Genomic DNA, 115,343 nt, shown 5'->3' on the forward strand with positions numbered 1-115,343 from the left:
TCCCGCTTGGAAACGTTCATCCCGCGCCAGTGCTTCCGCTGTTGTTGCCCCACCATACGAATGTCCCATGATGCCGACGTGATCGAGATCAAGCTTGCCTTGGAGCAGTTGATTCGGGTCATGTGAATTCCACTGGGTCAGCGTATCGAGAACAAATCTTGCATCAGCTGCACGTATGCCTATGCCTTCTACATTATATTGATATAATTCCGCTGACGTTGCAAATTCAGGGTCAGCCTGATAGGAGACTGCACGTCCATCGGGGAATGTCACTTGTGCTGACGTATAAGGGTGATCTATCCCCACGACAATGTAGCCGTGGCTAACCAGCTCCTCAATCATCGTCATGCTCTGAAAACGGGCTGAGCGGATACCCGGCGAGAATAGCAAAACCGGATACTTGCTTTGGACGGCGGACATCTCAGCTCCTTGCACCACATGTGTTGGAATGGTATCCAGATAACTGAACACCTGAGACGGAATGCCAAACACCAGACTGATCGCTTCTCCCAATTCACTAGGGTAATGCTCCAGCGGCAGCCCTTGGGCGGACTTCCGATCCACCGGGTACCACACATTAATCATAAGCTCCCGCTTATCTCCGGCCTCGGGTGTTTTGGTCTCTTCACGAGATTCATCCACCAGATGTTGTGAGAACGTGCCAATGGCATAGGCGCCGGTAGGTTCAGGCATCGTAAAAGCAGGTAAGAGCCAGGTCAGTATGATTGAACCTGCACTGAAAGCCAGAACCAGAATCGATGCCAGCATCAGCTTTATTCTTGAAAGACGGTTGGGTCTCCGCACGCTCTGAACATAACGATCACCGCGGTATGATTTCATGAGTTGAATGATTAACGTAATGAATAATACAAGTGTAACGATATAGGTTGGTATCATCTGCATGCGAAATGAATTGATCAAGCCATGCAGAAGCACTGCCAGAATCAGAGCTGTGAGTGTCCCCACTGTCATTGCTCGGCGCTTCGGAAACACCAGCATGAGTACCGTAGCAGCTACGGTTACCAATACCAAAATCCATTCTAAAATTCTCATTATTCAGCCTCCAATGTTTCTTGATAAAAAAAGAATAAACCTTGAAGTATACTTCAAGGTCAAGGCTGAATTTTAGATAGAATTTTATCGGGGAATTCGGAAATCCCATTTGCGAAGTTCGGTCAACGTACACGTTCCAGACGAGAAAGCTTTAATACCTGTTGAGTTCGGCCCCGGATATATCCGCCCTGTCATGACCTGCTCTCCCTGCTGAATGAACACCTCAACGGAGCTGACATCCATAAAAACATGAAGTTCCAGTTTCCCGTCAAGCAGTTCCACTGTTGCAGCTCGTTCGCCGCCCGGCCCTTGTCCGGCCTGCTCGCGATTCAAGCATAAACGACGCTGCTCTACATCATAGGAAATCACGGTTTCTTCATTCTCACCTGTGCGCAGCTTCAACCCGAAGTGTTGTGCCTGTTCCGTTTCGAATACAGCATACAGTTCGTAACGGTCTCCACTGATTCCAAGATCAAGATCATGTCCGTCACCACTTAAATGTATACCATACTGCTCGTTGCCTTCCGACCTGTACTGTATAAGTTCGGGAAGCGGCTGGAATATCAATCGTTCTCCCCTACGAATCAATTGTCTCGGCAAAGTCATCGCTCCAGCCCACGCATGGGACTGTTGTGTCGGGATTTCCGTTTCCCACGTATCCATCCAGGCCACCATGATTCGTCGTCCCTGTGCATCCTCCATCGTCTGAGGTGCGTAAAAATCGAAGCCACAGTCCAGCGGAACGTACTGCTCGTACTTCAGCACACCCTGGTCTTCATCCAGCGTTCCCATCATATAAACGGTCGAATGCAAGTTGCGATAGTTATCTCCCTGAGCAGGCATGCGCTGCGGAGACATGATCAGCACATCTCGGCCATCCAGTGTGAACAGATCTGGACATTCCCAATTATCGCCAAGCGTCCCGTCACTCTGGGCCATAATGTTAACATAACTCCAATCCAGCAAGTCCGTTGAGCGGTATAACAGAATGACGCCTTTGCCCGCAGCATCATTTGATCCAAGTACGCAATAGTACACACCGTTTCGTTCAAATACTTTCGGATCACGGAAGTCCTTCGGGCTGGTATGCTCCGGGATTTGATCCAGCCGAATGACCGGATTCATCGCGCTTTTGACAAAATCAATCCCATTGTCCGAGACAGCGATATTCTGTGTCTGCAAGTAATCGTTATCCTTGTCAGGTCCAGTCACGACATGTCCCGTGTACATCAGCACCAATTTGCCATCCTGCACGATTGCACTTCCAGAGAAACAGCCTCCACTGTCGTAGCTCTGATCGGGTGCCAGGGCAACAGGCAGATAAGACCACGTAACCAAATCACGGCTCACCGCATGGCCCCAGTGCATCGGCCCCCATACCGGTTCGTAGGGATAATGCTGATAGAACATATGATACATCCCACCGAAGTATATGAAGCCGTTGGGATCATTCATCCAGCCCACCTCTGGCATCAAATGATAGGCCATTCGATAGGTTGGATCAACCTGATGTCGATGCGCCTTGATATATGCGTTGGCCCGGGCGAGTGTATAACTCTCCTTTGTTTGAGTCGAAGAACTCGTCAGTCCAAGATCTGTCTCTTGCCTTGTGTCTATATCCTGCTTCTCGTATCGTTCCTGGTTCATATGTCCTTCACTCCTGTCTCTCTCTATATCACCCAACTGAACTTATTTGATTGCCCCTTGCATGACCCCCTGAATAATGTACTTCTGCGCAAACAGATAAACGATCAGGACAGGCAGCAGGGTCAACACCAGACCAGCCATCAATGGACCGTAATCCACTGTATATGTCCCATAAAAATAAAACGTGGACAGCGGCAGCGTACGCTGCTCGGATGAAGTCAGCACCAAGGAAGGCAGCAAAAAATCATTCCATATCCACAATACATTCAATACGCTAATCGTTACGGTTGTTGGCAGTAACACCGGCAGTACGATGCGAAAAAAGGTTTGCACTCTGCCGCAGCCATCCATGAGAGCCGCTTCTTCAAGCTCCAGAGGAATACTTTTGATAAAGCCATGGTAGATAAATACGGCGAGCGGACTGCCAAAGCCAATATACATGTAGATCAGCGACCACTTGTTATCCAGCAGGCTAAGCGAGCCGTATATTTTAACCAATGGAATCATAATGGCCTGGAACGGAATAATCATCGCAGCTACCATCAGGAAAAAGAGATACTGATTCAGCTTGCTTTTGTGACGAACAAAGTAATGTGCTGTCATCGCCGCAAAAAGAGCAATCAGTAATACACCTGCAATGGTAATGAGCAACGAATTGCTGAAGGCGGATACATATCCCATTTTGTCAAACGCATTGACGTAATTATCGAATTGAAAGGAGCTTGGCAAGCCCAGCGGATCGGAGGTAATTACCTGGTTAGCCTTGAACGAATTGACGATTAGAAGCACAAAAGGAAAGACAAACAAAATCATCACAATGATTAATGCAATAAACTTCATCCAGTTGAGAATGCGCGATTGTCCAGCCATCATGCCTCGACCTCCAGTTTTTTGCTGAAATAGACCTGGAGCAATGTAATGGCGGCTACAAGGATAAACAGAACAAAGGCTTCTGCCTGACCCAATCCGTAGTCACGAGCAAGAAAGGCCTGCTCATAAACATGCATGGATACCATCTCTGTGCTCTTGAAGGGCCCGCCACTGGTCAGGGAGACGTTCAGATCATACACCATGAATCCCCGTTGCAGTGACAAAAAGATGCATACAATAAACGAAGGAACCATCAGTGGCAATACAATGCGCGCCAACATTTTGCGATTACTTGCCCCATCAATGCTGGCTGCTTCCATAACATCCTTCGGCACATTCATCAGTCCTGCAATGTAGATAACCATCATATAGCCGGCATACTGCCAAACGGTCACCACAATGAGTGCCCAGAACGCTTTATCAGGGTCAGCCAGCCAGGAGGTGGAAAACAGAGTAAGGTTCATTTTTTGTCCTGCAAAAACGAGTACCTGATTAAAAATAAACTGCCAGATGAAACCAAGCACGATTCCGCCCACCAGATTCGGCAGGAAAAATCCGGCCCGAAACCAGCCCTGTGCCTTCATTCCCCGAGTTACAGCGTAAGCGAGCAGGAAAGCAACCGCATTGGTCAGCACAACGGTAATAAATACGTACTCCAGCGTCATCCCGAATGATTTCCAGAACACCGTGTCCTTGAACACACCGATGTAATTATCCCAGCCAACAAAGTTTTGATCGACTGCAATACCATCCCAGTTCGTAAACGTCAAATAAATACCATACAAAAATGGAATAATCATCACCGTAGCAAACGCAAATAATGTCGGGCCAGTAAAGATCAGGCGAGTGCGCAGACGTGTCCATAATCCTTTTTCGGTCAGCATTGTCATCCTCCACTCTATCCAAATGATTAGCCTGGCGGTTATGCCGGAAACAAGTTGAACGGACCTCATGTGGAAGCTGTACATTCATCATCTCCGGCTACCGCAAGTCTCTCTCTCTATGTGCTGCACAGGGCTAAGATTAAATTCCTTTATTTCACGTTGCTCCAGTATGCCTGAATTTCGCTGGCAAGTCCGGCACGGTCAATGACGTCAGCCAAATATTTCTGCATGGATGCACCTAGTTTGGACCAGTGATCCGCAGGAAGTGTACTCATTGATTCTTCGATTTTGCCTGCCTTGATGTATTCACTAATGGATTTGCCAAGTGGATCGGTTGGCTCCAATGTAATGTTGCTGAATGCCGGAATAATACTGGCTTGATTCACCAGGAAATCCTGACCTTTTTCGTTATAAACGATCCATTCCAAAAATTTCTTCGCTGCTTCCTGCTGCGCTGGTGTGCTCTTCTCCTTATCCAGCAATATTCGTTTGGATACAGCAGCAGAGATTTGAGTATTACCGAAATCATCCGGATTATTGCTCACAGGTACCGGGAGGAAGCCATATTTTCCATCTGCTGTATCAAAGCTTGAAATTTGCGGCCATGCCCAGTTGCCCTGGAACCAGATGCCAACCTCACCCTTGCCAAGCACCTCAGGTCCACGCTCATAGGTTCCGGACAGTGGAGAAGCCTTGTCGATATTGTAGGTTTTCATCAGGTCAAATGTATCTAACAAGCCATTAAACACGGCATTGGACGCAAGGTCCACTTGACCTGCCTTCAGGTCCGTAATGAATTGGTCCACCTTCGCACGGTCCGCCGACTGGCCACCATATGCAAGCCCCAGATAGTGCGCACCAAGCGACCAATCCATCGGAGATACAATCAAAGGTGATTTTCCAGTAGCAGCGATCTTTTGGAACAGCTCATCGAGCTGTGCAGTGGTCTGTACAGACTTCGGATCGAATGTCCCACCTACTGCCTGATCCAAAACATTCTGGTTATAGATGAATCCATATCCTTCAATAGAGAACGGGAAGGCATAGTTTTTGCCATCAAACGTTGTAGCCGCTGTGCTGTTCTCCACAGCATCCTTCATCCAAGACTCGGATGTGAGATCCAGAACACGATCCTTGAATTTCTCTACATCCCCTGTATCCAGCATCATCATCGTTGTAGGGCTGCCGGAGGCATACAAAGCAGACGCTTTTTCAAACGGAGACTGTCCACTGCCTACAGGTACAATTTCGAGTGTGATATTTGGATTTTCGGCATGGAAGTCTTTAGCCGCTTGCTCCAGCTGACTGTTAATTTCCGATTTGGAATTGAGCATGGTGATTTTGACACTCTCACTGCTGCTACCCTCTGAGGAGGAGTTGGACTCCGTCGCTTCTTTACCTCCACATGCTGACAATACAAGCATTATAATCAATGACAATACCGATAATTTCATCCATTTCCGTTCTCTTTTCATCTTGTCATGCCCCCTGATCAATAGTATAAAAGGAAACGCTTACAAGACGAATTATAATGTCAAAGGTTTAACATGTCAATCGTTTGACATACTATTTTAAAAAAAATAACGTGCCTTGATTTTTCCGTTGCAAAAGGACGAATAGAAAAAAACGACCTGTATCAGGTCGTCTCTCTCTCTACGATGGTAACCGGCAAAATATGCTCCATTTCGATCTTCTCTTCCGCAAGTTGGCGCCGAATCAGATCAATTGCCAGCTTAGCCATAGCCTCCACCGGCTGCCTGATCGTTGTTATGCCAGGCACCGTATACGCTGCCGCACGACTGTCATCATAACCTATAATAGCGATATCGTCGGGTACCTTGCGCCCACCTAACACGATCTGCTTCAGCGCATGCACCGCCATCAGATCACTCGTTACAAAGAGCCCGTCCACCTCGGGGTGTTGTGCAAGCAGCTTATCCACTAATTCCGTATACTGATGCTGATCAAACACATTCAGATCGGTTTCATGAATCATGACCGGTTTGACTCCATGAGCCTGCAAGGTATCAACGAAACCTGTCGTCCGGCGATTGGACAGCATTTGCAATTCCAAATTACCGCAGATATGTGCCAAATGCCGTCTGTTCTTCGAGAGCAACAATTCAGCAGCCATAACCCCTCCCTGATAGTTATCAGATGAGATAAACGGGATGTCTTCACCGATCTTACGATCAAAGGTCACGATTGGGGAATGCAGATTCATATACTCATCAACTTCCAGTGTATGACTTCCCATAATAATTCCATCCACGCGATTACCCTTAAGCATTTCCACATATTCACGCTCTTTGGAAGGGTCCATGTGGGAATTGCATAACATAATTTTAAATCCATTCTGGTAAGCATGATACTCAACATAGCTAGCCAGTTCTCCAAAAAACGGATGGGATACATCAGGAATAATCAAGCCTATAACATTGGATTGCTTACGCAGAAGAGAACGGGCAATTTCATTGGGTCGATAGTTCAGTTCGTCCATGGTTTGATACACTTTGTCCCGAGTCTTCTGACTGATATATCCCCGGTTGTTTAATACACGCGAGACGGTAGTTACAGAAACTCCTGCCCTGAGTGCAACATCATGAATAGTTGCCATAACACCCTCTTTTCCTACAACATTCTTCATACCTTTAACATTATAAACCCATTGCTAACCCTGAACCAAACCCTTGGTACCCACCCCATTGCTTCATTCCGCTACAATTCTCGCTCTCGGCATGCTATGCATAGCTCCGTGCGTAACATGGACCTGTACCACATACGTACCTGGTTCTTCAAAGGTATGCTGGATTTCATACAGCCCTTCCTCTGACTCAGTGGCAGTAATAGCCCCCTGATTCTCCAGTTCGTCCGCTGTCATCATACCTTGTTCCGGAGATACAGAAGGCGGATCATCAAGCTCATTCCAGATCTGGAATTGCACATGATCAGCCTGACTCAACGGTGCATCTCCCTGTGTAAGCTTCACCTGCAACCGTGTTGGTTTATGAAGAGAAGCCTTCTCTGGAACGTCAAGTTTCACTTTAATCATCTCTGGCATCTCGCCCGATTGTGACTGTTCTTCATAAGAGCATCCCACCGTCAGGAGGAGCAGAATAATGAAGGGCATGAACCAACGAGCTTGTCCGCTCATCACCATCTATCCTTTCTTATTAAGAAGATTTTGGTGTTTTGCCGATACCCCACAGCATCACGATGATGATAATAAAGGCGATCAGTGCCAGTAATGGAATCGTGATGAAACCAAACCAGTTCAAATAGTCGGTATAACATGGAACCTTACCGCACGCCACGGCATTACCTGTAGCCGAAAAAATACGCTGGATTGTTACATGATATAACGAAATGCCGCCACCGACGAAACAAAGTGGGAGTACGTATTTGGTGATGCCCACGTCATCTTTAAAGTAGGCAATGCCCAGCAAAATCGTTAGTGGATACATGAATATACGCTGGTACCAGCACAGATCACATGGAAGAAAGCCCTTGATCTCACTGAAATAGAGACTCCCCCCTGTTGCAATAACGGAAACGGCCCAAGCAACAAATAACCGGGTATCCACATTTCTCGCTGGACTCTCCGATTTTGATGATGTACTCATTCCTCTGTCCCCCTCTTCATTTTGCTTATACCAAATTATCATACATCATTCTAGACTCCATCGGCTATTCAAGCTGTTATGTAGGTCATTACTCGATGATTATACCAAATATTTGGAACTTTTGGGTGAATACAAAAAAGCTGCCGTATGGGGGCAGCTCTTTTGTTTGATTCATATATAAAACGTTGGATTACATCGATTTAGTCAGCGTAATGGAACCATCTTTTTGTGCCCATTTTACGTCCCAGTTCAGAAGTTCAGCAATGAAGCGCAGAGGCACTTGCGTACGTCCATCTTTGTTTACAAATACAGTTGCACCCACGTTTTTCTTCACACCGTTTACTTCCATAACGTTGTTGTTCACCCAGAATTCAAGGGTATCATCGCCAGCCATTACCGTTACTTGTTGTGCTTTTTTGTCCCATTTCACCGTTGCACCGATACCTTCACTTAGGAAACGCAATGGAATGTATGTTGTGTTTTTCCAAAGCACTGGTGTGGTATCCATGTTGGTTGTTTTGTTGTTAATTTTCAGCATTTTGCTGTTCAGTTGCATCCACACCGTTGTCATTTCTGGCGCTGGTGCAGGTGTTGCTGGCTCTTGGAATTTGTCGTTGAATTGAGTCACGATGGCATTACCCAAGGCTTGACCTACACCAAACATCACTTTGAAGCCTTCACGGTTCGTTGTGTACGAAGCACCATAGTTACCTGCTGCATATTGATCCAATACGTTTTGTACTTGATTTTCATGCGTTGTCAGTGCTTGTTGTCCTGCTGCTTTTGGCAGATTGCCAGCTGTTGCTGAATCCAGGAATGTAGCGAATTCTGTTGTAAATCCATTAATACGTTTCTCTACTGCTGCACGAGCCGAAGCATCGTTGTTTTTAACAGCTTTTACATAGTCGCTTTGCGCGTTAACGTGATTCGTTACCCAAATTTTCTCGAAAGCATTGGCACCATCGTTACCGTAAACGGAAGCAATCGCTGCTTTGAAGTCAGCTGTGTTTCCAGCTTCAGCTGTAATCAGTGCGTTGGAAGCGGCTGTACGTCCATCAAATTCCTCTTGCATTTGCAGAGCCGAAAGTGCAAAGTGTTCGGAAGCCAAGTGGTTGAGTGCAGATCTCAGATCAGCTGCTTTTGTATCCGCTTTGGTATTTTCGAATTTCTCAGGCATTTGTGTCGTAATTGCTGTGGAGAGTGCCTTACTTACGTCGAACATTTCTTTGAAACCTTCACGGTAAGCCTTGTATGCATCAGCGTAATCTCCAGCTACATACTCATCGAATACTTTTTGCACGAGATCTTCATGTACTTGCAGCGCCTGTTTGGCTGCTGCTTTTGGCAACTTGCCTTCGGTAGCTGTGCTCAGGAATGTGGAGAACTCATCCACAAAACCGTTGATGTTTGCCTGTGCTTGTTTGATTCCAGCCTGGTTGCCCATTTTGGTTGCTTTCACCAGATCATCTGTGTATTTGTTATGAGCGCGGAAGATGCGTTCGAACTCTTTGGCACCTGCCTCACCGTATAGGGAAGCGATTGCTGGTTGCATATCCAGTGCATTCTGGTCGAGTGCTTTGTAAGCTGCGTCTGCGTCTTTTGCTCCATCATAGGCTTTCGCCATTGCCGTTACTGCGAGTGCAAAGTGCTCGGACAACAGGTGGTCCAGGTTTGCTCTCAAGTCAGCCGCAGGTGTGTTCACGGATGCTTTCATCATGGTCATTGGTGTCTGTGGTGCGGCAGCTGCTCCAGCGATCCCCGGCATCAACAGTGTCAAGCTAAGTACAGGTGCGATAAACTTCTTCATTTTCATTTTCATTACGTGTTCACTCCTCGATTATGTTTTGTGTATAATTTCTTTCCTCGTCGTTGTCTTCATAGGGTGTAACGCAGGGTTCTCTATTCTGGATCACTCTGTGGGCAAAAAAATTCGCAGCCTTCAGTGAAGAAAGCTGCGAACGCCTGTTATATCAAGGTTTTTTTGAATTAAAAAAATATAATATTGTAGTGATCTTTCCGATCCAAGACCACATACATACTGTAATATAGATACTTCATTTTCCTTTATTTCTCAACTAAAGCTTACATCAAAGGTTATCCTGAAGTACAATAAAGACATATCATATTATTCGCGAAGGAGGTCCATTCATGACCTGGTTGCCTTATGTTTTAATTGTAGGTATCGCCTTGTTTGGAGGTATTGCTACCATGATCATCGGTAATTCCAAAGCCAATCAGACTAGCAACCCCGAATATGACCGCCGCACAAAGCAAAACCTAAGCAAACTTTCCTATGTATATGTTGGTGCGATTGTACTTGGTTTTGGCGGACTAATCCTCTATCTTTTTAACTAAAATGTTTCGATTCGGCAAAGAATACGCTCAAACATGCCAAGCATCTTCAGTTTTCAACCTACATTCTCCGTATATACACATGTTTACAAGTTGGAGATAATTCAGAATTATTCTGGATATGTTCGGGGGTTAATATAAAGCCATAAGGGACAGCGAGCCCATTAAACAAAACTAAACCCCAACTTGAAGGAGAGATATATGATGAAAAAAAACATGAAGAAATCCGTAGCAACGATGATGGTACTGGGCATGACTTTAACAGGAGCAACGGGCGTATTCGCCGGGACACAGCTGGAGAAAATCTCTGCATACCTTAACCATGGAATCAGCTTTAATGTTGATGGGGCGGCTTACTCACCAACGGATGGCAATGGCAACAAACTTGCTCCAATTACCTATAACAACTCCACTTATCTGCCTGTACGTGCGCTGGCCGATGCGTTGCATGTACCCGTATCCTATGACGGCAAAAAAGGGCAGGTTATTATCGGCCAAGCTACGAGCAATCCATCAGCTCTGACAAATGTAACGTATAGCGCAGCACAAAAAGAGGCCATTCAAAAGGCTTTTGCACAATTCGATGGGTTCGAGACAGCTTATGCCCCTCAGCAGATGATCGCAGGTGATACGTTCAAAAGTGTAGGTGCGGGTGGCGACGGCGTAAGCTTTATTTTTAGCCATATGAAAGTGGATGTATCTCCAAGAGATTATTCGGACGGTTATACAAGCAAAGACGTGAAACTGTCCAATGGTGTTGTCGCCAAATGGTATACACCAGATCAAACGGGCATGCTCACGTTCCAACTGGATGATCGCTACGTTACCCTAAGCTCACCGGATCATAAGCTGAGCCAAGCTCAGTTGCAACAAGTCGCTGTCTCTGTTCAAAAAGCCAACAGCAACAATGATCAAGGGATCACTGCATTTGCAGATGTGAATTATAGCAAACAACAATTGGATAACATTCGTAAGGCATTTGCGAAGTTTGACGGTTTCACCACAGCCTATGCTCCACAACATATGGTTGCTGGAGATACGTTCAAAAGCGTAGGTGCAGGCGGTGATGGTGTAAACTTTGTTTTCAATCGTATGAATGTCACGGTATCCCCTAAAGACTACTCTTTCAGCTATGATGGCAAAACGGTAAAACTGCCTAGTGGCGTATCAGCCAAATGGTACACACCAGACCAAACGGATATGCTCACGTTCAAGCTGGATGATCGTTATGTAACACTCAGCTCGCCAAATAACCAATTGACTCACACTCAACTGGAGCAAATGGCGGTATCCGTACAAAAAGTGAAATAAACAAAAAAAATAGACACACATCATTTCGGTCCCACTCTATGAGCTGGGGCTGATTTGATGTGTGTTCTGTCCTTACCCTTTAAAAATAACTTCTATAATATCTTATTATTAAAGACATACATATGATTCGGTTAGATCTAACCTTCTGGGTACAGACAGACAATACGTCCTTATCCTGCAATTAACTTTCTGCCTTATTCATGACCTGGCGAAGCCAGTAATACCGATGCAAGTCCATGATAAAATGAAACACCACAAAAGCCAGCATAATGTATACACACATTAGCACAACAGCCACAGTCTGCTGTGTAACAAAGGCCAGTGAAATATTGGCCAGAAGATATGCTCCGCCCGTAATCATAGTTATTGTGGCAACAGGCACACCCGTGCTTTTATCCCCTTTTTTACGCTGAGGGGGATGCTGCAGCTTACGCAAATGAAACTTCACGTACTGGAACAAGGCAAAACCATATACCACAAATGATCCAATGGCGTACCAAGGTGTCGACAGACCAAGTGTCCCGTAGGCAAACTTCTGTATAATCACCATAAATCCCACAGAACAAACGATGCCAAATACACCTCGGAACAATGCATAATTCAGTTGGAGTCTGCGTGGGGCAGCAATCAGGGCAATCGCCCATATATTCATAAAGGCTAGTGGTGGCACGAGAATATACGCATACAGCGATTGGAACGGGACACTGAACACGGGAATAAGCAGAAATACGTTAAGAAAAAACAGGACAAGTATGCCAGCACTCAACCGAATACCATCTACGGCATAGATAACATAAGGTGAATCTTCATACGGTTTTGAACGTTTATTGTTCGCCATAATAGCTCTTCCTTGATAGATTCGTTTCGTCATGATTACAATGCCAGTTCAGCCAAACGAACAACCCTGCGATAGACCATCGTATCCATCAGATCCTCCCAATCGAGCTCACTGGCATTAACGTCTCGATAATATACCGCAGCAGCAGGCAAGAAACCAACCAGAGGCCCTGTACCACCACATATCAGGCTACCGCCGTCTCCGCCTTTGGGCATCACATCCCCAGCCGAATCCAGTGTAAGCTCATACTTGTAGGGATCACCAGCAAATTGCACCCCGAAGAAATTTGGCATTTCCAGATCATAAGGACGATCATCCTTTTCTTCAACCCGTGAAGAGGCCGTCTCTGCCGATCCATCCACAATCTCATCCATGCCTTCCAGACTTCCAAAGTGCTTCAATCTCATTGTATAGTCGAAGCTGTCACCCCAGGGAAATAACGTGCGACAACCGCCGCCATAGATATACTCCCATTCGTCTTCGGTCAGCAAACCAAAGCCCGCCGCTGCTTCCTCCCTCACGACGTCCTCCAGTTCTATTCCTTCGTTGAACCACAGGATTCGCACTTCATCTTCACTTTGACGAATCAGACGGAATTGTTGATGCAATTCATATTCACGTATATCCGACTGCTTAAACTGCTCCAGTGCTGACGGGAAATCAGGATCTTCCTGTGCAAATGCTTCCTCCTCGGACACTTCAATCCAGCCTAGCGAGATCAGTTCGCATTCAACAAGCATCGGCGCAATAGTAACTTCTCTCACGGGTGACATTTGACTCGCCAGAAACGAATCCACATCCTCGACACCATACTCACTGACCGTTTCATGCAAGTCGGTTGAGGTCTCTTCGTTCATACCATGCTGCCAACGATCCCAGCCGAGTGTTACTTGATCCCCAGGCACAAACACAAATCTCAGCCCATCCTCCGTAAATACACCTGTCTCCATCCGCAACCCGAATCGTTCAAATGTCTCGAGACCCTCATATACCATACCGTCTGGTAACTGACGAACAAGCTTACGCATCCAAGCCTCTTTGTCCTGAGCATTCAACCCCTGCCACATGTTTCGTCTCAATGTTTCCATAACTCTCCCCACCTTTCCTTATACACTTTCACTTCTCTAAAATGCTTCACTGGCTGGCACAGCACAATCTTACTTGTCTTGTTTACATTTTTATTTCCCTGCGGCCTGCAACAGTTCCAGCAATAATTCCTTCCGTCTTCCCTCCGCTTTGCGAGCGAGCGTTGTGAGCTTCTCTACTTTACCGAAGATTGGATAAAGCACATGTTCTGCCTCATAACTTTCGAGTCCTTGAATCTGCCTAACCAACTGTTCGAGTATTTCCTCATTCTCAAGCTCAGTCTGAATCTTAAGCTTCAGACTATCAGTCGAACGACGCAAGCTGGCGACTAACGCAGGTATGGATTGAACCGTTACACCCTGTTTTTCTACAAATGCCGCAATGAACTTATCCTGTATTAACTGATGCTCATCATCCACTTCACTCATGTAACATTCAACCAGCGGGAAATACCGCTCATCCACGAGCCCCAGTCCAAAGGTTGCATAACTGCCTGGCATACAGCTTTTCTCTCCCTCGGTATCCTCATAAAACTCAAACTCTTGGATAGCCTCACGCGCATACTCTTCCAGAAGTGGATGCAACTCCGGGTACTCCAGTGCATTGGCAAAGAATCGGTGGGTATCCGATTTCGCGAGTCCTTTGATCGGCAAATACTGCTTTACGCTGGACTTGAGCTTGATCTTATAACCTTTCGGAAAGCCCTGTTTCAATAAATGAGTGATAAAGGTAAGTGCCTGTTGATAGGCAACAGCCTCTTCCTTACGAATGTGAATGGTCATCAGAGCAAATACATCATTTGCTTTGCATTCCACTTCTTCCGTTTTCACATGAATATCGTCCTTCGCATACGTTCCGCTGCCTTCTGTCATCATACGTGCCGCACGTTTGCTACCGAGTTGCTTAGCGAGTTCCAAGAAAGTCACACCTTTGGGTTTACTATAACTCGGCTCAAAACGTAGAATCATGACCGCCGCGTATAATAGCAGATCGATTGGTTGAGTTTCGGATGTTTGCGCCTTCCCAGTCTCGTTCAAATGTCGGCCTGCCTGAGTCTCAACGTTCGACTCTAGCGTTGTTCCTGGTTTTAGTGAATACTCATTGGTACGATAAGGCGAAGACTGAACATCATAATACTGTGGCAAAAACTGATTCTCCGCCCATGCCGTCACCGCGCGAGTGATCTCACCACGATGTTCCACCATTGCCTCCGGACGCCCCTGGTTCAACTCTTGTATCCGGTCATACTGCCCGATCGTCCATGCTACATCCAACTCCGGGAACAGCTTTGGATCGAGCAGATGACTCGTCAAAAAGAAGGATTCCAATGGCTTCGTTGGATATGTACTGTTCTCCAGATTCTTGTCTACATAGGTATGAATACGCTCAAGGAGCATCGCTCTTTTCTCTTCGTTTATCCATTCAAATAAAGTCAGTTGCAGCTTGCCTTCGGTTGTTGGGAATTTCCCTCGCAAGGTGAAGCGGTAGTCAATCAACGGAGTATCTGCCAGCTTGTCCAATCTTCTCTGAACAACCTCTACAAGCTTAGGCCCAATCTCGTTACGTACCTGTTCCACGGTAAAGGCTCCTGCCTGCTTTGATTTCACATCATCATCCAAACCCAGATCCAGGCTGTCTACCGTGGTCCGTCCAGGTCTGTAATCCAGTACAATATCATTGAAAATACCCATTTGCAGCGTGGTTCGCTTCACAACACTTTCCAGGTCATCCCGCTTTTGCTGTTCATCAAACCATTCATGGAGCGTCGTTATCATCTCTTCCATCGCCTGATCATAAAGTGTACTCATCTAATCTCCTGCCTTCCCATGCATCTTATGATGTTCATCAACCACACTTGAACCTCTATTCATCCCGGATTAGTCCGAGGTATCTATGTTATAAATACGTATTGATGTTCGTATATTACCTATTATTTTACTCTCTCAAGTACAACGGAACAATAAGGCTTACGCACGGTTGCTTGCTAGTAAGAGAGATCTACGGATTCCTTTTTTTTCATATCTATGTATGCTCTCGGTATGCCCTCGCTATCATCATCCCCACGTTGTATAATCATTGTATTCCTTTTCAGGAGGTCCGACTAAATGAGCTACAGCAAATACTTCCCCTTGGAAAACTATTTGAATCAAGTTTCAATCACCCTTACATACGCAGAGCTTGAGGAGATTCTCGGATTTACGTTACCCCCTACTGCGTATAATCGCGAACAATGGTGGGTGAATAATTCTAATAATCATACACAGGCACTATCCTGGTTAAATGCAGGATGGAAGGTTGAGAATGTGATTCTAGGAAAAAACGTTACCTTTGTCCGTTGCGAGTCATAATCGATCTGTCCGATATAGATTGGTTGCTATAACTCCTAAGACTCTATTTTTCTATAAATGTTATTCGAGACAAAAAAGCAGGGTAGACTGATGAATTCATCAGTTCTCCCCTGCTTTGTAAATTAATTAACTGTCTTATACCACTCGTTCACTTCGGCAGTGATATCATCCCCACCCATGGATTTCCACTTTGTCACAAACGCATCAAATTCCTCAATGCCCACCTGACCATAGATGATCTTGCTGAACGTATCCTTCTCCAGCTTGTCGATCGCATCCTGTTTCATTTTCATCGTCTCGGTCGGTGCTCCCGTGAACTTGCTCTTGATCGCGTTATCTTTATTCGCAACGACGACTTCAGCGGCTACAAACACTTCCGGTTTGTTGGCAATTTCCGTATTTTTCTCAAAAGGAGTCTCCGGCTCCTTACCCTTCGCAAGTTCCGCCAGCGTATCCATCATGAGATTCGGAATCCGTGCACCGTCATACGTAATTGTATATTTGAGTGGTGATACGCCGTCCTTCACTTCAGCTTCACCAACGACTTTACCGTCCACAATATCATAGTCATATCCTTGCGCGAAGCCATGTTCAAATTCGCTGCCCACTTCTGGATTGGCAAAGTTGTCGAACAGATAATTTTGATACGTGAAGAAAATCTCCGGGTTCACCATGTCTTTGTTAATCAGCACTACCCCGTTACTCGCACCAGATCCATGTTGGTGGCTCTCGCCTGTTGGTCCAGTAGGTAAAGCAATGGCCTTGTACGTGGCACCATCCACATTTTTCTTCACATCATCAATTGGCCAGTTCGGCATCCAGTGTGGTCCCACGATAATGCCAGCTTTGCCTGCGGTGAACAATTCTGCTGCTTTGATCTCGTCATACACACCCGCTTCTTTGGGCAGATAGCCTTTGGACAACCAATCTTTCATCGTCGCGAGACCTTCCTTCACACCTGGCTGAATGGAGCCATATTGCAGTGTTCCGTCTCCGTCATCATTCCACTGTCCAGGCATCGTGTTGTACATGCCGAAGATCCAGCCGGATTCCGTCATCCAGGTATTGAGCGCATTTTTCATACCCACGGTCAGACCATACGTATCTTTTTTGCCGTTCCCATCCGGGTCTTGATTCGTAAAAGCATCCATGACCGTAACCAGCTCATCCATGGTTTTTGGTTCTTCCAGTCCCAGCTTCTTCAGCCAGTCTTCCCGGATAAACATGACCGAATCGCCGTTGTAGGCATAATCGAAGATTGGAATGCCATAACGCTCGCCCTCATACATGTACGGATACCATTCCTCCGGCGCCGATTCAGATGCCTGTTTCCATGTGTCCGAAGCGTATTTGTCAAACAGCTCGCCTGCATTCGCAAACTTGCCGGACTCAATTAATTCCCGTACCAGATTGTAATCCCCCCGAATGGAGACGATATCCGGCAGTTCTTCGTTAGCGGACAGGGACAAGCGTAATTTCGTGTAAAATGCATCATTGGTCACCGATACAGCCCACGGTGTGGTCAGATCGATGCCAAGTCGTTCCTTGGCCCATTTGGTATGCACATTGTTCTGGGCCGTTTCCCCGTTCTTAAATTTCGTATCATCATTCCAGGCCCGCAAATAACTCATCTGTACCGCCGGTTCATACTTCCCGTCTTGCAGAGCAAGTGGTGTAGCGGCTTCCTTCGCCGGTTCTTCCTTGGCCCCTGAACTACATGCCGTTACAGCAACCATCGTGATTGCGAGCAATGCCGTCATCATTTTTCTATACATGAACTAACCCCTCCTCAGGTAACTTGGATACCCTTATGTGCCAAATGCACCTTACATGAAAAGGATAGTGCAGCCGGGGAGGCAAACATATATCACAATTTCAATGTTCATATTGATTTGTTAACCGTTCCGAAAATCCTGCGGGGTCAGTCCATAATGTTTGCGGAACACCTGAATGAAATAAGGCGTGTTATTGTACCCCACTTCCTGACCGACTTCATAGATCTTCATCGCCGTATGCTTCAGCAAATGAACCGCACGTTCCATTCTGGAACGGATAATATAATCACTAATGCCTTCACCTGTGGATTGTTTGTACATTTTCGACAGATATACCGGGTGCAGATGCACCTCTCCGGCAATGACCTGCAACGATAAATCCTCGCCCAGATGATGGTCAATCCATTGCTGCACCTGCCTGATCAGCGTTGATCCCGCATCCTGTCCCGTATCGTTCGCACTCTCTGCCCACTGCTGCATTACAGACCGAGTCCACGTTTCCAGACTACGCAGCGAGATGCCATAACCATCCTTGAGCAACTGCTGGTACTGCTCCCCAAGCACTTCAGCTAACTGTCTTCCTTCCCGATGAGCCATATAGGAGAATGCCGCCGCCAAATAATGAAAAGCCACATACACATGCTCCGGGAACACACTGTTCGACAGTTCGGCAAAGATCTGATCAATCTTATGGTGTGCATCCTCCATGCGCCCGGCTTCCAGTAACGTCGTCAGACCCGGCGGTTCATACAGTGCTGCAAGAGACTTCAACGTGGCCCCATTGGTTCCCGCCGCCGCATTCAGATGTAATCCTTTGCCAGCCTCAGCCTGCTTGCGAAGCGCACTGACGGCTTGATGATATAGCTGGGGCACCTGATCTGGGAAACGCCCCATACGACTAACGGATAGGGAAATGGTCGCGTTCAGATACTGCCTCACACTGTGAATCAATCGCTCTCCAAGTCGGCCCATTAGCATTTCCGGTTCGGCTTGGCTTTGTTTGGGACTGGCCATGAAGACCAGATCATCGTAGGCGTCATCCGTGTGACAGAGATGGTAGGTACTGCCGTAGATCTCTTCCACCACATTTGAGATGGCATACTTCATCAGTCGAAACGCTTTATGTGTAGGTTGATGGTCATCATACCGGATGAGCAGCAGTTGCATTTTATCCTGTGGACGGAACCCGATCTCCAGTTGCTCCAACTTGCCTTCGAGTTCAGCATCCGCAAATTTATGCCCTAACAGTACATCCTTCATTAGCTCCGCCCTCTTCTCGGGCAGATGTTCCCTCACGGAATACATGGCCCGCTGATGCAGCAATTGTTTCTCACCCTCCAGGCGAATCTGCACGGCGGCCTGCTGCACGGATTCGATCAGTTCTTCATCCCGAACCGGCTTGAGCAGATAACTGACTGTCCCGTGTTTGAGCGCCTGCTTCGCATAATCGAAGGAAGCATGCCCCGATAAAATAATACATTTGGTCTGTTCCCACTTTTGCCGGATGTGACTGACCAGATCCAGACCGGACAGACCCGGCATGCGGATATCCGTGATAATAATATGGACCTGATGTGATGCCATATGTTCCAGGGCCTCTTTGACTGAATAGGCTTTGAATACCTGACCAATCCCGTGTTCTCTCCACGGTATCGAGACAGCGATCGACTCGACTGCCGAATGTTCATCATCCACGACCATCAGATTCATCATACGGTTGTTCCTCCTCAAACCATCGAATTTCTACACTAAGTCCACCATAAGGAATCGCTCCAAAATGAAGCCCGGACGACAGCCCATATCGCGTAACGAGACGCTGATGCACATTCCACGTGCCTGTTCCAATCTCCTCGCCCATCGGTTCATTGATCTCCCGTTCCAATTCCGCAATCTCTTCCGTTGTCAGTGTGACCCCGTCATTGTCTACAAACAGGCTGTATCTTGTATATTTTCGTCCCTCAATATGTTCGGGTACCGCCATCCCCGTTACGACGACATGCCCACTGCCTTCCATCGGTTCAATGCCATGGATCACCGCATTCTCTACGATGGGCTGAATGAGCAGCCGCGGAATGTGGAGCTGCATCAGTTGCTGCGGTACGTCAATCTCGTAGGTCAGCCGGTTGGTCCGCATCTGTTGAATGGACAGATAATGGTCCAGCAGCCGTATCTCTTCTTCTACTGTCGTCATGTCATTCTCGCCCCGCGTAATGTAGCGATAGTAGTCTCCCAGACTTAGCGACATGGCAATAACCGCTTCACGGTTGCCAAGCTGGGTCATATTTTTGATATAAAACAGGCAGTTGTACAGGAAATGCGGATTGATCTGTGATTGCAGATGTTTCAATGTGGCTTCCCGTGAACGGATACGTTCCTCGTATACCTTCTCGATTAGTTCCTGAATCTGCTCCGCCATATGGTTGAAGCTCTGGGTCAGGTACGCGAATTCATCACGGGAGTGATCGACCGGAATCCGTGTGGACAGCTGCCCTTTGCGAATCTGTTGCAGCCCTCTCATCAAGCGATGGATTGGCACCTGAACTTTTCGATACAAAAGCAGTGCAGCCCCGATACTCAGCACCAGCAGTAAAAGAATGGAGGTAATAAACATATTCCGGCTCTTGTCCATCGGGGTTAACAAATCATCCAATACCACCGGGTTCACGTATACCGCTTGCAGTTGTTTGGAGTGCACGTAACTGACCAGATATTGTTTACCGCCCACCTCCAATTGATGATTGCCTTCCCTCTCCGGCCCGTTAAAAGGCATATCATGGATAATCGCTTCGACGAGTTCGGGGTCCGCCGTACGGTTCAGCAACGGATCGTTACCTGGTACCAGCAAGAAGGGATCTCCTCCCTGTGTCTCTTTGAAATCATCCAACATGGCAACCACGTTCATCGGGTCAAAATTAATCTCCATCACCGTTCGCACGCCTGTGTTTACCGGTTTTTCATTCCACTCGTAGTTATCCGTGAAAAAGTAGGTGAAACTCCCCTGCTCCAGCTGCCATTGACCTGGTTGCGGGAACGTCAACATCTTCTCATCGTAAACCGTCCGGCTGGACATGGTGGATAACACAAGTTCTGCTTGCGGCAGGACAATGGTAATATCGTTCTTCCAGCGGCTGGTGGACTGGTACAACGATAATTTGTCGAGAATATCCAGATAGATGCTGTTCTTCTCATATTGGCTGGTTGAATCCGTCATGTAACGGTAATGCAGGATACTCGGATCTCGCAGCAACGTCAGGCCATACAGCGAGAGCTGCTCGATATTTTTGTCCACCTGGGAACTGAAATAATTGAACTGGTTTAGACTCGACTGCTGTTTCTCCTCTACCACCATGTCCACATTTGCCTGATTCGCGTATGTATAGAGCAGCAGAATGGGTACGAGCAGGCAGATTAAGAGAATGACCGTCTTCGCAAATACTGTGAATTTCATCTTTTCACCCTGTCCCTGAATTTGAAGTCGTTCTACACCGAAGTCCTATTTTATATTGAAAACCCTTACATTTCTATATGATTTTATGTTCTCCGTCTTTCCTGCGATCTGAAATCCCCTTATACTGGGAGTGAAATCAACATTTCGTGAGGGGGCTCTGTGATGCAACTGACAGAACAAGGTATTTTGCACATTGAAGAGGAAGATATCTCCACGATGTATTGTTATCGGGATCGGGATGGGATGACATTTGATGCTTCGTTCCTGTTTGAGTTACAGCTTCATGAATTAACTTTATATCATGGCAGCGTTCGAGCGATTCAGTTTGATTTTGAGGAAGAGGAAGCACCCCACTATGAAGAACGGGAACGTCTTGTGTCTGAGGTGCAGTCAGCGGTCCGTACCGTTGATACGCAGTATGATGGCTCCATTGTGAAATGATATAGGTACGTTCAGCACGAAGGGCATATTGGACGCAGACAGCATATGGCAGGAGCTAACCTGAAGACAGGGGCATTGGACTTTCGAGTCGGATGCTCCTTTTTGCTGTTTCCATCAACAAGTTAATATTTCAACATCCGCATTGAAATGTTGTTCTATAGTCCGCCCTTTTCCGTTGCTATAATTCAGTTGCTCCACTCTGTGCAGAGGCTAACTCGCCTCATGTTGTCGGGACTGGACGAGATAAAGGAGGGACCCTGATGGCTATGGAACAACCGTTAACAACCAATACGTCGGTGCGAAAAATGAAACCCCATCCACGCAAACGTACCCGCTGGAATTTCAAACGCACGTGGCCGCTGCATCTGATGCTGCTGCCTGCTGTACTGCTCACTTTGCTGTTCGCCTATGTGCCCATGGGCGGCATTATTATTGCTTTTCAAGACTTCAAACCGTGGCTGGGGTTCACTGGCTCCAAATGGGTCGGCTGGGACAACTTCCGGTTCATGTTCGAATATCCCGACAGCGTTCAGGTCATCTGGAATACGGTACTGATCGCTTCAATGAAAATTGTGGCCGGACTTCTAGCCCCCGTGGTGTTCGCCATTTTGCTAAACGAGGTTCGGAACTCTACGTTCAAACGTTTCTCACAGACCTTGGTGTATCTGCCCCATTTCCTGTCCTGGGTTGTATTGGGCGGTATTCTGCTCGATATGTTATCACCGGAAGGTGGGCTGGTAAACCAGGTGTTAGCCGCGGCTGGCGTTGAACCGATCTTCTTTCTGGGAGATGGCGACTGGTTCCGTGTAACGGTGGTTGTCAGTGATGTGTGGAAGGAGTTTGGATTCGGGACAATTGTATTTCTGGCAGCACTTGCGGGCATTAACCCAGCATTGTATGAAGCTTCGGAGGTGGACGGGGCAACACGTCTCAGACAGACATTACATATTACCCTGCCTGCACTCGTGCCGATGATTATCGTGGTAGGTACGTTATCGCTGGGCAATATCCTGAATGCAGGCTTTGACCAGATCTTTAACCTGTACAATCCGCTGGTATATGAAAAAGGCGATATTATCGATACCTTTGTCTACCGGATGGGGATTCTGAATGGCAAAATGAGCTTTGCGACTGCCGTTGGACTATTCAAATCATTTGTCGCGATGTTCCTGGTCATCTCTGCGTACCGGATGGCGTACAAAATCGCTAATTACCGTATTTTTTAAGGGGCATTTTGCATACATCCAGCAGCGACTTTCAATAAGCAAGATATGCTAAGGAGGAATCAAGGTGTATCACAAAACAACCGGGTACCGTATATTCAATGGTTTCAACCTGATATTCATCGCGGCCGTCTCAATTCTGTGCATCCTGCCGCTGGTCCATATTCTGGCCGTTTCCTTCAGTGGTAAAGCGGCAGCATCCGCCAATCTGGTGACCCTTTGGCCGATTGATTTTACGGTGGACGCCTATACCAAAACATTTGGTAATAGTAACTTTCTCAGCGCGCTTTGGATTTCAGTTCAACGTACCGTTCTTGGCACACTGCTCAGTATGACACTTGTTTTCCTGACGGCTTATCCGTTATCCAAGGAGAGCCTGCACTTTAAAGGACGTTCATTATATGCGTGGTTTTTCATCTTCACGATGCTGTTTAGCGGGGGATTAATTCCGTCTTATATTTTGATCCAGAAGCTTGGACTGATTAATACGATGTGGGCTCTCATTTTGCCGGGAGCGGTGGCTGTCTGGAACCTGATTCTCATGATGAACTTTTTCCGCAACGTGCCAAAAGAGCTGGAAGAAGCCGCATTTATCGATGGAGCCAACCATATTACGACGTTATTCAAAATCTATCTGCCTGTATCCATGCCCGCCATTGCCACGATCTCTTTATTCACCATGGTAGGTCAGTGGAATTCCTGGTTCGACGGGCTGATCTATATGAATGATGCTTCCAAATATCCACTAGCCACGTTAATGCAGACCATAATTGTTCAGCAGGATTTCTCTAATATGAACGTGGATGCAACGCAGCTTCAGAACATGTCTCAGCGTACGGTTAACGCAGCTCAGATCTTTATTGGGGCTCTGCCAATCCTGCTCGTATATCCGTTCTTGCAGCGTTTCTTCGTAAAGGGGATTGTGCTCGGGGCGGTAAAAGAGTAAGGCAAACACACGGAATCCCCTCTTGGAATTCTTTGTTCAGAAAGATCATGATTTCAGTTGATTTGAGATCGTTCTCCCGCGAGTTGCGTTGTTATATTCATTAATTAACTCATCCAGCACCATGGATTGGCGAATAACCTCCGGATGCCATAGTTCCGGGTATTGAGCTGCAATCTGGTAGAGCCTTTGCCGTGCATGTTCGATACATTCCTGAATGGTTTCCGGATTATGTACCATACTCCCGCCCCCTGTTGTCCTTGAATATCATCATCCAAAAAAGACCATCTAATATAATATTCGGAACAAGAGGGGATTTGGATTACCCCAAAATTAAAATTTTGGTTATTTTTTCTTGTAAAAGTTATGATTAGCGTGGATCACATAAGTTGATGTGCATATATGTTCAATACAAATAAACCGGATCGGCTGCGGCCTGTCCGGTTTTATAGCGTTTATTTTTTTCCAAAACAACTTCACATGCCGAGATGAATATAAGCAGACTCAACAGCTTACCTCTACGCTAATCCTCATATTTTGTAAAAAAAACATCCTCAAGAACGGCCTTGGCCTTCTTCAGATCACGGGAATTCAGCGTATGAAGCATCCCCATAATTTCATTCATTTCCTCGTTAATGGTCACTGCTTCCGTATTCTCATTATCATTATCGTTTGAAGCTTCATCGGAATATGAGCCCCCTTCACTAGTAACCATGGATGGATCGTCTTTTTCCGAATGAAACCAGGAGGTATGCGCGGTGTCACGGAGAGCATGCACTAAGAACTGCAATTCATCTTCGGTATATCGCTGCAAAAAACGATTCGCGCCAAGATCAATTTGTTGATGCATGGCTTGATGCAAACGATAGATGTCTTGACCCAGTTCTGTCATGCGAAACAATACTTCTTTTTTATTATCCGGCAGATATTCAGGCAAGATGATATTTTTCTGTACCAGCCTTTTGGTGATTTTGGAAACCGTACCTTTGGAAAAGCCGAATTGCTTTGAAATGGTTATGCCATTTACAGGCTCAAGTGTTCCAATTGCATCCAGCACATGCAGCATGGTAACCGTCATTTCTTCGACTAACTCCCGAACTTCCGGATTAGGGCTGTTCTTAAGCAGCCATTCCTTCTCTTCGTCATCTTCCGCTTGGAATTTAATCTGTATGTCTTTCACAGCTTCCAGCACTTCATTGATCAAGTGCTCTTTATTGTTATTGTTTGATGGCTTGATCATCCTTTTTCCTCCAACACTAATGAACTTCATCTCAGTATATCAAGGACAGGTCCACAATTAAAGTTTCCTAGGAAACAATGTTGACAAAAGAATAGAATTTAAACTACTATTGTTGCAAGGAAACTTATTGTTTCTTAGAAACAATAAGTTGTGATCTTCATAGTCCGTTAGTGATGAGAAACAGACCTTTATTTTATAGCCATATAAGTTGAACTAATCATTTACACGATAACGAAGAGGACAGAAAGAACCTGAAAAAGCGAAGCGTTCGCCTTTATCACCGGATTTCCCCTTGAGAGAGGGAATCGAAAAAATCTGGGGATAACAGCGATTGGAAGGTTGTTCTGTCATCGTAGTGCCTGTGTAAATAATTTTTAGTTCAATTTATATAATTCAGAGAGGAACATTACAAATGACAGATATACGATTCAAGCCATCGCAAGAGAAGGAACAAACGGGTATGTGTCGATCGAGGGGAGATTACGATATCGACGTATTGGTTGCAGGTGCCGGCCCGACGGGCTCTACATTAACAGCAGATCTTTTGCGCCACGGCCTTCGTGTCCGGCTGGTCGACAAGGCTCCTCACGCCTTTAAGGGTTCTCGTGCCAAGGGAATACAGCCGCGAACCCAGGAGGTTTTTGAAGATCTAGGCGTGCTGAGTGATGCTCACACAGAGGGAAGTTCTTACCCGCTCGCAGGTATCCATCTAGGCCCGATCACTGTGCCATGGCGCATGCAGCAGCGAAATAAAACCACACCAGATGTGCCCTATCCGAATATTCTTCTGCTGGCTCAACACCGCACGGATGCCATCCTGCACCGCCTACTCGAACGTCAGGGGCTGAATATTGAATTTAACAACGCGGTAGATTCTTTTGAACAGGATGCCGATGGGGTGACGGTGACGCTCTCTTCAGGGGAAAAGATTCGCAGCAGATATCTGGTGGGGGCAGACGGGGGTTCTAGCACCGTTCGTAAAGGTACAGGTATTCGATTTGTCGGAGAGACCAACGAATCAGATCGTATGCTTATCATTGATGGTACAATCGATGGCTTGTCTCGCAATCGTTGGCATATGTGGCCCCGCACAAAAGGTAAATTTGTAGGAGCTTGCCCATTGCCTCACTCCGCCCAGTTCCAGGTCATGATCAGGTTGGGAGCAGACGAGAACCCAGATCTGGACGAGGCTGTACTTGCCGCTCAGTTCTACAAGCTCACTGGTTTACGACTCTACGACATTACTTGGAGTTCCGTATTCCGTCCCAACGTGCGACTTGCTGAGCATTATCGGTCAGGTCGTGTCTTCCTTGCAGGCGACGCGGCTCACGTCCATACCCCAGCCGGTGCGCAAGGACTCAATACCGGTGTACAGGACGCTTACAACCTCGGCTGGAAGATAGGTCAGGTCATTGCTGGCGCACCCGATCGCCTGCTTGACACCTATGAAGCTGAACGTCAACCTGTTGCCGCACGCGTTCTTGGAAAATCCAGCGAGTTGTACGCCAAGCTCGATAATAAACGTCTCGCCAGTCTCAAACGCGGTGACGAAGAACGACAGCTCGCACTATCGTATCATGGTGGTCCACTTAGCTCTGAGCATGCATCAGCGACTAAGTCACTTCAGGTCGGAGATCGAGCACCTGATGCTCCATGCATCGGCCCAGGTGGTGTAAGACGACTATTTGAGATCCTTCGTGGACCACAATTCACATTGCTTGCCTTTGGAGCCAATACTGCTCATATTCTCCCAGAGTTGATCTGGCCAACCAGCGGTGTCGAATTGCACAGATACATCGTTAGTACCGGCAATGAAGCCGAACAGAATGTTATCAACGATACCACCAAAAAACTGACCGAAATCTATGGCATTCACAGCGACACGCTGGTACTGATTCGACCCGATGGTTACATCGGCAGCATCATCAAGGGCGACTGGCAGGCGGAATTTGAGAATGCGGTCAGCATGGTTACCCCGCCAACTTAAGTGAGAAATATTGAAACTGTGCTTCTAGCATCAAATGGAACTTCGGCCTGCGGTATCACATCAGATAACTACTTATTATATTTATCTTAATCCAACATCCTTAAAACGATTGCCTATCGTCTCTGGAAAGGCACGTTTAATGGCATCAATGGCACGTTGTTCCGTAGCCCCTGCCTTCCATATAAGCTCAATTACCCTTTGCACACATTCCGGTTCTCTCGAATCCCAAGAGATGGAGTTGTCTATTTCCTCAATGATCATTGTGTACAGGTTTGCGAGTAGCTCATACTCGTTTATGACCTGGTCCATTTGAATGGACAGATGCTTAAGTCCTGCAACATAAGAGGCAATATCCAATCTTGATTTGGCATAATAGCAAAGTACAGTTGCCGCTTGTTCAGCGTCATATCTTCCTGACTGCAAAGCAGCAGCAATAGCGGCATACGCAGCCGCCCCACAGGCATAATCTTGGGGCGGTAGCATATAGTCATGGGTTTCCCATTTGTACACGGCCTGGATTAACGATTCCTTGCAGACTTCCCACAAATCGATAGGTGCACAGGCTTCCAGAACCTGATAATACCAGTAAGGTGTACTGTTCCTCCCAAACGAATCATAGGGCAGACGAATGATCTCATTACCTTTACTTTTACAGATGAATAACACCCGTTCCGCATCATCATATCCAGTAACAATGACAAATTGATCGTGCCAGAGAATCGCACCTACGTCCCGTTCAATGGAAGCTTTGATATCCAGCAGAGCCTGCTTCTGATAGAGCGGAAAAGTCGGTTCAAATGAAAATCCACCATGTTGTCCCGTTGTCACACCAATGAAGTCTGCTGCGACAAAGTTCTCTGCCATCCAGTTGTATGTCGAAATTGATTCTGACCTCAGACGCCGATCCACCACTAATCGGAATGCACTTGCTGTCATACCTGCAATCATGTGGTGTGGGAAAACCGTCCACTGTTTATGTAATAAAATGCGATACAACGCATCTGTATATGCGCTCACACCGCTCCATGATCTATATTCATCAGCAAAACTCACAGCTTGCGGGGATTGAATCCAGTCCTGCAATACTACTTTTGTCGCCATCATCCTTCACTCCCTTCCCCTCTCATCCTATCGTGCGGAATGCGCTCCCCACCGTGGTATAGTGGACCTTTTACGGTCAGGATACTTCCTGGATATCACTCGAAAATAATCAATGGCCTGCTCTTCCAGTGCTTTCGCCTTCACGAGTACTTGTGCTAAATCTTCTGTGGTGTCTGGTCGCAAGACACGTCTATTCTCCTGCTGAACCATATATCCTTTCATTTGGTCAATTAACGTCCCAAGCTGTTCATAACATGCACAAGCCTGGTCCAGTTCGTTCCATATCCCTCGAACACCCTGCAAATACATCCTTATTTCGGTTCGCGAATGGCAGAAGGATTCCAAAATATAACCTGCACCGGTTTCATCGAAATCCCTACTCCGCAGGGCCTCCACCCACACATCATATGCCTTTTTACCTGAAGCAATATTCTGATCAGGTAACAGACGATAGGGAATATCCCAATCCTCAATCGCCAGTCGCAGGGATTCCAGCAGCATCTGCTGTTCAGGGATGCGGACCTGATCACCAAACACCTGACAATACCAAAATCCGGTAAAGTTTAAGCCGAAATTGTCATACAACAAAATCTGCGGTTCCTTGCTCCATCCGTCTTGCACATAAAAGATGCGGTCACTGTCATCATATCCATGAATAACACCGAACTCAGGAATCCAGTAAATCACACCAGTGCCTTCATCAATACTCCGTCTCACCCAATTCACTGCATCCTGCTGATAATAACTGAACGTGGAATGACGTGTACGTCCCCCATCCCAGATCGTGAATATCCCCAGGTTATCGACTCCGGGACGATGTGCTTCCCCCCACTGTCCATACGCTGTAACCGACATGGGAAGTAGTCTGCGATGTACCGACAGCTTGAAAGCCATACCCGTATATCCGGCAAGTACAACCTTGGAACCTTGAAACTGGCCCGTATGGGTGAGTATCGCATGCAGACTATCCACGTACGATTTGGACTCCCGCTTCATGATGAGGTTTTCTAAAATATTCTCAGCCAAGGACGGATCTTCTCCTCTCTATGCTGCTTTATTCCACGTTTTGCTTACGTTGTATCGCGAGCCTGTCAATTAATCCTTCTGCGCTTTGCTGAAGCTTGCGTCTAAGCCACCCAGGAGACAAAAGTTCCTCCCATTCGCTAATAAACAAATGCTGTAAGAAAGCATCCGTGTCATAAAATTCAATTGAATAAATCTGATCGTGCCTAGCCTGGATACGATACCCTTGCCATAGGTCCATTTGCTGCAATTCCTTCAAGCGAATCTTAGCTACAAACGGTTTACGCACAGGCAGTGGTTCTTCCCATCCACCTAGGAGGGCATCTGACCTGTACTCAAATCTCTCATCCAAGATCGATACATGAACAATGCCCTCCAAGCGAATCGCCACTTGCTGCACAGGATCTGCTTCATAACCCACCACGTAATCGGCGTTAAACTGGGATATCATCTTTAATGGACACAAGGAAAACTGCCGTTCTCCATCGTGATCCCTGTAATGAATATGTACTCTGCGCAAGTCGGTTATGCCATGGGACAATAATTCAAAGAATTGCAGTTGCTTCGGTTGCGTTGAAAATACCGGAAGCTCGCTACTTCCCATCTGTTGTTCCTCCAACGTAAAACGCTCCAGCAAATGCGCTACACGTTTCACCGCGTCCGATTGCTCATAATCGTAATGTCGATATCGATGCGCCAGATATTTCAGCACACGTTGCTCTTCTTCGGTCATATACAAATGGGGCAATCGAAAAGTCTGATCCTCATAACAATAGCCCCGATATTTTGCCATATACACCAAAGGGGCTCGCAGGGAACTTGCCATATATTCAATATCACGCTGAGCCTGACGACGGGAGATTTCAAATTCACGGGCAAGCCAGCTGCTATTCGGAAAACGTCCACCCCGAATCTGTTCGTCAAACCAGTGAATCCGATGCATGTTACTCATCTTCCCGCCCCCATCTCATCCATTCCTAATATATTCGATTATATCAAAAGACATGGCCCGTTCCGAAGAACAGGCCAGTTATGTTATACATGTGCCTTATCCACTCTGGATTGCACGGCTTTGAAACATTTCTTGCATACTTTCAGACTTGTACCGTCTGTTTTTGTTTGCGTATACAACAATTTAATTCGGGTACTGCTGCATACTGGGCATGTTCCCCGGCCTCTGGAAGGAAGACTCCACAAAACGCGTCCTCTTTTAGTTTTTGCCAATGGTTGTGAACCTCTTTTCGATATGGTTTGTGTGTTCACCGTTATTATATATGGCAAGGTACGACACAGAATGTCGCAGCAGTATTAGAGGTAGTTCAAAAAGTCCCCAATTGATCATGAAGTAGCCCACGAAGCGAACTCGACATCGAATCTTGCGTTCACCTTCCGAGTCCGGTGCTCATGTAGGTTTGCCTACACTCCGCTCCTCCTCCTTCAGGTTTTCGCAACCTTCTCGATGCTGAATCGTTGATTTTTTGAAACGAGTTTCAGAAAATAAAAATGTCCCCTCTTCGACCTGAAGAAAGGACAACATTTAGGAAGGATCTGTGCTCGACTGAGCTGCGGCCTGCAATAATGGTTGCAGGAGTCCTGGAAAGCGCGTTTCCAAATCATCGGATCGCAGGGTGAGAAAATGCTGTGTGCCTTGCACTCTGACCCGAATAACTCCGGCTTCCCGCAGAGTCCGAATGTGGTGCGACATCGTTGACTTCACAACAGGTGCATGAAAATGACTGCACGGCTGCTCCCCGCTTCTCGCTGCTTCCGCAACAATCCCAAGACGGGTCGGGTCGCTTAACGCATACAATACGGAGGAAAGTTCAATATCTGACACCTGTGGATGATGTAAAATTTTCATACTGTAGTCCCCTTTTCTCAGACTATCCATTGTATTTTAACACAGATCCATGATATATTTCTAATGTTCGACACCAATCGAACTTTAATGATTTCGTTATGTAACCCCTGCTGTTAGGCACGGGATTGACATCATACTACATTTTGCAAATGTTACACACCGTTTCTGAAATGTTGCGAAATACACATCACTTTAGGAGGTTTTTATGAACAACACCGCAACCGCATCATCAGGGGAACGGACCGGAATACAGGAAGGATTAATCGTAAGCTTGCTTGGCTTCACCGTTGTACTCGTTGTTATGAATACAATGATGTTTAATCTGGCCCTGCCCAAAATTGCAGCCGAATTTATGCTTACATCCGTCGCTTCCTCATGGATTGTTACAGGGTATTCCATTGTATTTGCCATTTCCTCGATTACGTTCTCACGTCTATCGGATTTCATACCTATTCGTACATTATTCACGACCGGGCTTACGTTACTTGGTGCGGCATCCGTTCTCGGGTTCTTCAGTAATCACTTCATCATTTTGCTCATTGCACGTCTGATCCAGGCTGCGGGTGCTGCTTCGGTTCCGGGGCTTGCCATTGTGCTGATTACCCGATACATTCCACATGATCGCCGGGGTAAATCGATGGCTGTCATCATGTCCGCCAGTTCGCTGGGGCTTGGACTTGGTCCCGTCATCGGCGGAAGTATCACACAATTTCTGGGATGGCACGATCTGTTTATCGTTACGGGATTAACGTTATTCTTGATTCCTGTATTCTTCAAACTGCTTCCGCGGGAAACACCGCAAAAAGGTTCATTTGACCTGCTGGGTGCCGTGCTTCTCGCCATTGGTACTACAGGTGTGCTGTTATTCCTGACTTCCCGTCAGTGGTTCACGCTTGTTATCGGTGCTGCGGCACTGCTTCTGTTCTGGCTCCGAATTCGGCGCGCGGCAGATCCGTTTGTTCAACCTGCTTTGTTCAAAGACAAAAAATATATGATGCTCAGCTCGCTGGGGATTGTATCGTACATTAATAACTTCTCAACGTTGTTCCTGTTACCTCAAATTTTGGCGCATCTATATGGACTGACACCTGCTCAATCCGGGCTTGTCATCTTCCCCGGTGCAGTCGTGTCCATGCTGCTGTCCAACCGGATCGGCCGCATGATTGACCGACATGGCAATACGTTGCTGTTGAAATTTGCACCATGGTTGCTACTTGCTGCTGCCGGATTATTCGCCTTATTTGCAGACAATAACATCTACGCCATTATGGCTGTCTATGTCCTGCTCAGCGTAGGCTTCTCTTCCCTAACCACCAGCGTGTCCAATGAATTGTCTGGCAATCTGACCATGGATCAGGTGGGCGCAGGTATGGGACTGTTCCAACTTAGTCAGTTCTTCAGTGGTGCTTTCAGTGTTGCTGTTACTGGTGTAGCATTAACGGCGATGCAGAATATGCCACTGTCCTCAGCGTACACCAATATTTTCTGGGGTATGACCGTAGTTGCACTGGCATCCGTTATTTTCTCTCAGGTGTATCTGAGAATGCAGTCACGGAAAGTCACGAAAACAAGTCATCAGATCTAATATCTCATTTAACCAAAAGAAGTCAGGAAGGGACCCTCGGGTTCTGAACCTGGCTTTTTTTCTACCTATTTTCTATGCATGATGCATGTGTCAGCTGCCCTCTTCCACTAACACAAAAAAGCCCCAAGGATGCGTTCATCACGCTCCTCGGGGCTATTATTTTATGGTTGACCAACTTCTCTATTCTTCTAAACTGAGTATACTATTCAAACAGGTCCAAACGAAGACGTTGCAGACTTGTATGTTTGATGTACCACTGACCGTCGATTTTGACAAAAGTCTCGTGGTAGTGCCCAAATCCGTGGAAAGATTTGTTCTCATTGCCCTCCGGGAACGTGACCCAATCTTCCATTGGGGAGATGACCTTTGCTTCGTTCTCAGATACAAATTCAACTTCGGCGCTATGAACATGATGCACGGTTACGGCAACATCCACCAGATCACGGAATACTTGTACGATCGTATCACGGCCTGTTAATACCGGAATTGGATTGCCTTCTGTGCTGAAATCGGCCACTGCATCCGGAGCAAACACATCACCCAAGGTATCCCACTGTTTCGTATCAATATAGCGGCAATAACGTGCCTTGGTATTCCGAATGTTTTCCAGCGCGAGCAATTGTTCCAGTCCTGTGATCGTTGATTGGCTCATGTGTTGTCCCTCCAGAGATGTAAAATGTGATGTAAGATTAGGATCATGTATGTATGCATACTATACCTTCCTTATTGTACCATTCGCCTTCTATTAGGTACAACGATACAAAAAAAATCTTTCCTTACCTCTCGCGAGGTTGGGGAAAGATCTGGATATACCTATGTGGCAGACGAGTTAACCACGTCGATTGAAGCTTCACTTCTAGTGCAAGTTACAGGGAGTGTGCACCCTTCATCTGTGAAGCCAGTTCCGACATTTTTTTATTGCTCAAAAAACCTTCCATCTCTTCTTCCGCCTGCACCATCACCTGCTGGATCAAACAGCCTGCGTTATGATTCTGGGAACATTCGAACAGGGACGCCTGACCTTCAATCGCATGAATGATCTCCAGGAAAGAAGGATCCGGATTTTTACGACTAAGCCGGTAACCACCATTGGCGCCAGAAGTAGATTCAATCATGCCAGCCTTAACCAATTTGGTCAAAATTTTGGACAGATACGTTGGTGATACCTTCTGCAATTCTGCAAGTTGGTGTACACTAACCAGCTGTTCGGGGGCAGTACTTACAAGATGAAGCATCGTATGCAAAGCATAATTTGTCGCTTTTGAATATTTCATGAGGGCACCTCATTATACACGGATTTAATTTATCCATAATAGACTTGATTGAGCTCTGTGTCAAACCAATATACCTCAAACGCTGGCAACATCGAAAGGATACGGGTTAATTGTGATACAATCCGCGGTAATCCGTAGGTGTCATCCCCTCATGGGCCATGAACTGGCGGTTAAAATAACTGGCGTTGGGATACCCCGCTTCCTCCGCGATTTGTCCAATGTTGGCCGTAGGCCGTTCGAGTAACCATTGCTTCGCCATCTGTAGTCGTGAACGAGTGATAAATTCCATGGGCGTCATCTCCACAGCACTCTTGAACATTTTGCAAAAGTAATACGAACTCACACCTGCGAGATCCGCCCAGTCCTGTAACAGGAAAGGTTGGCAGGCCTCTTGCTGCATCTGTGGAAGAAGTGCAAGTACCCGACTCTCCGCCTTACTTGTGGTACGTGTGCTCTTTAAAGGTACCGCATGCTGCACGAACTCGGCGAGTACGGCATAGGTCAGTGTGGATAGCTGAGCCGGACGCAGCATGGTGTTCTGCTCCGCTTCAGTGAGCAAGGCCAGATGAGCCTCTTCCCAAGAGCTGCGTTGCCGCAGTGTCCACAATAGATTGCGATGTAACCCCCGCTCGATCATATAATCATGCAGACGTTCGCCGTAAAAATGAACCCATCGTACATCCCATGGATCATCTTCACTACTATAATAATGCTGCCGCTGCTGCGGGAAATAGAGAAACGCCTGACCTGCGCGAAGCTCATGCACCACCCCGTCCACTTCCACATATCCCTTGCCCGAAGCAACGTAGTGAATATTAAAATTGTTCAGTGCGCCGGCCTCACGCAACACGGCATGCTGGACGTGGTCCATATAATGTCCAACGGACTCGGGATAACAAAAATATGGAATATCCTGCAGGGTAAGCAATACGGTTTGTCTCATCATAACCGGTTCTCCTTGATCAACAATATTGTGTTAACTAACTTCAATATATTATCATTTTAATTCATTGGTCTATTCTTTATAATCACAATATACATTCATACACAGGAGGATACAACACATGAATTCAGTTCAAAAATTGCGTTGGGGCATTCTTGGTAGCGCTAGCATTGCTGTGGAATCCGTCATTCCAGGCCTGCAGCAATCTGAGTTAAATGAAGTAACCGCGATTGCCAGTCGAGACGAAGATAAAGCCAAACAGACGGCCGAGAAACTTGGGATCGACAAGGCTTATGGCAGTTATGAAGCTTTGCTCGCTGATGATTCCATTGATGCCGTATATATCCCACTGCCGAATCATCTGCATCGGGAATGGACGATCCGGGCTGCTGAAGCAGGCAAACATATTTTGTGCGAAAAACCACTGGCTCTGACAGAACAGGAAGCTCAGGAGATGGTTCAAGCTTGTGCAGATGCAGGTGTGCATCTGGCTGAAGCATTCATGTACCGCCATCATCCACGATATGAGCAGATCCGAGATATCATTGCCAGCGGTGAGATTGGTGAGATCCGTGGTATGCACAGCACATTTTCATTTAATAACTCCAATGCATCCGGCAATGTCCGCTTTCGGCGGGATTGGGGCGGAGGTGCACTGTATGATATCGGATGTTATTCCATCAGCGTAGCACGTCTGCTGCTTGGTCAAGAACCAAGCGCAGCCACTGTTATTGGCATGTTCTCTCCACAGCATGATCAGGTGGATATGATGGCTTCCGGACTGCTGGAATTCGATAATCACGTTGGCGTGACGTTTGACAGCAGCATGTGGGCAGCATTCCGCAACACGCTGGAGGTATTGGGATCCGACGGGATTATTGAAGTCCCTTCGGCATTTATCAGCGGACAGGACCGCAGTTCCAACTTCTATGTAACGGCTGGTGGTGAACGCAGAGAGATTGAAGTCCCGCAAGTGAACCACTACTCTCTACAGGGAGATGATATGGCACGTGCTGTACTTCAGGGCAAAGATCTGCGCTTCGCCCCTTCCGATGCGGTAGCTAATATGAAAGTACTGGAAGCTTGCCTTCGTTCAGCGGAAGAACGTACACGAATTACACTATAATTGAGAGGATGAACTGACTTATGGAATATATCGAAATTGCTGGTGCAGGTAAACGTGTCTCCAGATTGATTAAAGGAACCGATTATTTCGTGCATAATGCCTACGATAAAGCAGCTACGAACATGGATGCTTTTCTGTCGATTGGCGGTAACACTGTAGATACGGCTCATATTTATTGTGGTGGACAGAGTGAAGAAGTCCTTGGTCGTTATATGAAGGAACGTGGTAACCGCGACCAGATCGTCATTCTCACCAAAGGCGCGCATCATGACCAGAATGGACCACGTGTGAACGCTGATGCCATCCGCAGTGACTTGATGGAAAGTCTGGAGCGTCTTCAGACAGATCACGTAGAGATGTATGCCTTGCACCGGGATGATCCCAATACCCCTGTCAGTGTTATTCTTGAAGCACTGAACGAACATATTGAATCCGGTAAAATCGGTGCAATTGGCGCCTCCAACTGGACTTGGCAGCGGCTCGAGGAAGCCAATGCGTACGCTGCGGCAAATGGCCTGAAGGGCTTCACCTTCAGTAGTCCGAATCTTAGTCTCGCCAAAGCAAACGAACCGTTCTGGGAAGGCTGTGTGTCAGCAGATGCAGAGACGTTGGCATGGCATGATCAAACTAAGCTGCCATTGCTATCCTGGTCCTCCCAAGCGCGTGGTTTCTTCACTGGAAGATTCACACCTGAAGTTCGGGATAACGAAGACCTGGTGCGTGTATTCTACAGTGATGGCAACTGGGAACGCTTGCGTCGGGCTGAACAATTGGCTAATTCGAAGAAAACATCACCCATTCAGATTGCACTCGCTTATGTATTGAATCAGACGTTCCCAACCTGTGCGCTGATTGGTGCCCAGAATCAGGCGGAGCTGCTGTCCTGTGACGAAGGTTCCCGCCTCACGCTGACTCCTGCTGAAATAACATGGCTGGATCTGGGCAGTGATGTACCGGCTGGCATCTAAAGAAAATTAATCATTCGATCATTAATTTTAATGACTCTAAAGGGCTGATATTTCGCGATAACGCGTAATATCAGCCTTTTCTGTTGTGTAAAAGCAATCCTCTATTGTAAAACCTATTGCACAATTACCGTATCCTTGTTCACTTTCCCCCCACTTGCCCGGGAACAAATAAAGAAGGACTTACCCCAGAACACTTCTCTGAAGATAAGTCCCTTATATCATAGATTAAGCCATATAGAATGTTAGAAATTGCACTGTCATTCGTATGGATTACAGTTTAACGATCTGACCTGTTTTCTCGGATTCAAATGCTGCCAAGATCACTTGCAGAGAACGCAAGCCCTCTTCCCCGGAAATCGCTGGAGGTGTTTGGGTTACAATCGACTCTACAAATGCGTCAATTACACCACTCGGCACTTGTTTCTCGTTGGTAGCCATGGCACCAACTTTGTACGTCTCAACTGTACCATTGGTCAGCTCAACGATAACTTCATCGCCTTCCACTGTTCCGATCTTCATAACGCCATTCTCGCACCACAGCACTGTACTGTTGTCTCCAGCTCTGTATTGTGTCCAGCTCGCTACGAGCGTTCCGATCGCTCCGCTCTTCATACGCAGCAAACAAGTTGCGTTATCGTCAACCTTGGTGCCTTCTTTGTGCAGTGTGCTGATGAAACCAGCCACTTCAGATACTTCATCATTCAGCAAGTAACGGATGAAGTCGGATTTGTGCACGCCCAGGTCACCCATAGCGCCCATAATCGCTTCTTCTTTACGGAAGAACCAGCTTTCAGCTCCGTCTACACTCCATCCTTCCGGACCCGGGTGACCGAAGGAAGTACGGAAATTCAGGACTTTTCCGAGTCTGCCGGAGTCGAGAATTTCTTTTGCTTTCACGTGAGGAGGCATCAAGCGCTGGTTGTGTCCAACCATCAGATACACGCCATTTTTCTTGGCAGCTTCGATCATTTGCTCGCCTTCTTCAGTGGATACTGCCATTGGTTTCTCAACCAACACATGCTTGCCTGCATTTGCAGCAGCAATCGCCATTGGCGCATGCAGATAGTTTGGAGTACACACACTAACGGCATCCACCGTTTCGTTTGCAAGCAATTCTTCGTAACTGGAATACGCTTTACCGCCGTAAGTCTCGGCCATCTTCTCCGCACGCTCCACAATCGGATCGGCAAAAGCGACAAGTTCTACGTTCTCATTGGCAGCGTACTCTGGAATATGTCTGCGCTCGGCAATGGCTCCACAGCCGAATACAGCAACTTTAATTTTACTCATGTACATAAGTCTCCTTTGACAAATAGATTAGCATTTTTCATGGTTCGATGGTCCATTAGAATTGGTTCAGGTAGTTTTCTTTCAACCAGTTGTAGCTATTGGATACGCTCTCAAGCGGAGGGTTCTGACATACGTCTTGTTCCACGATCAGCCATTCCACACCTGCATTCGTAGCGCCTTCAATAACAGCTGGCAGGTCAACCGAACCTTGTCCCAATTCCAGTGTTTTCATCTGGCCTTGTTCGTCTTTGCTGAAGTCCTTCAGATGAAGCAGCGGCAAGCGACCCGCATATTTATTAATATACTCGATCGGATTTTGTCCCGCAAATTGTACCCAACATACGTCCATTTCCACTTTTACCGCTTCCGGTGATGTTTGAGCGAACATGGCATCAAAGGCATTGGCATCGCCAACCTGGCCATGGAATTCAAAGTCATGGTTATGGTATCCGAAGATCAACCCTTGTTTCGCTGCTTCAGCTCCATATTGTTGTAACTCAGCGAATAGCTTGGTCCAGCCTTCTGCATTCTCAGGACGATCTTCTGGCATCAGGTAAGGGCAAATGATATATTGTGCACCAATTGTTTTCAGGTAATCGATTTGTTTTTGCAAGTCTTCGCGCATCGCATGTAGTGAAACGTGGCTGCTGAATCCTTGCAGTCCAAGTTCATCTAGTAGCGCTTTCATTTCCTCAGCTGGAATATCACCATATCCGGCAAACTCCACACCTTCATATCCAAGGGCCGCTACCTTACGCAACGTACCACGAAAATCTGCTGCAGTTTCATCACGGAGTGTAAACAATTGCAAACCAATATTAAGTTTTTTCATGTAGGATACACCTCTGTTCTCAAATTTGCTTTCATTGCTCTATCTGGTATCATCCTAACGCAAAACAGGCTAGAATGAACATATACAATATAGTCAGAACATGAACTATCTGATCAAATTTTATTTCCATCATTTTGCATCAATCGAATGTAGCCCATTTGAATGCATGCTGGATGTACATATTGGGGGATTTTATCTTTGGATACGTTAGAGACATCTGTACTGATCTGTGACTACTCATACCACTATAAGGCGTTCACTCATAATATGAGGGGCGAGCTGCAAACCTATCTGTTCCGTCTGCAGACTGAAGGCTCGTGCAAAGTGTATGTACAGGATGAGGAATTCAGGATGACAAGCGGGGATTTGCTGCTCTTAAAGCCTGGTGACGACTATCATCTCGTGGTCGATGAACCACATAAGGAAGGACGTTTGTCCAGCGGAGATTATTATCTGTTCTGCGAGGGCAGCTGGATCGAGAACTGGTGGAAAAGGCAGCATCGATCTACCGTGAGCCGAATTGGACTTGATGATAAACTCATCAGCCTGTGGAGAAATATGTTACTGGAGAAACGTCGCGGGCCTCTTGAGGAAAATGCGGAGCTAAAGGATGCCTTACTGCGCGGATTATGTCTGTATATCGACCGGGCAATTAAAGAGAATATTCAGACCGATCGGGCAGTTTCCTCTGCGTTGAAGTTAAAACGTTTTATTGAGGAACATGCCACGGTTACGTTCAAGCTTGAGGAAGCGGCACGTTATGCAGGGCTCAGTCTGTCACGTGCAGTCCGTTTATTCAAGGAGCACTACAATCAGACCATGATTCAATATGCGATTGAGATCCGTCTGAATGCGGCGCTGGAACGAATGAAATACAGTGAAATGACACTGGAGCATATTGCCGAATCCTGCGGTTTTGCAAGTTACTCCTATTTCCACCGGGTATTCCGGGCGCATTTCGGTGTGTCTCCGGCGGAGTATCTCAAATCCAGACAGCATGAGCCTATCGATGATCTGGAGCATGTATAATGTTCAGTATCAGAAACCCATGACCTCAAAGAGGTTCATGGGTTATTTTGATACATTGAACTGTGACCAACTTTTAGTACGGCTGGAAGTCAGAACGTTTTTTATATGAATGAAGTTCACTTCAATATTTTTTCATGTGACTCCTACAGAACAAGACTGTACAATTATAGAGACGGTTTTTTTACAAATTCATACATACCCATTAAATTCACATCTATCATACTGGAGCGATACATATGCTAACCCACCAGCGCAAAGTCCTCATCATCGAGGATGAACCAGATATTTCGCGCATTCTGCGAGATTATTTAACCAAAAATCAATATGATGCCGCCGTGGCGGCCACTGGCCAAGATGGGCTTCAGATTATGGAGCTTATTCAACCAGACTACATCATTCTGGACATTATGCTTCCGGACATGGACGGGATCGAGGTCTGTCGAGAGATCAGAAGGCGCAACAATATCCCAATCCTCATTCTAAGTGCCAGAGGCAGTGATACCGATAAGGTACTTGGTCTTGGCTTTGGAGCAGACGACTATATGACCAAGCCCTTCTCGCTGAGCGAACTGTTAGCGCGGATTAATGCCCACTTCAGGCGTTATGACAGCATGACATCCGTTGGAGACAGAACAGATCTGCTGCATCTTGGAAACCTGGTGATTGATAAAAAAGCCTATAAAGTTACATTAAACGGATCAGAAGTTTCTCTGTCTGCCAAGGAATTTGAACTACTTCATTACTTGGCGAGCCATAAGAATCAGGTATTCTCCAAAGCCCAGTTGCTCGACGCCATCTGGGGATATGCAACCTACGGTGATGAAAATACCGTAACCGTATACATTCGCAGACTGCGTGAAAAAATTGAGGCAAATGCCTCGCATCCGACCGTTCTGAAGACGGTCTGGGGTGTCGGTTACAAATTCAATTACGAATAAGTGAGATTGGAGGCTCCCACATGTCATTGAACAGCTGGTCCAAACGCTGGTTGTTAACAACACTTGGGCTTCTCATTATTATCGTTTTAAGTATCCTTGCACTGTCGATGATGCTGTTACAAGATCGAAATTCAGGCGAATCCAATCTGTCCCTGAATCAGGTTCGACTCAAGGTCAATCCGATCTTACTCGCTTTGGAGCAAAATCATCAGCATCTTAATGAACAAATTATTCGTGAAGACATACGTTCCACCGCCAAAGAGATCGGGGTTCTGCTTACCTATCTAAACTTGGACGGAAAAGTCATTCTGTCCTCCGACCCCACCTCTGAAGGAACGCAAGTTAATCTGCGTTCAGCTCTCCATTATGATCTGCATCATGCCACGCAGGCCGCGGACGGTAATGATTTGCTTGATATTGCATTTCCTGTGATGGACGGACCCACGGGAAGTCAGATCGGCAATGCCATCTTTTCCATCTCCCAAGCCATGGTTACGGTTCAGCAATCGATGACTTTTCCGGTTATATTGATTAGCGCACTCATGCTCCTGTCACTGATTCTGAGCTTATTTCTATTCTGGATGAAACGAAAACTGGACAAACACCTGCTCTCTCCCATCCATCAATTGAAGCAACATGCGGAATCCATGCTTAAAGGTAATTATGAAGAAAAAATTCAGTACAACCGGAACGATGAATTGCTCGAAGTATATGCCATGTTTGATCTAATGCGTACGGAGATTAAACATATGAGCGAGCAGCGTATTCAGCAGGAACAAGCACAAAAAGAACTCATCACCAATATATCTCATGACATTAAAACACCAATTACCACGATAAAAGCATACATAGAAGCTATTGAGGAAGGACTATGCAACGATCAGAAGACGCTGATGGAATATATGGGAGTGATGCGAACACATACGGATAAAACGGCCCACCTTGTGGAGGATCTGCTGGTTCATGCACTTCAGGAATTGGGGCAAATTTCGGTGGAAACCCGTGAGTTGTACAGTGGGCCTATACTGGAGACGATGTTGAAACCTATTGAACATGTTGTCCTAACAAAGGGGCTTATCTATAAAGGACCCAACTACATCCCCAATGTGTTAATCGCAATCGACCCCATTCGAATTGAACAGGTGATCTCCAATCTTGCCGCCAATGCCCTCAAGCATACAGCTCCAGGAGACACGATACGTATAGATATGGAACTGGAATCTGAGCATTTAAATGTGACGATTGCCGATTCGGGTCAGGGAATACGTGTACAGGACATGCCGTTTGTTTTTCAGCGTTACTTTAGAGGCCAGGCGAGTCATGCAGAACAACGTGTTCAGGAAGGTACAGGGCTGGGCCTTTCTATCTGCCAAAGCATTATTGAAGCACATGGAGGCCATATTTCCTTTACTAGTAAAGAAGGACAAGGTACAACCTTCCGGTTCTATCTGCCGATCTGCTGAGCACCCTCCACAGCTGTAATACTTTATTCATAATTTGATAAGGCTTCCTCAACATCCCTCCTCTAGAATGAATCCTATACTGCACTCGGGAGTGATTCGACTTGTCCAAAAAGGTGATTATCCGTGCACAGAATCTGTGCAAAACGTACAACAGCGGAAGTGAACAACATCATGCCATCCGTAATGTTGATCTTGACATCTATGAAGGGGAATTCACGGTCATCATGGGTAACTCTGGCTCTGGCAAATCAACCCTCTTATATCTGCTAAGCGGACTGGATCAGATTACAGCAGGTGAGGTCTATTTTCGCGACCAGCGGTTTGACGCTTACAGTGAACGCCAAATGTCCGACTTCCGCACCCGCCGGATCGGTTATATCTATCAAAGTATCAATCTGGTCCCAGACCTTTCCATCAAAGAGAACATTGCTTTACCGGGATATATTGCAGGAAACAAAAAGAAGGACATCCTATCCCGCGCTGCTGAGCTGATGAATGCCATGGATATTGATGGACAGCGTAACCGCCTTCCCTCCCAAACTTCCGGAGGACAGCAGCAACGAGCTGCGATTGCACGGGCTTTGATCAATTCGCCGGATATCATTTTTGCTGATGAACCGACCGGAAGCTTGAATATGGAACACGGCACAGCTGTTCTCGATATCCTTACAGACCTCAACCGGAAAGGACAGTCCGTTGTTATGGTGACGCATGATATCAAGGCCGCCTGTCGGGCAGATCGCCTGATCTACATTTTGGACGGCAAGATTGGCGGAATCCTTGAGTTTGACACCTATGACGAACATCAAATTCAGGATCGTGAAGCGATTATCTTCGCTTTGGTTACGGGGAAGGAATAACGATGGCAGTCATGTTTAAACTTAGCTTGTCGTATCTGAGTAGGAACAAAATACAAAATGCGTTGATTGCGCTGCTCCTGCTACTCTCGACAGTTCTTGTATCTACAGCTATTGTCATTCTGGCGAACACAGGCAATCAGTTTTATGAAATGCATACCCGAACCCATGGATCTCATCAGATCCTGACGTTTGAAAAAGGACTGAATGACCCTGACGCTGTGCACAACTGGTGGGCTTCTCAGGATGGAGTTCAGGTGTCTCCTTTGCTAACGTATCGTACATTGTCAGGCATCATTTTGAATGAAACTCACATCCCTAACATCTATCTGTACATGTTTAATACGCCTCCACCGCCATGGGGTGTGGATGAACTAATTTTCTCAAGCGGGACGCCCGACACAGTTCCCGAACAAGGCTCCGTCTGGATTCCAACGTCCATGGCGAATGCTTATCATATTTCCGTAGGTGATACCATTGGCGTCAAAACCGGCTCAAGCACACTCGAATTGAATGTATCGGGTATTGTCATCGATGTACCATATGGGGCACCCTTCTCCAATACAGCACGGGTCTGGATGAATCCTACCGATTATCAACATGATCTCGTGACACTTGCTGGCAACGAGAATCGTATGATGGGCATCCATTTTAACGATTACAGCATGAATTCGGTGTATTGGGAACGATACAATCGTGAGACAGGTATTCCGTTTCTGGAATCCAAAATGGAGTTCGAGGCCATTGCCTCTTTTTATCTGATCATCAATCAGGTTATTGGCTTCATCATGATATTCATGGGTGTTGTCATGCTATCCATCGCCCTGGTGACCATCGGGTTTACGATTGCGGATGCCATTCTGGCCAATTACAGAACGATAGGAATCCTCAAATCACTAGGTTTGACTTCCCGAAAAACGATAGGCACCTATGTTATTCAATATGCATTGTTATCCATCGTAGCTATTATCCCCGGACTTGCACTCAGTATATGGATATCCAAATGGATCATTAATATTTCTGTATCCTCTCTTCGAGTGGGGAATCAGAACATTCCAGTCCAAGGATTGGACGCAGCCGTACTGGCCGGCTTACTTCTATTTGCTCTAGTGATTCTGTTCACTGTGTTATATGCCAAAAAGGCACGCAGCGTACAGCCCGTGCAGGCTATTCGTTATGGTATGTCGGAGACAGATCACAGCCGGATGGCTGGCAGAATGAATTCACCATTGGCGCACTGGATCGGATTCACACGACTGCCTGTGACCGCCGTGCTTGGATTCCGACATGTGTTCAAAAACACCAAAAGCTCTGTTCTAACACTCCTGCTAACCACCATGGCTTCCTCCGTACTTGTTCTGGGTTATGTTCTGCTGACCAGTATAACCGGAATTGAACAGACCGCAGCTAAATGGGGATATGACAATGCCAATATCGCAGCAGTAGTCGTGAACAAAGGTAACTTTCCAAAGACTGAATTGAAACAAACGTTAGAAGAGGATACACGGATTAGTAATGCAGGCTGGCAAGGGAACACAACGGGTGTAATTAGCCCGGAGTCTTTGGCAGCAGTAGAGGGCCAATCCATCAGTCTCAACTTGAGTGTACTGGACGGGAGTTATCAGGAACTTGGATTCGAAACGTTAAAAGGGGTTAACCCACAACATGCGAATGAAATTGCCATTGGTGTAAGTGTAGCCAAAGCATCAAATAAAGATCTCGGTGATCTTATCGATATCTATATTGAAGGAGAAAAGCGTACATTCCTCATCACAGGCATCTATCAGGCGATCGCCAACATGTCTGTTTCAGGCAGAATCACCATTGATGCCATGAGAAGTGTGAACCCGGATTATAGTGAATTTGATGATATCTTCATCAATGTGAACGATATGGCACAAGCGGGTATGGTTGCCTCGGAATTAAATGAGCAATTAAAGATTTTGCTTCGGTAGTTACTCAGAAGACATTGCTTGATTCCGTTTACGCAGAAGCCGCTAATATCCTGATCTATCCGATGAGTCTGATTGGATTGCTATTTATCATTGTGACGTTCATCATTATTTTCAGTATCTGTAGAATCAATATCCGTAGAGAAAGCAGAACGTACGGGATATACAAATCGCTGGGAATGACATCTCGCCAAATCCGGTTGTCGCTCACCATGGGAATGTTCATACTGTCCTCCGTGGGAGCCATACTGGGTATTTTCTTCGGCGTATACCTGCTGCCTCTTCTACTCGAAATGGTCCTTTCCGGTTATGGTATCGTACAGCTTCCACTGATCCTGCATTGGGGTGGAATGGTACTGTTCACCTGTCTAAGCATCATTGCAGCCAGTCTTGGCTCGTGGTTCTCTTCGAGAATCATTCGGGAAGCATCGCCACGTATACTGGTTATCGAATAATGTAATCAGAATGCCTTAACACAATAAAACAAGCCCTTCCATACCTCTATAGGATGTGGAAGGGCTTGTTATCATGATATGAACTAATTCCGCCATTTCTTCGCAAGTGCACCAATCTGATGTGGCGTAGTACGGCAGCAGCCGCCAATAATTTTCGCGCCCGCAGCAACCCACTGTTCCGAAGCATCACTCATGCTGCCACATGTACCCTGTCCGCTCCACGTCTTCGTCACTGCATCATACGTCTCACCCGAGTTCGGGTAGACAATAACAGGTTTATCGCTGGCACGGCTCAAAATACCCACTGCTTCCGTCACCACTTCCATCGGAGCACAGTTCAGGCCAATTGCAGCAACCTGCGGCTCGGAGCCAAACGTCTGTGCACATACATCAAGCGGTGTGCCCTCGCTGATGCTTGTCCCGTCTTTTAAAGAAAAAGATAACCAGGCATACGCACGAGGAAACTCCTTCAGTAAATCAACCAGCACCTGTGCTTCCTGCAAGGAAGGAATCGTCTCAAACGCCAGAATATCAGCACCCGCTTCAAGCAGCGCCGCCATACGCGGACGGTGAAATGCAGCAAGTGTCTCATCCGACACGCCGTAATGTCCCACATACTCTGAACCATCCGCCAGATAGGCGCCGTACGGTCCAACGGACCCGGCAATAATTGGACGTGGACGAAGACAGTCTTCTTTGCGATCCCCTGTACGATCTGTTAAATGCTCCTCATTCTCCACGTTCTCGGAACGTACCGAAGGAGCTTCTACAAGCTGACCTGTCGAGCTTCCTCTCCCTGCTAAACTACTCTGCACTTCTGCCCACACGTCATCTCTCGCCTGTGCAGCCAGTTCCACCGTCTTGCGGATCAGCTCTAGTGCTGCCTGTTCATCGATTCCTCTCTTGCTGAAGCCACCCACCGTCGCCTGATAACTGGATGTAATCGCACAGTCGGCTCCTGCTCGAAAATAATCTGCATGGACCTGAACAATAACATCCGGATTCTCAAGCAACACACGAGCAGACCATAGTGGATCATCCAGATCACATCCATGCTGTTCGAGTTCCGTTGCCAACGCTCCATCCAGAATCATGACCGGATGTTCACGCAAAATCTGTTCTATGGGGTTAGTCTGTTGTGCTTGCGTCATGTACTTGTCCTCTTTTCTTATTCACACGTTCTGTCAGATAATAAGCAGCGTAACATACTGCGATAAACGGAACCCCACAATACAGCGCAATTCGCTGTGTCGGGTCAAAGGCAATACCTATGCATGAAGCCAGGCATAATATAAATGAAACAATGGGTACCACCGGATACAGTGGTGTGCGGTAGACCAGATCTTTGACCGCATGTCCTTCCCGGATATATTGTCTGCGGAACATGTATTGGGAGGCACTGATGCTCATCCATACCGCAACGACAGCCAGACCTGAAATGGAGACCAGCGTAATATACACCGTACCTGGCGCAATAATACTGGACAGCAATGCCAACGCACCACCCACCATACTAATCAGAAGTGCATTCAGGGGTACCCCGCTTTTGGTCAATTTGGCAAACCACGGGGAGATCGTTTTTTTATCAGCCAGAGACCAGAGCATCCGTGAAGATGCATACAGGCCTGAATTGGCAGCAGAGAGAATCGCCGTCAGAATAACAAAGTTCATAATATCTGCTGCATAGGGTACACCCACCCGCTCCATTACCGCTACAAACGGACTTTCCAGTACACTGGCATCCGACATGGGCAGCAAGGCCGACAAGATAATAATCGTTCCGATGAAGAAAATAACCAAACGCCACAGCGTTGTATGAATGGCTTTTGGTATCGTCTTTTCCGGGTTCTCCGTCTCACCAGCGGCAATGCCGATTAACTCGGTGCCTGAGAAGGCAAAGTTTACAGCAAGCATGGTCATCAATATCGCTGTAGCCCCATGAGGGAACCACCCGGATGCAGTAATATTTGATAGAAATGGAGCCGGTTCAGAATCCGCCATCGGGATGATGCCGAACATGGCTGCGCCACCGATTATAATGAAGATTACGATAGTCACTACTTTTACAGATGAGAACCAGAACTCGGATTCCGCAAATAATTTCACCGTTAAAGCGTTAAACAGAAAGATCATCAGTGCAAAAACCGCGCTCCATATCCATACGTTCACCGATGGGAACCAGCGCTGCATCAGCAATCCGGCGGCTGTGAATTCGGAGCCAAGCGCAACAGTCCAGGTTAACCAGTATAACCAAGCCACCGTGTAACCTGTTGCTGGTCCGATATATTTGGCTGCATAACTATGAAATGCTCCCGTCTCTGGCATATGAACAGACAGTTCACCAAGACAGAGCATCACCAGATATACAACGATCGCTCCGATCAGATAGGACAGAATGGTTCCCAGTGGTCCCGCCTGCTGAATGGTGTAACCTGAGCTGAGGAATAATCCCGTTCCAATGACTCCTCCGAGAGAGAGCATGACCACATGCCGTGCCTGCATTTTCCGCTGAAAATGCCCTTTGTCGTTGTTGTTCTCCATACCTGCTGCTCCCCTACTTCTTCATCCAGAAAAAACAAAAAAGACCCACTCTGCCTAAAGAGTGCGCCGTTACTGACAAATAAAAACAAACGCTCCTATCTATCAGGCTTTCACCCGCTGGAATTAGCACAGTATCCTTCAGATCTGTTGCTGAGGTTTCTAAGGGCCAGTCCCTCCACCTCTCTGGATAAGAAAATGATTTTTTACTAATATAGCGATCTATCATGAATGTGTCAACATTTAAATAATAAATGGCACACCTCGCTATTCGGTGGAAGACCCCGGATTCGTGATGGTGGTCTTTACCTCATACGTGATCGGCACGGTGCTAAAAATTTTATCCCAATCGTCTTTGACTTTTTTCCATGTTTTAGGTTCTTTGATACGTAAGCTATCCCGAAAATCCGCAACATCTACTTTATAGGTATGCTGCAGTTTGTATAACAATTGTCGAATCTGTTGCTCGGCAAGTTCAGCAAATTCTTTTTCCAATTCTCTAAGATAATCCCCTTTTTCCTCTCTTTCGGGAGAACGCCAATCTTCCATCAACCAGCCTTCGGATTCGACCTTTACATGGAATGAAATGTCATTACCAACCACCTTGGGAATTACTTTTGTTTTCTTCTTCTTCATTTCATATACAACAGTGAATCCCGCTTTATTGTATGTCTTCAAGATACCTCCTTTTTCTTTAGGTCTGATCCACGATAGCCCTTCTAGGTCCGTTTGGCTAAGTTCTCCGATGAATTTGGTCGTTTTCCCATCAAATATACTGGCACCGGAGAACTTGTCCTCTCCATTGGAGTTCAGTACATTCTGGAGCAAAAAGCTGGAACCAGATTGCATTTGTGCATCTAATTTGGAGAGTAGAACCGGGTCCAGGATTTTATTGGACAAGTACGAATTGCTGGTAATACCTGTAAGATAAAATGCTGGAATCCGGGAAGGATCATCTGAAGTCAGTACATCAACGGCGCGATGATGGCTAATCAACACCAGACAGTTAGGGCGAATATCGTTATCCCGAAGTACAAAATCCAGCAGCTGATCCAGACCATACTTTTTGGCAATATCCTTGGACACAACGATGACCTTCAGATGATGTCCGATGAGCGGATGATCTCGCCTCAGAGCAAACTGACGAAAGATTTGCAGCAAGGAATCTCCAGTAAGCTGTTCATTGGAATAGGACGTTTTACCAGAAGAAGGCGAACCGGATTGTTGGCTCTTTTGACTACTTGAATTACCGGGAGCGATCTGTACCGTGGCCGTCAAATTGTTCTGCTTGGAATACGCTCCTCCCTGATTAGCGATGTCTTTCTCAAATTCTGTCTCTTTACCGATATCGATCCCAAGACCGACGTAGACACTTAGATCCTCTATCTCCCGACTGCTCCAACATCCGGATATCGTTAAGAGAATGCATAATACAGTGGCTAAGCGTAACAACATACGGAATGTAATCATGCATGCTTGCCTCCTTTTTTGCGAATCAGACTTAACAACAGTAGTACCAGAGGTAAAATGCCAAACAAAAATACGGACACATTGCCCAGCATATCTCCTAGTGCAAAAGTATCATCCACTGTTTTGGGTATCATTGCTGTCAGATAAATGAACGGAAGCAGGCCGTACATGATACCTTTGATTTTTTTGGAACGAAACAAATCACGAATACCCACCGAAGCGCAGTAATGTGTAATTGCTGTAGTCGAAAAGATTTGCATAATCCAGATGACCAGCAATAAGGATTCAAAACGCTCGAATATCAGACCCTGGATTTCGAAGCTTCTTACCAAATCCAGCGTTGGCCAGGTTCGAGTTTTAATGCCATCGAGCGATAAACTGCCTATAACCATCACCACCGTGATCAAGTAGATAATAGTGGATATGAGTATCCCCCAGGTCATCGCTTTATTGCTCTTCTTCGGATTTTTCATATAGGCAGTCATGATTAACATCACCTCATAGCCCGTATAAGATAATAGTGAAGGCTTTAATCCATGGAAAACGGGTATAACCCCATCACCGAGAACGGGTCTCAGATTGCCAATCTCGAATAGCTGATTACTAAGCAAAATTTCAATCACAAATATAATAATCGTAATCGGAAGGATGATCTCAAACACACGTACGATAACGCCAAGCCCTCCTGAGATCATATATACACCGATCCACATGAAGACCATCACAATCGCCCAGGTGGGGGTGCGTTCGAGCAGATACATCCCAGTTACTTCAGCCATAACTCTGATTTCGAATGCGGCAATAACTATGAAATACATAATCATAGACAATCCCAGTATGAAAGCAATCCAGCTGCCCGTAATCTCACGGGTGAACTGGAAGACGGTTTTCTCCGGAAATCTGCGACACAGCGTAACCAGAATTATTCCGACGCCTAAGATAATGAATCCAGATAGGATAATGGAAATCCAGACATCCGGTGTTCCGACAGCTTTGCTGGTCGTTCGAGGTAGTGTCAATATCCCGGCGCCAAGCATGTAATTTACAATAATTACAACGGCCTGAGTCGTGGTAATTTTTCCTTGGGAGCCATTCACTTTATTTCACCTCCAGACCTTCTGTGGATAAACTTATTTTTTTCGGTCCTGATCTATCGGATTTGTCATTTTGGGACGCATTCTCATCATATTTAGCGGTGCACGGATAACAAAATCCTTCCATTCATTCATGTGATAAGGAACCGCGGGTCCAACATAAGGGACGCCAAAGCTCGAGAGTCGTGCCAGATGTGTACACACAAGCAGAAAGAACATAACCACGCCAAACAATCCGAGTACGGCTGCGCTGAACATAGCGGCAAATCGTAGAATCCTTAGCGTTAATCCCGCACTATAGACCGGAATCGTAAAGGAAGAGATGGCAGTTACCGCAACAACAATGACCAGAAATTGACTTATTATTCCCGCTTGCACCGCTGCTTGGCCAATAATCAGACCTCCAACGATTCCCATCGCTGGCGCAATCGGTTTGGGCAAGCGTATCCCGGCCTCCCTCAAAATTTCGATTGAAAGCTCCATGATGAGTACCTCAATAATTGAAGGGAATGGAACTCCAGTACGCGTTTCAATAATCGTCAATACCAGCTTGGTTGGAATTAGACCCGGATGGAACGAGATAAACGAGATATAGAGCGCAGGAGCAAGCAATGCCAGCATAGCGGCCATAAAACGTAGCACTCGCAAAAATGTTCCAGGAATCCAGCGTTCATAATAGTCCTCTGGAGACTGAAGCAACATGCTAAAGGTCACCGGTACAATTAATACAAATGGCGTTCCATCCAACAAAATTGCTACTCGACCTTCCAGAAGGGCACCCATCACCCGGTCAGGTCTTTCCGTATTCAGTACCTGCTGAAAAGGACTCAGCGTATTATCTTCGATGAGTTGTTCCACATAACCTGATTCCAACATCGAATCCATATCCATCTCTTCAATTCGCTTGCATACTTCAGCAACGAGATTTGGATCGGCAATATCCTGAATATAGGCTATCGCCAAATCTTTTTTGATCCGTGAACCCACTTCATACTTCTTAATAAACAGGCTCTGATCACTTCCATAACGACGCAAAATGCCTGTATTATCGCTTAATTGCTCTGTAAAACCAATACGAGGTCCACGGAGCAACCCCTCTGACAACGGTTCATTTACACCACGTGTTTTGATCTTATGAGCTCCAATTAATAGAGCTCCCGGCAATCCATCGACCAACAGTGCATTCTTGCCAAAAAGCACGCCAAGTGAGACCTTTTGAAGGGACTGGGTCTCCTCAATCAGACTGACAGGTAGTAGTTGATCTTGCAGGTAGGCCGACAGTAAATGTGCATTATCCGGATGGAGGAACCCCTCTCGCTTAAGCTCTGGAACGCCCTCCAACATTAACGGTGTAATCAGGTGATCATCGATTAAATCTTGATCTACCAGGCCTTCCGTATATATAACGGCTGCCCGTGTATTCGTACCCCTAATCGTAAACTCCCGAATATGCACGTCAGCATTTTGACCAAAGCTTTCTCTTACACTGGTCAGATCCGTATTGTACTTGCCGGTTAATTTAATATTCGCATATTGGCCTGTTTCGGTCCCTTCACCCTGCCCTTTGGCTGCTGGCGAGATATCCTTTGAGGATACGGACGATTGCTTCGAACGAGAGAAACTTCCGCGCTTAATGGCAGCATTGATCCAACGCGTGCTCAATGTAATACCAATTGGAATGATGAAGACCAAGAATGCCTGGATCCATATGGACCAATCCGGCACGTAGGATACAATTGTTGACCACATGTTCCCACCCCAACATTTCTCTGCATGACAAAGCTGCAGGTATTCCCAAGTATTGTGTCCCCGTTTGATCACAATAATTCCCGTTTTTTTGAGTACTGAACGACAAAAAAAACGGTTCCTGTGCAAGGAACCGCTATTACTATATATTGTTATACGATTCTGGTCACATGCTCCGCTTTGGCATCCAACAAGTGAGCTGAAGCAGCAATTGCTGTAAAATCATTCAATGCAATCTCAATCTGCTTCTGGCTCTGCTCCACATATTCTTCTACTTTTTTGGTACCTCCTGTGATATTACCAATCTCCTTCGTTATTCCAGTCACGCTATCACGAATCTCATTAATCGAACTCTCTACCATTGCGGATAGTTTCTTAACTTCCTTGGCCACGATATCGAATCCTCGTCCGTATTCTCCTGCATGTGCAGCCTCAATGGCAGCATTTAACGCGAGTAGTTGCGTCTGAGATGAAATCTCGCGTATCGTTCGTACCACGCCCTGAATCGATCCGGCCTGTTCCTGCAAATGAGTCAACGTTGCACGGTTAGAAGTCGACACCTCAGAGATATAGGAGATACTGGACATTAATTCCTGGCTCCGTTCAATACCTACATCTGCCTGCCCATTCAGTTCATGAGACATCGTTTTCAGCTCATTCACTACGACCGAAATGTTGTTCTGACGGTTGGTGATGTTGGTCGCTATTTTGGAAACACCCAGTATCTTCTGATTCGTCTCATCGTACACCGGCATATATGTCGCCTCAAGCCATACAGAATTCCCTTTTGCATCCTTGCGTTCAACCTTGTCCTGGAAGCTGACACCATTAAATATGCTATTCCAAAAAGCATCATAGTCCGGAGTATTTGCAAATTGACCGAAGCACAGTTGCTGATGCTTCATGCCGTACATCTCATCTACCGTATATCCCATCGTCTGGGCAAAGACTTCATTCACGTAGGTTACCCGGCGATCCAGATCAAATCGAATGATAGCAAGACTTTTCTCCATCGCCTTGATGACCATTGCATCGGTGACAACATCTTTCTTTTCCATATCTAATATAGACACTTGATAACCCCCACAGTTCATTCCATAATAGACAGCCTTTAACTAGCAAAAACGATCATAACAACATATGTATCCATCAGGTTCTAAATGACTCTACTATTGATACCCGATTTGTAGCCTTTTGGATCACCTGTTGTTATTTATTTTTATCGAAACCTTGTTCAGTCAAAATATATAGTTGTTCCTTCGTTTTAATGCTTCTTCAATATCCTGGATCTAAGGCTTCCATCAACATACTTTCGGAGCATATTCATCGTCCAGAAAAGAGACGTTATAACTTATCTTATCCGTAAAATATCTCTGTATCTACTAGTACGTATCGTAAGATAAGGCAAAGAGGTATACACTTCTGTATTTGTAACGTATTTGTAACATAATTTCTGTTTTTTATTAAACATTTAGCCCCTATATACAAGAAAAACAGAACGATTTGTCGTGCATCGTCCTGTTTCTTATCCAGTCTCATCTTTATTATTTTTTTCGTGGTGTCCAGCGCTTTGCTTCACTGTGATTCGGATACTGAATGCCCGCAGGATAGGAGATTAGCTCGATCAGCATCCCCCAAGGTGCTCTTCCATACACAAACTGATTGCCTTCCCCGCCTTCAATATGACCGTTCAACGCCCCAGGCTCTGTTAGCAACACCCCGCCCGCTTCTTTGAAGTGTCGTGCAGCTTCTTGCATATCGTCCACATACAACGCCATATGCTGCAATCCGTAATCCGATGCCCTAACTGGCTCCGATTGCGCTGAATTTGCGTACTGAAATAACTCTATACTGGCGCTCTCCCCGAGCGATAACATCCGAATATGAATAACCTTTGCTCCTGAACGCAGTCCTAATTTACGCTCTGCCTCAGGTCCTTCCTGTGGGGGATCATCCGGCGTTATATGGTCATAGGCAAGTAGAGCTCCAAATGCCTGTTGTAGAAATAGTGTCGCCTGCTCCATATCCGGTACAGTTATTCCAATATGGTCGATTCCTCTTGTAATCATGTTATCCCTTCTTTCCTTTATCCATTGAACTTGCTTGTACACAGCGACATCCGTACCTATATGATTTACACGAAAAGAGGTCCGCTATAACCATCGGTTGCTCGAACGACCTTGTATAGAAACCGAAAAAAGAAGAGCGCACGATATCCATGGCTCTTCTTTTTTTGATGTTTTTAAGTTAGTTCTAAGTTTACATACCGAGTGCTTAATCGCGGGCCTGAACTCATTTTAAAAATCGTGCACAGTGACACACAGCTGAATTGCAATGCCAAATGGGTCCCGCACGATGCCATAACCTGGGCTGAATTCATTTTGCTCGTAAGGCACCAGTACCTTCACGCCCTCATGTTGCATCAGAGAATGATACAGTTGATCGATTGTTTCTTTATCCTTGGATTGAATACATAGTGACGTGCTGTTCCCCAGCTGCCATGCTCTCTCCGTGTCCATTGCTTCTTCCGCAATCATGACTTTGTTAACCCCAATCTCCAGCACCGAATGTGTAATATACTCATCTTGACCGGCAGGGTACTCGAAGCCCGGGTTCATTTCCGTCATCTCTTTATAACTTTTCTTGAATATCACCTTGGCGCCCAGAAACTCTTCATAAAAAGCAATGGCTGCCGCCGCATCCCCATTCATCGACAAAAATGGTATCACTTCAAAATTCATTATATTGCCTCCTTCTTCCTACTGGATTACACTTATCACTATAACAACGAAAGGTGCCAATCCATGGCACCATTAAGAGGGTTTGATATGAAAAAATCAGAACGTATGAACCAGATGCTGCGCTTCATTAATCAAAAACAACAGTTCACCCTGCAAGATCTCATGCAGGAGTTCCAAATCTCCAAACGAACCGCGTTAAGAGATATCGCTTCATTGGAAGAGTTAGGTGCGCCCATCTATGTCGAATATGGACGCTACGGCGGATATCGACTGCTGCAACAGATGCAACTGCCTCCCATTTCGTTTAATACGGGGGAGCTTCATGCCCTTTATTTTGCAATGCAGGCTCTCCGCAGCTTCTCCAGCCTACCCTTTCAAGTCTCTTTCCGTACCATTCATGAGAAATTTATGAGCGCGTTATCCGACAAGCAACGACAGGATATTGAGAACATGCAACACCGGGTTTCCTTTCGACATACGGAGCAGATCCGTGATAGTGCACATTTGGAATTTCTGTTGATGGCTGCTGTGCAGAATATAGTGATTCAGATTACGTACGCTAATCAGCGTAGATCCCCTGATCAAAGGCCATCTTCTGCAAACACCAATATCCGCATCATTCAACCCATCGCGCTCTATGCCAGGAAAGGTTATTGGTATTGTCAGGCCTATGATCTGCATAAACAAGCGTATCGTGTATTTCGCTGCGACCGCATCATTTCAGCCGAAACAACGGAGATTGAACCTTTAACTCATGTAAAGGAACTCTATTCACAGGATGCCCAATCTCTATGGAAACCATCGGAACAAGCAATTCCATTCAAATGCCTGATTGATGAAGCCGGGATGGAGCTATTCCAGCAAGAACATTTCCCATCTATGCAGATCATCGAGAAGAGGGGACACATGTATCTTGTCGGTTCGTATGAACCTCACGAGCTTGATTTCATAGTGAGATATCTTGCCGGCTATGGTAAATCGATTAAGATTATGGAGCCCGTCATCTTACAGAAAGCATTAAGGCAGTACTATCTGGACTTGTTGGATCATGTATAAAGATCATCATATTTCTATATCCATTTTACTTTACATGCCTTTTAGCTCTGCTCCTGGCTAACTTTTAAACTTTTTTTATTGCCAATAGCCAATTGAACGATAATCTGCAACACGATGATGATAGCCAAACCATAAAATGCTTGCACAAAGCTGCCTGTTAGATCGCGGAGCCAGCCAATCGCCAGCGGCCCAAGTGCTCCAAGAATGTAGCCACCAGATTGAGTCATAGCCGACCAGCTACTCGCTTCCTGAGCATTGTTTGTCTCATCAATCGGCAACATAAGTGCAATCGGGAACAGTCCACCTGCACCAATCCCGAGCGGAATCGCAGCGAGCCACGGACTGACAGAGAGATTCAGCATCAGGACACCTATTAACTCCAACATCGCACATCCAACAAGCCAGAAGACACGTTTTTGGTACCGATGTACAAGCATGGGAATGAATAATGTTGAGGGCAGTGATATCAATGTAAATAACGTTTGGATGTTGCCAGCAGTCTCTTGGCTATATCCATGGCTCTGAATGGCTGGCGCAAGCCAGGCAGTTAATGAATAGAAGATCGCGGCCATCAGTCCAAAGAACAGTGTCAGCACCCATGCACGCCTGTTCTTCACCGGAAGTGGTGCATGGACTACAGCCGAAGTTTGTCCGGATTGCCGCTCTGTACGCGCAGACCAAGCTAATTTTAACCAGATCGGCAATGCAATGGCTGCGAGTAATGCCCATGTAGCCAAAGAACCTCTCCAAGATCCACCCAACGTCTGCTGAAGGGGAACCGACAATCCCACACTAATGCTAGCCCCCATCACCATTGCTGTAGAGTAGACGCCGACCATGGCTGCCACTCGGTTAGGGAAATACTGCTTAATGAAGCTGGACAACAGCGGCCCTGCCAATGCAATCCCTACGCCTGACAGAAAAGAAGTGAACATCATCAACGGAGTTGCGCCTACGAACAATCGTAATCCCGTACCTATCCCAATAAGGATTAAAGCCAGCACAATGGCTCCTTCGTTCCCCCACCTTCTACTTAGTCTTACAGAGAATGGAGCGAATATGCCCATACATAATACCGGTAGTGTAGTTAACAGACTGGCGGTCATGCCGCTCAAACCCAGATCATTCTGTATGGTACTCATCAGAGGAGAAATGGAAGTAATCGGTGGTCTTAAGTTCAGTGACGCCAGAATAAGCGCGAATACAATATAAAAAAGTTTCATTATGAATCACCTCATGGGAGTAGTCTCGTTGCCTTCACCCAAGATCCTATTCTTTAATGACAAGATCTTCGGGTGGTGCACGAATTAAGTATAGGATCATTATAATGATTGAACAATACTATTGTTTCTATTAAAATGATTACTAAAACCAATGATTAGAGGTGAATTCATGGAGATTCGTCAAATGGAAAACTTTATTACCGTGTGTGAGGAGCTTCATTTTACACGGGCAGCTGAGAAACTTGGCATATCTCAACCTACGTTGAGTCAACAGATACGTGGGTTGGAGGATGAACTTGGTGTTCCTTTGTTTGACCGTGTCGGCAAAAAAATTGTGATGACCCAGGCAGGCACTCTGTTTCTAGAGCACTGTGTACAGATGATCCGGCATTTACAGAATACCCAGGATGCGCTAGCTGAATTTCGGAATGATCAGCGGGGACGATTGGTTATTGGTGTTCTTCCATCCGATTTGGATTACCGTATCACTCCGTTGCTCGTTGATTTTCATGCCCGATTCCCCAAGGTGCAATTGAAGGTTATCTCTTCGATCTATGTCGTAAATCAAGTGTTGGAAAATGAAGTCGACATCGGCATCGAGATCACGTCTGCCCCTGATAGGCGGCTTGTACGCATTCCTTTGTGCAGTGAAGAATATGTACTGGTCGTATCCGAGAATCATGATTGGGCTGAACGAAGCACAATTGAAATTCAGGAGTTACGTGATATCCAAACGGTGATGTTCCCCGAAGGATTCACGGGCAGAGAATTGGTCGATGGCTATTGCCGTAAATATGGATTCACCCTAAATACCATCATGGAGACCAGTTCGGCAACCTCCATCATTAGCCTGGTCAAAGCCAACGTCGGAGGAACACTGCTGCCTTATCCTCTGATCAAAGCCATGAATGAGCCCACGCTACGTTGCATCCGAATTACAGACGATCCGCCATACCGGCACTTTGAAATCATCCATCGGTCCGACCGTTACCTGACGCAATCGGCCAAGGCATTTATTGAGAAAACAATCGAGTATTTCAATCAAAGGTGAGATTAAAAGGAGGGTATTAAAATGATAATAAGAGAAGTTGGTTTGTTAACACATGAGGTCGAGGCCATAAAAGAGTTTTACGGTACACTACTGGAACTGGATCTTGTGGAGGATTGTACAACATTTGTTTCATTCCGTGCGGGGAACTCGGTACTATCTTTCAAGAAGGCGCCAGAACAAGAGAAGCCCTACTATCATGTAGCGTTTACGATTCCAACGAATAAACTTGCTGATGCAAAAAGGTGGGCTCAAGACCGTAACATTTCATTGCTCTCCAAAGATGGACAGGATGAATTCTATTTCCCCTACTGGGATGCAACAGCCTTCTATTTTTATGATCCAAGCGGCAACTTGATGGAATTTATCGCTCATCATTCACTCGATAATGCAGTTGATGAAGCTTTCGAAGCGAAGCATCTGTTATGCATTAGTGAAATCGGTCTGCCTGTCGATGATGTTCCTGAGACAATGAACACATTGAATGAGCATTATCAACTTGAACCATTTGCCGGAGACGGAAAACAATTCTCCCCCACGGGTGATGCAGAAGGCATGTTTATTGTCATTGATAAACAGATGCCCTGGTTCCCAGACGGACGTATACCTGGTGTATTTGCTACGGAGGTGAAGGTGGAAACTGGGCAGCCCGGTAATCTGCGTATACAGGACGATATGTACTCGATTGAATCGATATGATGTAAGAACGTACTGAATGAAAACCTTAAGAGGGACTTCCGGCTTAATACTTACCAAAACCATCCTCACACGTGATATCCGATTTAAGAATTTCGTACAGATTTTGTTTGGAATTCTCTAATTTATTTTGTATTTCTTCAATTTCTGATATTTTCGCTTGGATAACGCTTGCTTGATCATTACTTGAAAACCCATGTTTAGAGATCATAGATTGGATCTCATGGATCGTAAAACCAACAGCTAAACATTGTTTGACCACTTCCAGATGCTGAATAATGCTCTGCGCATATATTCGATAGTTATTATGATCTCTCAGCATATGTTCATCCGGGATCATACCTATTTTCTCGTAGTAACGAATCGTGGATATCGGAAGGTTTACATGGTTCGCTACTTCACTAATCTTCATATGTATTTCCCCCGTTTCTTCTTCTTGCTATAAAGTATACTTCATAGTTTACAATCCTCATAGTGAGACAGATGGAGATATAATTTATACCCTACTCTCACCAATATAGATATGAGGAGAGATTTCAATATGAACACAATTACCGGTCAATTCAACAAAACAAATGATTTTGATAACATCGTTTTGGAGCGCCATTCCGTTAAAGCCTACGACCCTGAAGTGAAGATAAGCCGCGAGGAGATGACCGAAATACTGGCGAAAGCTTCACGTGCCCCTTCGGCCATTAACATGCAACCTTGGCGTTTTCTTGTTATCGACAGTGCTGAAGGCAAAGAGAAACTTGCACCACTGGCCTCTTTTAACCAGACACAGGCACTAACGTCTTCCGCTGTCATTGCCGTGTTTTACGATGCCAACAACGTTGAATACATGGAAGAGATTTTCAGCAAATCAGTGGAACTTGGGTACATGCCCCAAGATATCATGGATATTCAGATGCAGCAGGTAAAACCTTATTATGCGAACATAAACGCATCCGAATTGCGTGACATGAACCTCATTGACTCAGGCCTCATATCCATGCAACTCATGCTCGTTGCCCGTGCCCATGGTTATGATACCAACCCTATGGCCGGTTATGACAAAGGCCAAATTGCTGAAGTTTTCGGCTTAGATAAAGAACGGTTCCAGCCCGTGATGTTGATCTCCATAGGTAAAGCAGCCAAAGATGGCTATCCTTCCTATCGTCTCCCGGTTGAAACGATTACAACTTGGGCATAATCAACAGCTACTCTCAAGACTAAAATGACTATGGATGATGCTATAGTAAATACTAAGTCTGAAAAATAGATGAAAATCACTGTGCATCCCCTAATACCAGAGTACTCATCCTATAACAGCTAAAGGCTTTCACTATAATAGCCTCATACTGATTTGGACATAGGAATATTAATTATACGTTCATAAACAAAGGGTCCTGATGACAACTGTCATCAGGACCCTTTGTTACATAACTTAAATACTTTTGTCAGGTGATAAAAAAGTCGTGAAACCACCACAAATTTTCATTACCACTTTCTCAATATACCGAATGTCATATATAACGTGCTTAAATGATCCATCTTCACCCAAGGCGGATAAAGGATTAGAAAATAATGTCAATAGCCTCTAGCTCATCTTGCTCCTGTTCGGATTGCCCGTTCAGGGAAATATCCTTGAGCAGCACCGAAGGCTGTTCGCCAATTTGGTTGATGATCACGAGCAGGTCCTGAGCGAAATTGTCGATCAGATTGCGCGTAAACAACTTGGTTGCATATTCAAACTGCCCGTTCATTCCCTCATCCAGCAACGAAATGACCAAGGTAAGGTCAAATTGGGAAACCGCATGCGTTTCCGGATAAGATTCGATCTGGATATCCCCGAAGCTTTGAACGTTATCTTCCTTCGTTTCCAGTGCAAACATGACATCGAATACAGGATTGCGGCTTTGATCGCGCGGCACCTGCAGCTTTTTAACAAGTTCTTCAAACGGATAATCCTGGTGGTCGTAGGCCCCCAGCATCGTTTCTTTGACTTCGTTCAAGTAATTAAGGAACGTCTTCTCCCCGGATGGATAATGGCGAATCGCCAACGTGTTGACAAACATTCCGATGAGTGGCTCCAGGTCGGCATGTGTGCGGCCCGAAACCGGTGTGCCTACAATGAAGTCTTCTTGTCCCGAGTACTTGCTGAGCAGGATGGAATAGGCCGCCGATAACACCATATATAGGGTAGCACCGTTCTCATCGGCAATACGCTGCAAGTTGTCGGTCATCTGCTTGTCGATACTGAAAGGCAGCACATCTCCCTCAAAGCTGCGAGCGGCAGGTCTGACAAAGTCCATAGGCAACTCAAGCGTTGGCAATTCACCTTCCAACATGTCCAGCCAGTAGGCTTCCTGGCGTTTCAGCCGTTCTTTTACAGGTTCGGACTGCTGCCAAGCGGCGAATTCCTTATATTGAATCCGAAGCGGTTCCAACGTCTCACCGTTATACAGGCGTAGCAGCTCTTCGATGAAGATACCCATGGACATGCCATCCGTGACGATATGATGAATGTCCAGCATAAGCAGATGACGTTCCGCTTCCCATTCAACTAAGCCCACACGCAGCAGCGGCGGCCGCTCCAGATCAAAGACACGTACAAAGGCATCTGCAATGCTTTTTGTTTCACTTTCCGTCGCCTTTGTATACTCGACGGCAAACTCCAAGTCCGAATAAATCCGTTGTACCGGTTCGCCGTCGACCATTTCGAAGCCAGTTCGCAAAACTTCGTGACGAGCGATTAATCCTTGGAGCGCCGCTTCTAATTGATTCCGCTCCAAGCGCCCGACGAGAACCGTCATGCCGGACATGTTGTAGCTAAGCTCGGCGCCTTCCATCTGCTGCTGGATGTACAGCCGTTTTTGCACAGAGGAAAGCGGATAATACTCCCTTTTATCCAGAACCGGAATGGAAAGGAATTCCTGCTGTTCCAATCTGCTAATCACTTCAGCCATCGCTTCAATAGTCGAGTACCGGAATACATCGCGCAGTGGCAGGTCCACGTGCAGCTCCTTGTGCACCTTGCTGACCAGCGTTGTCGCCCGCAGCGAGTGACCGCCGAGGTCGAAGAAGTTGTCCGTCACACCAATCGTAATTGACCCAAGCACGTCCTGCCAGATGGAGACCAGTTTCGTCTCCAGATCGGTGCGCGGCGCCACGTATTCGCGCCCTGCAATTGCTCCCTCTTCCGGCGCCGGCAGCGCTTTCCGGTCGATTTTCCCGTTTGGTGTCAGAGGTAATTGCTCCAGCTCCACAAAGTACGACGGGATCATGTAACCTGGCAGCTCGCTGGAGATCGCTCGTTTCAGGTCGGCCGCCTTCAGATCGATATCCGTTGTGTAGTATGCGCACAGCGCCTTTTGCCCGTTCGCATCACTTCGAACCAGCACCACCGCTTCGCGTATACCTACCACCCGCAGCAGCTGCGACTCAATCTCACCCGTTTCAATCCGGTAGCCCCGGATTTTCGCTTGATTGTCAATCCGGCCTATGAAGTCCACGTTGCCGTCCTCCATCCAACGCGCCAAATCTCCCGTGCGATATAACCGCTCACCCGCGGTGAAAGGGCTGTCTACAAACTTCTCTTCCGTCAGCTCTGGACGGTTCAAGTACCCACGTGCTACCCCAACGCCGCCGATGACCAGTTCGCCCAGCACACCGACTGGAACAGGATTTAGATGTGCATCCACGATGTAAAACTTCGCATTCAACCACGCTTTGCCAATCGGCACATGGCCTGTCTGCGGCAGTTTCGCCAACTCCTCGTCATAGAAACTGGAGTCAATTGCCGCTTCCGTCACACCGTAGGCGTTAATAATTCGGAACGATGAACCAAACCGTTCCTGTAAGGTACGGTAATCTGCCACACTGCAACTGTCCGAGCTTGTGATCAACAGCTCCATCCCGCTCAACTTCAGCCCCTGCTCGTGTACGTATTCCATAAACGGCACGATCAGTGCTGGTGTTGATTCAAAGATCGTCACTTGCTCTCGCTCCATCCAGTAGTGCAGACGAGCCGGATCGATCCGGTCGTCCTTCGGTACAATGACCATCGTGCCTCCGTTGTACAACGTCCGCGCGATATCGCCCACAAATACGTCAAACGAGAAGCTGGCGAGCTGCAACAGCCTTACCGGGAACTGATCCAACCGATATTCCCGTCGGTAACCCGCCGCCGTGTTCACCAGACTGCGGTGCTCGATCATCACGCCTTTTGGCTTGCCCGTCGTTCCCGACGTGTAGATGACGTACGCCAGATCCTCCGGACGGGCTTCATGGAAGCTGTCCATACCGACAACATCAACATCATTCGGATGACTCTCGCCACCACCGTTCACAGCCCCCGTTAGCTTGCCGTTGACTGGATCGGGAGCACTGTTGGAGCCTTGGCCAAATTCCATTGGCAGATTGCTTCGTTCCTCGTTGTACGACGTTTCGTCGTCGAGATACAGCACCGTCGCCAGTGCCAGTTCCTCTTCACCGAGCCAGGCTTCGGCACGCTCTCGCAGCGGCGTTTGCGTCAGCAGCACCTTCACTCCGCTGTCTTCCAGCATGAACCGCACACGGTCCACCGGATAATCCGGGTCAAGCGGCACATACGCCCCGCCTGCTTTCCAGACGGCCAGCACGGCCACCAACAGGTCCACCGAGCGCTCAGCGAGAATGCCAACAATCTCCTCCCGACCGATGCCGCTTGCGCGCAGCGTGGCCGACAGACGGTTCGCCCGCTCGTTCAGCTCCGCATACGTCAGCCGATCGTTTTCGTACACGACAGCTTCAGCTTCCGGCGTGTGTTCCGCCTGTTCCTCGAACAGTCGATGGAACGCTGCCATAGGAGCCTCTTCCGGTTGCGCAGGGTTAAACGCGCCGACAATCTGCTCTTTTTCCTCTGCCGTTAACAAGTTCAGCTCGGCAATAGTCGCCGACGGGTTGCAGAGAATGGATTCAAGCAGCTGCAAGTAGTGGGCAGCCAACTTCTCCACTGTTTCGGTTTTATATAGAGCCGTGGCGTATTCAAACAGATATTCCAAGCCGTCCTCAATCTCCGTAACGTCCAAGCTGAGATCGAATTTGGAAACAATTTCTTCGCTGGCATACGTCGACAAATGTAGTCCCGGAAGCTGAATTTCCACATTTTCTGTATTCTGCAAAGCAAACATCGTATCGAACAGTGGATGACGGCGTAGATCACGAGCCACGTTTACCTTATCCACCAGTTCCTCAAACGGATAATTCTGATGTTCAAAAGCACCCAGCGTTGTCTCCTTGATCTCCTTCAAGTAGTCAAGGAACGTCTTACCGGCAGCCGGGTAACTGCGGATGGCCAATGTATTAACGAACATCCCGATCAGCGGCTGAACGTCGCTATGATTTCTGCCCGCAATCGGCGTACCAACCACCACGTCTTCCTGACCTGAATATTTATGCAGAAGCACGTTATATGCCGCAAGCAGAACCATGTAAAGCGTTGCGCCGTTTTCAGCTGCAAGCCGTTTCAGACCTTCGCTTTTCTCAATATTCATAAACAATTGCAGCGTGCGGCCCTCATAGCTCTGCATAGCCGGGCGCGGATAGTCCGTCGGCATTTCCAGAACTGGCAGTTCTCCGCGGAACATGTCAATCCAGTAAGCTTCCTGCTTGGCAAGCTGCGTTTTCTGCTCGTCCGATTGCTGCCATACTGCATAATCTTTGTACTGAATGCGGAGTGGCTTGAGCGGCTCCCCGCTGTACAAGTGCACAAACTCTTCGATCAGTACGTCCATTGAAACGCCGTCCGATACGATATGATGTGTATCGAACATCAGGATATGCCGGTCTGGCGCGAGTTCGGCAATGCCCACCCGCAGAAGTGGCGGCTTCGCTAGATCAAACGCACGAACGAATTGGCGCACCGTTTCTTCCGCCTGCTCCCCGCTGATCTGCACATATTCCACCTGGAAGGTGACTTCTTCGTAAATCCGCTGAACCGCTTCGCCTTCAACCATCTCAAAGCCGGTACGCAGCGTTTCATGACGAGCTACAAGCCCGCGAAATGCTTCTTCAAACCGCTGCCGGTTGAGCTGCCCTTCGAGCAGCATAGCTCCCGGTATATTGTAGCTCAGCTCGCCTCCTTCCAGCTGGTTCAAGATATAGAGACGTTTCTGCGCAGAAGAGAGCGGATAATACTCGCTAGGTTCCGCAGCCGGAATAGCCATAAACGAGCCGATCTCCAAATGCTCCATAGCCACAGCCATTTCCTCAACTGTCGAGTAGCGGAATACGTCGCGAAGCGGGAATTGGGCGCCCAGCTCCTTATGCATTTTGCTGACAAGTGTTGTCGCCCGCAGGGAGTGTCCTCCGAGGTCGAAGAAGTTGTCCGTTACGCCTACCTCCTTATCCCGAACAAGTACCTCCTGCCAAATGGCGGCCAGCTTTGCCTCCAGTTCGGTGCGCGGTGCCACGTATTCGCGGCCTCCTCCTGCTCGCCCTTCCGGCGCTGGCAGCGCCTTCCGGTCAATTTTCCCATTTGGCGTTAGAGGCAATTGCTCCAGTTCAACGAAATACGATGGAATCATGTATCCCGGTAGCTCGCTGGAGATCGCCCGTTTCAAATCTGCCGCCGTCAAGCCTTCTTCCACTGTATAATAAGCGCACAACGCTTTCTGCCCTTCTTGATCTTCCCTGACAACAACGACCGCTTCCTTCACGCCACCTACACTCAGCAGCTTTGCTTCGACTTCGCCCGTCTCGATCCGGTAACCCCGGATTTTCGCCTGGTTATCGATCCGGCCGATGAAGTCCACGTTGCCATCCTCCATCCACCTCGCCAAGTCTCCCGTGCGATACAACCGCTCACCAGCGGTGAAAGGACTGTCTACAAACTTCTCTTCCGTCAGCTCTGGACGGTTCAAATACCCGCGCGCCACACTGACTCCGCCGATAACCAATTCGCCCAGCACGCCGACTGGCACCGGGTTCAGATGTGCATCCACGATGTAAAACTTCGCATTCAACCACGCTTTGCCAATCGGAACATGGCCTGTTTGTGGCAGTTTCGCCAACTCCTCATCATAGAAACTGGAGTCAATTGCCGCTTCCGTCACACCGTAGGCGTTAATAATGCGGAACGACAAGCCAAACCGTTCCTGTAAGGTTCGGTATTCCGCCACACTGCAACTGTCCGAACTTGTGATCAACAGCTCCATCCCGCTCAACTTCAGCGCTTGCTCGTGCACGTATTCCATAAACGGTACAATCAGCGCCGGCGTTGATTCAAAGATCGACACTTGCTCCCGCTCTATCCAGTAGTGCAGACGAGACGGATCAATCCGGTCGTCTTTCGGTACAATCACCATCGTGCCTCCGTTGTACAACGTCCGCGCGATATCACCCACGAATACGTCAAACGAGAAACTGGCGAGTTGCATCAACCGCACCGGGAACCGATCCAACCGGTATTCCCGCCGGTAACCCGCCGCCGTGTTCACCAGGCTGCGGTGCTCAATCATTACGCCTTTTGGCTTGCCCGTCGTTCCCGACGTGTAGATCACGTACGCCAGATCCTCCGGACGGGCTTCATGGAAGCTGTCCATGCCCACAACATTTGGATGGCTCTCATTACGGTCGTTCACAGCACCCGTCAGCTCGCCCGAGACCAGACCTGAAGCCATGCTGGAGCCTTGGCCGAAGTCCATTGGTGCATTCGCTCGATCTTCGCTGTATGACGTTTCGTCATCGAGATACAGCACCGTCTCCAGTGCTAGTTCCTCTTCGCCGAGCCAGGATTCGGCACGCTCTCGCAGCAGTGTTTGTGTCAGCAGCACCTTCGCTCCGCTGTCTTCCAGCATGAACCGCACGCGGTCCGCCGGATAATCCGGGTCAAGCGGTACATACGCCCCTCCCGCTTTCCAGACGGCCATCACGGCCACCAGCAAATCGACCGAACGCTCGGCGAGAATGCCCACAATCTCCTCCCGGCCGATGCCGCTTGCACGCAACGTTGCCGACAGGCGGTTCGCCCGCTCGTTCAACTCCGCATACGTCAGCCGATCGTTCTCGTACACGACGGCTTCCTCTTCCGGCGTGCGTTCCGCCTGTTCCTCGAACAGTCGATGGAACGCTGCCACAGGAGCCACTTCCGGCTGCACCGGATTAAACACGCCGATAATTTCTTCTTTTTCCGCCGCCGTCAAAAGCTCTAACTCATGTACACGAACATTCGGATTAGCCGCAACCTGCTCCAATGCACGGGCAAAATGACCGTGGATCTGCCTGATGTCTTGCTCTCTGAATGTCAGTGCATTGTACGTAAACCGCAGCAAAATATGCTCTTCCGGAATGACGGTAATGTCCAGATCGTAGTTCGTTTGTTCCGGCGATTGGATATTAGCGATTTTCAGCGCTTCTTGGCCTCCGCCGACAACCTGCTCAATCTGTTCTTCCATCGGATAATTTTCAAAGACCATAATATGGTTGATCAAGTCGCGCTTTTGCTCGCTCAGCGACTGAATTTCGAACAGCGGGAACGTTTCGTAAGCTCCCGATGTCAGCGCTTGATCCTGGGTTTTTCTCAAAATATCGGCTACCGTCTCCTCGGCTTTGCCTTGAATACGGACGGGGATCGTATTAATAAACAGACCGATCATGCTTTCGATACCTGGAATCTCCGCCGGACGCCCGGATACGACGGAGCCAAATACAACATCTTCGCTGTTGTTGTATACCTGCAGAACCAGTCCCCATACGGTCTGCATGAATGTATTAAGCGTCACCTGATGCTGGCGCGCCACCCGCTCGATTTGCCAAGTCAGTTCCTTGCTGAGTTCCACATCGATCTCAGCTGCTTCAAAAGCGCCCTGCTTCAGCCCTGTTTTCTCCCGAGGCAGCTTGGTCTGCTGATCATAACCCGCCAAATACTCGGACCAGTAACGCGAAGCTTTCGCGGCATCTTGAGCTTCCAGCCATTCGATATACCGAGAGTACGAGGTAACCGGAGGAAGCTCCAGCGTCCGCTGCTCCTGGAACGCGAAGTAGGTGTCGAACACTTCCTTGATCATTAAGGACATGCACCAGCCGTCCAACAAAATGTGATGGTGACTCCAGATCACTTGGTAGGACTCGTCGCCCGTACGCAAAACTGTAACGCGCATCAGAGAGCCTTGGGCCAAATCGAACTTGTTCGCTTTATCCGCGCTGACAAAATCGGCTATCGTCTTCTCCGGGTGTTCATCTCTTGCCGAGCGAATATCTTCAAAGTACACTTCACACTTCCGCTCGCAGAATACCACTTGAATCGGCTCGTCTCTCCAGCCGGTAATAAAATTGGTCCGCAGCGCCTCATTTCGCTGTACCAGCGTATCCAATCCGCGGGTGAAGGCTTCGACATTCAGGCTTCCATACAGATCGAAGGTCACCTGTTCGAAGTAGGCTTCCGAATCGGCATCCAGCAAGCTGTGGAACAACATCCCTTTTTGCAGCGGAGTCAGGGTGTATACATTCTCCAGTTCGCCGAGTGCCGCCGTATGTTCGGACAGCCACTCCAGTTCCTCCACCGTTACATCTTGAAGCAGTACGTCACTAGGCGTAAGTTCCGGCCGCTCTTTCGATACGCAATGGCTGATGACTTCACGCAAACTCGATTGAAGCAGGGTGCCCAAGCGCTCAACCGTCTCCCGTTGATACTGGGTTTCCCCATAACGGATCGTGAGTTCCAACATGCCTTCCGACACCATACCGTTGATATCGAGGATATAATTCATCACAGCATTCGGGCTTGAATCGGAGCCCGGACTGAACGGAGACGGCTGCGAGCCGCTGCTTTCGTAATCCTGGTCAAACTGACCCAGATAGTTAAAACTGATCTCCGGCTCCAAAACGAAGCGCTCTCCGTCACGCGGCGCTGACAAATAACGCTGAATGCCGTAGCCGATTCCTTTGTTCGGAATGCGGCGCAAGTTTTCTTTCACCTGTTTCACCTGATGACCGAGTGCCTGAGCGTGACCCGGCTCCAGAACGACAGGGAATTGGCTTGTGAACCAGCCTACCGTGCGTGTAATGTCCACATCTGGCAAAAGTTCTTCCCGGCCGTGGCCTTCGAGATTCACCAGCACGCGTTCTTGACCGCTCCAAGCTTGTACTGAGAGGCCCAGCGCAGCAAGCAGCAAATCGTTCATTTCCGTATGGTAAGCACGGTGTGCCTGCTTCAGCAGCTGTTCGGTTTCCTCCGCCGTCCAGCGGACGGTCACGATCCCGCTGTCCTTCAGCTTGGATCTGCCTTGTTCAAAATCTTTCGGAAGCGGCTCATAGGTCAATTGCTCGATATGCTGCCAATACGCTCTCTCGCTTTCCATCGCCGGACCGTTCGCATAATCAGCGAGCTGTTTCGCCCACGTTTGGAATGAATCCGTTTTGAGCGGCAGACGGATCAGCTGCCCTTGCAACGCCTGCTCATAGCCGGCAGCAAAATCCTCAAGCAGAATCCGCCAGGATACGCCGTCTACGACCAAGTGGTGGATCGCGATCAGCAGATGATCTCCATCCGCACAGCGGAACAAGCCGAGCTTCAGCAAAGGCCCTGCCTGCAGGTCAATGCTGCGCTGAAGCTCGTTCGCCTTGGCTTCGATCGCCTGCGCGCAGTCCGTCATTCCGCGGAAATCGTTCACTTCCAGGCTGTAGAGCTCGCCTTCGCTTTCCGCGATGCCTCGGTTCCATGCCGCATACCCGCTCTCGGTCCGGCTGAAGACGAGGCGCAGCGAATCGTGATGCTCGGCCAGCTTCCGCACGGCCTGACGAAGCGCCGCTTCGTCATAGCCTTCCTCCCGGTACAGCATCACCGCCTGGTTAAAGTGGTGCAGATCGGTGAACGACTGCTCGAAGAACCAGCGCTGAATCGGCGTCAGCCCCGTCTCTCCCGTAGCTGCCACCTGATCGGCGCGTCTTAAGACCGACTGGAGATACGGGCTTAATTCCGCTACGGTCGGATATTTGAACAAATGCTTAATTTCCAGCTTGTACCCGGCCTGATATAGCCTGGAAGACACCTGGATCGATTTAATTGAATCCCCGCCGAGCTCGAAGAAATTGTCCATCACGCCGATCGGACGCCCCGTTCCCAGCACCTTTTGCCACACCGCAACCAACGTCTGCTCCGTCGCCGTCCGGGGCGCCACGTATTCCGTTCCAACGAGCATACTGCTTTCCGGTGCGGGCAGCGCCTTACGGTCGAGCTTCCCGCTGTGTGTGAGGGGCATCCGCTCCAGCTGCACGAAGTAGGACGGAATCATGTACGCAGGCAGATCCTCCGCCAGCGCGCTTCGCAGCTCGCTCGCCGCAAGCGGCTTGTCCGCCACGAAGTACGCGCAGAGCTGCTTCTGACCGGCTTCGTCCTCTCTGGCGATGACAACCCCCTCTTGGACGGACGCCGCTTTCAGGACCTGCGCCTCCACCTCGCCGAGTTCGATCCGGTACCCGCGGATTTTCACCTGATGGTCGATCCGGCCCATATACTCGATGTTGCCGTCCGGCAGCCATCTGGCCAGATCGCCCGTCCGGTACATCCGCCCGCCCGGCGCAAACGGACATTCTACGAATTTCTCCGCGGTCAGCTCGGGACGGTTCAAGTAGCCTCTAGCCAGACCTTCGCCCGCGATGCACAGCTCGCCCGGCACGCCGACCGGCTGTAGCGCTGTCGTCCCTTCCTTGACAATATGCAGCCGGATGTTCGAGATCGGCTTGCCGATCGGCACCGATACATACGCCTCTTCCGGTCCGCAATCGTAGTACGAGACATCAACCGTCGCTTCCGTAGGCCCATAAAGGTTGATCAGCTGCGCTTGATTCACGGATGACGAAATCCACTGCCAGAACCGGCTCACATGCGATGTCGCCAGCGCTTCCCCGCTTGCAAACACCCGTTTCAGCGAAGACAGCTTGTTACCCAGATCTTCGCTCGGCTGACGCTCGACATATTCGAGGAAGGCGTGCAGCATCGACGGCACAAAGTGCATCGTGGTGACGGCTTGCCGTTCGATCGTGTCCAGAATCGTCTCGGGATTCTTCTCTCCGCCCGGCGGCAGCAAGCAAACTTTGGCCCCCGTCCAAGCCCACCAAAACAGCTCCCACACGGAAACGTCGAAGGTGATCGCCGTCTTTTGCAGAATCGTATCCCTGGAGTCGATCGGGTATGCATTCTGCATCCACAGCAGCCGGTTGATCACCGGACGGTGCTCCACCATGACGCCCTTGGGGTTGCCTGTCGAGCCCGATGTGTAAATGACGTAGGCCAAGTGCTCCGGTCCGCTCGCTGGCTCCAGGTTCGAGCCGTCTTCGTCATACGCGAATGGATCGTTCAGATCGACGAGCGATAGACCGCCAAGTGGCTCTGTCCCGGCAAATGACGCGCTTTCCCGCAAATGGCTCTGAATCAGCAGCAGCCTAGCGCCCGAATCTTCGAGCATGTAGCGGATGCGCTCCAGCGGGAATTGCGGGTCGATCGGCACGTAGGCGCCCCCGGCCTTCAAGATCGCATAGATGCCCACGATCATCTCCAGCGAGCGCTCGGCCATGATCGCGATCGGCTGATCGGCCTGCGCGCCAGAGGCACGCAAGGATCTCGCCAGCCGGTTCGCCCGCTCGTTCAACTCCCGGTAAGTCAGGCTGCTGTCCTCATAGACAACGGCCACTTGCTCCGGCGTTTGCTCTGCTTGCTCCTCGAACAGCTCGTGGATCGTTCTCTCTCTCCACGACTCATCCGCTTCCAAGCCTGGACCCTCTGAGGCAGATTGCTTCGCCAGAGCCGAAGACGACACGGCAAACCCGACCAGCAAATCATGCTTTTCGCTGTCCGTCAATATATCCAAATCCGAAATCCGCGCACCCGGCTGAGCCAGGATCGACGCCAAAAGCTGCTCGTAATGACCCGCCAGCCGTACCATCGTTTCCTGTCTAAACAACGAGGTAGCGTACTCGATCTTGCAAACCAACTCGTTACCCTCTTCCACGATATCCAAGCTAAGATCAAACTTTGCTCTCTTTTCCTCGATGTCAAACAGCGACCATTGCAAGCCTTCCAGGGCTAAATCCAGGCTTTCGTGCTTTTGCAAAGAAAACATGGTGTCAAACAGCGGATTCCGGCTTAAATTCCGGCTCACCTGAAGAGCTTCCACCAGCTCCTCGAACGGATAGTCCTGGTGCTCGTAGGCTCCAATCGTCGTTTCCTTCACATCCTGCAAGTAATCCAGGAACGTCTGCTCTGCCGTCGGACCCAAGCGAAGGGCCAGCGTATTGACAAACATGCCGATAATCGGTTGCAGGTCGGCGTGAGAACGAGCGGCAATCGGAGTGCCGACTACGATATCTTCCTGTCCCGCGTATTTATGAAGCAATACGGAGTAAGCAGCCAGCAGAAGCATGTACAGCGTCGCCCCCGAATCTCCGGCAAGCCGTTTTAGAGCTTCGCTTTTCTCCGCATCCAGCGCAAACGTGAGCGTTTGACCGTCAAACTGCCGGACGGCTGGGCGGGAAAAGTCAAGAGGCAGCTCAAGAACGGGAAGCTCGGAGCTGAATACCTCGCGCCAGTATTCCTCCTGCCGTTTGATACGCTGGCATTGCTCGTCGGATTGCTGCCAAACGGCGTAATCCTTGTATTGAATCCGCAGCTCCGGCAATTCTTCCCCATTGTAAAGCCCCACAAATTCGCGTAGCAGCACGTCCATGGAAAGACCGTCGGAACCAATATGATGCATATCCAGCGCAAGCAGGAATTTCTCTTTCTCAAGTATGATCAGCAGGGCGCGCAGCAAAGGCGGCTGGGTCAAGTCAAAAGGCTGAATGAAGCCTTCCAGAATGGCCGCGACCTGATCTTTGCTTGCTTGAAGCTTCTCGACCTTGAAATCTACGAGCGGATGAATACGCTGAACCGGCTCTCCATTCACGATTTCAAAACCGGTGCGCAGCATATCGTGCCGGGCCACCAAAGTAGTCAGCGCCTTTTCCACTTTGGCCTCGTTCAAAGTCCCTTTCAATTGCAAGGCGCTCGGGATGTTGTAATTCAGCTCCGAGCTATCTAGCTGGTGCAGGACATACAGTCTTTTTTGCGCAGAGGAAACTGGATAGTACGCTTTCTCTTCCGCTTTTGGAATCGAGCTGTGCTGCGATTCTTTCAAGCTGGCAATAGCCTCTGCCATCAATTCTACCGTCATATAGCGGAACACATCGCGCAGCGGAAGTTCAACGTTCATTTCCTTCCGAATCTTGCTGACAAGGTTTGTCGCCCGCAAGGAATGCCCTCCGAGCTCGAAGAAATTGTCCAGGACTCCAATGCCGGAGTAACCCAGTACTTCCTCCCAGATTTTCACAAGCTGGGACTCCGTAAGGTTACGCGGTGCTACGTATTCGACACCCGTTTGCAAGCCGCCTTGCGGCTCCGGCAGTGCTTTGCGGTCCACTTTGCCGTTGGACGTCAGCGGCATGCGTTCCAGCTGCACGAAGTATGACGGGATCATGTATCCCGGCATTCCCTGGGCCAGCGAGGTTCTCATTTCGCTAACTGTCAGCGTCCGGTCCGCCACAAAGTAGGCAACAAGCGCCTTTTCGCCCCCGCTGTCCTGACGGGCGAGCACCACCGCTTCTTCCACGCCCTCCACGTTCAAAAGCTGCGTCTCAATTTCGTCCAGCTCGATCCGGTACCCGCGGATTTTGACCTGATGGTCGATCCGGCCGAGGTATTCAATGTTGCCGTCCGGCAGCCAGGCCGCCAAGTCGCCTGAGCGATACAGTTTTTCCCCCTCCGCAAACGGGGAATCAACGAACTTTTCCGCCGTCAAATCCGGGCGATTCAGGTATCCTCTCGCCAGGCCTTCACCGGCTACGTACATTTCGCCTGCTACGCCGATCGGTACAGGGCGGCGGTTTTCATCCAGAACGTACACGCTCAGCGTTGGGATCGGCTTGCCGATATTACTCTTCGCCGCCTCCATCTCAACCCACGTAATTTCCTTATACGTCACGTGAACCGTCGTCTCGGTAATGCCGTACATATTGATCAGCTTTGTCTCCGGGTACTTCGTCTTAAAACCCTTGAGCAACAGCGGGCTGAGCGCTTCGCCGCCAAAGATGACGTTGCGAATCCGCAGATCGTATCGATGGTCCACTAAAATCTCACGCAGTAGTTGGTAGAAATATGTTGGCGTCTGGTTCAATATCGTGACCCGTTCGCGGCTCAGCAGTGCCAGGAACTCGGCCGGATTTTTCGCCGTAAGCGGCGGTACGATAACCAGCTTTCCTCCATTCAGAAGTGCTCCGTACATCTCCCAGACGGAGAAATCGAAGCAGAACGAGTGGAATAACGTCCACGTGTCGGACGGCCCAAAGTCGAACAGGTTCTTGTCGTTGAACAAAAGGCGCACGACGTTTTTATGCTCAATCAACGTGCCTTTGGGCTTGCCGGTCGTTCCCGATGTGTAGATGACATAAGCCAAGTTACCCGGGCCAGAAATTGGCTCCAGATTCGAAGCGTCCAGCGCACCAGCGGAGTCCGCCCCTTTGTCGCCCCAAACGAAATCGTCCAATTCAAGGCGCGTTCCTGCGAAGTCGGTCTTCTCATGCAAATGCTTTTGAATCAGCAATAACGGTGCGCCCGAATCCTCAATCATGAAGCGGATGCGTTCCTCCGGGTAGTCGGGATCGATAGGCACGTAGGCTCCGCCCGCTTTGAGAATCGCCAGAATGCCGACGACCATATCAAGCGAACGTTCGGCCAGAATCGCTACCAACTGATCCGCTTCGACTCCTGTCTCCCGCAGCTTACGCGCAAGGCGGTTGGATCGCTCGTTCAGTTCGTGGTAGCTCAACTGCCGCTCATTCATGACGGCAGCCACGTTATCCGGATAAAGCTTCGCCTGCTCTTCGAACAACCCATGAATCGTCTGCTGCCGTGGGTAGTCTGCCTCCGAATCATTAAAACCGCGCACCAGTTCACGGATTTCCTGCTCCGTTAGCATTTCTAGCGAAGCAATATCCCCTTCCGGCGCTGTTGCGATAGTTTCGAGTAGCTTGTCATAATGTCTGGCGAACCGCTCCGCGGTCTCCTGTTTATACAAAGCCGTAGCGTACTCCAACCGGCATTCGAGCTGACCATCCAGCTCCGAAATATCCAGAAGCAGCTCGAACTTGGACGTTCGGTTTTCCAACGGATAAAACGATTGCTCCAGCCCCTCGATGACAATTTGCTCATTCTCCGTATTTTGCAGGGAGAAGAACGTATCAAAGAGCGGATTCCGGCCGGTCGCGCGCGGAATGCGAAGACTTTCCACCAAATCTTCGAACAAATAATTTTGGTGTTCAAAAGCCCCGAGTGTGATTTCCTTCATTTCTTCCAGGTACTTAAGGTACGGCTTGGAACGCTCCGGATGGCTGCAAATGGCAAGTGTGTTGATAAACATACCTACGATTGGCTGCACTTCTTCCTGCGTTCTTCCGGCAATCGGCGTTCCCACGATCAGATCTTCCTGACCCGAATATTTATGCATAAGGATCGAGTAAGCAGACAACAGCACCATGTACAGGGTCGTGCCCGTCCGTGCGGCCAGTTCTTTCAGCTTGTCCGTCCGTTCTTTCCCAATATCAAACTTCACGGTCCGGCCGTCAAAACTTTGCACCGCAGGCCGCGGGAAGTCCGTCGGTAGTTCCAATACAGGCAGCTCGCCCGACAGCTGTTCCAGCCAGTACTCCTTCTGCGGCTGGATCAACTGCCCGTAGGCTTCGGAATGCTGCCAAACGGCATAATCTTTGTATTGAATACGCAACGGAGCCAGCTCCTCACCCCGATACAGGCGGCTGAACTCGTCGAAAAGCAATGCTGTCGAGATGCCATCCGAGACGATGTGATGCATATCGAACAACAGGATGTGGCGATCCTCGGCGACTTCGATCAGGCCGATGCGAAGAAGTGGCGGCTTGGTCAGATCAAACGGGTGATAGTATGCTTCCACCACATGGTCCACTTCTCCCTCGCTCGCCTGGAAATAGTCTACAGCAAACTCCACCTCGTCATAGATGCGCTGCACAAGCTCGCCTTGAACCTGCTCGATCCCGGTACGCAGCGTCTCATGGCGCTGAATCAGCGCCCGAAACGCGTACTCTACGCGCGTGCGGTCCAGCTTGCCTTCGAGAAGAAGCGCCGCCGACATATTGTAGCTACGCTCGGCCGCGTCAAGCTGGCGCAGGACGTACAGACGCTTTTGCTCGGATGAAACCGGATAATACTCGGCCTCTGCCGCCTTTGTAATCTCATACGTTTCTTGCTGCTTTAAACCGCTAATTCTTTGGGCAAGCTGTTCGATCGTGGTGTAGCGGAAAACGTCCCGCAGCGGAACCTCGACTTGCAGCTCTTTTCGAATCTTGGAAACAAGCGCGGAGGCCCGCAAGGAATGACCACCCAGGTCAAAGAAATCGTCTTGGACTCCAACTCGCACAATACCCAGCACCTGCTGCCAAATAAGAGCAAGTCTTGTTTCCAGCGTTGTGCGAGGAGCCACATACTCACGGCCGGCTTCTATCTCTCCGGTCGGTTCAGGCAGCGCTTTACGGTCAATCTTGCCATTCGGTGTGAGCGGAAGCTGATCAAGAGACACCAACCGGGCCGGAACCATATGCGCAGGTAGCTCTTGTTTCAATTGGGACAGCAGATCGCTCAGTTGCAAGGAAACATCCCCCGCCACGTAACCGCACAAATACTTTTGCCCCTGCTCATCCGTACGGTCAGTCACCACAGCCTGCTTGACCCCCGGGAAACTGAGCAGGGCCGTTTCAATTTCGCCGAGTTCAATCCGGAACCCACGAATTTTCACCTGATAGTCGATTCGACCGATGAAGTCAACGTTGCCGTCTTCCAGCCAGCGGGCCAAATCTCCTGTCCGATACAGACGTTCGCCAGGCACAAACGGGCTGTCTGCAAACTTCTCGGTGGTTAGGTCCGGAAGGTTCCAATACCCGCGCGCCACACCGGCGCCACCGATGACAAGTTCACCCGGAACCCCTACAGGAACCGGCTTTAACCCGGCATCTACAATGTAAAACCGGGCGTTCAGCCAGGCTTTGCCGATTGGAACATGACCCAACGATGGCAGGTTGTTCAGCGGCTCATCGTAAAAGCTGCTGTCAATGGCCGCTTCGGTAACGCCGTAGCTGTTGATGATGCGGAATTGTCCGCCGAATCTTTCCTGCAGCAATCGGTAATCGGTGACACTGCAAGCATCCGAGCTGGTGATCAGCAACTGCATGGAGCTGACGTCCAGCCCTTCTTCATAAATATGCTGCATGAACGGCAGGATAAGCGCAGGTGTCGATTCAAATACCGTAATGTTTTGGTCCCGAATCCAGCCGTATAAGCGATCCGGATCAATCCGGTCATCCTTTGGCACAATTACCATCGTTCCTCCGTTATACAGCGTCCGCGCGATGTCTCCAACGAACACGTCAAACGAGAAGCTCGCCAGTTGCAGCAACCGCACCGGGAACTGATCCAACCGGTACTCACGGCGGTACGCATCCGCCGTATTCATGAGACTACCATGCTCGATCATGACGCCTTTTGGACGTCCCGTCGTACCGGAGGTGTAAATCACATAAGCCAAGTCTTGCGGAGCACTGTCCGCAGATTCAAATTCCACGGCTGAGGTATCCCCGTTATACATCTGTTCATCGTCCATCGCATAGACAGCTTGAAGCTTCAGCCGGTCATCGGCCAACCAACCTCCGGCCCCCTCCAACAGATGACGCTGCGTAAGCAGCACCGATGCTTCGCTATCGCTGAGCATGTACTCAATCCGCTCCGCCGGATAATCGGGGTCCAGCGGTACATAAGCTCCGCCGGCTTTCCATACGGCGAGCACACCGACCAGCAGTTCCACCGAACGCTCTGCCCAGATCCCCGTAATCGTCTCCCTTCCCACGCCCTGTTCACGAAGGAGCGCAGCCAGCCGCTCGGCGCGTTCGTTCAATTCGCCGTAAGTCAGCTGTTTGTCCATGTAAACAACTGCCGGGTGATCCGGAATGTCTCGGGCAAACTTTTCGACATACCGATGAAACGCTATTCCCTCGCTCAGTGCTGCCACCGGCGGGTTAAACACGTCCAGAATACGGTGTCTCTCCTCATCGCTCAACAGAGAAATCTCGCGCACCCGCAGTTCGGGAGTCTCAAGAAACTGGTCCAAAACGGTTACATACTGTTCCATAATGCGATCAATCTCGGTCGTCTCGAACAGGCCGGTACGATAGGAAGCATGGAGAATGACATGGCCTTCATTCAGCATATGGTCGAAGCGCAGCAGTAGATCGTCCATCTCGTGTCTAGCAAAGTGAGCCTCCAGACGTACCTTTATTTCTTCGTACTCCACGATTTTCAAAGGTAGATATTCCAGAGACGTGCGGAACAACTCCGAAAGATCGTTGCGGCCGTGTTGTTCGCGTAAATCCTGAATCAATTGGTTATAAGGATATTTCTGATGCCGCAGATCCGCCGTATTTTCCTTGGAAACCGTTTGGATCAAGGAAAGCACGGACCCAACTGGATTCAGACTAATCCGCGTAGCCACGGTGCTGACGAACATACCGATCGTTTCTTTTTCCTTCTTGCTGGTGCGATTGGCAAAAACCGTGCCGACTGGAACATCGGTGCTGTCGGTCAGCTTATACAATAAGACGTACATGGCGGACAAAAATAACGTATATAAACTAACCTGATATTGTTCGCTAAAAGCCAGAATGCGGTCATAGCGGGAACCATCCAAAGTGATGGAACGTTTATTCGATTCGCTGCCAATCGAGAATGGCGGAACCGATTTAATGCCGCTCGTTTCAGGCAAAGTCTTGTACTTGGTTAGCCAATATTCCTTGCCTTTTTGATAACGCTGCGATTGCTCATATTCATGCTCAGTTGAAATATAATCCAGATAGGATGGGGCCTGGTAACTGCTGAAGATGCCATTGCGCAGTTCCAGGTATTTTTCCATCACCGCATGCAGCAAAGCAGTGACGGACAAGCCATCGGCGATGATATGATTTATAGTCAAATTAAGCCATACTTGGCCGTTCGCAAAATGGATCATCGTAAATTGGTAGAGGTGTTCGTCGAACACGCTGGCCGGTTTTTCGCTTACTTCTTTCACCCAAGCATAGAATTGTTCGGTTGTGCCTATTTCGAGGTGGCTTATCTTGGCTTGGACATTCTCTGGCTCTTCGAACCACTGCGTTGGATTTTGCAAATCCCCGCTAATGCGGATTCGGAAAGCGTCATAGGTTTTGACAATCTCTGCCGCCGCTTTCTCCAGCAGCTTGGTGTCGATCTCGCCCGTAATCTGGTAGGTCGCGGAAAGCATCGTGATGGATGTGCCCGGATTCATAATTTCCATGAACCATATCCGGCGCTGGGCTTGCGTTAATCCATATTGCTTGTTTGTATTCTCTCTCACATCGACACACTCCCGTATTAGAGATTGTTTGTAGATAGGCTTTGTAACTATAAATTGAACTAAAGATGATTTACACGGAACACTCCGATGACAGAATAACCTTCCAATCGCTGTTATCCCCAGATTTTTTCGCATCCCTTTTTAAAAGGGAAAATCCGGTGATAAAGGCGAGCGCTACGCTTTTTCAGGTTTTTTCTGTCCTCTCCGTTTTTATGTAAATGCATAGTTCAATTTATACAGATAGCAATAGGAAGCCGCCCGCCGTAAAGCGGGTCTAGCCGTACAGCCGCGCGTAATAACCTCCGAGCGCCAGCAGGTCCTGATGGCGGCCCCGTTCCACGACCGTTCCTTGATTCATGACCGTAATCAAATCCGCATGTTCCACAGTGCTGAGACGGTGGGCAATCAGAATGGTGGTGCGCCCCTTCATCAATACGTTCAGGGCTTGCTGTACCCAATGCTGGGATTCGTTATCCAATGCAGAAGTCGCTTCATCCAGCAGCAGAATCGGGGCGTTTTTGAGAATCGCCCGGGCGATCGCAATTCGCTGCCTTTGTCCGCCTGACAACGACGCTCCTCTCTCTCCCACCGGCGTTTTATACTGTTCAGGAAGTTCCTGAATGAAATGGTGAGCGTACGCCGCTTTGGCCGCTTCAACCACTTCTTCATCCGTTGCATCCGGATTGCCATAGCGGATATTTTCCTCAATCGTGCCGGTAAACAAAAACGGCTCCTGCGGAACGTATGCAATCTGCCTGCGGATTTCTTCCAGCGTGTAATGGCCGAAAGGTTTACCCTGAAGCAGGATATCTCCGCTGTCCACAGGATAAAAACCGAGCAGCAGCTTGATCAGTGTACTTTTGCCGCTGCCGCTGGCTCCTACGATCGCAGCGACCTGACCAGGAAACACTTGCATGGACATGTCGACAAGTACCTTTTTATCCGCCTGATAGGAAAATTCCACATCGCGAAACTCCACCGCAGCCTCCGATACAAGCTCGCTACGAGAAGATCCCAAACTCTCCGGTTCCTCTTCCTCGTTTAGTACCTCTTGGATCCGGTGAGCACCCGCGAGCGAATTTTGGGTCATCGACAGAACCATCCCCAAGTTCAACAAGGCGTGCGTCAGATTCACTTGTAAAACTGCCAGAGCGGCGACACTTCCCATTCCCATCAATCCGTAGGCATAAAGAAGACTGCCGATGACGATGATGCCGCAAAACGTGACGTAGCTGATAAAATGGTTCACCGCAGCCTGCATACCATTCTTTTTCGCCGTTTGCCGAAGCGTTTGCGTCATTTGTTCGTTCAACGCCTCGTACTGGCCGTAAATCGTGCGGATGCGGAACAACTTCACAATTTGAATGCCGCCCATAAAATCTTTGAATTTTTCGGTCATTTTACCGAGCGTACGCAAGCCTTGTTCGGACAAAGCGCGGATATCCCGTGCAAATTTCAGGCTGACCAGAGAGGACAGCAGCAGAATGACGAAGGATACGCCAGCAAACCGCCAATCGATCACCACCATAGAGGCAATGGAGCCGATGCAGAAGACAACTTGAAGCAGCAAAACGAAGTAAACCTGCGAGAATGTAAACTCAACGGTCGTTACGTCGTTGTTCACTCGCGACAGCAAGTCCCCATGGTGGTTCTGCTCCAGGAATCTCGGCCGCACCCGGCACAGCTTGTCATAAAGACGTTTGCGGATATTCAGCACAGTCAGCTCGACACTGCGCTGGTATAAGTAAATGAACCAGGGAGAAATTATATTTTCCAGAAACAGGGCCACGCCCAAAATAACAAAAGCTTCCACCATCAGGGACGTATCTCGGGACACGGCGAAATCAACCAAGTTATGTACGACCAAGCTGAAGGCGATCAGAAACAATGTCTGGGTGAGCGCCGTTACAGCAAGGCCAATCGCGTACTGGGTTTTGCGCTTGCGGTTCATAAACGTCAGCAAGTAGCCGAGTTCTTTCACTTGCGAGAGCCATCCGCTCTTTTTCATGTGTATGACACCTCCCTGCGTTCGGCAGACTCGGTAAACTCCTGGTAATACGACTGGGCGTACAGTCCCTTCATCTCGAGCAATTGTTCATGAGTGCCCTTTTCGACAATACTTCCTTGTTCCATAACCCAAATTTCATCGGCGTTTTGTACCGTAGAAAGCCGGTGGGCAATCACCATGGTCGTTCTCTGCTTCATCAATACGCCCAACGCTTCCTGAACCGCGCTTTCCGACTCTGGATCAAGTGCCGATGTGGGCTCGTCCAACAGCAGAACGGGAGCATCCTTCAGAAAAGCCCGGGCCATTGCAATGCGCTGGCGTTGCCCACCGGACAAAAATCCGCCGCGCTCTCCGACATACGTCTGGTAACCGTCCTCAAGCTGCATAATGAAAGTATGAGCCTGAGCAGCTTTGGCGGCTTCAATAATCTCGTCCATCGACGCTTCTTCCCGCCCATAGCCGATATTTTCGGCGATCGTACCGCTAAACAAATATGAATCTTGGGTTACCACGGAAAAATGCGACCGAAGCTGCTCTGGATCTGCACCATGGATCAGGCTTCCGAACACGCGGATCTCGCCCTGATCCTCCGGAAGTGGATAAAAGCCGCATACCAGCTTAAACACCGTGCTCTTCCCTCCTCCGCTCGCTCCGACAAGTGCAATCGTCTTGCCTTCCGGCACCGAGAAGTTAACATTCCACAGAATCGGGGAACTCTCTTCATACCCGAAGGTTACGTTCTGAAACTGGATGGGGGCGGCGCTCGCTATTGGAAGCACACGGCCATTTTCCGTTTCGGTCGGCTGCTCGACGATTTCGGAGACCCTTCTCAGGGCACCGGTCATTTCGAACGTGCGCGTGATGAGCTCGGGAATATGCTCCAGCGGCTCCAGACACAGATTAAGCAAGTACAGGAAGGCGATCAGTTCTCCCGCGCCTAGCTGCCCGTTGTAGATCAAATAGCTTCCGTAACTGACGGCGAAGATGATCGGGCTGATCATCAGCGTAGAAAGCAGCGGGTTGACCCAGGCTTCCCGCTTTTTCACGGCCAGCTTTTTTTGAGCCGTCAATTGCAGTAGCACTTGGTAGGAACGAGATAACATACCAGATAGCAGGTAGCTTTTTACAATAGGCATCCCTCCAAGCGTATCCTGGAGGTTGACATTCATTCGGCCCATGTTCGCCTGGGCTTCCTCCGTCAACTGTTCCAACTGCTTCCCGATCCATTGGGAAACCAGCAGTGCTAAGGGAAATAACAGCAGGCTGTACAGCATCAGCTCCCATTGGAGATACATCAAATAAGCGAAACAGCCGATAAATAATAGCGGATGATAAAACCACTGGGCGAGGTCCCGAATCATAAATTGCTGGATGAGCTGCAGATCGTTGTTGATCCGCGACAATACGTCGCCGGAGTGCTGCTTTTCCAAATAGGGGACCGGAAGTTTGCCGATATGACGCATGACATGGTTGCGGATATCCCGCACCGCAGAGGCACTGCTTCGCTCCACACCAAAGCTCATGAAAAACTTCGCGGGCACACCGATCAAGATGACCACAAAGACCGTGTACACGATCTGCAGAACGATGGGCCCCGCCCCATTCTCAGCCTGTGTGGTCAGCTGCTCGACCAAACGTCCCGTCCATATCTCAATAACCGCGGCGGCTATTGCGGACAGGATACCGACGATCATCCAGCCTTTGTGACGGCTCACATAGGACATCAGCCAGCGGAATGCTTTCCAGGTGGCATAAACGGTTCGGCGCTTGGAAGGCGCGGCTGTGCCTTGTTCTTGAACAGACGTCTGCCGATCAACTCCCATGCAGAACCCCGGCCTCCACTTCGATCTGCCGCTTGATTTGCACTAAGATGTCACGGATGACAACGGCCGTTTCGTCCACGCGCGTGAGTTCCAGTAATTCCTCGTGTGCGCCCTCCAGCCGGTAATCGGCGTAAGCTTGCGTCGTTGCCCTCTGCCAGGACGGCAACTGGTGCTCCAGGCGGAACGCTTCGCTGTCCTTCGCAATCAGTTCGTAAATCCGGGCAGTTATCGTGCCTGAATTAATAAGTTGCGCTTCGTACGTCAAGGTGGCTTTGATCTTCCGATGAACACGCTCCCGCACGAGCGGATTGCTCATTAATTCCTTCTCTTCTTCGTCGAAATCCGCAAGCATTTCTTCAAGCTCTTTCTCAGACGTTTCATAAGGTGTGAGTGTGTCCTTAATCCACGAGTCCACCATGAGCACGTCTGTTACGGAATATCCTCTACTTTCCATCGTTTTGGCTACCTCGAACGTCAGGTTGCCTCCGAAGCAGTAACCGAGCAGCACGTAAGGTCCTTCCGGCTGGATGCGAACAATCTCATCCACATAACGGTTCAGCATGGCCTCGTAATCGATGACATCGTCTATAAAATCAATGCCGTAAAGCACGAATCGGCCGTCTAACCTGCTTGCAAGCTCTCGGTAACCGATGCCGAAGCCGCTGCCTGGAGGGAAGCAGAACACGTTCAGATCTCCTTCTTTATTCAGCTTAATGAAAGAGTCTCCACCTTTATCCAGGCCCAGATCCTCCTCTCCAAAAGCCATGGCTTCAACGGTTACATGATGGAATTGGCGATTCAGCGGTATCTCGATGCCCGTTTCATCGTAAACGGCTTGAACGAGCCTAATCAGACTTAAGGAATTGCCTCCCAGCTCAAAAAAGTTATCCTTTACGCCGACCTGTGGAATGCCAAGTGTATCCTGCCAGACACGGGCGATCTTCATCTCGAGCAGTGTTCTCGGCGCAACATATTCCGTTCCTCCAGTGGCGGCTTCCTCTGGTGCGGGTAGCGCTTTGCGGTCGATTTTCCCGTTCGGGGTCAGCGGCATCCGCGAAAGCTGCACGAGGTACGAAGGAATCATATATCCCGGAAGCTGCTTGGCGAGCTGCTCCTTGAGTTCATGCGCAACCAGCCTCGTTTCCGCAACGTAATAAGCGACAAGCTGCTTATGGCCGTTTGCGTCGTCGCGGGCGAGCACCATCGCTTCTTGCATGGCGGCGATCTTCAGCAACTGCTCTTCAATCTCGCCGATTTCGATCCGGTAGCCGCGGATTTTCACCTGATGATCGATCCGCCCCCGGTATTCGATGTTGCCGTCCGGCAGCCAGCGAGCGAGATCTCCCGTCCGGTAAAGGCGTTCTCCCGGCACAAACGGATGTTCCACAAACTTCTCTGCCGTTAGCTCCAGATGGTTCAGGTAACCTCTCGCAAGCCCTACGCCTGCCACGCATAACTCGCCGTCCACTCCCAGAGGCACAAGCTGCAGGTGGGCATCCAAAATGAAAATCCGGTGATTGGACAGCGGGCGCCCGATCGGAATAACTCTGCGCTCCGGCTGCTGCTCATCCGCATCCCAAAGCGTTGTAACAATCGAAGCTTCGGTAGGCCCGTAAGCATTGAAATAGTGGACCTTCTCCTTCCACTGCTGCACAAATTCGGCCGATACCGCCGAACCTCCCGTTACAAGCTTCGTTAAGCTGGGAAGGCGGTCCGGGTTCAAATATGTGCTGTACGTCGGAGGCAAAATCGCCGCCGTAATCGCATGCTCGTTCATATAACTCTCGAACAGGCGGTTGTCGAGAATCGTCTCGGCCGTCGGGATGTACAAAGTCGCGCCAAAATAGAGTGCTTTGAACACTTCCCAGCAGGACGCGTCGAATGACAGGCTGGCGAATTGAACGATCCGGTCATGCTCCGTGATGCCCAGCCTGTCCGCGAACATCAGCTTCAAGCTGACCAAACCACGATGCTCCAGCATGACCCCTTTGGGTTTGCCCGTCGTACCTGATGTATAGATGACATAAGCCAGATCATTCGGACCGCTCGCCGGCTCCAGATTCGAAGCATCCAGCACACCAGTGGATTCCGCCCCGCTATCGCCCCAAACAAAATCGTCTAATTCAAGGCGTGTTCCTTCAAAGTCGGTCTTCTCGTGCAGATGTTTTTGAATCAGCAATAACGGTGCGCCTGAATCCTCGATCATGAAGCGGATGCGCTCCTCCGGGTAGTCGGGATCGACAGGCACGAAGGCTCCACCCGCTTTAAGAATTGCCAGAATGCCGACGACCATTTCGAGCGAGCGTTCGACCAGAATCGCTACCAGTTGGTCTGCTTCTACTCCTTTTTCCCGCAGCTTCCGCGCAAGGCGGTTGGATCGCTCGTTCAGCTCGCGGTAGGTCAATTGCCGCTCGTTCATGACGACGGCCACGTTATCCGGGCGATGCTCCGCCTGTTCTTCGAACAAGCCATGAATCGTTTTTCCCCGCTCGAACTCGGTTTCGGTGTCATTAAATCCCTTGAGCAGCATCTCCCTCTCGACTGGGAACAGCATATCGACTTGTCCAAGCTCCAGATCTGGCTGAAATAAAAGCATGGACAGCAACCGAACAAGATGGTCGGCCGCCTGCTCCATAAATGCCCGCTCGTACCGCTGTCCGTCAAAGCTTATTTCCAGCTTGATGGAGTGGTTGTGGCGGTCGAAGCGAAAAACGGTATCAGCCGCCACACGGTTACCCAGCGGTCCCGGATGAATCGGGGCGAAGGATGCGATGGTGTTGACGACCGGGAGGCCATGCCCCGTATAGTCCAGATGGAGCGGCTCCACCATTTTTCGAAAAGGCAGGTGCTGATGCTCCAGCGCCTCGCCGATGGAGCCTTTGATGCCCCCAAGCAGCGTTTTCAGCGTAGTCTGGCTGCTTACGGACGTTTTGATCACCAAGATGTCATGCGGCGGCGTCTCACCCTGGTCTGGGCTATACGAAGGCATGCCCACCAGCACTTGGTCCCGCCCGGTATATTTGAACAGCAGGCTTTTGACTCCTGCCAAAACAATCATGTACAGAGCCAAATCCGAACCGCTGGCGAGGCCAATGATTCTCTCCGAGAGTTCGCTCGGCAGAGTACGGTGAAGCAAGTCCGGCTCTGCCGCAGATTCCCCGCCCTCGAATAATTTGGAGGATTGACTGTATGGAAGGAAGCTCAGGCTATCATCTGCGTCAAACTTGCCGCTCCAGTACCGTTCTTCCTTTTCAAATAAAGATTTCATTCGTACCTCCCCTAAAAATGAAGTGACCGCATACCCCGGCGCAGGTCTGAAAAGGCTTGCTTTCGACCTGCGCGTTTACGGGCTTGATTTACGGACTTGCAAGTTGTTCGCCGTCTTTCTTGGGATGCGCACCACTTTCGGTTGACGGCGGAGCGCGCTTGTAACATTAGAACGCGAATTCGATCGTATCGACGGCACTCTTTGCGCCTGCCGCCGGTTTATGACATTCAATTCGGCTTAGCTCGAGTTGTGGATTTTCCGCAATTTGAGACAGTACCCGCAGGTAATCCTCAGTCAAGGTGCGGATCATCGTTTCTTTAAACAGCTTGGTGGCGTAGAAGAAGCCCCCGCTCAACGCCCCTTCGTTTTCATACATAAACAGCGTCAGATCAAACTTCGCTTCTTCCAAATGGTCAAGCTCGTAATTCTTCAGGCTGACCCCTTCCAGTTCGGCGTCTCGTTCTTCGATATTTTGCAAGTCGAAAACGGCATCGAACAGTGGGAAGCGGCCCGGCTCCCGCTTCACATTCAAACGCTCCACGAGATCCTCGAATGGATAATCCTGGTTCTCAAAAGCACCCAAAGCCGTTTCCTTCACTTCTTCCAGGTAGGACAAGAACGTTTTGTCGCCAGACGGACGATTACGGAGCGCCAGCGTATTAACAAACATGCCGATAACCGGCTCCAAATCGGCGTTAGTTCTTCCAGCCACCGGGGTGCCCACGATCAAGTCCTCCTGACCGCTGTACTTGGACAGCAACACAGTATAGGCTGCAAGCAGCACCATGAACAGTGTGCTTTCACACTCGGCAGCCAATTCGCGCAACCGCGCAGAGAGAGAAGCTTCGACGTCGAACTCCACATGCGCGCCTTCGTAGCTACGAACGGCAGACCGTTCGTAGTCCATCGGCAGGTCCGCCGTGGGCAGCTCGCCTTCGAAGGTTTGCAGCCAGTACGCTTCCTGCCGCCCGATTCGCTCTCGGTGGGCCTTCGACTGCTGCCAAACGGCATAATCCTTGTAATGAATGCGCAGGGGTGGCAGCTGTTCTCCGGCGTAGAAACTCGAGAACTCCTCCATCACAATCGCCATCGATACACCGTCGGACACGATATGGTGCATATCGAAAAGGAGAATACGCAGGTGCGGCTCCAGCTCGATGACCCCGGCGCGCAGTAGCGGCGGTTGGCCCAGATCAAACGGACGAACGAAGTTGCGGACGATCTGCTCGATTTGATCTGAATCCTCTGTATCCGCTTGATGATGCTCGATAGCAAAATCGACCTGTGGGTATATCCGCTGAACCACTTCGCCCTTCACCATTTCAAAACCGGTGCGCAGCGATTCATGCCGTGTTATCAATTTCCGCAAGGCGGCTTCCAACCGGTCTAAATCAAACTCACCTTCCACCTGCACCAGTTCCGGCATGTTGTAAAGCTGATCTGCTCCATCCAGCGTATGCTGAATGAACAGCCGTTTCTGCGCGGAGGACAGAGGGTAGTACTCTCTCTCTTCCGCTTGAGGAATGGCCTCGTGCTCCCGCCGTTCCATCCGGGTGATCGCCTCGGCCATCGCCGCAATCGTTGAGTGACGGAATACGTCGCGCAGAGGCAGGTTGACGTTTAATTCCTTAAATACCTTGCCTGCCAGTGACGTAGCTCGCAGGGAGTGACCGCCGATGTCGAAGAAGTTGTCGTAAACGCCTATCTCCTTCGTAAGCCCCAGCACCTCCTGCCAAATCACCGCCAGCTTCATTTCCAGCTCATTGCGCGGTGCGACATACTCCGTTCCACTTCCCGCTTCCCCTTCCGGTGCTGGCAGCGCCTTTCGGTCCATCTTCCCGTTTGGTGTCAAAGGCAGGAGCTCCAGCTCCACAAAGTACGACGGGATCATATACCCCGGCAGCTCCTGTGCCAGGGCACTGCGCAGATCGTTTACCAACAGCTTCGCACCGGTATCCGGCGTGTAATACGCACACAGCACCTTCTGCCCATTCGCATCACTTCGAACCAGCACCACCGCTTCGCGCACACCTTCCACACGCAACAGCTGCGACTCGATCTCACCCGTCTCGATCCGGTAGCCCCGGATTTTTGCCTGGTTATCGATCCGGCCGATGAAGTCCACGTTGCCGTCCTCCATCCACCGCGCCAAATCTCCCGTGCGGTACAGCCGTTCGCCCGCAACAAACGGGCTGTCTAAAAACTTCTCTTCCGTCAGCTCTGGACGGTTCAAGTACCCACGTGCTACACCAACGCCGCCGATGACCAGCTCGCCAAGCACGCCGACTGGTACGGGATTAAGATGTGCGTCCACGATGTGAAATTTCGCATTCAGCCACGCTTTGCCGATCGGCACATGGCCTGTATGCGGCAGCTTCGTCAGCGGTTCGTCATAGAAACTGGAGTCGATCGCCGCTTCCGTCACACCGTAAGCGTTAATGATGCGGAACGACGAGCCGAAGCGTTCCTGCAAGGTTCGGTAATCCGCCACTCTGCAGCTGTCCGAGCTTGTAATCAACAGCTCCATCCCGCTGAACTCCAGCCCCTGTTCATGTACGTATTCCATAAACGGCACGATCAGCGCCGGTGTTGATTCAAAGATCGTCACTCGCTCCCGCACTATCCAGTAGTGCAGACGAGAAGGATCGATCCGGTCGTCCTTCGGCACAATCACCATCGTGCCTCCGTTGTACAGCGTCCGGGCAATGTCGCCCACGAACACGTCAAACGAGAAGCTGGCGAGCTGCAGCAACCGCACCGGGAACTGATCTAATCGGTATTCCCGCCGGTAACCCGCCGCCGTGTTCACCAGGCTGCGGTGCTCGATCATCACACCTTTCGGCTTGCCCGTCGTTCCCGATGTGTAGATCACGTACGCCAGATCCTCTGGGCGGGCCTCATGGAAGCTGTCCATGCCAACAACATCAACATCATCCACAACATCCAGATGGTTCCGATCCGCACCGTTAACAGCCCCCGTTAGTTTGCCAGAGACCCGGCTGGAAGCCATGTTGGAGCCTTGATCAAAGCACATCGGAGCATTTGCCCGATCTTCGCTGTACGACACTTCGTCGTCGAGGTACAGCACCGACATCAGCGCCAGCTCCTCTTCGCGGAGCCAGGCCTCGGCACGTTCTCGCAGCGGCGTTTGTGTCAGCAGTACCTTCGCTCCGCTGTCTTCGAGCATAAACCGCACGCGGTCCGCCGGATAATCCGGGTCGAGCGGTACATACGCCCCTCCCGCTTTCCAGACGGCCATCACGGCCACCAGCAAGTCCACCGAACGCTCGGCGAGAATGCCAACGATTGACTCCCGGCCGATGCCACTTGCACGCAGCGTGACCGCTAAGCAGTTCGCCCGCTCGTTCAGCTCCACATATGTTAGGCGGTTATTTTCATACACAACGGCCTCCGCTTCCGGCGTACACTCTGCCTGTTTCTCAAACAGACGGTGGAACGTAGCCGCAGGAGCCGCTTCTAGCTGCGCTGGATTAAACGCATTGAGAACTTGTTCTTTTTCCTCTGCTGTCAGCAAGTTCAGCTCGGCAATCTTCGCATCTGGACGGTTTACGATTGTCACGAGCAACTGCTCGTAATGTTTTGCCAGCCGTTCAATCGTCTCCCTTTTATAAAGAGCCGTCGCATATTCAAAGCTGTAATCCAACCCGCCGTTCTCCTCGCCCACATCCAAGCTGATATCAAACTTCGCAGTATCCAGTACGCTCGGATAAGGAATCAGGCGAAGCCCTTCCAGTTCAAACTGCTCGTTCTCCGTATTTTGCATCGTAAACATCGTGTCGAACAGCGGATTACGGCTTAAGTCACGGGTGACTTGCACCTTGTCCACCAATTGTTCGAACGGATAGTTTTGATGCTCAAAGGCACGCAGAGTTGTTTCTTTGACTTCGTTCAGATATGACAGGAATGTTTTCTCCGAAGACGGATAACTGCGAATCGCCAGCGTGTTTAGGAAAATCCCGATCAACGGCTGCACATCTCCATGATTCCTTCCGGCAATCGGCGTACCAACGATTACGTCTTCCTGACCTGAATATTTATGCAAAAGCACGTTATACGCCGCAAGCAGCACCATAAACAGCGTCGTGCCCGTTTCCGAAGCCAGCTGTTTCAGGCCGCCGGTTTTTGAAGCGTCGAAGGAAAACTCCAGCGTTTGACCTTCGTAGCTCTGTACAGCCGGACGTGGATAGTCGGTCGGCATTTCCAGCACCGGAAGCTCGCCCTGGAACATGTCCAGCCAATACGCCCCCTGATGCTGAAGCCGTTCCTGCTGCTCCTGCGAATGCTGCCAAACGGTGTAGTCTTTGTACTGAATGCGCAGCGGCTCCAATTGCTCTCCACCATACAAACGCACGAATTCTTCAACAAAGATTTCCATCGAAACGCCGTCAGAAATAATATGATGCATGTCGTACATCAGAATATGGCGTTCCGGATCCAGCTCAACAAGGCCTACCCTCAACAACGGTGGCTTAGCCAAGTCAAACGGACGGACGAAACCGTGAACCACCGCTTCGACCTCTTGCTCATCCGCTTGATAGAACTCCACCGCAAAATTCACGTCCTGGTAAACCCGCTGTGATGCTTCTCCATCCACCATTTCAAACCCGGTGCGCAACATTTCATGCCGCGTCACGAGCTTACGGAATGTTTCTTCGAACCTTGCCCGGTCCAAAGCACCCTCCAGCAGCATCGCTTCCGGCATGTTGTAGCTAAGCTCCGCAACTTCCAGCTGATTCAGAATAAAGAGACGTTTTTGAGCAAAAGATTGCGGGTACACCTCTCGGCCATCCGTCACCGGAATGGAAACAAATATCTGCTGATCCAGCCGAGAAATGGCGGTAGCCATGCTCTCGATCGTGGAATGGCGGAACACGTCGCGCAGTGGCAGATCCACGTTCAACTCTTTATGAATCTTGCTGACCAACGTTGTCGCGCGCAGGGAGTGGCCACCGATGTCGAAGAAGTTGTCGTGAACACCAATCTCCTTTGCAAGCCCCAGCACCTCCTGCCAAATCACCGCCAGCTTCGTTTCCAGCTCATTGCGCGGTGCGACGTACTCCGTTCCGCTTCCCGCTTCCCCTTCCGGCGCTGGCAGCACCTTCCGGTCTATCTTTCCGTTCAGTGTCAGAGGTAGACGCTCCAGCTCCACAAAGTACGACGGAATCATGTACCCAGGCAACTGCTGTGCCAGCGCCCTGCGCAGATCGTTCACTACCAGCTCAACTCCGGTATCCGGCGTGTAATACGCGCATAGCGCCTTCTGTCCGTTCGCGTCACTTCGAACCAGCACCACCGCTTCGCGCACACCTTCCACCCGCAACAGCTGCGACTCGATCTCCCCCGTCTCGATCCGGTAGCCCCGGATTTTTGCCTGGTTGTCGATCCGGCCGATGAAGTCCACGTTGCCGTCTTCCATCCACCGTGCCAAGTCTCCCGTGCGATACAACCACTCACCAGCGGTGAAAGGACTGTCTACAAACTTCTCTTCCGTCAGCTCTGGACGGTTCAAGTACCCACGTGCTACCCCAACTCCGCCGATAACCAATTCGCCTAGCACGCCGACTGGAACAGGGTTCAGATGTGCATCCACGATGTAAAACTTCGCATTCAACCACGCTTTGCCAATCGGCACATGGCCTGTCTGCGGCAGCTTCTTCAATTCTTCGTCATAGAAACTGGAGTCAATTGCCGCTTCCGTCACGCCGTAGGCGTTAATAATGCGGAACGATGAGCCAAACCGCTCCTGCAAGGTCCGGTAATCCGCCACACTGCAGCTGTCCGAGCTTGTGATCAACAGCTCCATCCCGCTCAACTCCAGCCCTTGCTCGTGCACGTATTCCATAAACGGTACGATCAGTGCTGGTGTTGATTCAAAGATCGTCACTTGCTCCCTCTCTATCCAGTGGTGCAGACGAGACGGATCGAGACGGTCGTCTTTCGGTACAATCACCATCGTGCCTCCGTTGTACAACGTGCGTGCGATATCACCCACGAACACGTCAAACGAGAAGCTGGCGAGTTGCAGTAGCCGGACTGGGAACTGATCCAACCGGTATTCCCGCCGGTAGCCTGCTGCCGTGTTCACCAAGCTGCGGTGCTCAATCATTACGCCTTTCGGCTTGCCCGTCGTTCCGGACGTGTAGATGACATACGCCAAGTCCTCAGGACGAGCTTCATGGAAGCTGTCCAAGCCAGCAACCTTCAGATGACTCGGATCATCGCTGTTCACAGCACCCGTCAGCTCGCCGGAGACTTTACCGGAAACCATGCTGGAGCCAAGCGGTGCATTCTCCCGGTCTTCGCTGTATGACGTTTCGTCGTCGAGGTACAACACCTTTGCAAGTGCCAGTTCCTCTTCGCTGAGCCAAGCCTCAGCCCGCTCTCTCAGCAGCGTTTGTGTCAGCAGCACCTTCGCTCCGCTGTCTTCAAGCATAAACCGCACGCGGTCCGCCGGATAATCCGGGTCAAGCGGTACATATGCCCCGCCTGCTTTCCAGACGGCCAGCACGGCCACCAGCAGGTCCACCGAGCGCTCGGCGAGAATGCCAACAATCTCCTCCCGGCCGATTCCACTTGCGCGCAGCGTGGCCGCTAAGCCGTTCGCCCGTACGTTCAGCTCCGCATACGTCAGCCGATCGTTCTCGTATACAACGGCTTCCGCTTCCGGAGTGCTCTCCGCCTGTTCCTCAAACAGTCGGTGGAACGGGGCCACAGGAGCCACTTCCGATTGCATCGGGTGAAACGCGCCGAGAATCTTCTCTTTTTCATCTGCCGTCAACAAGTTCAGCTCAGCGATCTTTGCATTCGGATGGCTTACAATCGCCGCAAGCAAATGTCCAAAATGAATCGATAGCCGCCGGATCGTGCTTTCTTTATAAAGAGCCGTTGCGAATTCAAAACTGCACTCCAGTCCGCCATTTTCTTCCGTTACATCCACACTCAGGTCGAACTTGGCCATACCATATTCGCTAGGGTACGGGGACAATTTCAGCCCTTCCAGCTCAAACTCTGACTCCTCCAGGTTTTGCAGGGAGAACATCGTGTCAAACAGCGGGTTGCGGCTCAAATCCCGGCTAACCTGCACTTTATCAACGAGTTCTTCGAACGGATAATTCTGATGCTCGTAAGCGCCTAAAGTCGTTTCTTTCACTTCTTCCAAATACGACAGGAAGGTCTTCTCCGAAGCCGGATAATTGCGGATCGCCAGCGTGTTGACAAACATTCCGATCAAAGGCTGCGTGTCGCCGTGCGTTCTGCCCGCAATCGACGTTCCGACGATCAAATCGTCCTGACCTGTGTACTTATGCAAAAGCACGGTATATGCGGCAAGCAACACCATATATAGCGTCGTTCCTCTTTGAGCGGCCAGCTGTTTCAAGCCTTCGTTCGTTGCCTCGTCCACGAAGGACGTTAGCGTATGTCCCTCATAGCTCTGTACAGCAGGACGCGGATAGTCCGTTGGCATTTCCAGAACCGGCAGCTCGCCCCGGTAACGGTCCAGCCAGTAAGCTTCCTCGCGTTTCAATTGAATTTTTTGCTCGTCCGATTGCTGCCATACCGCATAGTCCTTGTACTGAATGTGCAAAGGCTCTAATGACTCACCGCCATACAGACGAACGAGTTCCTCAACGAACACGTCCATCGAAACCCCGTCGGAGATAATATGGTGCATGTCAAACATCAGTAAATAACGATCGGCGGCCAGCTCTACGAGCTCGGCACGCAGCAGCGGTGGCTTCGCCAAGTCGAAAGGTCGGATAAAAGCCTGCACGACTGCAGACGCTTCTTCCTCGTTCGCATGTCGACACACGACGGAAAAATCAACGCTCTCGTAAATACGCTGTACCGCTTCGCCTTGCACGACCTCAAATCCGGTTCTCAACGTTTCATGACGTTGGATCAGTCCGCGGAAAGCTTTCTCCAGCAGGCTATGATCAATCGATCCTTCGAGCAGCAGCACACCCGGCATGTTGTAGCTCTGATCGGCTCCTTCCAGCTGATTCAGGATAAACAGCCGCTTCTGAGCTGAGGAAAGTGGATAATACGCTCTTGCGCCTACCAGCGGAATCGACGAGAACGAATGTTCTTCGATCCGGGAGAGGGCGAGAGCCATCTGTTCGATCGTTGAGTAGCGGAATACGTCGCGCAGAGGCAACTCGACGTTCAACTCCTGATGCACCTTGCTCACCAGTGTCGTTGCCCGCAGGGAATGGCCGCCCAAGTCAAAGAAGTTGTCATGAACCCCGATGTGCTCCAATCCAAGCACGCTTTTCCATATTTCAGCCAAGTTGGCTTCGAGCGGAGTCCGAGGCGGAGTATGTCCTTCGCCTGGCTGCAAGCTCTCCTCAGGTGCCGGGAGGGAGCGGCGGTCAACCTTGCCATTCGTCGTCAGCGGGAGACGCTCCAACTGGATCAGGTACGCCGGGATCATATAGGTCGGCAGTTCCTGAGACAGCATGCTCTTCAGCTCGGCCGCCGGAAGCTCACAGTCCGCTTCATAATAGGCGCAAAGCTGCTTTTCGCCGGACACGTTTTCCCGCGCGAATACTGTCGTTTTCCGAATTCCCTCCACTTTCTGAAGCTGAGCTTCGATCTCGCCCAGCTCTATGCGGAAGCCACGGATTTTCACTTGGTCGTCCGTTCGTCCCACATATTCAATCGTGCCGTCCGGTAGCCATTTCGCCAAATCCCCCGTCCGGTACATGCGCTCTCCTGACGTAAAAGGATTGTGCACAAATTTCTCCGCCGTCAGTTCCGGCCGGTTATTGTAGCCCCGTACCAAACCTTCTCCACCGACACATAGCTCCCCGACCACGCCGATCGGCAGCAGCTTATTCCGGCTGTCGACGATATACACCGTCGTATTGCTGATTGGTCGTCCGATAGGAACGGTAAGCGCCGACTCATCAACGAAGTCGACCGGAAGGTACGTGGTAAATATCGTGCTTTCCGTCGGTCCGTACACATGGTTGAGCCTACCCGCTCCAAGATGGGCGAGTGCTTTACGTACATGACCAACCGAGACACGCTCTCCTCCAAACAAAATCGCCCGGACATCCCGAAAACAATGGACGTTCACATCTACAAGCACGTTGAAGAAAGCCGTCGTAATAAACATGACCGATATGCGCTGGCGCTGGATGAGATCCGCCAGTAGACCAATTTCCAGCAACGTCTCGCGGGGAACCAGCACCAGCCGCGCCCCGTTGGTCAAAGCACCAAAAATATCGAAAATCGCTCCGTCGAACGAATAGCTCGAAAGCTGGAGGACATGATCGCGATTGGTGATGTCGATATAATTTGTATTTTGCACAACGCGCACGATGTTGCGGTGCGAAACAAGGTTGCCTTTTGGCTTGCCCGTCGTGCCTGACGTATAGATCACGCAGGCCAGATCTGTCGCTTCAATCCCTTGATTTAGGTTTGTTCCGTCCTCGTGATAGAAGGACTCGTCATCCAGTAAAATCAACGAGTCCACACCCGCCAGGCGCTCGCGCAAGCGGCTTTGTGTCAGCATAACCTGCGCTCCTGAATCCTCTATCAAGAAACGGATACGCTCCTCTGGATATTCCGGGTCAATCGGTACGTAAGCGGCTCCGGCTTTGTGTGCTGCCAGTATACCTACAACCATTTCGATGGAACGCTCAGCCATAATGGCGACCAGACGTCCTTGAGATATCCCGTGGCTGCGCAAGGTACGGGCAAGGCGGTTGACGCGTTCATTCAACTCGCGGTAAGTCATCTCTTGCTCATTAAAGGAAATGGCAGCTGCATCCGGGATGTACTCCGCCTGCTCTTCGAACAATTGAATGAGTGTCTTCCCGCGCGGAAATTCCGTTGTGGTGTCGTTAAAATGTCCGAGAAGGTCGGCCTTTTCTGCCTCGGTCACAAGTTCCAGCTCGCCCACGGTAATTTCCGGGTTATCCGTTACCTGTTCCAGCAGATGCACGAGATGCCCCTTGAGCCGCTCGATGCTGTCTTTATCGAACACTTCGGCGTTAAAGTCGAATCGAATTTCGATCTCGGCTCCCGGCACCACAGTCACGTTGAAGTTATAGTTCGTCTGCTCCTCCATCTGAACGTCAGCAATTGTCAGGCCGCCGTGCTGCTGCTCCCCCGCCTGCTCCATCTGCTCGTCCACCGGATAGTTCTCGAAAGCGATGATATGGTTGATCAGATTCTGCTTTTGCACGCTACGAGCTTGAATTTCAAACAGCGGATAGTAATCATAACGCCCGGAATCCAGCGCCCGCTCTTGGAGCTTCGCCATCAGGTCGGCGAACACGGTGTCCACTTCGCTATTGACGCGGACCGGCACCGTATTGATGAACAGTCCGATCATAGACTCAATGCCCGGGATTTCCGCCGGTCTTCCGGCCACGACACTGCCGAATACGGCATCGTTTGTTCCGTTATATTTTTGCAGCATCACGCCCCAAACGGCTTGCAGCAGCGTATTGACTGTAACCAGGTGCTGTTTCGCCACCCGGTCCATCCGTTTGCTCAAGTCCTTGCCTAGTTCGGCGGTGACGTGATCAGCCGTAAATCTGCCGCTCGGCGCTGGTTCCTTTTGCCCCGGAAGTACGGTTTGCCCTTCGTAGCCTGCCAGGAACGCCGTCCAATAGACGGATGCCGCCTGATCGTCCTGTTTCTCCAACCATTCGATATAATCGCCATAATCCGATCCTTTACCTCCCGCTGGCTGCTTCCCAGAGGTCAGGGCCGAGTATATCTCAAACAACTCCTGCGTCAGCTGAGCCAGGCACCAGCCGTCCATCAAAATATGCTGGAAACTCCACAGAACGTGATAACTTTGCTCTTCGGTGCGCAGAATCGTAAACCGAACGAGCGCATCATGTTCCATGTCGAAGCCACGAAGCTTGTCCTCCTCGGCCTTTTCATCCAAGTAAGCTTGTTTCTCGTGTACCTGCAAATGAAGCAGCTCTTCATATTCAAAGCCGACTGGCTTATCGCGGTATATGATTTGCAGCGGCTCGCCCGCTGGTCCATTCACAAAATTCGCCCGCAACACCAGATGACGTTTTGCAAGCTCCATCCAGCTCCTCTCAAAAAGCTGGACGTCGAGCGCTCCCCGCATCGTAAACCGCGTCTGCTCAAAGTAAGCTGCCGTTTGCCGGTCAAGCGCGCTGTGGAACCACATACCCTTTTGCATCGGCGTCAGCGAGTAAATATTTTCGATTTCCCCGAGATGACTCGAGCGCTGGGCGATTTGCTCCAATTCTGTGATGGTCAAGCCTTTAAATTGCACGTCGCTTGGCGTCAATTCGTTGTTCTCTTTGCCTGCGCAGTGGGTAATGAGCTCTCGGAGACTTTGCTCAAGCCGCTGAGCGAAGGCTTCCATCGTTTCCTTGTGATACTGCTTCCGGCTGTAGCTGAGATCGAGCGATAAAGCACCGTCCAGCACCATACCGTTGATATCCAGCACAAAGCTGCGGGCCTGCCGGTCGCTAGCCGGGCTGCCACTGGAATAAGAAGATATGCCGATCTCGCCCTGGTTGACATCATCGTCGAACTGGCCGAGGTAGTTAAAATTAATTTCCGGTTCTGCGCCCCAAACCAAGCCATCCTCCGATTTCGAAAGATAGCGGCATATGCCGTACCCAAGCCCCTTGTTCGGAATGCGGCGCAAGTTTTCCTTGACCTGTTTAATCTGATAGGTCAAATCCCGGTCGGTTTCCGGCTCCAGGACGACCGGAAACTTGGTCGTAAACCAGCCGACTGTACGCGTGATGTCAATATCCGTTCCGATCGATTCACGTCCGTGTCCTTCGAGATTGATCCGCACCCGTTCGTGCCCCGTCCATTTGCGTAAGGCTATGCCGAGCGCCGTTACCAAAATATCATTCATTTCCGTGTTGAAGGCACGGTGAACCCGCTTCAGTAGCAGCTCCGTTTCTTCGGAAGTCAAACGGACAAACAGCGATTCGCTGTCATGCTGCGTCGTAACGTCCGCCTCCATATCCTTCGGCATGGCCGGAACCTCCATTTGATCCACGGCCTGCCAATAGGCCCGTTCCTTCGCCATCTCCGGGCTTTGCGCGTAAGCAACCAGCTGCTCAGACCAAGTGCGGTACGCATCTGTTTTCGCCGGGAAACGAATTTCCTCGCTTTTGCCAATCTGCTCGTAACCTAGAGCGAAATCCTCCATCAAAATGCGCCAAGACACGCCATCTACCACAGCATGATGAACCCCGAGCAGCAAATGATCACCGTCCGCGCACTGGAACAGTCCCGCCTTCATAAGGGGCCCGTTCTCCAGATCGATGCCCGCTTGAATGTCCGTTGCCTTCGCTTCCACAGTCTGCGTGGGATTCTCCGCATCCTTGAAGTCGAACACGTCCAGCGTGAACATCTCGTCTTCCTGAATCGCGCGGGTCCGTGCGCTAAACCCTTGTTCCGTTTTGCTGAACACCATCCGTAAGGCGTCATGATGCTCGGCCAGCTTTTGCAGCACCTGACGTACCATCTCTTCGTCGAAGCGTTCCTTCCGGTACAGCATCACCGACTGGTTGAAATGATGCGGGTCCGCAAAGGAGCTCTCGAAAAACCAATGCTGAATCGGCGTCAGCGCCGTTTCACCCGTAATTTCGCCTTGATCGATGGTACGTCCGATCGGTATCACATGCAGGCTAAGCTGTGAGATCGTCGGATATTTGAACAAATCCCGGATTTCCAGCTTGTACCCGGCTTGATGAAGCCGCGAAGATACTTGAATGGACTTGATCGAGTCTCCGCCAAGCTCGAAGAAATGATCCGTTACCCCAACGCGATCGGCGTTCAATACCGCCTGCCACACATCGGCAAGCGTCCGCTCGGCTTCATTGCGTGGAGCTACGTACTCGCCGCCGGTCAGTGCGTTTCCTTCCGGGGCAGGCAAAGCCTTGCGGTCGATTTTGTCGTTCGGCGTGAGCGGCATCTGCGGAAGCTGAACAAAATGTGCCGGAATCATGTAATTCGGCAATTTTTGCGCCAGCGCGCTTCTCAGCTCGCCGAGCGTAAGAGGGAGACTAGCGACCAGGTAAGCGCACAGTTCTTGCCCGCTTTTTCCTTCCCGCGCAATCACAATCGTCTCCTGCACCGAGTCGATCTTCAGAAGCTGATCTTCAATCTCACCGACCTCGATTCGGAATCCACGGATTTTCACCTGATGGTCGATCCGGCCCAAGTACTCCATATTACCGTCCGGCAGCCAGCGGGCGAGATCTCCTGTCCGGTAAAGGCGTTCTCCCGGCGCAAATGGATGTTCCACAAATTTCTCTGCCGTCAGTTCCGGTTGGTTCAGGTAACCTCTCGCAAGCCCCACGCCTGCCACGCACAGCTCGCCGTCCACTCCCGGAGGCACAAGTTGCAGGTGGGCATCCAAAATAAAAATCTGATGATTAGCCAGCGGGCGCCCAATCGGAATGACTCTGCGCTCCGGCTGCTGCTCATCCGCATCCCAAAGCGTCGTAACAATCGAAGCTTCGGTAGGGCCGTAAGCATTGAAATAGTGAACCTTCGCTTTCCACTGCTGCACGAATTCGGCCGATACCGCCGAACCTCCCGTTACAAGCTTTGTTAAGCTGGGAAGACGGTCCGGGTTCAAATGAGCGCTGTACGTCGGAGGCAAAATCGCCGCCGTAATCGCATGCTCGTTCATATAACTCTCGAACAGCCGAGTGTCGAGAATTGTTTCGGCTGTCGGGATGTACAAAGCCGCGCCAAAATAGAGTGCTTTGAAAACCTCCCAGCAGGATGCGTCGAAGGACAAGCTCGCAAATTGAACGATCCGGTCATGCTCCGTGATACCCAGCCTGTCTGCGAACATCAGCTTCAAGCTGACCAAACCACGATGCTCCAGCATGACCCCTTTGGGTTTGCCCGTTGTACCTGACGTATAAATGACATAAGCAAGATCGTGTGGACCACTGGCCGCCTCCAGGTTTGAGCCATCATCGCTATAGGCCTGCTTGTCATCTAGCGCCAATACGGTCCCTTCGAACGGGACTTGCTGTAACAGCTCTCTTTGAGTCAGTAGCAGCTGCGTGTTCGAGTTCTCCAGAATGTAGCGGATACGTTCTTCCGGGTACTCCGGGTCGATCGGCACGTAGGCACCGCCAGCTTTCAGAACCGCCAAAATGCCAATGACCGTCTCCAGCGATCTCCTGACCATCAAGCCTACCAACTGATTGGGTAGCACACCGACCGATCGTAGCGTACGCGCCAGCTGGTTTGCCCGTTCGTTCAACTCTGCGTATGAAAGCCGCTGCCCCTCAAAAACAACCGCAGTCGCCTCGGGCACACGCTTCGCTTGCTCCTCCACAAGCTGATGAATCGTCCGATCACGAGGATAGTCCTTCTCGGTATCGTTGAAGCTTTGTATTAATTGAAATTTTTCGTCCTCCGACAGCATGTCCGCTCGCACGATGTCCAGCTCCAGCTCATGAAGCCCGACGGACAGCAGGCGATTCAGATGGCCGACGACCCGATTCATGAACTCGGAGTCATATAAGTGCTCGTTATATGACAGCGCTAGCTGTATCGTCCCGCCGGCTAAACTGAATTCAAACGAACAGTCTGTGACCACGTTTTGCCCAATTTCGTCCAGATGCAGCTCCTTAAGGGATACTAGCGTATGGACGAAGGGTATCCCTTCTACATATTGCAGATCCAGCTTCTCCGTCATTTTCAAGAACGGAATATGTTGATGTTGAATGGCTTCCGGCAAGGAAGTCCTCAGTTCGCTCAGAAGCGTCTTAAAAGTTGCCCCCACCAAAAGCGAGTTTTTCAAAATGACCGTATGATTAACGGATCGCCGTGTCTCCGCCTTTTTCCGCACAACCGGCATGCCGACCAGAATGTCTGAAGCTCCTGTATATTTATGCAAGAGTGCCTGAACACCTGCGAGCAAAATCATAAAAGCAGCCAGCGGAGCACCCTTGCTCATTTGAAGGACGCGCTGCGCCGCTTCCTCCGAAAGCGAACCGCCAACGGTTTTCACATTGGGCACCAGGGAGTTTGGAGCTTTGCTGTAAGGCAACCGCGTCAAGGTATAATCGTCACTACCGAATTTTGCGTTCCAAAACAACGTTTCTTTTTCAAAAGCCATCTGGATCGTTCCCCTCTCTTCATCGGTAAAAGCAATCCGGCAGAGCATATGCCGAAGCAACGCTCCCCTCCTTTTCAAACATCTGACAACAATATCAATGGCTTACGCCATGTCACCGCTTGGATTGCCCGGTTGATCGCATGCGGCAATCCTCTGCCTAGCAGCTGTACCGCTCGGCTCCCATGCGTAAAGGACAACAAACATCGTTCTACGCAAGAGATGCGGCTACTTCGGACTCCTCTGCTTCAATAAGATTGCTGCGGACGAGCCACCCGAAGACGGGATTTGGTTTAACATGGGGTTCGGAATTGGATTTGGGGATAGACGACAAGGAATGTTCCTCCTGTCGATGTAAAGCTTGCCGCAGGGTTCCGGCCGTCCAGCAGGAAGTCGACTGTACCTCCTGATTTGGCACCCGAGCTGCCTTTGACGAAGCCTATGTTTAAGGGGTATTGATACACTCTATGTACGATTTGCTTATTCCCCCACAGCCCTGGTGTGGATAAATAAAGATTCGGCTGCGGGGTAGTGAGCTTTTCCTGACGATTAAATTTAACGAGGGTAATGCATGAGACTCAATGAATGCTCCGTATGGCATGAACGGGACTGCCCTTGGATTGCCGGAGAATTCCATGCTGATTGACGTTACCGCAGGTAGCATAAGGAGAAAGTCTTCCACTTAGATGAAAGCGCTACCTTAACATCAAGTCCGCACGCCCTCCGGAAGGCACTTTCGTGCCTCTTGCCGGGGCGGCCATCGGCTTGGCCAAGCTTAGGTCGTTACTAGCAAATCCTTGGTCTCCTGAGAGATCACCTGCTGCATACTGGACTTGATAATGGCGCAGCCGGCGGTCAGATGCTCCATCGAGACGGTCAGCGGAGGCATGATCTTCAGCACACAATCTCCTCTTCCGGCTCTTTCAATGATGAGCCCGTTCTCGAAGCTGATATCCGTCACTCGCTTCGCCCCGGCTTCATCCATGAACCCCGAGACGTCAATGCCCCAGATCAGGCCGAGTCCGCGGATGGCAATGGACGGATGCAGAGGCTTAATTTCTTGATCAAGGAACGAGCGCACATATTCTTCCTTCTGCTTCACCTGAGCTTCCAGTTCGGTTCTGTCCCGGAACTCAAGAGCAGCCTTCGCGGCCACAAAAGCCAGCTGGTTGCCGCGGAAGGTGCCGTTGTGCTCGCCCGGCGTCCAGATATCCAGTTCGGGCTTCAGCAGCAGGAGGGACATTGGCAGGCCGTACCCGCTGATCGACTTCGACAGGGTAATGAGATCCGGCTCGATCCCCGCACGTTCGAAGGAGAAGAATTCGCCTGTCCGGCCGCATCCTACTTGAATCTCGTCTGTAATGAGCAGAATATCGTGCCTGCGGCAAAGCTGCTGCAGCTCACGTAGCCACTGCGCGTCGACAACGTGAATTCCGCCTTCGGCTTGTACCGTTTCAAGCAGGATCGCGGCCGGCTTGTCGATTCCGGAGTGCGAATCAGTCAGGATATTCTCGATATAACCGAGCGTATCCATTTCTGCGAAAGCCCCGCTCGGGTGCGGCATGAACGTAACTCCGTCCAGAGGAAGCCCCGCCCCTTCTCTCATAGACTTGGAGCTTGTCGCCGACAGACTGCCGAGCGACATGCCGTGGAAGCCACCCATGAATGCGAATATTCCACTTCTCTTCTTCGCCTTGCGTGCGAGCTTCAGGGCCGCTTCCACCGCATTCGTCCCTGTTGGACCGCAGAATTGAAGCTTGTAATTCAGCTTCTTCGGCTCCAGGATCCGCTCGGAGAAGCTCTGGATGAATTCACGCTTGGCCATTGTATACATATCCAGACCGTGCATAATCCGGTCGGAGGTCAAGTAATCGAGAACCCGGTCTTTAATATAATCGTTGTTATGGCCGTAATTGAGTGCCCCGGCACCTGCAAAGAAATCAATATATGCTCTTCCGTCCTCAGAATATAAAAGGTCTCCCTTGGCCCGGTCGAATACCACCGGAAAGCTTCTGCAGTAAGATCTTACGTTGGATTCCAGCTTTTCAAAAATGCTCACTCGCTTCATCCTCCATCGGAATTGGGATAAGGTTGGCTCTATCTTTCCGAACCTTCCTTTCTAAACCTACTGACGTCATGGAGCAACATATTCTAGGCTGTCATTTTCCACAATTGTTGGTCCCCACATGCCGGCTTGTTGGTAAGCCAGTATACTGGTCTCTCGCACACAGCTTGGATGGGTATAAAAAAACCTACAATTCCATTTATTAGAATAATAGGGAATAAGACCTAGGTTGAATTATATCAAAATTTACAAGAATGTATAGTGAAATTTTTGTTAAATATAGTCATTATATTGTTAAATTTGGTCAATAAAACATTATGTGTTAACATTTTTCGTTAAAAATAGTGAATGGAGAAGAAACGTTGGGAATGATTTGACATCAATCAAGGAATTCGACGAGTGTTGACATTCAGTTTTTTAACAGGTAAATTTGGTATATATTCCCTTTAAATATTCTTTGCCGGTGTTCCGATTCCTTGCACTTTGTAATAAGTTAACATGATTACCTGACCAATTTCTGAAAGCCTGGCTGGAAACTGGCCACAGCGTCCGCACGGATGGTAGCCGACATCGTTTTGTATCACGCCTTCTTCTCTACGTCTCTGTTAGAATAAAGAGTAAATATATTCTGCTGCTCCTCGTCAAACCGTACGTGAGGTTTTCCCTTATACGCTTTCCGATGTCCTTCACTCATTTACATGCAGATTTACAAACGCGGACGGACAATGATTTCACTTCGTGTAATAAGCTTCTTCATCGAGCGCATTGTTGCTTCTTGGCATACCATTTTGTGAGTTGCTGAAAGATGTACCCGTCACGTTCAGTCATCTTCCTTTACCATTCAAATGATCTTTTATGCCCGATCCGGTCCTTCTTGGGGATATATTTGCACTTACGAGTTGCGAATGTTAATGATTCTCTTTAAGAAGTTGATTACATTCGTGCACGCAGAATATTTCAAATGTGAGAATTACAAAAAGGTACTCTTCCTAAGATACTTTATAATCTGATGGATTTACGTCCAATGAATGACCGCAATTTACAATACAAAAACACAAATAAGGTGGTTCTAATATTTAGAACCACCCTTCTGAAACATCAAAAAAGTCCTGATGACTCAGAGTCATCAGGACCATTATTTTGTTTATACTTTATTAGTTTACGGAATCTTTTGATCAACCCGTTGTCCATATCATCGGACAATAGTTCGTGTAGTTCCATACTTTTGTTAATGGTTCTACACTTATTTATCATTGGACAATAAACTAATTTGTACAGAATACCTTACTCAACCGTTACACTTTTCGCCAGGTTACGTGGTTTATCTACATCATGACCCAGTGCCAGGGAAGCATAGTATGCCAGCAATTGCAGCGCAACTACAGACAAAGCAGGGCTAAGCAGTGGCAGCGTCTTAGGAATTGCAAACGCTTGGTCTACGGATTTCAGCAATGGTGCTACGTGCTCTTCATACGTAATTGCCAATACATCTGCGCCACGTGCTTTTACTTCCTTAATGTTGCTCACTGTTTTCTCAAGTACGTTCTCCTGCGTTGCCAGGGCAATAACAGGGATACCGTCTTCGATCAATGCAAGCGTACCATGTTTCAACTCACCCGCAGCATACGCCTCGGAGTGAATATAAGAGATCTCTTTCAGCTTCAAAGATCCTTCTTGAGCTACTGCATAGTCAAGACCACGGCCAATGAAGAAGAGATGTTCATGTTTGGAGATTTGCTCTGCATATCCTTTAATTGCTTCCGCTTGCTCCAACATGGATTCCACTTGCTCAGGCAATGCTTGCATCGCTGCCAGCGTGTGTTCAATCTCTTCTGCAGATTGAGTACCACGAACTTGTGCAAGGTACAGACCCAGCAAGTTGAACGCGATCAACTGCGAAGTATACGCTTTTGTAGAAGCTACTGCAATTTCAGGACCTGCCAATGTTGCGATAACATCATCTGCATCACGTGCAATGGAGCTGCCCACTACGTTTGTGATTGCCAGTACGTGTGCACCATTGGATTGTGCTTCACGCAATGCAGCAAGTGTATCGGCAGTTTCACCGGATTGGCTCACTACGATTACAAGTGTATCTTTGTGCACGATTGGGGAACGGTAACGGTACTCGGAAGCCACATCTGTTTCAACCGGAATACGTACCAATTGCTCAATCACTGTACGTCCAACCAGACCTGCATGGTACGCTGTACCACATGCAATGATTTGAACGTTACGGATATTTTTAATTTGTTCTTCAGTCATTTTCAACTCAGGAAGTTGAACTTTTTTGCCTTCATTATCGATGCGACCCAGCATAGTATCACGATATGCTTTTGGTTGCTCATGAATTTCTTTCAGCATGAAGTGCTCAAATCCGCCTTTTTCTGCGGTTACAGCATCCCAATCGACACGAATCATTTCCCGAGAAATAAAGTTGCCTTCAATCGTCATCAATTCGACAGCATCATGTGTCAATACAGCCATTTCACCATCATTCAGGATGTACACGTTACGTGTATGCTCCAGAATTGCCGGGATGTCGGAACCAATGAAGTTCTCGCCTTCACCAATACCAATAATCAATGGGCTTGCTTGACGCACTGCTACGAGTTTCTCTGGCTCATGTTCTGTCAATACACCAAGTGCAAATGCGCCACGCAACAACGTGATCACTTTTTGTACTGTTTTGACGATATCACCATTGTATTCACGTGCGATCAGGTGAGAGATAACCTCAGTATCTGTCTCGGAAGTGAACGTGTGACCTTGAGCCATCAATTCGTCCTTCAGATCCAGGTAGTTCTCAATAATACCGTTATGCACAACAGAGAACTTCTGGCTTCCATCTGTGTGTGGATGAGAGTTCTCATCCGATGGTTTACCATGAGTTGCCCAACGTGTGTGTCCGATTCCGGCATTACCTACCAGTGGTGCACCATCCAGCTTGGCTTCAAGGTTCGCAAGACGACCAAGAGCTTTCGTGATTTGCAGACCTTCCGGTGTGAATACTGCGATACCTGCAGAATCATAACCACGATACTCGAGTTTTTTCAATCCTTCGACCAATACCGATTGAGTGTTCTTATTACCAATATATCCAACAATACCGCACATAATTTATTTCCTCCGTTTGTATATGAATACTGTGTCACGAAGAGAAACAGGCAGAGGCGGCATATCGGAAAAATGAGTGATTGCCTAGCGTTTCATGAATACTTGGTACTTATTCAATTATCAATGATCAGAGCGACCTCGTGTCGCCCCGCTGTCATCATAAGCTGTTATAAATGCAATCATGAATGTACATCATTTTCCCGCCCGCGTACTGTTTACGCTCTTCACGCACATTCATTTCAATTTTAGTTTAACTCTTGCACCTGCACCGGCGCGTTGTGTGGACAGTCACCTATCCATTTTCCGCAATCCGGTTTACGGCTCTGGTGCTTCACCGGGAGGTCCCCGCCGAACAATCCGAACACCTCCACCTCGTCAGCTTGATTGCCGTTGATCTTAATCAGACGTTCTTCAACCTAGAAGAAATCCTGATCAACATCATCCCGCGCAACTCCAAGCTCTGGCGCTTGTGTAACTGTAACCTTACGTTCCTCACTTTCTGTGTCTGAATGACGACTCCACTCATTATATGCACGTCAGGTCCATTTTGCAATGGAGCAAAGTACCTGTGACAATTTTAGCATATTTACCTACAATCCCGACCGGATAAACGGACCTATGGTCTCATCAGGCCGGGACGCAGGAATATCCATCTTTAGAGGAAATTCAAAAAGTCCGCTTTTGATTACAAATCATGCCTATTGGCATAATCAGCATCGAATATGAAATTCAGCCGAAATGTCCGTTGCTCACGTAGTTTCCCTACGCTCCGCTACTCCATTTCTATCTTCATTCCATCTTCTCGGTACTGAAAACCAGACTTTTTGAACACGCACTATATGTCCTAAATCCTGTTATATCATACCCTTTATACACAACAATTCCCTTTAGAAAACCGTATGCACATAGGATTTCTTCCGGTCCTATACCAGTTCTTTTTGCACTACATCTGCGATTTGAGACACAAATTGTTCAAGTTCGTCTTTATCTGGTCCTTCCGCCATAACACGGATCAGAGATTCAGTACCTGAAGCACGAACGAGTACACGTCCATTATCGCCGAGTTGCTGTTCTACTGTAGTGATTGCTTGCTCGATTGCAGCATTGCCCTCGTATTTGCTCTTATCTTCAACACGCACATTCACCAATACTTGTGGGTATTGGGTCATTAGCGCTTTTAGTTCACTCAGTTTTTTACCGGAAGCCTTGAGCGTATCCACGAGTTGAATCGCAGTCAGCATACCGTCTCCAGTTGTATTGTAATCCAGGAAAATAACATGGCCAGATTGCTCTCCACCCAAGTTGTAACCGCCGCGACGCATTTCCTCCATCACATAACGGTCACCTACTGCCGTTTTAGCTGTTTTCAGTGCAAGTTTCTCCGTTGCTTTGTAGAATCCGATGTTACTCATAACAGTTGATACAACAGTACTGTCCTTCAACTTGCCTGCACGATTCATTGCATCACCGCAGATACACAGAATGAAGTCTCCATCCACCTCAGCGCCTGTCTCATCAATAGCAATCAGACGATCCGCATCCCCGTCAAAAGCAAGACCCAGATCTGCTTTATGTTTGAGCACTTCTTGTTTCAGGTTCTCTGGATGAGTTGATCCACATTGCTCATTAATATTCAGGCCGTTAGGCTCAGCGCCAATGGCAATGACTTCTGCACCTAGTTCACTGAACAATTTCGGTGCCAGTTCATATGCTGCTCCGTTTGCACAGTCCAAAACAATTTTAAGTCCAGAGAACGATTCATTTACAGTCGTTTTCAGGAAATCAAGGTAACGATAACGGGATTCTTCATCTGTCGTTACAGTACCCAGCCCGCCACCAACTGGCCGTGGCAATTGATCTGTCTCCGCATCCATCAGTTCTTCAATCCGGTTCTCTGTTTCATCAGACAGCTTGAAGCCATCTCCACCAAAGAACTTGATTCCGTTATCCTCAACCGGATTGTGGGAAGCCGAGATCATCACGCCCGCGTCAGCTTTCAACAAACGTGAGATATACGCCACTCCCGGAGTGGATACAACGCCCAGACGGATCACATCAGCGCCAATGGACAACAAACCTGCAACCAGTGCGGATTCCAACATCAATCCCGAGATACGAGTATCCATGCCGATAACCACTTTTGGTCTTTCCACACCACCCGCAAGCACGTAACCACCACAACGTCCAATGCTGTAAGCCAGCTCTGCCGTTAACTCTTTATTGGCAACCCCTCTTACACCGTCTGTACCAAAATATTTCCCCATGATTTAACTCCTTCTATTCGCATCATATACGAGCACTATTATTATTTTTTTGAGAATTTTAAGATTAGAACATTTACGGATTCGCGCCACTTTTACTGCCAGTACCGCTGTTATTATTATTTAAATTACCTCGACTGCTTGTGCTCCCCTGTTGACCCTGATCCTGAGTATCCGTATTCGATTCCGTTTCTTCTTCATCAGGAACAGGCTCTGTTTCCCCATTTTCAACCTCGGCTGGTGTTGGGTCAGGTGCTACCGTTCCCTCGTCCGTCGGTTCTTCGCCAGGAGTGGTCGTGGTATCTTCAGCCTTTTCGCTAATTTTGACCGTCGCACTCAATGCAGTGGATGATTCATCCAGTTTGGCATAACGGGGCAGGTCGGCTTCAAGCTTGATCTCATGCGTTCCGACCGCAAGTCCAGCAAGATCCCCGGTTAACGTGAGATCATCACTACTCAGACCCTCAAGCATACTTGCTGAGCCTGTAAGTGTGAGGTTCAGACCGCCGCTTCGAGGCGTAACCAGCGTCCCTTCCAGTCCATTCCCCGCACCGGTAAGTGTGATGGGGACGTTCGGAAAGACTTTGGTTGTCTCCTCTGCCTCGTCAAATGGTGATATGGTTACCTTGATCTGAATCGAACTAGGCTCGATTTTCTCAAAACCGGAAGGCGGCGTCAAGTCCACGTTAACTGTCGATGTACCCGACTGATCAAACTGTGTAAGATCAAGGGTTACTTGGTCGTAGGACTGTATACCCGCAAGCGCATCCTCTGATCCATAAACCGAGACTTCTTTCACGCTTGGCTCTACCGTGGAGAGTACCAGGCCTTCCGGAAGCTGTCCCGAATATTTGATTCTTAAGGGTACAGATGTATAGGGCTGATTGACCGGAACTCGAACTTCAACCGTTTGAGGCGTTATAATCGCATTTTCAAGGACCTTGCCCTCGGCATCGTATGCTTGAAGTTTCACTTTTTTCTGTATGACATCTTCCTTGGCATCTTTCACGCTCACACTGCCCTGGACCTTCGCTACAGCCTCAAGCTGCCCTTCGGGCAGAGTTACCTTAACCGGCGTCGAAGGTTCAGTTACGGGCGTTCCAGCGCTGTATCCGGCGGATGGTTCCCCTTCGGGTACAATATTCACATTGAAGGATTTGGTGCCCAATTTTTCTACGTTCACCGTAACCATGGAAGGTTCCATACTGACCACTTCTACCCCGGAAGGCAAATCAGGTACAAGTGGCAGTGTATTGGACCCATCTTTCACCTGACTCAGATCGACCAGTACCTTGTAATCATCATTCGTAAAAATCGATGTTAGCATCGAGCGCTGTCCTTTGATCTCCAGCCGGACCTCATCCGTACTTAATGAAGTGAGCACATAGCTGTTGCTGTCTAATCCATAAGGTTGAACAGGCACCGTACGTTCCACAACCTTGTTGGTTGTCCCTGTCGTAATCGTAGGGGTGGTTGGTACTTCATCCAGATGAATCATGAACCAGAGCAGCAGGCTAACCGCAAGTGCAAGTATTTTGGCAAAGTTATTATTGTTAAACCACTTATCCATTGTTACGTCCTCCCTTCCGTTTCCAGAAGGTTGTCCAGCCATTCTTTTTCAGATTGGATGTAGGGCGCAACTCCTCATACAGTTTGGCAATCAGCGATTCTTCCTTAATATCACGAACGACCTGTCCATTCATTGCCAGTGACACTTGTCCTGTTTCTTCGGAGACAACCAAACAGATCGCATCTGCAACTTCGGTAATCCCGATTGCTGCACGGTGACGTGTTCCCAATTCCTTACTGATAAAAGGATTCTCTGATAATGGCAAATAACAAGCCGCCGCCGAAATCTGTTTTCCCTGTATAATAACGGCTCCATCATGGAGCGGTGTATTTGGAATAAAGATGTTAATCATCAGCTCCGAGCTGACCAGAGAGTGCATCTTAATGCCCGATTCCGTGTAATCGTTCAGACCCGTTTCACGTTCAAATACGACCAATGCGCCAATTTTACGCCGTGACAAATAATTAACTGACTTGATAATCTCACCAATTAACACCGTTAGTTCTTCATCACTCGCTGCCGCTGAACGTCCAAACAGCTTACCGCGTCCCAATTGCTCCAGACCACGACGCAGTTCCGGCTGAAAGATAATGAACACCGCAACGACACCAAACGTAAACATCTGGTTCATTAACCATTTGAGCGTATACAAGTTTAGCCACGTACTTAATGCCCAGATCAACACAAGGAACAGAATCCCTTTCAGGAGCTGAACCGCACGTGTCCCCCGCACAAGCAAAATCAGTTTGTACATAATATAGGTAACGATCAATATATCGATAACGTCCTTAATGGACTCTGTCCACGTTAAGTCAGCAAAATAATTCATAAGCCAGCCCCCGCTATCCCCATTGATGAGTAAACCCTGATCTCATATTAACCCATTAGGATTTTATATAATCCTTTGTCTCCGCATTTTTGCATCATTTGATTTGTGCAAAATGCTTATCTATATGTAGTAGTATGTTCTCTTTAGTATCTAGGTTATAACGTTAACGTTCAGGTTGCAAGTTACGGCAGTCTCAAACTGCACATAAACATCACATTTACCATGAATTACAAAGTTTGCGTATAAAAAAAGAGTACCCCATGCAATCTGGAGGTACCCTGCTTGGTATATACCATTGAAGAATTTTACCCTGTTCTAGCGATAAGCCACTTCATTTACCATATTGGTTATTTTGTACCAGAACCAGTCCAGCGCCTGATCAATACTTTTCACCTGACCTGAAATATGCGCCGTTGAAGCCTGAAACAGTTGTCCGTCGATAACCGTCAGATTGCCGTTCACATCACCATATACTTGTGCGGTTCCATTTTCTATCGTAAGATCGCCAGCAATTGACTTACCTTCAGGAACAATAACCGTGTTACCCTGAATCACGATCTGGTCCAGATTATTTCCCTTAACAACCATTTCGTTATTCTGATTCCAGAAATTCAAGGCGCTAAAGAGCATCACGACCAAAAAGAAGGCTGCCGCCGTCAGCGCGGGATGTCCTTTGACCCATTTGAGCCATGCTTGCTGTCTCTTGGGCTGGGGCAGAGCATTCATAATTCGATTGGTCAGCTCATCAGAGGCAGACGGTGAATAGTGTTTCATGGCAAAGAGTAACATTTCCGTCTGTTCCAACTCTTTAAAGCGCATGCGACAATCCGGACAGATCACAAGGTGACTTTTCAGTTCAACCTTCTGGGCCGGGGACAACGACTCATCCAAACATTCATGCATTAAAGAGACGGCCGAGTTGCAATCCATATGAGAGCCAATCCTTTCTTAAATCACTTAGTCCATGTGCCATTAAAAAGCACGCATAAGACTTGCATACATTACATACGCATCCGTTTCGGATATGTTTCAAATAATTTCGCCCATATTTAAAGGCGTTTAACATTTATAACTTATACTCCAATTTTTTACGTAGAAAATCACGGCCCCGATGAACGCGTGTCTTGATCGTTGTTACGGGCATACCTGTCACATCACTGATTTCCTGTAGCGACAAGTCCTGTAAATATCTCAGAATCATAACGGACTTATACTTGGCTGGCAAACTGTCAATGGCCTCACGAATGAGTGTCTGCGTTTCTGACAGGAGCGCTTCACTCTCCGGTGTACGATCATCACTCGGGAGCATCGCATAACCATCAGATCCTTCCTGATCATTCAGTTCAGCATCCAAAGAGTATGAAGGTTTCTTTCTACGCAGTCGGTCAATACACAGATTGGTTGCGATCCGGTAAATCCAGGTTGAGAACTTCTGGTTCGGGTCGTACTTCTCCATATTACGAAACACACGCAAAAACGTCTCCTGCACAACGTCTTCAGCTTCATGACGATTGTTCAGCATCCGGTATGCCAAATGAAATAGCTTGTCCTTATATAGTTCAACGATTTCTGCGAAGGCTCTCTGGTCGCCCTTAAGCACCAGTTTAACAAGCCTGTTCTCCAAATTGTCCACCCTTATTCCCCCAGACATGCTGATGGGTCTTCCGTCTTCTGATACCCGTCCACACTTGTAATTCACCAATCAAATCGTAAATCAACTTTGGTCAAAAATCAAGACTGTATGACAAATATCCGCCAAAAACAGTAAAAACGGGAACTCCCGTAGGAGTCCCGTTTCATCTCTTACTCCGTAGAGCAGAGAATGGAGCTTTTTAGTTAACAAAGTAATGGGTACTTTGTTACATATAATTATTCAAATGCAGCAGTTCAATCATCAACCTGTATTACGCAGTCCTGCAGCGATGCCATTGATTGTCAGCAACACTTCTCTAAGCAGTTCCGTATCATCCTCACCACGTTCACGCATATCTCTGAGCTCGCTCAGAAGTTGAACCTGCATGTAGGACAACGGATCTACATAAGGGTTACGAAGGCGAATGGATTCTTGAATAACCGGTACATCATCCAGAATTTCAGCTTCTCCGGTAATTTTCAGAATCAGCTCTTTTGTGAGCTTGAATTCGGCTTCAATCTGACCGTAGATGCGATCACGGGCTTCCTTGTTCGAAGTCATGGCCGAATATTCTTTGGCAATGACCAGATCTGCCTTGGCTACGGCCATCTGTACCGTATCAATTAATGTACGGAAGAATGGGAAGCTTGCATACATTTCTTTCAGGACAACCAGATTTTCCTCTTTATCCTGATAGTAACTTTGCAATCCTGTTCCTGCCGCATACCATGCCGGAAGCAGATAACGACTTTGAGTCCAGGCGAATACCCAAGGGATCGCTCTCAGATCTTCAAACTTATCACTATTTTTACGCTTGGATGGACGGGAACCAATATTCAGCTCACCAACCTCCGGAAGCGGCGTTGATTCTTTGAAGAAGGTGAAGAAGTCTGGATCACGGAAAATCAGATCCTGATATTTCGTCAGAGATACTTCCGAAATCTCTTTGATGATGCTGTCCCAATGACGTTCGGATGCTGACTCTTGCGGCTCAAGCCCATTAAGTGCTGCTGTGATTAGAGCCGAAGTTGCCTGCTCCAGACTGCGGTATGCAATCCCCTGAAGGGAATAACGGGAAGAAATAACCTCTCCCTGCTCCGTAATCTTGATGCCCCCACCAATCGTATGTGGTGGTTGAGCAAGAATACTGCGGTTGAGTGGCATGCCGCCACGTCCAAGAGCCCCGCCACGTCCATGGAAGAACTTCAGCTTAACGCCGTGTTCATTACCTACAGCCGTGATGGCATTCATCGCTACGCGCAGTTCCCAGTTGGCTGTAACCACGCCGCCATCCTTGTTACTATCTGAATAACCAAGCATGATTTCATGCAGTTCATTCCGTCCTTTTACGCTTGCGCGGTATACAGGAAGGTTGAACAGCTTCTGCATAATGTCCGAAGCCGCATGTAGATCATCAATCGTTTCAAACAGCGGTACCGCTTGAAGTGTAGATACAACGTCACCGTTGTGTCCTTTGGTGAATAAACCCACTTCTTTGGCAAACACCATAACCTCCAGCAAATCACTTGCGCCCTGCGTCATACTGATCAGGTAACTTGTGATACAGCCGTTCCCAAATTCGTTCTGGGCACGCTTAATGGTACGGAAGACATCCAGACATTCTTTGGTTCCCTCCGTGTATTGGTGATAAGGAGAAGTAAGCGGACGTGGATCATCCAGCAAACGAGCAAGCAGATCGATTTTACCGTCTTCAGTCAGACGCGCATAATCCTCTACAATGTTCATTTTCGCCAAAATCTCCGACATCGCATTTTCATGTTCCTTACTGTGCTGACGCACATCCAATGCTGCGGTATGGAAAC

The 115,343-nt window shown here is 49.0% G+C and carries 71 protein-coding genes, 1 pseudogene and 1 riboswitch (2 of these 73 running past the window's edge); of the genes and pseudogenes, 20 read left to right on the forward strand and 52 right to left on the reverse strand.

All coding sequences use genetic code 11. The annotated features are described in order from the left end of the window. The 9 genes from MKY44_RS24570 to MKY44_RS24610 all read right to left on the reverse strand — a co-directional run. Positions 1-1,053: the 5' portion of an alpha/beta hydrolase family protein gene (locus MKY44_RS24570; RefSeq protein ID WP_341008967.1), read on the reverse strand. The gene continues 435 nt to the left of window position 1, outside the view; the window shows 1,053 of its 1,488 coding nt (coding positions 1-1,053); its start codon is at positions 1,051-1,053; its stop codon lies off the left edge, out of view. A gap of 84 nt (positions 1,054-1,137) precedes the next feature. Beyond that, the gene (locus tag MKY44_RS24575; protein WP_341008969.1) at positions 1,138-2,700 is read right to left on the reverse strand and encodes a glycoside hydrolase family 32 protein; all 1,563 of its coding nucleotides are present in this window, start codon (positions 2,698-2,700) and stop codon (positions 1,138-1,140) included. Between the two features lie 42 nt (positions 2,701-2,742). After that, positions 2,743-3,570 carry a carbohydrate ABC transporter permease gene (locus MKY44_RS24580; protein ID WP_341009943.1) on the reverse strand — a complete coding sequence of 276 codons (828 nt, stop codon included), beginning with the start codon at positions 3,568-3,570 and terminating at the stop codon, positions 2,743-2,745. Then, on the reverse strand, positions 3,570-4,454 hold the full coding sequence (locus MKY44_RS24585) for a carbohydrate ABC transporter permease (RefSeq protein WP_338588587.1): 885 nt from the start codon (positions 4,452-4,454) through the stop codon (positions 3,570-3,572). Before MKY44_RS24585 ends, MKY44_RS24580 begins: the two co-directional genes overlap by 1 nt. A gap of 149 nt (positions 4,455-4,603) precedes the next feature. Next, the gene (locus MKY44_RS24590) at positions 4,604-5,929 is read right to left on the reverse strand and encodes an ABC transporter substrate-binding protein (RefSeq protein ID WP_341008970.1); all 1,326 of its coding nucleotides are present in this window, start codon (positions 5,927-5,929) and stop codon (positions 4,604-4,606) included. Between the two features lie 161 nt (positions 5,930-6,090). Beyond that, positions 6,091-7,071: a LacI family DNA-binding transcriptional regulator gene (locus MKY44_RS24595; RefSeq protein ID WP_100529867.1), complete on the reverse strand. Its 981-nt coding sequence runs from the start codon at positions 7,069-7,071 to the stop codon at positions 6,091-6,093. Between the two features lie 93 nt (positions 7,072-7,164). Continuing rightward, entirely contained in the window at positions 7,165-7,608 is a 444-nt protein-coding gene (locus MKY44_RS24600; RefSeq protein WP_338588589.1) for a FixH family protein, read from the reverse strand. Positions 7,609-7,627: 19 nt separating this feature from the next. After that, positions 7,628-8,077 (reverse strand): disulfide oxidoreductase, encoded by a 450-nt coding sequence (locus MKY44_RS24605; protein ID WP_341008971.1) that lies wholly within the window; start codon positions 8,075-8,077, stop codon positions 7,628-7,630. Positions 8,078-8,267: 190 nt separating this feature from the next. Then, a complete protein-coding gene (locus MKY44_RS24610; protein ID WP_445670698.1) occupies positions 8,268-9,890 on the reverse strand; it encodes a copper amine oxidase N-terminal domain-containing protein in 1,623 nt (540 codons plus the stop codon). Positions 9,891-10,225: 335 nt separating this feature from the next. Between MKY44_RS24610 and MKY44_RS24615 the strand changes: the two genes are divergently transcribed. Continuing rightward, positions 10,226-10,432: a hypothetical protein gene (locus MKY44_RS24615; protein WP_017692174.1), complete on the forward strand. Its 207-nt coding sequence runs from the start codon at positions 10,226-10,228 to the stop codon at positions 10,430-10,432. A 198-nt stretch (positions 10,433-10,630) separates the two neighbouring features. Then, on the forward strand, positions 10,631-11,740 hold the full coding sequence (locus MKY44_RS24620; RefSeq protein ID WP_341008973.1) for a stalk domain-containing protein: 1,110 nt from the start codon (positions 10,631-10,633) through the stop codon (positions 11,738-11,740). Positions 11,741-11,921: 181 nt separating this feature from the next. On the opposite strand, the gene MKY44_RS24625 is transcribed toward MKY44_RS24620, so the two are convergent. The 3 genes from MKY44_RS24625 to MKY44_RS24635 form a co-directional block, all read right to left on the reverse strand. Next, entirely contained in the window at positions 11,922-12,578 is a 657-nt protein-coding gene (locus tag MKY44_RS24625) for a hypothetical protein (RefSeq protein ID WP_341008975.1), read from the reverse strand. Between the two features lie 35 nt (positions 12,579-12,613). Next, positions 12,614-13,666 carry a hypothetical protein gene (locus tag MKY44_RS24630; RefSeq protein ID WP_341008976.1) on the reverse strand — a complete coding sequence of 351 codons (1,053 nt, stop codon included), beginning with the start codon at positions 13,664-13,666 and terminating at the stop codon, positions 12,614-12,616. Between the two features lie 90 nt (positions 13,667-13,756). Then, positions 13,757-15,472 (reverse strand): DUF6138 family protein, encoded by a 1,716-nt coding sequence (locus MKY44_RS24635; protein WP_341008977.1) that lies wholly within the window; start codon positions 15,470-15,472, stop codon positions 13,757-13,759. 297 nt (positions 15,473-15,769) lie between these two features. Here MKY44_RS24635 and MKY44_RS24640 point away from each other — a divergent pair, with 297 nt between their 5' ends. Further along, positions 15,770-16,012, forward strand: a complete 243-nt coding sequence (locus tag MKY44_RS24640) for a DUF7662 domain-containing protein (RefSeq protein ID WP_047841627.1) — start codon at positions 15,770-15,772, stop codon at positions 16,010-16,012. Positions 16,013-16,134: 122 nt separating this feature from the next. On the opposite strand, the gene MKY44_RS24645 is transcribed toward MKY44_RS24640, so the two are convergent. From MKY44_RS24645 to MKY44_RS24655, 4 genes and pseudogenes are all read right to left on the reverse strand, one after another. Further along, complete coding sequence (locus MKY44_RS24645) at positions 16,135-17,787, reverse strand: extracellular solute-binding protein (protein ID WP_341008979.1); 1,653 nt, start codon at positions 17,785-17,787, stop codon at positions 16,135-16,137. A 120-nt stretch (positions 17,788-17,907) separates the two neighbouring features. Beyond that, positions 17,908-18,765: a helix-turn-helix transcriptional regulator gene (locus MKY44_RS31560; protein WP_445670699.1), complete on the reverse strand. Its 858-nt coding sequence runs from the start codon at positions 18,763-18,765 to the stop codon at positions 17,908-17,910. A 447-nt stretch (positions 18,766-19,212) separates the two neighbouring features. Next, a pseudogene (locus MKY44_RS31565) lies at positions 19,213-19,500 on the reverse strand (response regulator); the annotation flags it as partial. Beyond that, on the reverse strand, positions 19,475-21,235 hold the full coding sequence (locus tag MKY44_RS24655; RefSeq protein ID WP_341008982.1) for a sensor histidine kinase: 1,761 nt from the start codon (positions 21,233-21,235) through the stop codon (positions 19,475-19,477). The pseudogene MKY44_RS31565 and the gene MKY44_RS24655, both read right to left, overlap by 26 nt. Before the next feature lie 162 nt (positions 21,236-21,397). Between MKY44_RS24655 and MKY44_RS24660 the strand changes: the two genes are divergently transcribed. From MKY44_RS24660 to MKY44_RS24670, 3 genes are all read left to right on the forward strand, one after another. Next, entirely contained in the window at positions 21,398-21,676 is a 279-nt protein-coding gene (locus MKY44_RS24660; protein WP_341008983.1) for a hypothetical protein, read from the forward strand. A 305-nt stretch (positions 21,677-21,981) separates the two neighbouring features. Further along, a complete protein-coding gene (locus MKY44_RS24665) occupies positions 21,982-22,902 on the forward strand; it encodes an ABC transporter permease (RefSeq protein WP_145325936.1) in 921 nt (306 codons plus the stop codon). Positions 22,903-22,966: 64 nt separating this feature from the next. Next, positions 22,967-23,845, forward strand: coding sequence for a carbohydrate ABC transporter permease (locus MKY44_RS24670; protein ID WP_017692164.1), 879 nt, complete (start codon positions 22,967-22,969; stop codon positions 23,843-23,845). Positions 23,846-23,890: 45 nt separating this feature from the next. Here MKY44_RS24670 and MKY44_RS24675 read toward each other — a convergent pair whose 3' ends face one another. Both MKY44_RS24675 and MKY44_RS24680 read right to left on the reverse strand, forming a co-directional pair. Continuing rightward, positions 23,891-24,082: an aspartyl-phosphate phosphatase Spo0E family protein gene (locus MKY44_RS24675; RefSeq protein ID WP_036606805.1), complete on the reverse strand. Its 192-nt coding sequence runs from the start codon at positions 24,080-24,082 to the stop codon at positions 23,891-23,893. Positions 24,083-24,365: 283 nt separating this feature from the next. Beyond that, the gene (locus tag MKY44_RS24680) at positions 24,366-25,082 is read right to left on the reverse strand and encodes a MarR family transcriptional regulator (RefSeq protein WP_341008985.1); all 717 of its coding nucleotides are present in this window, start codon (positions 25,080-25,082) and stop codon (positions 24,366-24,368) included. 412 nt (positions 25,083-25,494) lie between these two features. Here MKY44_RS24680 and MKY44_RS24685 point away from each other — a divergent pair, with 412 nt between their 5' ends. Then, positions 25,495-27,069 (forward strand): FAD-dependent monooxygenase, encoded by a 1,575-nt coding sequence (locus MKY44_RS24685; RefSeq protein ID WP_341008986.1) that lies wholly within the window; start codon positions 25,495-25,497, stop codon positions 27,067-27,069. 81 nt (positions 27,070-27,150) lie between these two features. On the opposite strand, the gene MKY44_RS24690 is transcribed toward MKY44_RS24685, so the two are convergent. The 5 genes from MKY44_RS24690 to MKY44_RS24710 all read right to left on the reverse strand — a co-directional run bounded on the left by MKY44_RS24690 (position 27,151) and on the right by MKY44_RS24710 (position 31,054). Then, positions 27,151-28,173, reverse strand: a complete 1,023-nt coding sequence (locus MKY44_RS24690) for a hypothetical protein (protein ID WP_341008987.1) — start codon at positions 28,171-28,173, stop codon at positions 27,151-27,153. A gap of 24 nt (positions 28,174-28,197) precedes the next feature. Further along, complete coding sequence (locus tag MKY44_RS24695; protein WP_341008988.1) at positions 28,198-29,196, reverse strand: hypothetical protein; 999 nt, start codon at positions 29,194-29,196, stop codon at positions 28,198-28,200. Positions 29,197-29,224: 28 nt separating this feature from the next. Continuing rightward, positions 29,225-30,145 (reverse strand): helix-turn-helix transcriptional regulator, encoded by a 921-nt coding sequence (locus MKY44_RS24700; RefSeq protein ID WP_341008989.1) that lies wholly within the window; start codon positions 30,143-30,145, stop codon positions 29,225-29,227. A gap of 83 nt (positions 30,146-30,228) precedes the next feature. Next, a complete protein-coding gene (locus MKY44_RS24705; RefSeq protein WP_074096524.1) occupies positions 30,229-30,417 on the reverse strand; it encodes a hypothetical protein in 189 nt (62 codons plus the stop codon). 313 nt (positions 30,418-30,730) lie between these two features. Next, the gene (locus MKY44_RS24710; protein ID WP_036606795.1) at positions 30,731-31,054 is read right to left on the reverse strand and encodes an ArsR/SmtB family transcription factor; all 324 of its coding nucleotides are present in this window, start codon (positions 31,052-31,054) and stop codon (positions 30,731-30,733) included. 205 nt (positions 31,055-31,259) lie between these two features. On the opposite strand from MKY44_RS24710, the gene MKY44_RS24715 reads away from it, so the two are divergent. Further along, complete coding sequence (locus MKY44_RS24715; RefSeq protein ID WP_315373171.1) at positions 31,260-32,639, forward strand: MFS transporter; 1,380 nt, start codon at positions 31,260-31,262, stop codon at positions 32,637-32,639. Positions 32,640-32,841: 202 nt separating this feature from the next. Here the strand turns inward: MKY44_RS24715 and MKY44_RS24720 are convergent, their stop codons facing one another. From MKY44_RS24720 to MKY44_RS24730, 3 genes are all read right to left on the reverse strand, one after another. Next, positions 32,842-33,291, reverse strand: a complete 450-nt coding sequence (locus MKY44_RS24720) for a nuclear transport factor 2 family protein (protein ID WP_100529881.1) — start codon at positions 33,289-33,291, stop codon at positions 32,842-32,844. Positions 33,292-33,505: 214 nt separating this feature from the next. Beyond that, positions 33,506-33,913, reverse strand: a complete 408-nt coding sequence (locus MKY44_RS24725; RefSeq protein ID WP_074096527.1) for an RrF2 family transcriptional regulator — start codon at positions 33,911-33,913, stop codon at positions 33,506-33,508. Between the two features lie 106 nt (positions 33,914-34,019). Then, a complete protein-coding gene (locus tag MKY44_RS24730; RefSeq protein WP_339195655.1) occupies positions 34,020-34,859 on the reverse strand; it encodes an AraC family transcriptional regulator in 840 nt (279 codons plus the stop codon). A gap of 118 nt (positions 34,860-34,977) precedes the next feature. Here MKY44_RS24730 and MKY44_RS24735 point away from each other — a divergent pair, with 118 nt between their 5' ends. Beyond that, positions 34,978-35,982: a Gfo/Idh/MocA family protein gene (locus MKY44_RS24735; protein WP_341008990.1), complete on the forward strand. Its 1,005-nt coding sequence runs from the start codon at positions 34,978-34,980 to the stop codon at positions 35,980-35,982. Between the two features lie 20 nt (positions 35,983-36,002). Beyond that, positions 36,003-36,950: an aldo/keto reductase gene (locus MKY44_RS24740; protein WP_341008991.1), complete on the forward strand. Its 948-nt coding sequence runs from the start codon at positions 36,003-36,005 to the stop codon at positions 36,948-36,950. 270 nt (positions 36,951-37,220) lie between these two features. On the opposite strand, the gene MKY44_RS24745 is transcribed toward MKY44_RS24740, so the two are convergent. Beyond that, entirely contained in the window at positions 37,221-38,240 is a 1,020-nt protein-coding gene (locus MKY44_RS24745) for a Gfo/Idh/MocA family protein (RefSeq protein ID WP_339788737.1), read from the reverse strand. Between the two features lie 55 nt (positions 38,241-38,295). After that, positions 38,296-39,072, reverse strand: coding sequence for a sugar phosphate isomerase/epimerase family protein (locus MKY44_RS24750; protein ID WP_341008992.1), 777 nt, complete (start codon positions 39,070-39,072; stop codon positions 38,296-38,298). Between the two features lie 198 nt (positions 39,073-39,270). Here MKY44_RS24750 and MKY44_RS24755 point away from each other — a divergent pair, with 198 nt between their 5' ends. The 6 genes from MKY44_RS24755 to MKY44_RS24780 all read left to right on the forward strand — a co-directional run bounded on the left by MKY44_RS24755 (position 39,271) and on the right by MKY44_RS24780 (position 45,766). Then, positions 39,271-40,101: a helix-turn-helix domain-containing protein gene (locus tag MKY44_RS24755; RefSeq protein ID WP_341008993.1), complete on the forward strand. Its 831-nt coding sequence runs from the start codon at positions 39,271-39,273 to the stop codon at positions 40,099-40,101. 236 nt (positions 40,102-40,337) lie between these two features. Further along, positions 40,338-41,039 carry a response regulator transcription factor gene (locus MKY44_RS24760; RefSeq protein ID WP_341008995.1) on the forward strand — a complete coding sequence of 234 codons (702 nt, stop codon included), beginning with the start codon at positions 40,338-40,340 and terminating at the stop codon, positions 41,037-41,039. 20 nt (positions 41,040-41,059) lie between these two features. Further along, positions 41,060-42,502 carry a sensor histidine kinase gene (locus MKY44_RS24765; RefSeq protein ID WP_341008997.1) on the forward strand — a complete coding sequence of 481 codons (1,443 nt, stop codon included), beginning with the start codon at positions 41,060-41,062 and terminating at the stop codon, positions 42,500-42,502. 101 nt (positions 42,503-42,603) lie between these two features. Further along, on the forward strand, positions 42,604-43,362 hold the full coding sequence (locus MKY44_RS24770) for an ABC transporter ATP-binding protein (protein WP_341008998.1): 759 nt from the start codon (positions 42,604-42,606) through the stop codon (positions 43,360-43,362). A 2-nt stretch (positions 43,363-43,364) separates the two neighbouring features. Beyond that, positions 43,365-45,314 carry an ABC transporter permease gene (locus MKY44_RS24775; protein WP_341008999.1) on the forward strand — a complete coding sequence of 650 codons (1,950 nt, stop codon included), beginning with the start codon at positions 43,365-43,367 and terminating at the stop codon, positions 45,312-45,314. Positions 45,315-45,328: 14 nt separating this feature from the next. Then, positions 45,329-45,766 (forward strand): FtsX-like permease family protein, encoded by a 438-nt coding sequence (locus MKY44_RS24780; protein WP_341009000.1) that lies wholly within the window; start codon positions 45,329-45,331, stop codon positions 45,764-45,766. Between the two features lie 83 nt (positions 45,767-45,849). Here MKY44_RS24780 and mmuM read toward each other — a convergent pair whose 3' ends face one another. The 8 genes from mmuM to MKY44_RS24820 all read right to left on the reverse strand — a co-directional run bounded on the left by mmuM (position 45,850) and on the right by MKY44_RS24820 (position 55,355). Next, complete coding sequence (gene mmuM, locus MKY44_RS24785) at positions 45,850-46,917, reverse strand: homocysteine S-methyltransferase (protein WP_341009002.1); 1,068 nt, start codon at positions 46,915-46,917, stop codon at positions 45,850-45,852. Next, on the reverse strand, positions 46,895-48,307 hold the full coding sequence (gene mmuP, locus MKY44_RS24790) for an S-methylmethionine permease (RefSeq protein ID WP_341009004.1): 1,413 nt from the start codon (positions 48,305-48,307) through the stop codon (positions 46,895-46,897). The genes mmuM and mmuP overlap by 23 nt, the downstream gene beginning before the upstream one ends. 92 nt (positions 48,308-48,399) lie before the next feature. Further along, a riboswitch (SAM riboswitch) is annotated at positions 48,400-48,501 on the reverse strand. Between the two features lie 70 nt (positions 48,502-48,571). Continuing rightward, positions 48,572-49,774 (reverse strand): Ger(x)C family spore germination protein, encoded by a 1,203-nt coding sequence (locus MKY44_RS24795; RefSeq protein ID WP_341009005.1) that lies wholly within the window; start codon positions 49,772-49,774, stop codon positions 48,572-48,574. Further along, positions 49,771-50,871, reverse strand: a complete 1,101-nt coding sequence (locus MKY44_RS24800; protein WP_341009006.1) for a spore germination protein — start codon at positions 50,869-50,871, stop codon at positions 49,771-49,773. The genes MKY44_RS24795 and MKY44_RS24800 overlap by 4 nt, the downstream gene beginning before the upstream one ends. A gap of 33 nt (positions 50,872-50,904) precedes the next feature. After that, complete coding sequence (locus tag MKY44_RS24805) at positions 50,905-52,617, reverse strand: spore germination protein (RefSeq protein WP_341009007.1); 1,713 nt, start codon at positions 52,615-52,617, stop codon at positions 50,905-50,907. Between the two features lie 149 nt (positions 52,618-52,766). After that, positions 52,767-53,687, reverse strand: coding sequence for a methyl-accepting chemotaxis protein (locus tag MKY44_RS24810; RefSeq protein ID WP_307415990.1), 921 nt, complete (start codon positions 53,685-53,687; stop codon positions 52,767-52,769). 471 nt (positions 53,688-54,158) lie between these two features. Then, complete coding sequence (locus MKY44_RS24815) at positions 54,159-54,683, reverse strand: VOC family protein (protein WP_341009009.1); 525 nt, start codon at positions 54,681-54,683, stop codon at positions 54,159-54,161. 228 nt (positions 54,684-54,911) lie between these two features. Continuing rightward, the gene (locus MKY44_RS24820; protein WP_341009010.1) at positions 54,912-55,355 is read right to left on the reverse strand and encodes a VOC family protein; all 444 of its coding nucleotides are present in this window, start codon (positions 55,353-55,355) and stop codon (positions 54,912-54,914) included. Positions 55,356-55,442: 87 nt separating this feature from the next. Between MKY44_RS24820 and MKY44_RS24825 the strand changes: the two genes are divergently transcribed. Further along, positions 55,443-56,411 carry a helix-turn-helix transcriptional regulator gene (locus tag MKY44_RS24825; protein ID WP_341009012.1) on the forward strand — a complete coding sequence of 323 codons (969 nt, stop codon included), beginning with the start codon at positions 55,443-55,445 and terminating at the stop codon, positions 56,409-56,411. Between the two features lie 41 nt (positions 56,412-56,452). On the opposite strand, the gene MKY44_RS24830 is transcribed toward MKY44_RS24825, so the two are convergent. After that, positions 56,453-57,634, reverse strand: a complete 1,182-nt coding sequence (locus MKY44_RS24830) for an MFS transporter (protein ID WP_341009014.1) — start codon at positions 57,632-57,634, stop codon at positions 56,453-56,455. 169 nt (positions 57,635-57,803) lie between these two features. Between MKY44_RS24830 and MKY44_RS24835 the strand changes: the two genes are divergently transcribed. Together MKY44_RS24835 and MKY44_RS24840 are read left to right on the forward strand one after the other, a co-directional pair. Further along, a complete protein-coding gene (locus MKY44_RS24835) occupies positions 57,804-58,685 on the forward strand; it encodes a LysR family transcriptional regulator (RefSeq protein WP_083684888.1) in 882 nt (293 codons plus the stop codon). 21 nt (positions 58,686-58,706) lie between these two features. Further along, complete coding sequence (locus tag MKY44_RS24840; protein WP_341009016.1) at positions 58,707-59,381, forward strand: VOC family protein; 675 nt, start codon at positions 58,707-58,709, stop codon at positions 59,379-59,381. A 43-nt stretch (positions 59,382-59,424) separates the two neighbouring features. Here the strand turns inward: MKY44_RS24840 and MKY44_RS24845 are convergent, their stop codons facing one another. Further along, complete coding sequence (locus tag MKY44_RS24845) at positions 59,425-59,790, reverse strand: MerR family transcriptional regulator (protein WP_164783186.1); 366 nt, start codon at positions 59,788-59,790, stop codon at positions 59,425-59,427. Positions 59,791-59,919: 129 nt separating this feature from the next. On the opposite strand from MKY44_RS24845, the gene MKY44_RS24850 reads away from it, so the two are divergent. Beyond that, a complete protein-coding gene (locus MKY44_RS24850) occupies positions 59,920-60,570 on the forward strand; it encodes a nitroreductase family protein (protein WP_341009018.1) in 651 nt (216 codons plus the stop codon). 364 nt (positions 60,571-60,934) lie between these two features. On the opposite strand, the gene MKY44_RS24855 is transcribed toward MKY44_RS24850, so the two are convergent. From MKY44_RS24855 to ppc, 14 genes are all read right to left on the reverse strand, one after another. Continuing rightward, positions 60,935-79,819, reverse strand: a complete 18,885-nt coding sequence (locus tag MKY44_RS24855) for a non-ribosomal peptide synthase/polyketide synthase (protein ID WP_341009020.1) — start codon at positions 79,817-79,819, stop codon at positions 60,935-60,937. Positions 79,820-80,093: 274 nt separating this feature from the next. Next, on the reverse strand, positions 80,094-81,827 hold the full coding sequence (locus MKY44_RS24860) for an ABC transporter ATP-binding protein (RefSeq protein ID WP_341009021.1): 1,734 nt from the start codon (positions 81,825-81,827) through the stop codon (positions 80,094-80,096). Further along, positions 81,824-83,650 carry an ABC transporter ATP-binding protein gene (locus MKY44_RS24865; protein WP_341009023.1) on the reverse strand — a complete coding sequence of 609 codons (1,827 nt, stop codon included), beginning with the start codon at positions 83,648-83,650 and terminating at the stop codon, positions 81,824-81,826. The genes MKY44_RS24860 and MKY44_RS24865 overlap by 4 nt, the downstream gene beginning before the upstream one ends. Then, the gene (locus MKY44_RS24870; RefSeq protein WP_341009025.1) at positions 83,640-86,918 is read right to left on the reverse strand and encodes a non-ribosomal peptide synthetase; all 3,279 of its coding nucleotides are present in this window, start codon (positions 86,916-86,918) and stop codon (positions 83,640-83,642) included. Before MKY44_RS24870 ends, MKY44_RS24865 begins: the two co-directional genes overlap by 11 nt. A gap of 166 nt (positions 86,919-87,084) precedes the next feature. After that, on the reverse strand, positions 87,085-102,096 hold the full coding sequence (locus MKY44_RS24875; RefSeq protein WP_341009946.1) for an amino acid adenylation domain-containing protein: 15,012 nt from the start codon (positions 102,094-102,096) through the stop codon (positions 87,085-87,087). 160 nt (positions 102,097-102,256) lie between these two features. Beyond that, on the reverse strand, positions 102,257-102,379 hold the full coding sequence (locus MKY44_RS24880) for a hypothetical protein (RefSeq protein ID WP_341009026.1): 123 nt from the start codon (positions 102,377-102,379) through the stop codon (positions 102,257-102,259). Positions 102,380-102,820: 441 nt separating this feature from the next. Next, positions 102,821-104,104: a diaminobutyrate--2-oxoglutarate transaminase gene (gene ectB, locus MKY44_RS24885; protein ID WP_076217242.1), complete on the reverse strand. Its 1,284-nt coding sequence runs from the start codon at positions 104,102-104,104 to the stop codon at positions 102,821-102,823. A 1,290-nt stretch (positions 104,105-105,394) separates the two neighbouring features. Continuing rightward, positions 105,395-107,227 (reverse strand): glutamine--fructose-6-phosphate transaminase (isomerizing), encoded by a 1,833-nt coding sequence (gene glmS, locus MKY44_RS24890; RefSeq protein WP_036668148.1) that lies wholly within the window; start codon positions 107,225-107,227, stop codon positions 105,395-105,397. Positions 107,228-108,150: 923 nt separating this feature from the next. Next, complete coding sequence (gene glmM, locus MKY44_RS24895; protein WP_338588636.1) at positions 108,151-109,491, reverse strand: phosphoglucosamine mutase; 1,341 nt, start codon at positions 109,489-109,491, stop codon at positions 108,151-108,153. Positions 109,492-109,564: 73 nt separating this feature from the next. Continuing rightward, entirely contained in the window at positions 109,565-111,058 is a 1,494-nt protein-coding gene (locus MKY44_RS24900; RefSeq protein WP_180361848.1) for a CdaR family protein, read from the reverse strand. Beyond that, positions 111,051-111,887, reverse strand: coding sequence for a diadenylate cyclase CdaA (gene cdaA / locus MKY44_RS24905; protein ID WP_017692119.1), 837 nt, complete (start codon positions 111,885-111,887; stop codon positions 111,051-111,053). The genes MKY44_RS24900 and cdaA overlap by 8 nt, the downstream gene beginning before the upstream one ends. A gap of 315 nt (positions 111,888-112,202) precedes the next feature. Continuing rightward, entirely contained in the window at positions 112,203-112,817 is a 615-nt protein-coding gene (locus tag MKY44_RS24910; protein ID WP_036614042.1) for a zf-HC2 domain-containing protein, read from the reverse strand. Between the two features lie 136 nt (positions 112,818-112,953). Next, positions 112,954-113,520, reverse strand: a complete 567-nt coding sequence (gene sigW, locus MKY44_RS24915) for an RNA polymerase sigma factor SigW (protein WP_017692117.1) — start codon at positions 113,518-113,520, stop codon at positions 112,954-112,956. 261 nt (positions 113,521-113,781) lie between these two features. Further along, positions 113,782-115,343: the 3' portion of a phosphoenolpyruvate carboxylase gene (gene ppc / locus MKY44_RS24920; protein ID WP_100529907.1), read on the reverse strand. 1,231 nt of this gene lie beyond the right edge of the window; the window shows 1,562 of its 2,793 coding nt (coding positions 1,232-2,793); its start codon lies off the right edge, out of view — the gene reads right to left on this strand; it ends in the stop codon at positions 113,782-113,784.

Origin of the sequence: Paenibacillus sp. FSL R7-0026, from assembly GCF_038004485.1 — a bacterium.
Classification (GTDB): domain Bacteria; phylum Bacillota; class Bacilli; order Paenibacillales; family Paenibacillaceae; genus Paenibacillus; species Paenibacillus xylanexedens_A.

Excerpts from the sequence above, each read along its gene's own strand:
- MKY44_RS24575 (WP_341008969.1), bottom strand. The coding sequence starts at position 2,700 with ATGAACCAGGAACGATACGAGAAGCAGGATATAGACACAAGGCAAGAG.
- MKY44_RS24580 (WP_341009943.1), bottom strand. The coding sequence starts at position 3,570 with ATGGCTGGACAATCGCGCATTCTCAACTGGATGAAGTTTATTGCATTA.
- MKY44_RS24585 (WP_338588587.1), bottom strand. The coding sequence starts at position 4,454 with ATGCTGACCGAAAAAGGATTATGGACACGTCTGCGCACTCGCCTGATC.
- MKY44_RS24590 (WP_341008970.1), bottom strand. The coding sequence starts at position 5,929 with ATGAAAAGAGAACGGAAATGGATGAAATTATCGGTATTGTCATTGATT.
- MKY44_RS24595 (WP_100529867.1), bottom strand. The coding sequence starts at position 7,071 with ATGGCAACTATTCATGATGTTGCACTCAGGGCAGGAGTTTCTGTAACT.
- MKY44_RS24600 (WP_338588589.1), bottom strand. The coding sequence starts at position 7,608 with ATGAGCGGACAAGCTCGTTGGTTCATGCCCTTCATTATTCTGCTCCTC.
- MKY44_RS24605 (WP_341008971.1), bottom strand. The coding sequence starts at position 8,077 with ATGAGTACATCATCAAAATCGGAGAGTCCAGCGAGAAATGTGGATACC.
- MKY44_RS24610 (WP_445670698.1), bottom strand. The coding sequence starts at position 9,890 with ATGAAAATGAAGAAGTTTATCGCACCTGTACTTAGCTTGACACTGTTG.
- MKY44_RS24615 (WP_017692174.1), top strand. The coding sequence starts at position 10,226 with ATGACCTGGTTGCCTTATGTTTTAATTGTAGGTATCGCCTTGTTTGGA.
- MKY44_RS24620 (WP_341008973.1), top strand. The coding sequence starts at position 10,631 with ATGATGAAAAAAAACATGAAGAAATCCGTAGCAACGATGATGGTACTG.
- MKY44_RS24625 (WP_341008975.1), bottom strand. The coding sequence starts at position 12,578 with ATGGCGAACAATAAACGTTCAAAACCGTATGAAGATTCACCTTATGTT.
- MKY44_RS24630 (WP_341008976.1), bottom strand. The coding sequence starts at position 13,666 with ATGGAAACATTGAGACGAAACATGTGGCAGGGGTTGAATGCTCAGGAC.
- MKY44_RS24635 (WP_341008977.1), bottom strand. The coding sequence starts at position 15,472 with ATGAGTACACTTTATGATCAGGCGATGGAAGAGATGATAACGACGCTC.
- MKY44_RS24640 (WP_047841627.1), top strand. The coding sequence starts at position 15,770 with ATGAGCTACAGCAAATACTTCCCCTTGGAAAACTATTTGAATCAAGTT.
- MKY44_RS24645 (WP_341008979.1), bottom strand. The coding sequence starts at position 17,787 with ATGTATAGAAAAATGATGACGGCATTGCTCGCAATCACGATGGTTGCT.
- MKY44_RS31560 (WP_445670699.1), bottom strand. The coding sequence starts at position 18,765 with ATGCTAATGGGCCGACTTGGAGAGCGATTGATTCACAGTGTGAGGCAG.
- MKY44_RS24655 (WP_341008982.1), bottom strand. The coding sequence starts at position 21,235 with ATGAAATTCACAGTATTTGCGAAGACGGTCATTCTCTTAATCTGCCTG.
- MKY44_RS24660 (WP_341008983.1), top strand. The coding sequence starts at position 21,398 with ATGCAACTGACAGAACAAGGTATTTTGCACATTGAAGAGGAAGATATC.
- MKY44_RS24665 (WP_145325936.1), top strand. The coding sequence starts at position 21,982 with ATGAAACCCCATCCACGCAAACGTACCCGCTGGAATTTCAAACGCACG.
- MKY44_RS24675 (WP_036606805.1), bottom strand. The coding sequence starts at position 24,082 with ATGGTACATAATCCGGAAACCATTCAGGAATGTATCGAACATGCACGG.
- MKY44_RS24680 (WP_341008985.1), bottom strand. The coding sequence starts at position 25,082 with ATGATCAAGCCATCAAACAATAACAATAAAGAGCACTTGATCAATGAA.
- MKY44_RS24685 (WP_341008986.1), top strand. The coding sequence starts at position 25,495 with ATGACAGATATACGATTCAAGCCATCGCAAGAGAAGGAACAAACGGGT.
- MKY44_RS24690 (WP_341008987.1), bottom strand. The coding sequence starts at position 28,173 with ATGATGGCGACAAAAGTAGTATTGCAGGACTGGATTCAATCCCCGCAA.
- MKY44_RS24700 (WP_341008989.1), bottom strand. The coding sequence starts at position 30,145 with ATGAGTAACATGCATCGGATTCACTGGTTTGACGAACAGATTCGGGGT.
- MKY44_RS24710 (WP_036606795.1), bottom strand. The coding sequence starts at position 31,054 with ATGAAAATTTTACATCATCCACAGGTGTCAGATATTGAACTTTCCTCC.
- MKY44_RS24715 (WP_315373171.1), top strand. The coding sequence starts at position 31,260 with ATGAACAACACCGCAACCGCATCATCAGGGGAACGGACCGGAATACAG.
- MKY44_RS24720 (WP_100529881.1), bottom strand. The coding sequence starts at position 33,291 with ATGAGCCAATCAACGATCACAGGACTGGAACAATTGCTCGCGCTGGAA.
- MKY44_RS24725 (WP_074096527.1), bottom strand. The coding sequence starts at position 33,913 with ATGAAATATTCAAAAGCGACAAATTATGCTTTGCATACGATGCTTCAT.
- MKY44_RS24730 (WP_339195655.1), bottom strand. The coding sequence starts at position 34,859 with ATGATGAGACAAACCGTATTGCTTACCCTGCAGGATATTCCATATTTT.
- MKY44_RS24735 (WP_341008990.1), top strand. The coding sequence starts at position 34,978 with ATGAATTCAGTTCAAAAATTGCGTTGGGGCATTCTTGGTAGCGCTAGC.
- MKY44_RS24740 (WP_341008991.1), top strand. The coding sequence starts at position 36,003 with ATGGAATATATCGAAATTGCTGGTGCAGGTAAACGTGTCTCCAGATTG.
- MKY44_RS24745 (WP_339788737.1), bottom strand. The coding sequence starts at position 38,240 with ATGAGTAAAATTAAAGTTGCTGTATTCGGCTGTGGAGCCATTGCCGAG.
- MKY44_RS24750 (WP_341008992.1), bottom strand. The coding sequence starts at position 39,072 with ATGAAAAAACTTAATATTGGTTTGCAATTGTTTACACTCCGTGATGAA.
- MKY44_RS24760 (WP_341008995.1), top strand. The coding sequence starts at position 40,338 with ATGCTAACCCACCAGCGCAAAGTCCTCATCATCGAGGATGAACCAGAT.
- MKY44_RS24765 (WP_341008997.1), top strand. The coding sequence starts at position 41,060 with ATGTCATTGAACAGCTGGTCCAAACGCTGGTTGTTAACAACACTTGGG.
- MKY44_RS24775 (WP_341008999.1), top strand. The coding sequence starts at position 43,365 with ATGGCAGTCATGTTTAAACTTAGCTTGTCGTATCTGAGTAGGAACAAA.
- mmuM (WP_341009002.1), bottom strand. The coding sequence starts at position 46,917 with ATGACGCAAGCACAACAGACTAACCCCATAGAACAGATTTTGCGTGAA.
- mmuP (WP_341009004.1), bottom strand. The coding sequence starts at position 48,307 with ATGGAGAACAACAACGACAAAGGGCATTTTCAGCGGAAAATGCAGGCA.
- MKY44_RS24795 (WP_341009005.1), bottom strand. The coding sequence starts at position 49,774 with ATGATTACATTCCGTATGTTGTTACGCTTAGCCACTGTATTATGCATT.
- MKY44_RS24805 (WP_341009007.1), bottom strand. The coding sequence starts at position 52,617 with ATGTGGTCAACAATTGTATCCTACGTGCCGGATTGGTCCATATGGATC.
- MKY44_RS24815 (WP_341009009.1), bottom strand. The coding sequence starts at position 54,683 with ATGATTACAAGAGGAATCGACCATATTGGAATAACTGTACCGGATATG.
- MKY44_RS24820 (WP_341009010.1), bottom strand. The coding sequence starts at position 55,355 with ATGAATTTTGAAGTGATACCATTTTTGTCGATGAATGGGGATGCGGCG.
- MKY44_RS24825 (WP_341009012.1), top strand. The coding sequence starts at position 55,443 with ATGAAAAAATCAGAACGTATGAACCAGATGCTGCGCTTCATTAATCAA.
- MKY44_RS24830 (WP_341009014.1), bottom strand. The coding sequence starts at position 57,634 with ATGAAACTTTTTTATATTGTATTCGCGCTTATTCTGGCGTCACTGAAC.
- MKY44_RS24835 (WP_083684888.1), top strand. The coding sequence starts at position 57,804 with ATGGAGATTCGTCAAATGGAAAACTTTATTACCGTGTGTGAGGAGCTT.
- MKY44_RS24840 (WP_341009016.1), top strand. The coding sequence starts at position 58,707 with ATGATAATAAGAGAAGTTGGTTTGTTAACACATGAGGTCGAGGCCATA.
- MKY44_RS24845 (WP_164783186.1), bottom strand. The coding sequence starts at position 59,790 with ATGAAGATTAGTGAAGTAGCGAACCATGTAAACCTTCCGATATCCACG.
- MKY44_RS24850 (WP_341009018.1), top strand. The coding sequence starts at position 59,920 with ATGAACACAATTACCGGTCAATTCAACAAAACAAATGATTTTGATAAC.
- MKY44_RS24860 (WP_341009021.1), bottom strand. The coding sequence starts at position 81,827 with ATGAAAAAGAGCGGATGGCTCTCGCAAGTGAAAGAACTCGGCTACTTG.
- MKY44_RS24865 (WP_341009023.1), bottom strand. The coding sequence starts at position 83,650 with ATGGGAGTTGATCGGCAGACGTCTGTTCAAGAACAAGGCACAGCCGCG.
- MKY44_RS24870 (WP_341009025.1), bottom strand. The coding sequence starts at position 86,918 with ATGAAATCTTTATTTGAAAAGGAAGAACGGTACTGGAGCGGCAAGTTT.
- MKY44_RS24875 (WP_341009946.1), bottom strand. The coding sequence starts at position 102,096 with ATGCTCTGCCGGATTGCTTTTACCGATGAAGAGAGGGGAACGATCCAG.
- glmS (WP_036668148.1), bottom strand. The coding sequence starts at position 107,227 with ATGTGCGGTATTGTTGGATATATTGGTAATAAGAACACTCAATCGGTA.
- glmM (WP_338588636.1), bottom strand. The coding sequence starts at position 109,491 with ATGGGGAAATATTTTGGTACAGACGGTGTAAGAGGGGTTGCCAATAAA.
- MKY44_RS24900 (WP_180361848.1), bottom strand. The coding sequence starts at position 111,058 with ATGGATAAGTGGTTTAACAATAATAACTTTGCCAAAATACTTGCACTT.
- cdaA (WP_017692119.1), bottom strand. The coding sequence starts at position 111,887 with ATGAATTATTTTGCTGACTTAACGTGGACAGAGTCCATTAAGGACGTT.
- MKY44_RS24910 (WP_036614042.1), bottom strand. The coding sequence starts at position 112,817 with ATGGATTGCAACTCGGCCGTCTCTTTAATGCATGAATGTTTGGATGAG.